Here is a 113,375-nt window from a genome sequence, read left to right as displayed (position 1 = left end):
ACCGCGCTCAAACTCACCACCGTCGCCGACGACGGCGTCGTCATCTACGTCAACGGCACCGAAGTCGGCCGCACCCGCATGCCCACCGGCACTGTCACCATCAACACCTACGCCACCGCAGCAATCCCCACCTCCAACGCCAACGCCGCCCCGGTCACCTTCAACGTCCCACTCTCCCTGCTGGTCAACGGAACCAACACCATCGCCGCCGAAACCCACCTGAACTACCACGCAACCAAAGACATCAGCTTCGACCTCACCGCAACAACCACCACCAGCGGCTAGCGGAGTGAATGCCGTGCCGGCGGCGGCCTTGCCCGTCGATCGGCCGTCCGTCAGGACTGCGGCGGGGTTGCGGCGGGGGCGCTTCGCGCCTGACCACGCGGCATCGGACCTGGTTACACTGTCTGCCCGGCCCCGGTGACTACTCTCGGAGGCACCGAACTACCTGTTTGTCCGGTGCGTCCTCGGTGGCAGGATCTGGGCCATGGACCTGAACTTGGCGTTGACCGCTTTCGGTGTAGCCATCGTCGTTGGACTGACAGGTATGGGCGGCGGCGCCCTGATGACCCCCGCACTGGTGCTGTTCTTTGGCGTTCCCCCGCTCGCCGCGGTCTCCAGCGACCTCGTCGCCAGCGCCGTCATGAAGCCGGTGGGCTCCCTGGTACACCTGCGGCGCCGGACGGTGAACTTGGACGTGGTCAAGTGGCTGGCAGTGGGTTCGGTGCCCTCAGCCTTCTGCGGCGTGCTGGTCCTCAAATGGCTGGGCCCCGGCGAGGACGTCCAGCAGAGCGTCAAAACGGCGCTCGGCTTCGCTCTGCTCTTGAGCGCCATCCTGTTGGTGGTGCGGGCCTACCTCCGGCTTGCCGAGCGCGCACGCAGCGCGGACGGACGCGGAGCCGAGCTGCCCACAGAGCGGCCGCAGGTGGCGGTCCGGGTTCTGCCCACCGTCCTTTTGGGCATTCTGGGCGGCATTGTGGTGGGCATGACGTCCGTCGGAAGCGGATCCTTGATCATCATCGGGCTCATGCTCATCTACCCAGGGCTCAAGGCCAACCAGCTGGTCGGCACCGATCTCTTGCAGGCCGTTCCCCTGGTCTTCGCTGCGGCCGTGGGGCACACGCTCTTCGGCGATCTGAACCTCGGCCTGACCCTGCCCTTAGTGTTGGGCAGCATCCCCGGCGTCTACCTCGGGGCCATGCTGTCCTCCCGTCTCTCGGGCGGCTTCGTGCGCCGGGCGTTGGCCTTTGTGCTGCTGGCCTCGGCGCTAAAGATGCTCTCCGTCCCGGACCCGGTAACAGCAGGGATTCTGGTGGCCGCCTTGCTGGTGGCGCCCCTGGCATGGATGTATCTGCGCCGGCAGAAGGGTTTCCCGGCGCTGGCCACCGTGGAAAGCAAACGTCGGCGCGAGGCAGCCGCCTTGTTAAACTCAACGAGCGGAATCAGGGGGACACTGTGAGCTTGCTCTTCGGTTCTGAACCATCACACGTTCTGACCGGCGCCCGGCTCGATGAGCTGGAACTCCTGCTGGGCGGCCTGTACGGCCCGGCGGACGGCTATGCCCTGCCCTCCAACATTCCACCGGAATGGCCCTGGCCGTTTACGCTCTCGGTGCCCGCCGCCGTCGGCCAACAGGCGGTGGACTGCAGCGCCCTGCTGATCACGGATCCGGATGGCACACCGCTGGCCAGATTGACCGTATCCGCCGGCCAGGGCGCGGGAAACGGCACCATGCACCTTGCCGGCCGGCTGGAAGCCCTTCAGCCCGCCGAGCACCCGCCCATGCGCCGGCTGCGTCTGACGCGGCCCCTCACCGGACCGGGACAGGACACGGATCCGAGCCTGGTGGCGGCGTTCGACCGGCTGCCGGAGCCTGCCCAGCTCGCCGAAGCGATGGGTATGGCAATCCGCCATCACGCCAGGTTGTGGCTTGTCGCGGTTGCCGGCTGCCAGGAGCACGGAAACTATACGGTCCTGGAACTGCTTTCCGTCCTTGAACGCTGCACGGAGCAGCTGGTTGGAGCCCGGACCGGACTGCTGGTCCTGCCCGCGTTCGAGGGTGCGTCCGGCGCCCGGGACCGGACCCTGCGCGACTACGTGCTGCTCCGGCTGGGCGCCTCCATCCTGCTCAACTACACCTCCGATGCGGGGGCCGCGGCCAGTGCAGCGCCGAGGCGGCGTGCCGCCGCCGCTCCCGAACCGCTGGCAGCAGGCACCCCACCGCTGGGTGCTGTCGTTTTCCTGACGGGCCTGTCCGGTTCCGGGAAATCTACAATCGCCCGCGCACTGGCGGAACGGCTGCAGCGGGCAGACTCCCGCCCCGTCACGCTGCTGGACGGCGACGACGTGCGCAGGCTCCTGTCTTCGGGTCTTGGCTTCAGCCGGCAGGACCGGGATCTCAACGTCCGCCGGCTCGGGTGGGTCGCCTCCCTGGTTTCCAAGTCCGGCGGAGTTGCCGTCTGCGCTCCGATCGCGCCGTTCGAGTCGACCCGTCAGGAGGTCCGGGCGATGGCCGAGACTGTCGGCTCGTTTGTCTTGGTGCACGTGGCCACGTCGCTGGAGGTATGCGAAGCGCGGGACCGAAAGGGACTGTACGCACGGGCCCGGGCCGGTGACATACCGGACTTCACCGGGATCGGCTCTCCGTATGAACCGCCGCTCGACGCCGATCTGGTGCTTGATACCGGCACCACCTCGGTGGACGAGGCGGTCGATGTGATTTTGGCAGCGATGGGCGTCGGGGCCAGGGAACTGGTGGAACTCAGCCAGTGAAGACGGCGCGTGGCGGTTGAGCGAGGAAATCTGCCGTAAGCCAGGACATTCCTGTTGGCCTGGTCATGGAGGCAGGTCAGTAGCCCAACCACCGTTCCTGTTCTCCCCGGTCCTCAGCGGGGACTGAGCGCGTCGCTTCGCACAGCCATCAAGTCACAACTCGTCAGGTCTTCGCGGCGGTTGATGCCGAGCTTGCTGAAGATCCGGTAGAGGTGTCCTTCAACAGTGCGGACCGACAGTGAGGCGAGCTGGGCAATTTCGCGGTTGCTGTTGCCGTTGATCACCATCGTGACTACTTCGCGTTCCCTGGGCGTCAGGGAGGTGGCGTCATCGGTGCCGAACAAGGACAGGGTGCTGATTCCCGCCAGCTCCCTGCGCCTGAGCTGAAGCAACTGGGCCACGGCGCGAACGCGCTTGCGGTCCCCGCTGCCGTTCAGGAACCAGACGGCCTTGCCAAGGCATTCCGCCGCCAGCAGGTGGTACCGCAGTTCCTGTGCCCTTTCGCTGGCCGCGATCAGCTGCTCAGCGTCACGCTGAAGAAGGGCCCGCGCGTAGGCATTGAGGCACTCGGCCTCCGGGCCTTCGCCGTGATCCGTCAGTTCCACCAGCCGCGGCAAGTGGCCGCTGTCGCCGAGCCGAAGCGCCAGTTCTCGGGCATCCCGCTCCGCCGCGAGCAGTCCCATGCCTCGGGCCCGATCAGCCAGCACTGACAGCTCCCGGACGCCGTTAGCTGCTCCATGCAGACCCGCCCGCGCTGCCGCGACGTGGGCCTGCCCCATCAGCTGGAAGTGTGCGGACCCTCGATACGGGACCCGGTTGAAAGCCTCGCAGTAGCGGTCCACCACGTCGTTTTGCCCGAGCAGGGAAGCTGCATAGGCCGCCAAACCCAAGGCATACGGCAGGAGGTGGTCGAAGTCTGATTCAAAGAAGGCCTCAATGGTGACCGAAAGCCTGCCCAATGCGGTCACCATGTCGCCCTGTCTTAGCGCCGCCAGCCCTTCCACCAAGGACTGTCCCCCGCTGAAGTGCAACCCGCTGCGGAATCCGTGCCAGGGGGCCTCCGTAGGGGGCATGGCGACCAGGTTCCATCGTCCCAGGCGAACCAGTGCCAGCGAATGCTTGAAGCGTGCCAGCTCATACGCCCGGAACTGCGCCGTGGAACTTCCCCCCAGCAGCTGCAGGATTTCGCCGCTCGCCCGGAAGGCACTGTCCGGCCGACCGGTGGCGACCAGCAATTCAGCCCAGAGATAGAGAATCTTGGCGCGGGTAATCGGATCTGATCCGGTGTCGGCCAGCCGTTCGGCCAGCTCATCCTCGATCTCGGCGTAACGTCCCTCCAAGTGGAGCGCATGCAGAATCAGCAGCCGGCTACCGGCTGACTCGGCCGGTCCGGGCGTCAGGCTCCCTGCTCCCAGACGCTGCTCCGACGCGCGCCAGGAGGCGGCGATCTTCCTCAGTTCCAGGGTCTGCCCGCCCATGCCGAGATGCACGCGGGCGGCGAGGATGGATGCTGCCCCCGCCGTCGCGTGGTCCGCGGCGGAGTCGACGCAGTCCTGCAGCAGCGCCGCCGCGCGCGGAAGATCACCAAGATGGAAATGGGCGTCTGCCATTTGGACTTTCGCTGCCGCCCGGAACACTTCGCCATCGATCGCTCCGGCCGTTTGCAGCGCTACCATCGGCTCGAAATGCCGGTTGGCGCTGGCGGCTGCACCCAACAGCTGCTCGTCGGGAACCTCGGCTCCGCAGTCCAGGGACCAGCAGACCAACCGCGTCTGCATCTCCTCCGGCATCGTGCCGTCCACAACATCGAGCACGCGCGAGCGGATCATCATGCTGCGGGCCGGAGGAACAAGGGCGCGCACCACCTTTCCCAGCAGCGGGGAGGCCGACCGCACCAACCTTTGCGGCCCCCGGGCAATGGTGATGAGCCGGTCCTCTATCAGGGTGTCAACGTCCGAATCACTGGCGAGCCGGTGCAGCCAGGCCAGGGGCAGAGGCTCCGCGAGCGCGACCGTCTCAAGGATCTCCGTCTCGGCCGCAGACCTGCAGGCGAGCTGTTCCCGGACCAGATCCCTCAATTGCTGATCGACGCGCAGATGAAAGTTCTTCAGCATCCAGACGTGGTTACGCAGCACCAGTTCACCGGTGCGCTGGGCCTGGCGGATCAACGCGAGCAGAAGCAGGGGGTTTCCGCCTGCAATCCTGCATAAAGCGGTACTGGCGCTGTTGATAACCTCACCACCCAGCACCTGGCTACAGAGCTCGCGGGCCTGCGCATCGGTGAGCGGTGACAGGTCAAAGCGCCGCAGCAGCCCCTCGTTCCAGAGGGAAACAAAAGCTGCTGTCGGTCCCGGCTTTGGTCTGGAGAGCACCAGCAGCTTTACCAGGCCCATCAAGGCCAGTTGCGCCAGCACCCTGGAACTGTCTGCATCCAGGTTCCCGGCGTCTTCCACGATCACAAGCGCTGTGGGTTCCCCGGTTTCGAGCCGCCGGCTAAGCACCTTCTCCATGCGGCGGGGCACTGACGGCCACGGTTCGGACTCCGGCAAGGGGTATGAGCCCAGGTATGGAGCCAGCGCGCCGAAAGGGAGCTTCGTCATCGCCGCTGCGGGAAAGATCCAGAAGGGCTTGACCGCCGCGCCGAGCTGCCGGAGCACCGCCCCGGCCAACGCACTCTTTCCCAAGCCGGCGTCCCCCGCCAGCAGGACTCCTACCCGGTCAGGGTCCTGCAGCGCGGCCACCATTGAAGCTACCAGGTCGGAGCAGCCCACCAGGGCGCGGGGAAAGTCGTCGTTGTCCATGTCCGCCGGCCCCCTAGGCAAAGGTCATCTTCAGGTCGGCACGGCTGGAGACCTGAAGCTTTCCGTAGATCTGGTAAAGATGGCCCTCCACCGTCCGCACGGAAATGCACATTTTCGCGGCGATGGCCTTGTTGCTCTCACCCGCGGCCGCCCGCTGGGCTACCTCCTGTTCGCGCGCTGTGAGCGTCGGTCCGTCCTCCTCCGCCGGCAGGACGCCCATTTTCTGGACACTGCTGCTGATCCGGTGTCTGGCTGCCCGGGCCGCGGCCCGGTCCCCCGCCGCGTCGGCAACCTTCTGGGCCTCCCTGGCGGCGTCCCTGGCGAACAGGTCATCACCCATCCGGGCGGCGGCCTCAGCGGCCTCCAGCAGCACGGCGCTGTCCTGTTCCACAATGCCCGTTCCGAACAGGTGAGTGACGTCCGCGAACTGACCCTGGACGGCAGCTGACGCCGCGACCAGCCGGGGGGCAGCGCCCCGGCAGCCTTGGCGCACGGCAGCGCAGAGGAAGAGCAGTTCAGGGAGTTTCGCGCCGCGTCGGCGTTCCTCCTCGGCGCGTTCCAGCAGTCGCACGCCGGCCTTTTCTTTAGACGCCAGCTCGGCAGAGGCGAGCACCTGAAACAGCGAACGCACGCTCAAGGAGAGCTGAGAGGGGCAACGTCCGTCCAGCTCCACAGAGCGCAGATACTGGAGGGCTTTGTCGTTTTCCCTGAGCAAGGCGTAGCAGTAAGCGATCGTGGCACTGGCCAAAGCCTGCGCTCCGGACGTATCCAGCTGCCCCAGCTGACTATGTGCCGGCAACAGCCTTTCCAGCGCACGCTCCGCCCGGCCGCAGTACGCGTCAAGAGCCCCCTGGGCGAGTTGGTCCAATGCGACGGCGGCGACGGCGGCGATCCCGTCGCCGAACCGTCCCGCATCGGGGCTATGGCAAAGCTGGGGATCTGAGGCCGTCCCGAGGAAGACGCTTAACAGTGCCTGCTCCGCTGACCTGGCATTGACCGCCGCCAGCTCCTCCGCGGTGAAACGCATCTGCATGTCGTGGACAAGGGCCCGGGCCTCCGCATGGCGTCCCACAATCGTCCAGGCTTGCCATAGGAGCGTGGCAGCATGCACCTTATTGCCTTGGGTCGCGCATGCGGGATAGAGCCGGCTCAGCGCATCCGTCGCCTGCCGGTATCTGCCCTCGCCGAGGTCCAGTTCGGCCCTGGCCAGGGCGACGTCCTCCCGCAGCGCGGCGATACCGGCCGCGTCCTGGACAGAGGCGGCAGCGGCTCCGTTCAGCCTGGCTTCCACCCGGTCCAACGCGGCGCGGGCTTCCGGTCCGCGGCCTGGACGGGATGCGAGGACGGAACCGCGCACCAGCATCGCCTCAACCCAACAGCCCAACGCAAGGTCCATGGCGTCAAGGGCATCCGGCGACAAGAGCTGTTCGGCCTTTGCTGCGTCCCCCAAGGCTGCGTACGCCCGGCCCTGTTGGGCCAAAGCGGTGCCGCGTTCCTTCGGAGCCAGGAGCTCCACGAACCTCAGGGCCTGCTGCGGCTGACCTGCGAGATTGGCCAGCCGGGCAGCATGCCTGGCCTCCTGAGGGGACAAGGCCTCCCCACAGTCGAGGGCCCACCGGGCCAGCTCCAGGGTTTCCGTGGCCGACCTGTCAGTTGCTCGTTGGGTCTGTGCAGCGAGCCGTCGCAGCGTCCGGCTGCGGCCGTGGGGGACGCGTTGGCGGATCGCGCGCTCCGCCAACGGGTTCGAGAGTCGGACAAGGGGCCGCCGGTCGGTTGCCAGGTCGAGGCAGCCCCGCCGGGTGAGGGAGTCGAGGGCTTCGGCGCTGCACAGGCGCAGGAGGGTGTTCAATGGCATTCCGCCGCTGAGCGCCAGCAGCTCAAGGACCTGTTGCTCGGCCTCGGACTCCGGGTCGGCCCAGGCGCTGACGGCGTCCCGGGAGCATGCGCCGTACACGAATGTGCGGTTGGTCAGCACCCAGACGCCGGCGTCCTCAATGAAGGTGCCGGCGTCAATCTGATCGCGCAGGATCAGTTCGAGCGCCCGCGGATTGCCGCGGCTGGCCCTCCAGAAAGCCACTGCTGCGGCAGTTGAGACCTCGGCGGCGCAGAAGCTGCGCAGCCACTGGCTTGCCTCGGCGAGGCTGAAAGCGCCCACGTCTGTCCGACCGATGAGCCTGTCCTTCCACAGCGACACCAAGTCGCCCGGAGCCGCCAGCAGATCCTCTCCCGTGGCCAGCAGGCGAACGGTTCCATGGACGGTCAGTCGGTTGATGACGAGCGCGGCGAGCTCGTCCAGGCCTTCGGTGTTGTCCACAAACAGCACGATGTTGCGCCCCTTTGCCCGGTCCCGCAGCAACTGGGCAAGTCCGGCCACCACCTTTAGCGGATGTTCGGCGCATCCTTCGTCGAGGTCGTTGAGCAGCGATCCCAAGGCGCCATAGGGCGTCGACGCCGAGGTGGAACTGCCATTTACTTGCACCACAAGGTAACTGTCGTCCAGCCGCTCCAGCGCCTGGCGGGCCAGAAAGGTCTTGCCCACTCCCGGCGCCCCGACTACCACCGCGCCGCAGGAGCCGCCGGGTGAGCCGCGGCCGGTCAGGGAGCCCAGGATGTCCTCGACCAGGTCCTGCCGGCACCACGCGGGACGGGAAATCTGTTTAACCCCGTCCGGGGCATCGGAATCACGATTTTTAGGGTTGCCTGCGGCAACAGAAATTAAGACGGCAGCATTTGAATCGAACATGAGGCGAGACCTTCGTATTCAGTTGGAGACCCAGTAGCCCCAACCTACGAACGGCGCTGCGCAGGTACACGAGTAACGTGTACTCGATTTACCTGCCCCGGTCCTGACGGCGGACGGCAACGGTACTCAACCTCTTGGATCTACTACCTACCCGGCTCGTGACCGCCCTTCGGCGACGCCGCAAGTACCGTCACGCCTCTATCTCTGGCGCGCGGGGAGGAGGTGCCGGACATGGTGCTCCAGAATCTCGCCGGAGCCGTGAGCAAAGCGAGCGTCCCCCCGGCCCGGACCTAGACGGCGAGCAGCCCGGCGGGCCTCTGCCCGGACAGGGACGCCAGCGCGCGGGGACGCAGCTCCGGCCACTCCTCGGTCAGCAGCGACAGGATGACGAAGTCGCGCCAGACGCCGTCGGCGTTGCGGGAGGACCGGCGCCGGGTGCCTTCGGCCGTGAAGCCGAACCGGGCCAGCGAGGCCAGCGACCGCTGGTTGCGGCTGTCCACGTCGCATTCAACCCGTCCAGCCCCGCAGGAGAACAACCAGTCGAGCAGGGTGATCTTCACCTCGTGGTTCACCTTCGCTCCCCAGAGGTCCGGGTCCAGCACGGTCCGGCCGATCTTCACGCGCTCCGTCCTCTCGTCGTGTTCGGTGATGCCGGTGGTTCCGACGAAACGGGACTGTCCCAGCGGGAGCTGCTGGTACACCGAAAACACCTGCAGCCCCGCGAAACGGCGGTCCACGAACGCTGACAATTCGGCCTCACCCGCGGGCCGGGCCTCACTGTCACTAAAGCCTTGGGACCAGATCTCGTCGCGGGCCAGAAGGCGCGCCAGCGGCTCGACGTCGAGCGGTGTGAATGGTGCCAGGACGAACCTGCCGGTGGCCGTCTGAAGGGTCGGCAGGGTGTCGGGAAGGAGCAGCGCCATTGCGGCCTTTCTGGTGCGCGGTGAAGCGTGGGGAGTGGGTCGGCGGAAGCCGTATGTGTCCGCAAATTTTCGGCGGCAAGAGAAATTATCACCCCGATGCCTCAGTTCGCAACGACACGCTGGCCGCGGCTGTGCGGCAGCCGATCCGCAGCCGGTTCAGCCAGCTGCCGGCCGGCCACGAACGACTTATCCGCGGCGGTGGAAGGCCTGCTGGACCGTGCCGAGGAGCGAACGGAACCTTGCGTCCTGAGGCAGTTCCTCGATCAGCACGACGCCTTCCGGCCCGGCCAGTGGTATCCGCCAGTTGGGGTACTCCGTGCTGGTGCCGGGCTGGTTCTGCGTGCGGGTCTCCCCCACGGCGTCGACCAGCGCCACACCGAGCAACGACGACGGCGTGAGGGCGGTGAACGCGTACAGCGCCTCCACCGTGGCCTGCTCCCCGGCCTCCGCCGCTGCCGGCAGCAGCCCGCGCTCCCGGACGAGCTCCAGCACGGCTTCCTGCTCTGCGGCGTCGGCGGCGCGTTCTTCCGCGACCGGGCGCCGCAGCAGCCCGAGCGACTCGCGGAGCGTCACGTGCGCGCCGGCCAGGTAGCCTGCGGTAGGAGGCAGGTCGTGCGTGTTGACACTGGTGAGGCACTGCTGCCGGTAGCGTTCCGGCGCCAGCGGCCCGTCGCCGTCGTGCTCGAACCACAGGATCGAGGTGCCGAGGATGCCCCGTTCGGCCAGGTAGTCCCGGACCCAGGGTTCGAAAACGCCGAGGTCCTCGCCGATCACCACTGCCCCCGCGCGTTGGGCCTCGAGGGCCAGGATGCCGATCAGCGCTTCGTGGTCGTAGTACACGTACGTGCCCCCGCCCGGCCCGGCGCCCTCCGGGATCCACCAGAGGCGGAACAGGCCCAGGACATGGTCAACCCGGATCCCGCCGGCGTGGCGCAGCACGGTCCGCAGCATGTCCCGGTAGGGGGCGTAGCCGGCCTCGGCGAGCCGCCCCGGGTGCCACGGCGGCTGGGTCCAGTTCTGGCCCTGCTGGTTGAACATGTCCGGAGGCGCGCCAACCGTCACGCCGTGCGCGAGGACGCCGGACAGGGTCCAGGCGTCGGCGCCGCCGAGCTTCACCCCGACCGCAAGATCATGCACGACGCCGATGTCCATGCCGGCCCGCCGCGCGGCGTCCTGCGCCGATTCCAGTTGCTGGTCGCAAATCCACTGCAGCCAGCGGTGGAATTCGATCCGGTCCGCGAGCGCGGTCCGTTGGGCGGCGCAGTACCCGGTGTCCGGGGAGGCAGCGGCGTCCGCCCACTCGGGCGCCGAGGGGTCGAGGCTCTCTGCCAGGGCGCACCACAGCGCGAAGTCGTCGAGCCCCTGGCCCTGGTCCCGGCAGAAGTCGCTGAACCGGCGTGAACGGGAGGGTCCCCGCCGGACGCGGAACACCCGCTCAAGCACCGCCAGCTTTGCCTCGTAGCTGGAGTTGCGGTCCAGCAGGGACGCCTCCCGGTTGGCGGCCCGCAGGCGGGTCGCGAGGCTGTCCGCCTCGGCCAGCGCACCGGGCTCCAAGTAGGCGTATTCAGGGATATCCTCCACCCGGATGTACAGCGGGTTGAAGAAGCGCCGGGTGGCCGGCAGGTACGGCGAGTCCTCCACCGGCGGCCGGGGCTCCGCGGCGTGCAGCGGGTTGACCAGGATGAACCCCGCCCCTTCCGCCCCGGCAACGGCGGCCAGATCGGCCAGGTCCGCGAAGTCGCCGATCCCCCAGGAACGCGCTGATCGCACGGAGTAGAGCTGGGCCGTGAGTCCCCAGTTGCGGCGTGCCGCCAGGGCTGCAGTGGTCCGCAACCGCCCCGGAGTGACCACCAGCGGGCACTCTGCCGCGGTGCCGGCCGCGTCCGCCTGGATGGTGTGCCAGCCGATCGCCAGCCCCTCCGGGATGGCGAAGCTCGCGCGCCCGGTCAGGACGCCGTCGACCTCTTTTGGCTCCTCCCAGTCCTCCAGCTGCCGGACCTCGTGCCGGGCGCCATCCTCGGCGACGACCCGGACATTGACGTCGGTCCCGTGCGGGACGTGGACATCGAAGGATGCCGCTGCTCCCTCCCGCGCCACCACGACCGGCGGCAGGAACCGGCGCCAGGGGGCCAGCTCGGCTGCCTCCAGCGATCGCTTGATCTCCCCCGGACCGGCGGAGGCAACGCCCAGGGCGGTGAGGACCTGGCGAAGGGTGTCCGCGGCAACGGAGCGCTCCACCCCGTCCCAGCCCCAATAGGAGGTTCCCACCCCGTGGGCCGCTGCCAGTTCGCGCAGCAGCGCGTCGGCGTCGTCTGCCGTGGCGGGGTGGTGGTCAGCCGGTTCCGTGCCGTCCCTCATGGGCGCGTCAGCCGTTGTCCGCGCGCGCCGGCGGTTCGGCACCGTGGGCGGCATGGATGTGGGCCTCCCCCACCAGCTCGTGCAGGCCGGCGACGGAGGCGGCGAGGCTGAGACCGGGCGATTCGACAATGAACGGCATCAGCAGCCGGTTTTCTTTCTCCAGGTGCAGGGCGAAGACCTGTCCGATCGTGCCGGCGGCGACGGCGGCGTCCACTCCCTGGGCGGCGCGGAGGCGCTCCACGAGGCCGACTATCGCCTTGTGTTCGGCGAGCATACCTGCCACCAGCAGCCGTCCCTCCGGCATAGCCCCCGGTCCGCCGTACAGCGTGCCCTCCTCGGCAAGCGCATGCGGGACCAGTTCGGTCTCGCACCATTCGACCAGCACCTCGTGGGCCTCGTGCTCGGCTCCGGTGTCGCGGGACTTCACCGCATGGGTCAGGGCGGCAATCAGCGCCTCGAGCCGTTTGAGCATCCCCGCATGGTGCGTCTCCACGGCTGCGAGCGCCCCGGCTTCTTCCTCGGGTTTCTTGGGAACCGGCGTGTCCATGGCGTCTCCCTGGCTGGGCGGAACTCGGGTCCTGCTGAATCTGATCCAACTGTACGGCCGGCCCGGTTCCCGCGAACAGGCCTTTCGGCCCCGCATGCCGCCCGGACCTGCCGGCAGGGTCGGGGCGTTTTGGGGCGGTTTCGACGCTTCCCGGCCGGCCGCGCTAGCCTTGCACCCTATGATCGACGTCGAACGGTTCCGGATCCTACTCAGCCAGGAGCGCGAGCGGAAGCTTGCCCTGTTGCCCGCCCTGCGCAGGGACATCACGTCGGTGAATGCCGCCCGGCAGGATTCCAACGTCGACGACGAACACGATCCGGAGGGGGCGACGATCGCTTTCGAACTCTCCCAGGCCTCCGCGCTGCTGGAACAAAGCAGGGCCGGGCTCGCACAGATTGAAGCTGCGCTGGTCCGGATCGACGCAGGTAGCTACGGCATCTGCGAGGTGTGCGGCGGCCCGATTGCCGAGGGCCGGCTTGAGGCCAGGCCGTGGACGCCCTACTGCATCCGGCACAGCGCCGGCACGGCGTAACAGCGAAGGCGTAACAGTCCCCCATGAGCATTGAGTCAACTGCCCTCGCCACCGACGACCTGGCCGGAACGTGGTGGCACCGCATTGTGGACGGGTTCAGCCACGCACCCGCACCGGTGGTGACCGGAACCGAACTCCTGCTGGTGGTCGCCGTCGCCGTCGCACTCTCCCTGCCGCGCGCCAGCTGGCGGCACTTTGGCCTGCTCGCCACCGTGACGCACGAGCTGGGCCACGCCTTCGCCGCACTCATGACCGGCCAGCGGCTTGGCGGCATCAGGCTGAGCCTGGACCATTCCGGCACGACCACGAGCTACAGCCGCCGGCCCTTGGCCGCCGCCTGGTCGACATTCTGGGGCTATCCGGTCCCCGCCGTCGTCGGCGCCGCGATGGTCTGGTCAGGCTTCAACGGCTGGGGGCCGGCGGCGATGTCGGTCGGCACCCTCGTGTTGCTGCTTTCCTTCCTCTTCCTGCGCAACGGCGTCGGTGTACTGATCACCGCCGCGGCGGTCCTCGCCGCAGTGCTGCTGGTCCTCTTTGTCCCCGCGGTGTTTATTGGCCACGTGATGATCGGCTTGGGGCTGGCACTGCTGGTGGCTGCCGTCCGGGACCTGGGCAAGCTGGTGGCGGTGCATTCGCGGCACCGGAACCGGCTGTCGACGTCGGACGCGTACCTGCTTGCCCGCTCCACGCCCTTGCCGGCGTTTGTCTGGATCGGGCTGTTCGGCGTCGTGGTGGCGGCGGCCTGGTGGGTGGCATGGCAGCCGATGGCGCCGGTCGTCGCCGGCCTGGTCGGCCTCGTGGCCCAGGCTGCCCGGCTGGGCTGATCTGCTGGGCTGACCGGCTGGGCTGACCGGGGCCGGTGCGGCCGGTCAGGTGCGTCCGGCTGGCCTGCTGCGCATAGGCTGGGAGCATGAGTGAGACAACCACGAAATCGGACCAGGCCTTCAGCACGCGGGGCGCCTATGTCACCGGCGGTGCGGAGTTCAACCGGGACACCAACTACATCGAGGACCGGATCACCCGCGACGGCGCGCCCGGGGCCAACGGGGAGCCCGGCTGGCCCGTCGAACCCGGCCGTTACCGGCTGGTCGCGGCGCGCGCCTGCCCGTGGGCGAACCGGACCGTGATCGTGCGGCGCCTCCTCGGCCTCGAAGACGTGATCTCTCTCGGCCAGCCCGGCCCCACCCACGATGCACGCTCCTGGACCTTCGATCTGGATCCCGGCGGCAAGGACCCGGTCCTGGGCATCGAGCGGATCCAGGAGGCCTACTTCCGCCGTTTCCCGGACTATCCCCGCGGCATCACGGTCCCGGCGATCGTCGATGTGCCCAGCGGCGCCGTGGTCACCAACAACTTCCCGCAGATCACCCTGGACTTCTCCACCGAGTGGACGGAATTCCACCGCGACGGCGCCCCGGATCTTTACCCCGAAGCCCTCCGGGAGGAGATCGACGCCGTCAACAAGCGGGTCTTCACCGAGGTCAACAACGGCGTCTACCGCTGCGGTTTTGCCGGCTCCCAGGACGCCTACGACGCGGCCTACGACCGGCTTTGGACGGCGCTGGACTGGCTGGAAGAACGGCTCACCGGGCAGCGGTACCTGGTGGGCGACACGATCACCGAGGCGGACGTCCGGCTGTTCACCACGCTGGCACGCTTCGACGCCGTCTACCACGGGCACTTCAAGTGCAACCGCCAGAAGCTCAGCGAAATGCCGGCGCTGTGGGCCTACGCCCGGGACCTGTTCCAGACCCCCGGCTTCGGTGACACGACCGACTTCGTGCAGATCAAGCAGCACTATTACATCGTCCACGAGGACATCAACCCCACCGGGATCGTCCCGAAGGGTCCGGAGCTGGGCAACTGGCTCTCGGATCACGGCCGCGAGGCCCTCGGCGGCCGCCCCTTCGGCAACGGCACGCCGCCGGGTCCCGTCCGGGCCGGCGAAGAGGTTACCGCCGGACACGGCGCGGGCTAGGCACCGGCCGCGGCGGGCGGTGCAGACGGCGGCGCTAGGGTGGGGCAATGGAACTTTCCACCCAGCCACACTCCGGACCGGCGGCCGGACCGCAGCTTTCCGTCGGGACCGCCGCCCCGGCGTTTGCGGCCGTCCGTGAACTCTTCGACACATTCCTGGCAGAGGATCCTGAGTACAGTGCCCAGTTAGCGGTGTACCGCGGCGGCGTCAAGGTACTGGAGCTCAGCGGCGGTCCCGGGCTGGGCCCGGGCGACATCACAGGTACCTACTCGTGTTCCAAGGGGGCGGCAGCCTTCGTCATCGCCCTGCTGGTACAGGACGGGCTGCTGGACCTGGACGCGGCCGTGGCGTCCTACTGGCCCGAGTTCGCCGCGCACGGCAAGGACCGGCTCACCGTCCGCCAGGCACTCTCGCACCAGGCGGGCCTGCCGGGCATCGCCGGCGGCTTCGCGCTCGAGGAGTTCGCCATGCCGGAAGCCGCCCGCCGTCTGGCCGCCGCCGCCCCGCTGTGGCGCCCGGGACGCACCTTCGGCTATCACGCGCTGACCATCGGCATCCTGATGGAGGAACTGTGCAGGAGGGTCGCCGGAGCCCCGTTGCAGGAACTCTTTGACGAGCGCCTCCGCCGTCCCTTCGACATCGATTTCTTCCTGGGCCTGCCCGCCGAGGAGGAGGAGCGCTTCCGCGAGGTGTTGTACACCGAGGACCCCGATGGCTGGCTGGACCCGCTCAGCCTGGCGGGACTGAACAGCAACGCGCCGGTCAGCGGCATCATGGAGCTGCCCAACCACCGCGTCATCCGCGCAGGCGGCATGAGCAGCGCCGGCGGGATAGGCTCCGCGGAAGGACTCGCCCGGCTCTACGCCGCAGCCACCACCGGAGTCGACGGCGGTCCGGGCTTCCTGGCGCCCCGGACCATCGGACTGATGGCGGAGGAGCAGGTGTGGGGCCTTGACCGTTCCTCCGGACAGGACAACGCCTTCGGCGTGGTCTTCATGAAGCCGCACCCGGGGCGGGACTTCGGCAGCCACCTCGCTTTCGGCCACGAGGGCGCCAACGCGGCCCTGGGCTTCGCCGATCCCGGCTACGGAATCGGCTTCGGCTACGTGCCCAGGCGCAGCGAGGAAGGACGCACCAACGGAAAGGCCCAACGACTCTCGGCCGCGGTGCGGAAGGCCTGCGCGTCGACCCCGCTGGCATCCCCGTAGGGGTTCGTCCAGTTGTAGCAGCAACGCCGCGGCCCTAGGGTGAGCCGGGATGGCAAATGCAAAAGAACACGACGACGGCGGCACCCACCCCTCCTGGGCCCGCAGGCTCGCGCGCACCGTGGCCGGGAGCGTCTCTGCCGCCCTGCTGTGGCCCCGGCTGCAACTGGCCACGAAGGCGGCCATCGCGGCGGGCGTCGCGTTCTTCATCGCCCCGTTTATGCCCGGCTCCGCGGCTGACTACCCGTACTACGCGCCCCTGGGCGCCCTGGTCGCGATGTACGAAAACGTCTCCGGCTCCATGCGCCAGGGAGTCCAGACGCTGGTGGGCCTGGCCCTCGGCATCGGGCTCGCCTTTGCGCTGTTCAGCTTGGGAAACCCGACGCCGCTGTCGGTCGCGATCATGATGGGACTCGGCGTCATCCTCGCCGGCCTGCCGAAGATCGGTTCCGGCAGCGACTGGATCCCGACGGCGGCGCTGCTGGTGCTGCTGGTCGGCGGCCACAACCCGGACAAGTTCTCGTTCGGCTATCTCTTCCAAATGGGCGTCGGCGTCAGCGTCGGCATCGTGGTGAACCTGCTCGTCTTCCCGCCGCTGCACTTCAAAGCCGCCGCCCTCAGCCTGGCCGAGCTGCGGCTGGCCCTGGCCCAACAGCTCTGGGATATGGGCAAGGCGCTCCGCGAGAACTGGCCGCCGGAACACGAGGACTGGTCCCGCCGCTCCGAGGCGCTCGCGGGGCGCGCCCGCTCCGTGCGCGCTGCCGTGCAGAAAGCCGACGCAAGCCGGCAAGCCAATCCCCGCCGCCGGCTGCACCCGCGGGACGTCGAGGAGGACTACCGCAACCTGCGTGACCTGGAGCGGCTGACCTTCCATATCCAGGACGTCACCCAGGTACTCTCGGACGTCATCTGGGCCAAAGACACCCCCTTCGTGATTCCGGACGGGTATGCCGAGCCGCTCGCCGAAGCCATGACCATGGCGGGCGACGTGCTCCGGGCTGCGGAGGAGGAGGAACCGCAGCGGCAGGCCGAACTCGTCGAGGAGGCTGACGCGGCGGTCAAGACCTTCACCGCGCGAGTCGCCGCCGACGACCAGTCCGCCGGCGCCCCGAGCGCCGTCGAGTCAATCCTGCTGAGCCTGCACCGGATGCTGCGGGTAGTGAAGTCGGGTAACGCTGATTCCGGCGCCCCCAAGTCCAGTGACGCGAAGTCCAGCGACAGACATCGGGAACCGGACGCCTCCTCCGCCGGCACCAGCTAGCCGAACGGCACAGCCGCGGTCCCCGCCAGAACGACGACGGCGGCCGCCCCCGAATAGTCGGAGACGGCCGCCGTCGTTGTTTGGTGGCGCGCTATTTCAGCGACGCCACCGACCCGCTGAAGTGCTTGCGCCCCGAATGCGGGCTCCAGGCGACGTAGTCGGAGCGCAACCACGCGCCGTCGTCGCCCTGCACCGTGCTGATGTCTAGCGCGACCCGGGCCGGCAGGAACACCGGCGCCTCGAACGCCACGTCCCAGCTGAAGGCGTCGCCCTTGGCCGCGCCGACGTCGGCCAGCGCCCTGGAGGCAAGGTACATGCCGTGGGCGATGGAACGCCGCATGCCGAGGGCCTTGGCGCTGAGCACGCTGAGGTGGATCGGGTTGAAGTCACCGGAAACGGAGGCGTACGCCCGCCCGGTGTCCACGCCGAGCTGCCAGAGCGCCGTCGGGTTCGGGGCCCTGAAGCCATCGGGCGCGGCGGCCGCGGACGGCTTGTCGATGCCCGGGAGGAACACGCCCTTCGCGAGGTAGGTGGACACGCCGCGCCAACGGACGAAGTCCTCTCCGGCCCCGCGCACTTCAGCCACAAGGTCCAGCTGGGTGCCGGCCCGGTGGCCGCGCAGGTTTTCCGCCCAGGCCCGGATGTCCAGGGCTTCGGAGAACAGCACCGGAGCGCTCTGGACCACCTTGTTGGTGAGGTGGATCATCCCCAACAACGGCAACGGAAAGTCGTCCCGGTTCATCACGGACATGGACAGCGGGAACGCCAGGGCATGGATGAACCCGGCCGGCAGCACGTCGCTGGCGGTCTCCCCGATCAGGTGCTGGTAGGCCGTCAGGTTGGCGACCCCGGCCGTCACGCCGCGCACCTCATGGCTGCAGCCGGGCAGTTCCGTGCCCGCGTGCGTTCCCAGCACCCGCCGGCGCGCAGCGGTGGCGGCAGCGTTGACGTACAGCTTGGACAGCGACGGCATCTCGCCCAGGAGGACGGGCTGAGTACCACTCATGCGCCCACCAGGTTCTGCCCGCAGACACGCAGCACTTCGCCGGAAATGCCGCCGGCGGCGTCGCTGGCGAGGAAGGCGATCGCCTCCGCCACGTCCCCGGGCTGGCCGCCCTGCTGCAGCGAATTGAGCCGGCGGGCCACCTCGCGGGTGGCGAACGGGATCCGGGCCGTCATTTCGGTTTCGATGAAACCGGGAGCGACGGCGTTGATGGAGCCGCCGTGTGCTGCGAGCAGCGGCGCCGTGGCACGGACCATGCCCATCACGCCGCCCTTGGACGCTGCGTAGTTGGTCTGCCCGCGGTTGCCGGCGATGCCGCTGGTGGAGGCGACGGAGACGATCCGCGGCGAGTTCCGGAAGTGCTCGGAGGCCAGCAGCGCCTCGTTGATCCTCAGCTGCGCGGCGATGTTCACGGCAATCACCGAGCTCCAGCGGCCCTGGTCCATGTTGGCGAGCAGCTTGTCCCGGGTGATGCCGGCGTTGTGGATCAGGATGTCCAGGCCGCCGTGGCGCTCCACGGCGTGGTCGATGATGCGCTGCCCCGCGTCTTCCCGGCTGATGTCCAGTTGCAGGGCGGTACCGTGCACCTCGTTGGCGACCTTCGCCAGGTGGTCCCCGGCGGCCGGGATGTCGACGACGACGACCGTGGCGCCGTCGCGGTACAGCGTGCGGGCGATGGCCGCGCCGATCCCGCGGGCGGCTCCGGTCACGACCGCGACCTTCCCTGCCAGCGGCTTCTCGGCGTCGGCAGGCAACTGGCCGGCCTCGGAGGAGACCGTCAGGAACTGGCCGTCCACGAAAGCGGAGCGGCCGGAGAGGAAGAACCGGAGGGCCCCGAGGGCGCTGGGGCTCGTGGTCCGTGCGCCGTCGGCGAGCAGGATGCCGTTGCCGGTGGCGCCGGCGCGCAGTTCCTTCGCGAGCGAGCGCAGCAGGCCGTCCACGCCCTGCCGGGCCGCCGCCGTGGCCGGGTCCGTGGTCCCGGCGGCGGCGCGGGAAACGGTCACCACGCGGGCGTTCGCGGCGAGGTCCCGGAGCGAGGCCGCGGCGCTGAGCACGGGCTTTTCAAGGTCCTCGGGCCGCGCGGCCTCGTCCAGCACCAGGATGATCGCGCCGAGTTTTTCGCGCGGCGCGGCGTGGCGGCGGACGTCCAGGTTCCAGGACAACAGCGTAGCGGCGAGTTCGTCCGCCCCGCTGCCGGCTCCCTGGACCAGGACGGGTCCCTGCACCAGCGGCTGGCCCGGCCGGTGGCGGCGGAGCACCACGGGCTGCGGCAGCCCGAGCTTCTTGGCAATGTCCTTGCCCAGGCCCCGGCTCACGAATTGGGTGTATTTGTCAGTCATCCGGTCCCCCTAGTGTGCTTCGAGAATAGCGACGACGCCCTGGCCGCCGGCGGCGCAGATGGAGATGAGCCCGCGCGCCGGGCGGCCGTCGACCTGTCCCTTGTCATGCAGCATCTTCGCCAGCGAGGCGACGATGCGGCCGCCGGTCGCGGCGAACGGGTGCCCGGCGGCGAGCGAGGAACCGTTGACGTTGAGCTTGGCGCGGTCGACGCTGCCCAGGGCGCCGTCGAGGCCGAGCCGGGTGCGGCAGAATTCCTCGTCCTCCCATGCGGCGAGGGTGCTCAGCACAGTGCCGGCGAAGGCCTCGTGGATTTCGAAGAAGTCGATGTCCTCGAAGCCCAGGCCGTGGCGGGCCAGCAGCCGCGGGACAGCGAACGCGGGAGCCATCAGCAGGCCGTCCTTGCCGTGGACGAAGTCGACGGCGGCCGCCTCGCCGTCGAGTACCGTGGCCAGCTTGGGCAGGTCGTGCGCGTCGGCCCATTCCTCCGAGGCGAGCAGCACGGTGGAGGCGCCGTCGGTGAGCGGGGTGGAGTTGCCGGCTGTCATCGTTGCTTCGGCTCCCAGGTTCTTGCCGAAGACCGGCTTGAGACCCGCGAGCTTTTCGAGCGTGGTGTCGGGCCGCAGGTTGGAGTCCTTGCTGAGCCCGCGGTACGGGGTCAGGAGTTCATCGAAGAAGCCGGCGTCGTAAGCGGCGGCCAGGTTGCGGTGGCTGTTGTAGGCCAGCTCGTCCTGGGCTTCGCGGGTGATCTTCCACTGCGCCGTGGTGAGCGCCTGGTGCTCGCCCATGGACAGCCCGGTCCGGGGCTCCCCGGTGTTCGGGGCATCCGGGGCCAGGTCCTTCGGCCGGAGCCGGCTCAGCACCTGCAGCCGCTGCGGCAGGGTCTTGGCGCGGTTCAGGTCGAGCAGGATTTCACGCAGGCCCTCGCTCACGGCGATGGGGGCGTCAGAGGCGGAGTCGACGCCGCCGGCAATGGCGGAGTCGATCTGTCCCAGCTTGATCTTATTGGCGAGACCCAGGACGGTTTCGAGGCCGGTGGCGCACGCCTGCTGCAGGTCGTACGCGGGGGTTTCGGCTGAGAGCGCGGAACCGAGCACCGCTTCGCGGGTGAGGTTGAAGTCGCGGGAGTGCTTGAGCACGGCGCCGGCGGCAACCTCGCCGATCCGCTCGTCCTGCAGGCCGAAACGTGCGATCAGTCCGTCCAGCGCGGCGGTCAGCATGTCCTGGTTGGAGGACTTGGTGTAGGCGCCGCCGGTGCGGGCGAACGGGATGCGGTTGCCGCCGACCACAACGGCTTTGCGGAGTTGCGGCGCTGCGGCTGATCCTGCGCCCGGCGTGGTGTCCTTCGGTCCGGTCGCGGATGTTCCGTTTTCAGGCATGTGCTCTCTCCTTCGATCAAAGCGGATTACTGATACCCAGCGTACCTGATACGCTGGGTATCGTGAACATCCTGCAGGCGGAACCCCCCGGACCGGTCAGTGCCGGCATCAGTGCTGCGCGCAGCAACCCCGGCGACGCCTCGGGGAGCCCAGTCGATGGCCGGGCCTCCCGCTGGCAATCCCACCGGGAGGAACGGCGCCGGGAGCTGATCAAGTCCGCACGGAAGGCGGTCCACGCCCTGGGCAGCGAAGCCTCGATGGAGGACATCGCTGCAGCGGCCGGAACGTCCAAATCCGTCTTCTACCGCTACTTCGGAGACAAGGCCGGCCTCCAGCAGGCCGTGGGCGAAGTGGTCCTGAGCCAGATGCAACGGCGCATCCAGGAGGCCGCGCAGAGCGCCCAGACCCCGCGCGAAGGGCTCTACGCCATGGTGTCCGCCTACTTGCAGATGGCCGAGACCAGCCCGAACGTCTACACCTTCGTCACCCGCTACGCGCCCGGCGAGGCGGAGAGCCACAACGGCTCGATCGCCGCGGCCGGGGCGCTCGGCCACTTCTTCGCATCGATCAGCGAGATGATCGCGTTGCCCATGCGGAGCCAACTGCGTGCCGTCACCGGTAAGGAAGCCGTGATCGGCTACTGGCCCAACGCCGCGATCGGGCTGGTCCGGAACGCCGGGGAGCAGTGGCTGGCCAGCCCGGACTCCCCCGCCAAACCCGGCCAGGAAGCGATGGCCCGCCAGATCACCGACTGGCTCTGCTTCGGCATCGCACCCGAACTCCAAGATCCGCCGGCCCCGTAGCCGCGTACCAGCTCCAACACGACCAACTGCCAGAGCACCAAAGACCAGAACCACCAACGACCAGAACCGCAATGTCAGTGCCAACGAAGGAATCGACATGACTGAACTAGCCGACCGCCCCGCGGGCCACCCCACCTCCCCGGCCCCCGCGCCCCGGACCTGGCCCGCCGCAGCTTCCGCTGCCGGTGCCCCCGCCGTCGACGTCGCCGCCCTCGGCGAACAGCTGCTGGGCAAGTGGGCCGCGGTCCGCCGGCAGGCCCGGGACCTGGCCGGCCGCCCGGACCTGCACAAGACCGAGGGGCTCACCCACACCGAACACCGCCAGCGGGTCTTCGGCCAGCTCAAGATCCTGGTGGAGAACGGCGCCGTGCACCGGGCCTTCCCTGCGGAGGTAGGCGGCGCGGACGAACACGGCGGCAATGTCGCCGGCTTCCAGGAACTCGTCATTGCCGACCCCTCGCTGCAGATCAAGGCCGGCGTGCAGTGGGGCCTCTTCGGCTCCGCGGTGAACCACCTCGGCACCGAGGAACACCACCAGAAGTGGCTGCCGGGCATCATGAGCCTGGACATCCCCGGCTGCTTCGCCATGACCGAGACCGGCCACGGCTCGGACGTCGCCAGCATCGCCACCACCGCCACCTACGACGCCGCCACCGGCGAGTTCGTGGTGCACACGCCCTTCCGCGCGGCCTGGAAGGACTACATCGGCAACGCCGCCATCGACGGCCTGGCCGCCGTCGTCTTCGCACAGCTGATTACCAACGGCGTCAACCACGGCGTGCACGCGTTCTACATGGACCTGCGTGACCCGGAGACCAAGGAGTTCCTGCCCGGCATCGGCGGCGAGGACGACGGTGTCAAGGGCGGCCTGAACGGCATCGACAACGGCCGGCTGCACTTCACCCAGGTCAGGATCCCCCGGACGAACCTGCTCAACCGCTACGGGAACGTCGACGCTGACGGCACCTACACCTCGCCGATCGCCAGCCCTGGCCGCCGCTTCTTCACGATGCTCGGCACCCTGGTCCAGGGCCGCGTCTCCCTCGACGGCGCCGCCGTGACCGCGTCCAAGCTGGCCCTCAAGACCGCCATCCAGTACGCCTCCGAACGGCGCCAGTTCAACGCCTCCTCCGCCACAGACGAGGAGGTCCTGCTGGACTACCAGCGGCACCAGCGACGGCTGTTCACCCGGCTCGCCACCACCTATGCCGCCAGCTTCGCCAGCGAACAGCTGCTGCAGAAGTTCGACGACGTGTTCTCCGGCCGGAACGACACCGACGAGGACCGCCAGGACCTCGAGACCCTGGCCGCCGCGCTCAAGCCGCTCAGCACCTGGCATGCCCTCGACACCCTGCAGGAGTGCCGCGAAGCCTGCGGCGGCGCCGGCTTCCTGATCGAGAACCGGTTCGCTTCGCTGCGCGCCGACCTCGATGTCTACGCCACTTTTGAGGGCGACAACACCGTGCTGCTGCAGCTGGTCGCGAAGCGCCTGCTGGCGGACTACGCCAAGGAATTCCGCAACGTGGACTTCGGCGTGCTGGCGCGCTACGTCGTCGGGCAGGCCACCGGCGCCGCCATCCACCGGACCGGCCTGCGCGGCGTCGCCCAGTTCATGGCGGACTCCGGCTCGGTGCAGAAGGCCGCCAGTGCGATCAAGGACGAGGCAGGCCAGCGGGCCCTGTTGACCGAGCGCGTCCAGGCCATGGTGGCCGAGGTTGGATCGGCGCTCAAGGGCGCGAACAAGCTGCCGCAGCAGCAGGCCGCCGCGCTGTTCAACAGCCACCAGAACGAGCTCATCGAGGCGGCCCAGGCGCACGCCGAACTGCTGCAGTGGGAGGCCTTCACCGAGGCGCTGGGCAAGGTCGCCGACCCCGGCACGAAGGCGGTCCTGACCTGGCTGCGCGACCTCTTCGGACTGTCCCTGATCGAGAAGAACCTGTCCTGGTATCTGATGAACGGCCGTCTCTCGATGCAGCGCGCCCGCACCGTGGGCGAGTACATCAACCGGCTGCTCGTGAAGATCCGCCCGCATGCCCTGGACCTGGTGGACGCTTTCGGTTTCGGCCCGGAGCACCTCCGCGCAGCGATCGCCACCGGGGCGGAGAAGACCCGCCAGGACGAGGCCCGGGAGTTCTTCCGCCAGCAGCGTGCCAGCGGCCACGCCCCGGTTGACGAGAAGATCCTGCTGGCCCGCACGGCGCGCGAGGCGAAGGCCAAATCCGGGAAGGCCGCTTCCGGCAAGGCGCGGCGCGGCTAAGCAACAGCGCCGCTAAAAAGCAGCAGATCTCAAAAACAGCAGAGCTTAAAACAGCACGGCACGACGACGGCGCCGCCCCCTTATCCGGGGCGGCGCCGTCGTCGTGCTGCGTCGCTACTGCGGAAGAACCGAGCGGTAGACCTCAAGGGTGGTTTCGGTGATGGATTCCCAGGAGAAGTGCTCCTCGGCCCGGCGGCGGCCGGCCTGGCCCATCGCGCGGGCGCGCGCCGGGTCGGAGACCACCTCGGTCAGGGCCGCGGCAAACTCCGTAACGAACTTCTCCGGATCGAGCGGAGTGCCGGTGCCGTCGGTGACCTGCTCAAGCTGCACCAAGAGGCCCGTCTCGCCGTGCTGCACAACTTCCGGGATGCCGCCCGTGGCGCTGGCCACCACCGCGGCGCCGCAGGCCATCGCCTCCAGGTTCACGATCCCGAGCGGTTCGTAGATGGACGGGCAGGCGAACGCGGTGGCGTGGCTGAGGACCTGGATCAGCTCGCGGCGCGGAAGCATCCGCTCCACGAGGATCACGCCGCTGCGCTGGCCCTGCAGTTCCTCGATCAGGCGGGCAGTCTCCGCGGCGAGTTCCGGCGTGTCCGCGGCGCCGAGGCACAGCACCAGCTGGACGTCGGCGGGAAGCTTCGCGGCGGCCCGGAGCAGGTACGGGACGCCCTTCTGGCGGGTGTTGCGCCCCACGAAGACGACGCTCGGCCGCTCCGGGTCGATGCCCAGGGCGCGGACCACGTCCTCGTCTTCGTCGCGGTTCCAGAGGCTGACGTCGATGCCGTTGTGGACCACGCGGACCTTCGCCGGGTCCACCTCCGGGTAGCTGCGCAGGATGTCCTGGCGCATCCCTTCGGACACGGCGATGATCGCCGCGGCGGACTCGTAGGCGGTCTTCTCCACCCAGGATGACAGGGCATAGCCGCCGCCGAGCTGTTCGGCTTTCCAGGGCCGCAGCGGCTCCAGGCTGTGGGCGCTGAGCACGTGCGGGATGCCGTGCAGCAGCGAGGCGATGTGCCCGGCCATGTTGGCGTACCAGGTGTGCGAATGCACGAGGTCCGCGCCGGCGATGTCCGGGACGATCCTCAGGTCCACGCCGAGGGTCTGCACCGCGGCGTTGGCGCCGGCCAGGTCCTCCGGCACGGCATAGGACGTTACGGTGGCCCCGTGGTAGTCCGGAGTGCGCGGGGCACCGAAGGCCCGCACCTGCAGATCCACCCTCTGGGCCAGCACACGGCTGAGTTCGGCCACGTGGACGCCGGCGCCCCCATAGATTTCGGGCGGGAATTCCTTGGTCACAATGTCTATTCGCACAAACCCCAAGGTAGTCCTTCCGGCTGATCTGTTCTAGTGTGAAGAGGTCCGGGCACACCGGACGGTTTTTGGGGAGCAACGAAGGCGTTCAGGAGCGATCACATGCCGCAGCAAAAGAAAGTCTTGGCCATTGTCCTCGCAGGTGGCGAGGGAAATAGGCTGATGCCGTTGACGGCCGACCGGGCCAAGCCGGCCGTTCCCTTCGCCGGAAGTTACCGGCTCATTGATTTCGCCCTTTCCAACCTGGTGAATTCCCGGTATTTGCAGATTGTCGTCCTGACGCAATACAAATCCCACAGCCTTGACCGGCATATTTCCGAAACGTGGCGCATGTCCACCCAGCTCGGCAACTACATCGCCTCCGTACCCGCCCAGCAGCGCGTCGGCAAGAGCTGGTTCCTGGGCAGCGCCAACGCCATCTACCAGTCCCTCAACCTGATCCACGACGCCAACCCCGACATCGTCGTCGTGGTCGGCGCGGACCACGTGTACCGCATGGATTTCGCGCAGATGGTCGAGCAGCACGTCGCCAGCGGCGCGAAGGCGACGGTGGCGGCCGTACGGCAGCCGCTGCACATGGCCGACCAGTTCGGCGTGATCGAGGTTGACCAGCAGAACCCGGAGAAGATCGCGGCCTTCGTGGAGAAGCCGTCCTCCACGCCCGGGCTCGCCGCGGACCCCACGCAGTTCCTGGCATCCATGGGCAACTACGTTTTCAACGCCGACGCCCTCGTCGAGGCGCTGCACGTCGACGCCGAGCGGCTCGACACCAAGCACGACATGGGCGGGGACATCATTCCCTACTTCGTCGACCAGGGCGAGGCCGGGGTGTATGACTTCACCCTCAATGACATCCCCGGCTCCACCGAGCGTGACCGCACCTACTGGCGCGACGTCGGCACCATCGATTCGTTCTACGACGCCCACATGGACCTGATCTCCCCCGTGCCGGTGTTCAACTTGTACAACTCGGAATGGCCGATTTACACGCGCCAGAGCATCTCGCCGCCGGCCAAGTTCGTCCGCGGCGAGGGCGGCACCGTGGGCACGGCGTTGGACTCGATCGTGGCCAGCGGCGTCGTTATCTCCGGCGGCATCGTGGAAGGCTCGGTGCTCTCCAACGACGTCTACGTCGGCACGGCCAGCCGGGTCCTTGACTCGGTGCTGATGGACAAGGTCCAGGTCGGGGCGGGCGCAGTGGTCAAGCGTGCCATCGTCGATAAGAACGTCCGGATCCCGGCCGGTGCCGCGATCGGCCTGGATCCCGAACTAGACCGGGCGCGCGGGTTCAAGGTCACCGACTCCGGCATCACGGTCCTGTCCAAGGGCCAGGAAGTTCCCGAGCCCGGCGACGCCGAACGTTCCCTCTCCGCGGCCAACCTGTACCTCGTGCCGGATGCCGTGAAGACCGCCACCGAGAACTGGCCGGCCGGCCGCGAGTCCGTGGAAAAGGTCGGCGAGGTGCACGCCGCCGCCGTCGGCGTCGAGCCTCCCGGGAAGTCCTCCACCAAGGCGTACTAAGCCGCGGGCCTGAGCCGGGCCGCCGGTTGGCGGCCCGGGTTCCGGGCCGGCAATCTGCGGCGTCGGGTCGGGGCCGTTGCAGGCTGTAAAATTAGCCCAATGAGCTCTCCCGATCTGCCCCCCGTGCCGGCCAGCGATTCACCGGCCCCGGCTGAGTTGACCCCCGCGGAAATCGCCGCCTGCCTCAAGGTGCTGAACAGCATCCACGTTTACGACGAGGAACACCCGGACTACGTTTCGATCCGCCGCGCGACCGGGAAGATGTTCAAAGCGGTCAAGCGGCACCGCCGGAGCACGAAGCGGGACCTCATCGCCGAGGCGGACCGTGCCGTCATCGCCCAGACCGCGACCGCCGCACCGGACCGGATCGATGACGAGACCCGCGGCAACAAGCTGGCGACCTCGGCCACCGGCGAGGTTGCGGGCCACCTGATCAGGTCCCGGCCCTGCTACATCTGCAAGCAGCACTACACGCAGGTGGATGCGTTCTACCACCAGCTGTGTCCCGAGTGCGCCCTCTTCAGCCACAGCAAGCGCGATGCCCGGACGGACCTGAGCGGCCGGCGTGCGCTGCTGACCGGAGGACGGGCCAAGATCGGCATGTATATTGCCCTCCGGCTGCTCCGCGACGGCGCCCACACCACCATCACCACGCGCTTCCCGAAGGACGCCGCCCGGCGCTTCGCCGCTATGGAGGACAGCGCCGACTGGCTGCACCGGTTGCGGATCGTCGGCATCGACCTGCGTGATCCCTCGCAGGTGATGGCCCTGACGGACTCCCTCGACGCCGCGGGCCCGCTGGACATCATCATCAACAACGCCGCCCAGACGGTCCGGCGCTCGGGCAACGCATACAAGCCGCTGGTCGACGCCGAGGACGAAGCCCTGCCCGCGGAGCTGCAGGCAGCCAACGGCGGCCCCGAACTGGTCACCTTCGGCCACGCCCACGACAAGCACCCGCTGGCCCTGGCCAGCTCGGTGCTGGACCATCCCGTGCTGGCCGGCGACGCCATCACCTCGCTGGCGCTGTCCACCGGCTCCGCCTCGCTCGAGCGGATCGCCTCCGGCACCGCGATCGACGCCGGCGGCCTGGTTCCGGACCTCGCCAGCGTCAACAGCTGGACCCAGGTGGTGGACGAGGTGGATCCGCTGGAGATGCTTGAAGTGCAGCTCTGCAACGTCACCGCGCCGTTCCTGCTGGTAAGCCGGCTGCGCGGGGCGATGAGGCGCTCCACCGCACGGCGCAAGTACATCGTGAACGTCAGCGCCATGGAGGGCCAGTTCTCACGCGCCTACAAGGGACCCGGGCACCCGCACACCAACATGGCCAAGGCCGCGTTGAACATGATGACGCGGACCAGCGCCAAGGAAATGCTCGACTCCGACGGAATCCTGATGACCGCCGTCGACACAGGCTGGATCACCGACGAGCGGCCGCACTACACGAAGGTCCGGCTGATGGAGGAAGGCTTCCACGCCCCGCTGGACCTCGTCGACGGCGCCGCGCGGGTCTACGACCCGATCGTCATGGGCGAGTCCGGCGAGGACCAGTACGGCGTTTTCCTGAAGGACTACAAGCCCAGCCCCTGGTAGGACCGGGGCCGCCGGGTCCGGTGTGCCGTGGACAAGCGGGCCGTAGTCAAGCGGGCCGTCCGTCCCGGCGCCACGGGCCTTATGGCCCTGATGGGCTGCCCGGCCTGTCCGTAACGTGGAGCTGTGAATACGACGACGCCTCCGCCCAATTTCCAGCTGTCCATCGACCAGTGCTGGGTGCTGCTCGACAGCGAAGTTGTCGGGCGGATTGCCCTGATCGTCGACGGCCACCCGGAGGTCTTTCCGGTGAACTTCGTCCTGCAGCGCCGCTCGATCGTGTTCCGCACGGCCGGTGGCACCAAGCTGTGGGGCGCCATCACGGCCAAACCGGTTGCCTTTGAGATCGACGGCTACGACTCGCACGAGCAGACAGCCTGGAGCGTCGTCGCCCGCGGCGAAGCCGAACTGATCGAAGACCAAGCGGACAAGGACGCGGTGGACGGCTTGCTCCTGGAGCCCTGGCAGCCCGGTGAAAAGAACTACTACGTGCGACTGGCGCCCAAGGCCCTCACCGGACGCCGGTTCAAGGTCAACAACCCGGATGTCTGGCACACCCGGCTGGCAGACCCGCGGCGGGCCTCTTTCGAATAGACCCGGACGGACGCGGCCGCCCCGGGCCCCCCCTGTCAGCCCCGGCTAACGCTTTTCCGGTGTGTGCACCACCAGTACGGGGCAGTGCGCGTGCGCCACGAGGGCGGAGCTCACCGAGCCGAGCAGCAGGCCGCCGAAGCCGCCGTGCCCGCGCCGGCCCAGCACCAGCAGGTCCGCGGCGCGGCTCTCATCGAGGAGCACTTTGCGCGGGTGCCCCTGCACCAGCCGCGTTTCCACATTGGCAGGCGTGGCTTCGCCGAAGGCCTTCACCACGGTCTCCTGCAGGATTTCACCCGCCCGCACGTCGAAATCGTTGATTCCCATGGCGACGTAACCGTCGTAGACCGGCGGAACGTCCCAGCAGGCCAGTGCCACGATGTTGGCCGACAGCGGGACCGCCAGCCGTTGCGCCTGCCGCAGGGCCTCCACCGAAGCGTCCGATCCGTCGACTCCGACCACGATGGTCCGGATGCCCGTAGCCTCGCTCATGACTGGTCCCTTCGTGGTGCCCCCATGGCACGTAGCTCCAAGGATTCCGGCGTCCGGGTCCGCAGGCTAGGGCCGAAAGTCACGGCGGCGGGCCCAGCCGGCCCGGCATCGTGGGCCAAACGGCCCTTGTCCGGGGCAACGCGCCGGCCGCAGACTTTCAGTGCGCGGCGAAGAAATATTCCCGCTTCGCGACCATCGGGGGCGGCTAAAGCCCACAATGGAAGGTACGACTTCACCGCAATTCAGGGATCAGCAAGCAGGGTCCCGCACAAGTTGGACGGGCGCGCTCCGCCACGGACCTGCAACGCGAGCTGGGGAGCTCCGTGGGACCGGTGGCAGCGACAGCGCCCGGACGGGAGAAACATGATTGCCTGGGCAGATGCCGGTCTCACTGCAACCGAGGGCCACCCGGCCGTGATACGCGTGTTCATCCTCGACGACCACGAGCTGGTCCGCCGGGGCCTCCAAGAACTCCTGGAGGGCGAGGGATTCCTGGTCGTCGGCAGTTCGGGATCAGCCGTGGAGGCGACGCGGCGGATTCCAGCGCTGCACCCGGACGTTTGCGTTCTGGATGCCCGGCTGCCCGACGGGACCGGGATCGAGGTCTGCCGCGACGTTCGTTCCGTCGACCCCTCGCTCAACTGCATCATCCTCACAAGCTTCGACGACGAACAGGCCCTTCGCGGCGCCGTCCTCGCCGGAGCCTCAGGCTACGTCCTGAAGGAGATCGGCGGAACCGACCTGATCGGTGCCCTGCGCCGCGCCGCCTCGGGCGAATCCCTCTTCGAGGACGGCGTGGCCGCCGGGATCGTTGAAAGCCTGGTGGAAACCGAAGAAGTTGATCCCCGGACCGCTTCCCTCACGCCGCAGGAACGCAGGGTGCTGGAGTTGGTCGGCGGCGGGCTCACGAACCGCCAGATCGCGGCAGAGATGTTCCTGGCCGAAAAGACCGTCAAGAACTACGTCTCATCCCTGCTGGCCAAACTGGGCTTCGAGCGCCGTACCCAGGCGGCGGTGTTCATCGCCAGCCCGGCCGGCGCGGGAACGCCCCCCAACGGCACCGAGGCCGATGCCGGCCGGCGACACAGCATCCACTGAGGGTGCCTGCCCGACAGGCCCGCCGGGCCGAAGCCGGGCACGCCGGCTAGAGCGGGACGGACCATTCGACGCTGGTTCCGGCGTCCGGCGCCGTCGTGATGGTGCACTGGCCGTCCAGCATCCGCGCCCGATCCTCCAGATTGGCCAGGCCGTTGCGCTCCTGGCTGTCATTGAAGCCGGAACCGTTGTCCGTGATGACCACCGTGACCTGGCCCTTGATGACGGCTACCGACACCGAGATAGCGTCCGCACCGGAATGCCGGATGGCGTTGCTCAGCCCTTCGGAAACCACAGCCACGACGTTGTCCGCCTTGTCCGGCGTGACGGCGTCCACCGGGCCGGTCAGCGTCAGCCGGGGCGTGAAGGGCATGGACTTGGCGGAGCTTCGGGTCACCCGACGGATCCTTCCGCTGAGCAGTTCCGTTTCGCCGCTGCTGCTCTTGAGCGAGTAAATCGTGTCGCGCAGGCTGCGGATCGCTTCGTCCAGTTCGCCGGTGATATTGCGGATCCGCTCGGTTGCGAGTTCGTCCTTGGTGAACCGCGTCAGGCTCTGCACGCTCAGGCCGGCCGCGAAGAGCCGCTGGATCACGAGATCGTGCAGGTCCCGGGCGATCCGGTCCCGGTCCGTAAACACCAGCAGTTCCTCGCGGAGCCGGTGCACGCGGGCGAGTTCGAGGGCGAGTGCCACGTGCGAGCCGAAAACAGCGCCCATCTCGACGTCGGTACGGGCGTAGCGCAGCGACTCCGGGTTGCGGGCCAGCAGCAGGAGGCCGTGGTGGGCGCCCTGCGTGCTGAGGGCCACCGCGAGCAGCGGACCCAGGCCGCCGCCGTCGACCCCGTTAAAAACCCCGCCGGCGTGGTCAAGCATGACCGGCTCGCCGCCGGAGAGCACGTCCTGCAGCTCGGGCGAGTCGAGGCAGAGCGACGTGCCGGAGAAGTCCTTGGCCCGCTCCCCCGCGGCGCCCGCCACGATGAACCCTGGCCCGGACACGGCGGGAGCCACAATCAGCGCCAGCGCCGAATCCGACTCCTGCAGCGCCCGCGCCGCGATCGGGTCGAGGCCGCCCGCGGAGTAGTCCCGGTCGCTGGCGAGCATCAGCCCGGACACATCCATGCACGCTTCCAGCCAGCGGGCACGTCGCCGGGAGTCGTCGTAGAGTTTGGCGTTCTCGATCGCGACGCCCGCTGCAGCGGCCAGCGCCACCGCAAGCGCCTCATCCTCCGCGGTGAAGTCCCCGCCGCCTTCCTTCTCCGTCAGGTAGAGATTGCCGAACACGGTGTCCCGGACCCGGACCGGCACGCCGAGGAAGGACTGCATGGGCGGGTGGTGCTTCGGGAATCCGTAAGCCTCCGGATGTTTGCGCAGGTCCTGCAGCCGTAACGGCCGGGGATCGCTTATCAGTAGGCCCAACACCCCGTGCCCGGTCGGCAAAGGTCCGATCTGCTGGGCGAGCTCGCCGTCGATTCCAACGGTGATGAAGTGGCTCAGGGCGTGGTCATCGCCGATCACGCCCAGGGCGCCGTAGCGGGCGTGCAGGAGGCGGCAGGAGGACTGCACCACGCGTTCCAGGACGGCGTCCAGGCTGAGATCCTCGGCCACGGCGACGACGGCTTCGAGCAGGCCCGCCATGCGCTCCTGGGACTGGAGCAGCTCTCCGGCGCGGGACACGAAGTCCTTGAGCAGGTCCTCGATCCGGGGGTTGCCGGAATTCACAATCTCCGGGCTGTTATTAGGTGAATGCATCTACATTGGCCCCAATCCTCACGACGTACATCCGCGCCGACGACGTGTTGCCAGAATACCCTGATACCTTCCGATCGGACCCTAAAAGCTCGGGGATTATTACGCCGCCGGGCCGTTATGCCCTAGCCCGATTGTCGCCGTCTGACGTAGGCTCGGCGCCATGAGCACCGATCCGAAACCGGCCGCAGGCCAGCCCCATGAAGTCGAAAACCTGGACAACCACGAGTGCTGGCGGCTGCTGCGCAGCGTGACCGTGGGCCGGATGGCCGTGTGGGTGGACGACCATCCGGACATCTTCCCGATCAACTACAAGGTGGACCACGGAACCCTCGTTTTCCGCACCGCGGAGGGCACGAAGCTGCAGGCCGCGACCGGCGACACTCCGGTAGCAGTGGAGGCCGACGGCGTCGATGCGGACAGGGGCATCGCCTGGAGCGTGGTCATCAAGGGCCAGGCCGCCGCGGTGAAGAACACGGAGGAGATCCTGGATACGGTGGGCCTGCTGCTCTTCCCGTGGCAGGCCGGCAAGAAGGACCACTTCGTCCGCATCACTCCGGACTCGATCACCGGCAGGCGTTTCAAGATTGTGCCGCCGCTGACGTGGTGGACGCCGCTGGACGACGCCACCCGCTCGGGCTTCGAATAACCCCACAACCGCGGACGGCTGGAAAGCGGCTTAGGCCAGCCGGGTGATTTCCACCGTCACCGACAGGGCGGACCCTCCGCCGCCGGACAGGATGCCCTTGAGCGGCGGTACGTCGCGGTAGTCGCGGCCGCGCGCCACCGTGACATGGAAGTCCCCGGCAGGTTTGTGGTTTGTCGGGTCCCAGCTGCGCCATTCCCCGTCCCACCATTCCAGCCAGGCATGCGACTGCCCGGCGACCGTCTCGCCGAGATCCGCCGTCGAACGCGGGTGCAGGTAACCGGAGACGTACCGGGCCGGGATTCCGCAGCTGCGCAACGCCCCGATGGCCAGGTGGGCGAGGTCCTGGCAGACGCCCTGGCGCTGGGTCCAGGCCTCCTCAGCGTTCGTGGTGACGCCGGTGGAGCCCTTCATGTAGCTCATCTCGCCGCGCATCCATTCGAACACGGCCATGGCGGCCTCATGCGGGTTGCGCCCCTCGACGACGCCGGGGACGATCGCGAGCACCTCGGCGCCGGGGCCGGTCAGCTGCGACTGCGGGATCCAGTCGCTGAACTGGTTGAGCGTTTCGGGCGAGGACAGCACGTCCCAGCCGACGATGTCCGCCTCGGCCGGGATCCGCTCGACGCGGTGGACCTCCACCGTGGTGGTGGAGAGGACCTCGAGGTGGTCGTGCGGCATCTGCATGTCGAAGGCCGTCACGCGGGTGCCCCAGTAGTCGCGGTAGCTGCTGAGCGCCGCCTGCGACGGCGAGACCTTCATGGAGGACTCCAGCACCACCTGCTGCGGGTCCGTCAGCGGCGTCATCCGGGCCTCGTTGTAGGAGAGCGTGACCCGCTTGTTGTACTTGTACGCGGTCTTGTGCGTGATGCTGAGCCGGGTCATGAAACTTCTCCCACCCAGGCCAGTTCGTCTGCCTGATTGAAGTACTTACGGGAAATGGCGTCCGAGGCCTGCGAGACGGCCTTCTGCACGCGCTCCATGTGCTCCGGCAGCTCTGACATCAGGTCGTCGGTGCGGTGGAACTCAAGGAAGGTCCGGGCCTGGCCCACGATCCGTCGGGCGTCATTGATGAAGCCGACGCGCTGCGCCGAGGGGTCCAGCTTGGCGAGGCAATCGTCGGCGTCGCGCAGGGCGTAAACGATGGACCGCGGGAACAGCCGGTCCAGCAGCAGGAACTCGGCCGCGTGCTGATCGCCGAAGGCGGCCCGGCGGGTCCGCAAAAAGGATTCGTACGCGCCGGCGCAGCGGAGCATGTTGACCCAGGACATCCCGGCCGAGAGCACATCCCGGGTCGAGAGCATCCGCGCGGTCATGTCGGCCCGCTCCAGCGAGCGTCCCAGGACCAGGAACAGCCAGCTTTCGTCGTGGCTGACCGTGGTGTCCGCAAGGCCGCTGACCATCGCGGTGCGTTCCAACACCCAGTTGCAGAAGCGGTAGGTGCCCACCACGTCCTTGCGGTGCTGGTTCAGCCCGTAGTAGGTGGTGTTCAGGCTCTCCCACAGACCGGAGGACACGGTTTCCCGGGCGCGCCGGGCGTTCTCACGCGCGGCCCCCAGGGAACCGGCGATCGAGGTGGCGCTGTGCTTGTCGTAGGCCAAAGCATGCAGCAGCTCGTCCAGGCCGAAGTCCTCGGACTGCGGCCGGGCGCCCATGACGGCGAGGAGTTCCTGCGCGACGCTGCGCTGTTCCTCCATCGGCAGGTGGTTCAGCCGTTCGAGGTGGACGTCCAGGATCCGTGCGGTGCCGTCCGCGCGTTCCACATAGCGGCCGATCCAAAACAGTGACTCGGCAATACGGCTAAGCATTCTCGGCTACCTCCCGCGCGTCGGACATCTGCTGCTGTTGTTGTTCCTTCTGGCTGTCACGCCAGTTGCTCTCCACCGGCCAGACCGAGACCCGCTCGCGGACCGCCATGGCAGGCCGCGGGATGACCTCGACCGGGACCTGCGGGGAGTCCGCCAGCACCCAGGTGTCCTTGGAGCCGCCGCCCTGGCTGGAGTTCACGATCAGGGACCCCTCCTTGAGCGCCACCCGGGTGAGGCCGCCGGGCAGGACCCAGACGTCGTCGCCGTCGTTGACCGCGAAGGGGCGCAGGTCCACGTGCCGCGGGCCGAACTTGTCGCCGCTGAGCGTGGGCACGGTGGAGAGCTGCAGCACCGGCTGCGCGATCCAGCCGCGCGGGTCGGCGATGATGCGCTTGCGCAGGGCCTCGAGCTCGTCCTTGGACGCGTCGGGGCCGATGACCAGGCCCTTGCCGCCAGATCCGTCGACCGGCTTGACCACCAGCTCGTCGAGCCGGTCCAGCACGTGCTCGCGGGCTTCCTTCTCCTCAAGCCGGAAGGTGTCCACGTTGGCGATCACGGGTTCTTCGCTGAGGTAATACCGGATCAGGTCCGGCACGTAGCTGTAGACCAGCTTGTCGTCCGCGACGCCGTTGCCCACCGCGTTGGCGATCGTGACGCCGCCGGCGCGGGCGGCATTGACCAGCCCGGGGCAGCCAAGCATGGAGTCGGAGCGGAACTGCAGCGGGTCCAGGAACTCGTCGTCGATCCGCTTGTAGATCACGTCCACCCGTTGTTCGCCGGCGGTGGTGCGCATGTACACCCGGTTGCCGCGGCAGATCAGGTCCCGGCCCTCGACGAGCTCGACGCCCATCAGGCCGGCCAGCAGGGTGTGCTCGAAGTAGGCGCTGTTGAACACACCGGGGGTCAGGACCACGACGGTGGGATCGTCGACGCCGGACGGCGCGGTCTTGCGCAGCGCGGAGAGCAGCCGGCGCGGGTATTCCTCCACCGGGCGGATGAGCTGCTGGCCGAACGCTTCCGGCAGGCCCTTGGCCATGGCGCGGCGGTTCTCCAGGACGTAGCTGACTCCGGACGGGACGCGCACGTTGTCTTCCAGGACGCGGAACGTTCCGGCCGCGTCGCGGACGACGTCGATGCCGGAAATGTGCACGCGCACGCCGCCTGCCGGTTCGAAACCGTGGACCTGGCGGTGGAAGTGGGCGCTGGTGGTGACGAGCTGCCGCGGGATGACGCCGTCGGCGACGACCGTCATTTTGTCGTAGACGTCGTTGAGGAAGGCTTCGAGGGCCCGGACGCGCTGGGCCACCCCGCGTTCCAGGACAGACCACTCGTCGGCCGGGATTACCCGGGGCACGATGTCCAGCGGGAACGGCCGCTCCTCCCCCGCGAAGTCGAAGGTGACGCCGCGGTCCAGGAAGGTCCGTGCCATCGAGTCGGCGCGGGCGGTGACGTCGGCCAGCGAGAGCTCCTGCAGCGCCCCGGCCACCTGCCCGTAGGAGCGCCGGGCCTGCTGGTCCGGGGTAAACATCTCGTCGTAGGCGCCGCTGCGGCCGGCGGCCTCGGAGTAATCCTGGAAAAGGTCAGACATGCCCACTAGCCAACCACCTTTTCGTTACGAAATCATTTCGGCGCATCCGGTGGGGCGTGTTGCGGCTCACACCTGCGTCCGGCTTTGGAGCGGTTCCGTGTCGCGCTTCGATGTTTGTCCGCAAATTACGGCAAGGTTGGGTGCGTGCCACTTATCCGACCCGCCTTCCTGCAGCGGCGCCCGGCCCGGCTGCAGCCGTTGCTGCCGGGCCTGCTCGCCTGCGCCGCCGCCGTCGTCACAGCCCTCGCCGTCCACCTGGCGCTGCCCGCACTGCCGGCCATGACGGTGGCGGTGGTGCTGGGACTGCTGGCCGCGAACCTGCCCGGTGTGTCCGGCTGGAGCGCCGGCTCCGGCCGGCCCGGGCTGGACTTCGCCGGGAAGCACCTGATGCGCAGCGGCATCGTGGTGCTGGGGCTCAAAGTCAGCGTGGTGGATGTCCTGGGCCTGGGCTGGCCCGCGCTGCTGCTGATCACCGGGGTGGTGCTGGCGGCCTTCGCCGGCACCTACGGCATCGGCCGGCTCTTCCGGCTGCCGCCGCCGGTGTCGCTGCTGATCGCGACAGGGTTCGCCATCTGCGGCGCCTCCGCGATCGGTGCGATGGCCGCGGTGCGCCGCATCCGGCAGGCTGACACCGTGCTCCCAATCGCGCTGGTCACGCTTTGCGGCACGCTAGCCATCGGCGTCCTGCCGCTCCTGATCGGCCCGTTGGGACTGGGCCCGGAAGCTTTCGGGGCATGGGCCGGCGCTTCGGTGCACGACGTCGGACAGGTGGTCGCCACCGCGCAGACCGCCGGGGCTTCGGCTCTCGCCGTCGCCGTGATCGTCAAACTCACCCGGGTACTGCTGCTCGCGCCCATGGTCGCCGCGGCGGGCATCCACCACCGGATTGGATCCGACGACGGCGGGAAGCTCCCGCCGGTCGTCCCGCTGTTCGTGGTGGGGTTCATCGCCATGGCGGCCCTGCGGTCCGCCGGCTGGCTCTCCCCCGCGGCGCTCGGGGCGGCCGCCGTGCTGCAGGACCTGCTGCTGGGCATGGCGCTGTTCGGACTTGGTTCGGCCGTGCGGGTGCGGCACCTGCTGCGCACCGGGACCCGTGCCCTGCTGGCCGCCCTGGCCTCGTGGCTGCTGATCGCCGCGCTGGGCCTGGGCGCCGCCGTCGTCCTCATCCCCGGGCACTGATACCGGGCGCTGTTACCGGGCGCTGACCCCGGCTGTGCAGCGGCACCGCTCGTGATTAGATAGCGGAGTGTCGAACCAGAACCTGCGCCGTGACGAAGCGGCCGCCCGCTCAGCCCTGATCACCACCCACAGCTACGACGTGTCCCTTGACGTCCGGCAGGCGGCGGACCCCATGGTCGCGGGCTATACCAGCCGCAGCGTCATCAACTTCTCCGCCAGCGAGCCCGGCGCCTCCACCTTCCTGGACTTCATCAGCAGCAAGGTGCACAGCGTCTTCCTCAACGGCAAGGGCCTGCCGGTGGCGGACGTGGTGGACGGCTCGAGGATCCGGCTGGACAATCTGCAGGCCGAAAACCAGGTCACTGTCACCGGCACCGCCCTGTTCAGCACCTCCGGCGAGGGTATGCACCGTTTCTTCGATCCCGCCGACGGCCAGTGCTACCTCTACACCCAGTACGAGCCCGCGGACGCGCGGCGCGTGTTCGCGAACTTCGAACAGCCCGACCTCAAGGCCGAGTTCACCTTCCACGTGATGGCCCCGTCCGCATGGCAGGTGTCCTCGAACGGCGTCGAAGCCCTACGCACCCAGCTGACCAGTGATCCGGCGACAAGCCGCTGGGACTTCGCCCCCACCAAGCCGATGTCCACCTACATCACCACGGTGCTCGCTGGCCCCTACTTCAAGGCCGAGGACAGCTGGCACGGGACCCTCTCGGACGGCACCGTGCTGGACGTGCCGCTGGCCCTCTACTGCCGGGCCTCCATGGCGCCGTCTTTCGACGCGGCGGAACTGTTCCGGCTGACCAGGAACGGCCTGGACTTCTTCAACGAACTCTTCGACTACCCGTACCCCTGGGGTAAGTACGAGCAGGCCTTCGTGCCCGAGTACAACCTGGGCGCCATGGAGAACCCCGGCCTGGTGACGTTCACGGAAAGCTATGTGTTCACCTCCCGGGCGGCCGACTCACAGTACCAGGGCCGGGCCAACACCCTGCTGCACGAAATGGCGCACATGTGGTTCGGCGACCTGGTCACGATGCAGTGGTGGGACGATCTGTGGCTCAAGGAATCCTTCGCGGACTACATGGGGACCCTCGGCGTGGACCGCACCACGGACTGGGGAACCGCCTGGGTGAACTTCGCCAACAACCGCAAGGCCTGGGCCTACGTCCAGGACCAGCTGCCCACCACGCACCCGATCGTCGCGGACATCCCGGACCTTGAGGCCGCCAAGCAGAACTTCGACGGCATCACCTATGCCAAGGGCGCCTCGGTGCTCAAGCAATTGGTCGCCTACGTGGGCTTCGAGGCGTTCATCGCAGGATCGCGCCAGTACTTCCGCGACCACGCCTACGGCAACACCACGCTGGAGGACCTGCTGGCCGCGCTCAGCGCCGCGTCCGGCCGCGACCTCGCCACCTGGGCCCGGCAGTGGCTGCAGACCTCCGGCATCTCGACCCTCACCTCCGAGATCGAGGAGCACGATGGCGTCCTGGCCACCGTGTCCCTGCACCAGCACGCAGAGGACCCGATCACCGGCCGGCAGGAGCCGCGGCCGCACCGGCTGCGGATCGGCCTCTACAACCCCGATGCCGCCGGCGCCCTGGTGCGCACCGACAGCGTGGAGACCGACGTCGACGGCGAACTCACCCTGGTAAGCCAGCTCGCCGGCAAGGCGCGACCGGCGCTGCTGCTGGTCAACGATGAGGACCTCAGCTACGCCAAGGTCCGGCTGGACCCGCACTCCGAGGCCACCGTGCGCAGTTCCCTGGGGACGATCAGCGATCCGATGGCACGGGCACTGTGCTGGACCGCGTTGTGGGATTCCGCCCGGGACGCCGTCACGCCCGCGGCCCGCTACGTGGAGGCAGTGCAGCGCTTCGGCGCCTTCGAGACCGGCATCGGCGTGCTCCTGAATGTCCTCGGCAACGCCGGAACGGCGATCGAACGCTACGTTCCCGCGGCCGGGCGGAACGCCGTCCGCAGCGCCTTCCTGGACGTCGCCGCCGCCGAACTGGAGAAGGCAGCACCCGGCTCCGACCACCAGCTGGCCTGGGCACGCACGCTCGCCGCCACGAGCCGCTTCGACGCCGGACGGCTGGACCTGGCGAAGGGCTTGCTGGACGGCAGCACTGTCATCGAGGGCCTCTCCGTCGATGCGGAGCTCCGCTGGAACCTCTGGCACGCCCTCGCGGCCAACGGCCAGGCGGACCCGGCGCAGCTGGACGCCGAACTGGCCCGCGACAACACCGCCTCGGGCAAGTCCGGGCACGCCACCGCCCTAGCGGCCCGGCCTGAGCCCTCGGTCAAGGATGCCGCCTGGGACGCCGCCGTGCACGGCACCGCACTGTCCAACCAGTTGCTCAGTGCCACCATCGCGGGCTTCAACACCGCGCCGGCCGGCCTGCTGGCCGGCTACGTCGAACCCTACTTCGAGTGCCTCGAGCGGGTCTGGGCGGACCGCAGCATCGAGATCGCCAGCCGGATCGTTCGCGGCCTCTACCCGGCCGGCCAGGACCTGACCCCGGACCTGCCTCCGGAGGAGCACCCGGTGATCGTCCGGACGGACAAGTGGCTCGCCGAACATACGGACGCACCCCGCGCGTTGCGACGGATCATCATCGAACAGCGCAGTCAGTTGCTGCGGGCCCTCACGGCGCAGGCCGCGGGCTAGGAACCGCCCGGGGCGCCCATCTGACGCGAATGGCCGTTATACGCGTGGGCATAGCGGCCATTGGTGGCGAATCGACGAAGGACGTCGCCCGCCCGGGCGCCCATCGGATGCAAACGGCCGCTGGGGGTGTGTACGGAGGACTGCTGCGGAGCAGCCGGCGCGATAGTGGGAACGCTACGGGACCCGGTGTAGCCACTCCGTGGTGCCGAACTTGGTCTCCACCCGCTGCCGGGCGGCGTCGAGTTCGGCCTCGGTGAGTTCCGCCGGCGTCGCGCCGTACCGCTCGGTGAAAACCTCCATCATGGCGGCGACAATCTCGGCGCGGGCCAGTCCGGTCTGCCGGCGCAGCGGGTCGACGCGTTTCTTTGCGCTCGTCGTGCCCTTGTCCGAGAGTTTCTCCTTGCCGATCCGGAGCACCTCGACCATCTTGTCGGCGTCGATGTCGTAGCTCATGGTGACGTGGTGCAGCATGCCGCCGTTGGCGAGGCGCTTCTGTGCGGCGCCGCCGATCTTGCCCTGCTCGGTGGCGATGTCGTTCAGCGGCACGTAGAACGCGCTGATGCCGACCTTTTCCAGGGCCGCCATGACCCACGCGTCCAGGAAACCGTAGGAGTCGGCGAAGCTGATGCCGTCCACGAGCGTCTGCGGCAGGTAGAGCGAGTAGGTGATGCAGTTACCGGCCTCCATGAACATGGCGCCCCCGCCGCTGATCCGGCGGACCACACTGATGCCGTGCCTGCTCACGCCGTCGGGGTGGACCTCGTTGCGGACGGACTGGAAGCTGCCGATCACCACAGACGGCTCCTCCCAGTCCCAGAACCGCAGCGTCGGGTTGCGGCGGCCGGCGCCGACCTCCTCGGTGAGGACCTCGTCCAGGGCCACGTTCACGTGGGTGGGCAGCACGGACGGGCCGATGATGTTCCAGTGGTGGTCGGCCCAGCCCGTGGCCTTGGCCAGGGCCCGGCGGACCGTAATGGCGATCGCCTCGGCGGAGAAACCGAAGAGCACAGCGTCCTCGGGCAGCGCGGCCTTGACCGCCGCGGCAAGGTCGGCCGCGCTGGCATCCTCGGCCAGGCCGGTGAGGCTGCGGTTGATCTCCAGGAGCGCCTCGTCGGGTTCCAGGAAGAAGTCCCCGCTGATCGAGGCGTGGGCCAGGACCCCGTCGACGACGTTGAGGTCGGCCACCACCAGTTTGCCGCCGGGAACCTTGTACTCGCCGTGGCGGCGGCCGCCGTCGTCCTCGGTGGCGGACGCTGCGGGCGAAGGGAAGGAAGTCATACCCTTAATCCTGCCACGCGGCCAGGGTCGGGGTACGCAAAGCGGCCGGGACGCAAAAAGCCCGCACCGTTGCCGGTGCGGGCTTTTCCAAAAGACTTTGGGGTGAAGAAAGTTACTTCTTGCCGCCGAAGCCCTTGAAGCGAGCGTTGAAGCGCTCGACGCGGCCTGCAGAGTCCATGATGCGCTGCTTGCCCGTGTAGAACGGGTGGGACTCGGAGGAGATTTCGACGTCGATGACCGGGTAGGTGTTTCCGTCTTCCCACTCGATGGTCTTCGAGGAAGACACGGTGGACTTGGTCAGGAACTTGACGCCGGAAGCCAGGTCGTTGAAAACAACAGCTTCGTACTTCGGGTGGATATCAGACTGCATAATTGGACCTTTGTTCACGCAACTGGATTTTGCCAGCTGCCAGGTATGAGTGGGATGGCTGCTCGGCGCCGGAAGGCGCAGCACGGCCAGCTACCAATAATAGCCCAGATCCCCCGACTGGACGAACCGGCCCGCAGGCGGCCGCGGAGGATCTCCGAACCGACCGGCGGGCGGCCGCGGAGTGTCAGTCGCGGGGCCGCAGTTCCCAGAACGCGACGGCGGAGGCCGCGGCGACGTTGAGCGAATCGACGCCGGGGCGCATCGGGATCTTCACGGCCAGATCGACGGCGGCCAGGGTCTCCACACTCATCCCGGCGCCCTCGGTGCCAAGCACCAGGGCCAGCCGTTCGGGGTTCCGGGCCGCAAGGACATCGACGTCCACCGCGTCCGGGGTCAGCTCCATCGCGGCGACCAGGAAGCCGTGTTCCTTGAGCACCTCCAGCTCCCCCGGCCACGTGTCGAGCCGGGCCCACGGGACTTGGAAAACGGTTCCCATGCTCACGCGCACGCTGCGCCGGTAGAGGGGGTCGCCACAGCGCGGGGAGACCAGCACGGCGTCAAGCCCCAGGGCGGCCGCGGACCGGAAGATCGCGCCGACATTCGTGTGGTCCACAATGTCCTCGAGGACCGCGATCCGGCGGGCACCGGCGAGCAGGTGGGGCAGCGGCACGGGCGCCGGACGGTGCATGGCTGCCATCGCGCCCCGGTGCAGGTGGAAGCCGGTGATCTCCTCCAGGAGCGCGGCCGAGCCGATGTAGGCCGGGACGTCCGGATACTCCTCAAAGACATCGGCGAGGTCCTGGATCCACTTCTCCGCAAGGAAGAAAGAACGCGGCCGGTGCCCGGCGGCGAGGGCGCGGCGCAGCACCCGGGAGGACTCCGCAATGTACATGCCCTCGGCGGGTTCGCGGAGCTTACGCAGGTGCACGTCGGTGAGCTGGGTGTAGTCGGCGACCCGGGGGTCGTCGGCGGATTCGAGGTAGTGGAAGCTCATGGGCCGGTCAATTCACCAGTTTGGCGATCATGAAGCCCAGGGCCACGGTTCCCAGGATGAAGATCACGCCGCGCAGCACCGGCGGCGACAGGCGGCGGCCCACCTTGGAACCGACCAGGCCGCCGATCAGCGAACTGACGGCGATCAGCCCGACGGCGGGCCAGCTGATCCGGTCGAAGGCGAAAAGCAGGTAGGACGCCGCGGCGACGAGGTTGACGCCGAGGACCAGGATGTTCTTCATGGCGTTGGCGTTCTGCATGGTTCCGGCCATGAACACCCCGAGGATTCCGACCAGCAGGATGCCCTGCGCCGCCACGAAGTATCCGCCGTAGACACCGGCGAGGTAGACCAGGACCACCAGCAGGATTCCGTGCCGTTTGTCGCGGATGGCGTGCTCCGGGTTTTCTTCCCGGTTCTGCACCCAGCGTTGCAGCCTGGGCTGGAACACCACCATCAGCAGGGCCACCACGATCAGCACGGGCGCGGCGTAGTGGAACACCATTTCCGGCAGGTGCAGCAGCAAGTAGGCGCCGGTGATGCCGCCCAGCAGTGAGGCAGGCAGCAGCCGGAGCAGCTGGTTCCGCCGCCCTGCCAGCTCCTTGCGGTAGCCCCAAGCACCGGCCGCGCTGCCGGCCACAAGGCCCATGGCGTTGCTGATCGAGGCGGTCACCGGGGCGAAGCCGAGGGCGATCAGCACCGGAAAAGTCACCAGGGTGCCCGAGCCCACCACGCTGTTGATGGTTCCGGCCCAGAGGCCGGCGAAGAAGATGAAGACGCTACTGAGGAACTCCACGCGCTGTCAGTGGTTTCTTCAGCGGCGGGCGGTGGCGGTGTACCGGCCGCCGGAAACGTTGACGTCGAGGTCGACGCCGAACGTCTTGCTGAGGTTTTCCGCGGTCAGCACGTCGGCCAGCGGGCCGGAGGCAACGACGCCGCCGTCGCGCAGGAGGAGTGCGTGGGTGAAGCCCGGCGGGACCTCTTCGAGGTGGTGGGTGACCAGCACGATCGCGGGTGCGGCCTCGTCGCGGGCCAGCTCGCTGAGCCGGTGGACGAGGTCCTCGCGGCCGCCCAGGTCCAGGCCGGCGGCGGGCTCGTCGAGCAAGAGCAGTTCAGGATCCGTCATGAGCGCGCGGGCAATCTGCACGCGCTTGCGTTCCCCTTCGGAGAGGGAGGCGAAGGGGCGGTTGAGCAGCGGGCCCATCCCCCACTCATTGAGCAGGGCGAAGGCGCGGCGTTCGTCGTCCTTCTCGTAGCCCTCGCGCCAGCGGCCGGTGACGCCGTACGCGGCGGTCACGACGACGTTGAGGACCTTTTCGTGCTCGGGGATCTGGTTGGCGAGGGCGGCGGAGGACAGGCCGATCCGCGGGCGGAGTTCGAAGACGTCCACGGCGCCGAGGATCTCTTCGAGGATCCCGGCCATGCCGCTGGTGGGATGGAGGCGTGCTGCGGCCACCTGCAACAGAGTGGTCTTGCCAGCGCCGTTGGGACCGAGGATCACCCAACGCTCGCCTTCCTTGACCTGCCAGTCAACCTTGTCCAGGAGCGTTTTCGCCCCACGTACAACGCTGACGGCGGCCATTTCAAGAACATCACTCATAGGAGTAGACACTAGGACAAAAAAGCGGACTACTGATAACCGGGCCGCAGGCCAGAGGGCGGTGTCCCCCGGGCGCGTCACCAGCGCGAAACGATTTCCGGGCGGCTGCGGCGCGGTCGCTAGGATTGAGGCCATGAGTTCGAACGTGACCGCGGTCAGCTACGGCGTGCATTTGTCCCTTCCCGAAGTAGAGCAGCTGCGCCGTTCGCTGTCCGGAGCGGGGCTGTCCGTCGGCGCCGAGAGCACCTCCGGCGACGGCCGCTTCGCGGTCTACTCCGCCGACTGCACGCTGCCGGGAGCCCTGACCGAGGCGGGGCTGGCCGGCCTCCGCCGGAGTGTCGCCGCGGCCGGCGTCGAGGGCGTCGAAACGGCAATCGTTCCCGCTGCCCTGCGGCAGGCAGCGCGGAAGTTCCTGATCATGGACGTCGACTCCACACTGATCCGGCAGGAAGTCATTGAGCTGCTGGCCGCCTATGCGGGCAAGCGGGAGGAAGTGACAGCCGTGACCGAGGCGGCCATGCGCGGCGAACTGGACTTCGCGCAGAGCCTGCACGCCCGGGTGGCGGTGCTCGCCGGGCTGCCGGCCGACGTCGTCGACTCCGTCCGCGCCGAGGTGACTCTGAGCGACGGCGCGGCAGAGCTGGTGGCGGCCTTCAAGGCGGCCGGACACGCCGTCGCCGTCGTCTCGGGCGGCTTCAACCAGATCCTGCGACCGATTGCCGAGGGCCTGGGACTGGACTACTGGATCGCCAACGAACTGGAAATCGTCGACGGCGCGCTGACCGGCAGGGTGCTGGGAGATGTGGTCGACCGCGCCGCCAAGGAAAAGTACCTGCGCGAATGGGCGGCCGCGGAGGGCATCCCGATGGAACACACCATTGCGGTGGGCGACGGGGCCAATGACCTGGACATGCTTGGCGCCGCGGGCATCGGTGTCGCGTTCAATGCCAAACCCGCCGTCCGCGCGGTGGCGGACGCTGCCGTGAACATGCCCTACCTCGACGCCGTCCGGCACATCGCCGGCGTCTGAGCCCGCACCTTGACGCCCGTCCCTTAACGCCAGATGACACTTGGCGGCAGTGTCATTGAAGAACACTGCCGCCAAGTGCCATCCCGGTGGCTGCTAGTTGTTGACCGTGCCGTTTGACTTGTCGAAGTAGTCGGCGCCCCCGACGTATTCGGTGTGGCCGGTTTCGACGTCGGCGGTGGCCATCTTGGCGACCTCGGCGGCGAATTCCTTGACCGAATACAGCTTGCCGGCCTCGGCGCGGCGGGCCTCGATGGCGCCCGGGTTGGAGCGGTCCAAGAGTGTGGCGGTGACGGTGCCTTCAATCATGTCGCCGGAGACAACCACCAGCGAGATGCCCTTCTCCGCCAGGGCCGGAACCAGTTCGCGGAGCGCATCCTCGCCCGCGCGCTTGCTGCCGGCGACGGGCTCATACTCGGGCATGGTGGGCACGGTGTTGATGAAGTGGGCCTGGTGGCTGGTCACGAAGACCACGCGTGAGCCCTCTGCCATCAGCGGCACGGCGGCATTGAGCATGTTGACCTGGGCGTCGCGGTTCAGCTTGAGCGCGTAGCCCTCTTCCATGCCGGACTCCATGCCGCCGGAAGCGTTCAGGACCAGGAGATCCAGTGAGCCGAAGTTCTCCATTGCGGCGCTGGCCAGGGCCTGGACGCCTTCCTGCGTGGTCAGGTCTGCGCCCACGGCTGCAGCCCGGCCGCCCGCGGCCTCGATCTCAGCGACAACCTTGTTGGCGCGCGGCGCCTTCTGGCGGTAGTTCACAACGACGGCGGCACCCTCGGCGGCGAGGAATTTGGCGACCTCTGCGCCGATGCCGCGCGATGAACCGGTAACGATTGCGGTCTTGTTGTCCAGCAGTCCCATTCGAGCTCCTTTGTTCCAAACATCCAAATACTGTGGGGTCTGCTGTCCATCATGCCAGCGGCCCGCAGCATTTCGGTTGTTCGGGATCCACAAAGAAGCCGCGCGGGCCTAGTTCGGGTGGCGGCGCGGATTGGTTTTCGGGTACTGCGCGGGACATGCCCACTCCCGGCGCCCCAGACCACGGGACATGCCCAGATGGCGGGCGCAGCAAGGGACATAATGCCTAAGAGTCCATCGCCCGCAGCCGGGAGTGGGCATGTCCCCCGGAGACTGCAGCCAGGAGTGGACATGTCCCCCGCGCGTGAGGTGCGCGCTCCCCTGGTCTCACCGAGTACAACCTGCGGACCCGGTTCGAGTGGCCCACACGCTTCTGTTTTGGCACCGCGCCGGGGCGTAAGCTCGCGCCCATGGGGAGCCATGGCACCGAATCCACGCCGGAAGAGGTCTTCAGCGGGTCACCGCGCGGCCTGGACCTTTGCCGCGCGGTGGAACGGCTCCTCGCCACGTCGGCTCTGCCGGCAGCCGCGCCGCCCGAAATCAGGGCGACCACCAGCCAGGTGGCCTTCCGCGGACGCCGTCGCGGGTTCGCCTACGTCTGGTGGCCGGGACGCTATGTCCGCTCAGATGTCCCGGCCGTACTGTCCATTGCGCTGCGCAACCGCATCGACTCGCCCCGGTTCAAGTCGGTGGTTAACCCGTCCCCCGGCCTGTGGATGCATCATGTGGAGCTCCGCGCTGACGAGGACCTGGACGCCGAGGTCGCGGGATGGCTGCGGCAGGCAAGGGACGAAGCCGGCTGAGGAAAGCGATCGCCGCTCGTCCCCAGCCGGCGGGGCTTCGCCGCGGGCGGGCGGGCGGCCCGCCATACGGGGGACCGCGTCAGGCGCGGTCCACCCGGATTTTCTTCGTGGGCTCCCCTGGCGCCGCCACGGGGGCCGGCGCGCGCACTTCCAAGACGCCGTCCTTATAGCTGGCCGTGATGTCCTCTTCCTTTGCCCCGGCCGGAAGGGCGATACTGCGCAGGAAGGAGCCGTAGCGGAATTCCGAGCGATAGCCGGTCTTGCTCTTGTGCTCGGTCTTTTCTTCGCGTTCGGCCCGGATGTGCAGCATGCCTTCGCTGACCGACACGTCGACGTCCTTGTCGGGATCGATACCGGGAACCTCCGCCCGCACCACCAGGGTATTGCCGTCCTGGAACTGCTCGACCTTGATGGTCGACGCCATCGTCAGGTCGCCGTCGAGGAACCGACGGACAGGTTCCAACATGTCCGAGGGCGCCCACTTGCTGAGATCAGCCATGATAAATCCTCCTGGGTCCACGCCCCTGCCTTGGCGCGGTCAGGGGCTGTAATCCCATTACACGCCCCCTGCCGCAGCGCCGCCTAGGGCCAAAGGCCCGGCCTCGTGCCGCCGCGGCGGACGACGGCGGCCGCCGTCGTCCGTGGAGCCCAAAGCCGGCCGCAGAGCTATTGCCTAGTGGCCCATACCAAGGCCGCCGTCGACCGGGATAACCGCGCCGGAGATGTAGGCGGCCTCGTCGCTGGCAATCCAGCGGACGACGTCGGCCACTTCCGACGCCTCGGCGAAGCGGCCCGCGGGAACCTTCGACAGGTAGTCCTTCTGCGTGGCTTCCGGCAGCTCGGCGGTCATATCCGTGTTGATGAAGCCCGGCGCCACCACGTTGGCGGTGATTCCGCGACCCCCGAGTTCGCGGGTGAGGGAGCGGGCAATCCCGACGAGGCCGGCCTTGGATGCGGAGTAGTTGATCTGGCCCGGGGCGCCGTAGAGGCCGGAGACGGAGGAAATGAGTACCACGCGGCCCTTGCGTGCGCGGATCATGCCCTTGGAGGCGCGCTTGATCACCCTGAAGGCTCCGGTGAGATTTGTGTCGATGACCGAGGTGAAGTCGTCCTCGCTCATCCGCATCAGGAGCGTGTCTTTGGTGATGCCGGCGTTGGCCACCAGGACCTCGACGGGGCCGTGCGCCGCCTCGACTTCCGTGAACGCCGCGTCCACCGAAGCCTCGTCCGTGACGTCTGCCTTGACGCCGAGGATGCCCTCCGGGAGCGTGGCCGCGCTGCGGTAGGTGACCGCCACCTTGTCGCCGTTGGCGAGGAAGGATTCGGCGATGGCCAGGCCGATGCCGCGGTTGCCGCCGGTGATGAGGACGCTGCGGCCGGTGGAGGTTGCTTCAGACATGTTGGGCTCCGGGATTCTGCGGCTCACTGGCACCGCGTTGGGTGGGCTGGATTTTCCTGCCTCCGATCTTAGCCTCCGGCGCGCTCCACCCCGCTCTGGGCCGCCCGCTGTTTGGGCGGTCCAGCCGATGGTGAGAGAATTGCAGGAAGCCTATGGAGCGTGATCTGAAAGCCGTGACAAACAAGAACCGACCCGGTGAACGGACGTCCGGGGAGGACTCCGGCGACACCGAGGTCCACAGCATTACCGACGCCGCCGCCGCCCACTCGGAAGAGATGCGTCAGCGGATGATCAAGTATGCCGTGGCGATGGGCATCCGCATGGTCTGCCTGATCCTGGTGTTTGTGGTCGACGGCTGGTTCAAGATCCTCCCCGTCATCGGAGCAGTGTTCCTGCCGTGGTTTGCGGTGGTGATCGCCAACGGCAGCGACCACGCCGAAGTGCACAGCGAATCGCTGATCGACTACGTGCCGATGGGCGAATTGGACGCTCCACGCTCCGGGCAAACAACGGGCCAGGAACCACCGGCGGCGGACGATGTCCCCATCACCCTGTTGCAGGGCGAGCTGATTGACGACGACGAAGACCACGGACGGGCAGCTTCATGAACATTTTTGACTTGGCCGGCCCGACGGCCGAGCCCGCCAGCGCGCTGTGCTCCCGCAAGGCGTGCCGTGCGCTCGCCGAGTGGCAACTGCTGTGGAACAACCCCAAGATCCACACGCCGGAGCGGCGCAAGATCTGGCTCGCCTGTCCGGAGCACCGGGCCTGGCTGGAGGATTATCTCCAGACGCGGGGGCTGTGGAAGGAAACCCTTCCGCTGCACAGCACACCCGACGAAGCCGCGGGCGGGGCCGGGAACGACGCTGCCTCGACCATCGCCCCGGGCAGGGCCGGCTGAATGTACCGCTTCCTTTTCTCCAGCAAGTGGCTGGGCTACCTGCTGCTGGCCGCCATTTTCGCCACCGCCTGCGTGCTCCTGGGCCGCTGGCAGATGGACCGCCGGGCGGAAACGCTCGCGGAGATCAACCGCGTCGTCTCGAATTACTCGGCCACCCCGATCCCCTTCGCGGACGCCCGGAACCAGTTCATTAAACTCGACGCCGACCGTGAATGGACACAGGTCGAGCTGCACGGCCGCTACGACGAGGCCGGCCAGCGGATTGTCCGCAACCGCCCGCTCAACGGCCAACCGGGCTACGAGGTGGTGGTCCCCTTCAAGCTGGACTCCGGCGAGACGGTTGTGATCGACCGCGGCTGGCTGCCCATCGGCAACAAGACCCCGGGCAGCCCGGACTCAATTCCTGCCCCGCCCCCGGGCGAGGTCACGGTGGTTGCGCGGCTCAAGCATTCCGAGCCGGAACTGCAGCGCGGCGCCCCGGACGGGCAGCTCGCGTCGATCGACCTCGCCGCCTACTCGGCCCAGCTCGGGTATCCCCTCCTCACCGGGGCCTACGGCCAGCTGGCCTCGGAAACCCCGCCGGCAGCGGACATGCCCGTCGGCTTCCCCAAACCGTCCACCGACGAGGGCACGCACCTGTCCTACTCGCTGCAGTGGTTTGCCTTTGGCGTTCTCATGTTCGTCGGCTTCGGCTACGCAGCACGCCAGCAAGCCCGCAACGCTGAGATTGACGCCGAGGACGCCCAGGATCAGGCCGCGGCCGCCGACGGCTACCTGCACGCCAGCAACCCGGCGCCCCGCCGTCGTCCTGTCCCCCGGAAGCGGAAAACTGCCACCGCGGAGGAAGAGGAAGACGCCATCCTGGACGCCCAGGGATTCTGAAGTTGCACAGCATGGACCCCGACGCCGTAGCGAACGTCCGGCGCGCGCTCCTCGCGGCGGGCGCGGCCGACACCGTAGCCGTCTTTGAGACCCAGGTGCCGACCGCCGCCGCGGCGGCCGCCGCCTTGGGCTGCGACGTCGCGGCGATCACCAACAGCCTCGTGTTCGACGTCGACGGCGCTCCCCTGCTGATCCTGGCCAGCGGCGCGGCCAAGGTCGATCTCCGCCACGTCGCCGCGCGGCTCGGGTCAGGAAAAATCCGCCGCGCGGATCCCGACTTCGTCCTGCTGCACACGGGCCAGCGCGTCGGGGGTGTAGCCCCGGTGGGCCACCCGCAGAAGATCAGGACCCTGCTCGACGAGTCCCTGAAGGACCACGAACTCCTCTGGGCCGGCGCCGGCGACCACCACTCCATGTTCTCGATTACCTACCAAGAACTCCACCGCATCACCAACGCCGAACAGATGCCTATCCGCTAAACACTGGCAGCACGGATGGTGACGTTGCCTCAAGCGCAATGGTGACGTCCAAGTAAGCGCCGAACGCGGGCAATTTGCGTAGCGTGCGTCTAAGCGGGGGCCCACGCCGGCAGGGTTCCCTGGCCGAGCTTGCGAGGTTAGGGCGACGGTGGGGAGGACGAGCGAGCACGCGGCAAATTGCGCGCGCGAGGCGCGAACCCAACCACGGAACGAAGGCGGAGCGGCGAAGGAAGGCGAGGCCTACGCCAGCGTGATCAAGTCCAGGTAGTCCTCATTCCAGAGGTCCTCGACGCCATCAGGAAGCAGCACAACACGCTCCGGGTTGAGGGCTTCGACAGCACCCTCGTCGTGGCTCACCAGCACCACGGCACCGGTGTAGTTACTCAGGGCCCCGAGGATTTCGGCGCGGCTGGCCGGGTCGAGGTTGTTGGTGGGCTCATCAAGGAGCAGCACGTTCGCGCTCGAGGCCACGATGGTGGCCAGCGCCAATCGTGTCTTTTCGCCGCCGGAGAGCACACCGGCGGGCTTGTCGACGTCGTCGCCGGAGAACAGGAACGAGCCCAGGATGTTGCGGACCTCGGCGTCGTTCATGTCAGGGGCCGAGGAGCGCATGTTCTGCAGAACGGTGCGGTCGACGTCGAGCGTCTCATGTTCCTGGGCGTAGTAGCCGACCTTCAGTCCGTGGCCGGGGATCACTTCGCCGGTGTCGGGCTTGTCGACGCCGGCGAGCATGCGCAGCAGTGTGGTCTTGCCGGCACCGTTGAGGCCCAGGATGACCACCTTGGAGCCGCGGTCGATGGCGAGGTCGACGTCGGTGAAGATTTCCAGCGAGCCGTAGGACTTGCTGAGGCCGTCGGCGGTGAGCGGCGTCTTGCCGCAGGGTGAGGGGTCCGGGAAGCGCAGGGCAGCCACGCGGTCGTTCTCGCGGACCGCTTCGAGGCCGCCGAGGAGGCGTTCGGCGCGCTTGGCCATGTTCTGCGCGGCGACGGCCTTGGTGGCCTTGGCGCGCATCTTGTTGGCCTGGTCCATCAGGACCTGGGCCTTCTTTTCGGCGTTGGCGCGTTCGCGCTTGCGGGCACGTTCATCGGTTTCGCGCTGCGTGAGGTAGCGCTTCCAGTCCATGTTGTAGAAGTCGATCTGCGCGCGGTTGGCGTCCAGCAGGAAGACCTTGTTCACCGTGGCCTCAAGCAGTTCCGTGTCGTGGCTGATCACGATCAGGCCGCCCTGGTGGTTCTTCAGGAACTCCCGGAGCCAGGCGATGGAATCGGCGTCGAGGTGGTTCGTGGGCTCATCGAGGAGCATCGTCTCGGCGTCGGAGTACAGGATGCGTGCCAGCTCTACACGGCGGCGCTGGCCGCCGGAAAGGGTCTTGAGCGGCTGGTTCAGCAGCCGGTCCGGCAGGGCGAGGTTTGAGCAGATCGCTGCGGCCTCGGCCTCGGCCGCGTAGCCGCCGGCGGCGAGGAACTCGGATTCCAGCCGGTCATAGCGGTTCATCGCCTTGCGCTGGACGTCGGCGTCCTCGCTGGCCATCTCTTCGTGTGCCACGCGGAGCTTGCCGACCGCGATGTCGAGGCCGCGGGCGGACAGGATGCGGTCCCGGGCCAGCTGCTCCATGTCCGGCGTGCGCGGGTCCTGCGGCAGGTAGCCGATCTCGCCGCTACGGGTGACCTTGCCGGCGGCGGGCAGGCCCTCGCCGGCCAGGACGCGGGTGAGCGTGGTCTTGCCTGCACCGTTACGGCCGACGAGGCCGATCTTGTCTCCCTTGTCGATCCGGAAGCTCACCTGGTCCATAAGCAGACGGGCGCCGGCGCGCAGTTCGAGATCCTGGACGGTAATCAATGCAGCTAAGGCCTTTCACAACAGGGAACGCCGCGGCACAACGGATGGAGTCTGGACGGGGCCGGGGCAGTGTGGCCGAGAGAACGGCCTCTACCAGTCTACCGGCACCTCCCCTGCCGGGTGACATCGGGGAACGCGGCGGACGACGGCGGCCCGCGTCCGCCAGCGCCGGCTCCCTTTGGCGGGGTTGGCCAGCGAGGGGACCGTCGCATAGTGGAAGGCCTACAAAATGGCGGGGTTGCCGCGGCCGTATCGTCGGAAGTAGGACCTCGGCCCCACCACTCGACTCCACCACTCGACAGGAAACAGCATGAGCAACACCGACAATTCCGTCACCAACACCGCCCCGGCGGCAAGCCATGGCAGCACCGCCCCGGCGGCCCCGCGCCAGAGCCGCCGACGCCGCTGGGACGCGACCGACCTCGCACTGATCGCGGTGTTCGCGGCGATCATCGCGGGTTCTGCCCTGATTGCCGCAATCCCAGTGGGCGGGCTTGGTGTGCCGATCACCCTACAGACTCTCGCCGTGATGCTCACCGGACTGGCGCTCGGTCCGGGCCGCGCCTTCGCTGCCGTGGGCCTGTACCTCCTGCTGGGCTTCGCCGGGCTGCCGATCTTCAGCGGCGGGCGCAGCGGACTGGGTGTCCTGGCGGGACCCTCGGCCGGCTACATCTTCGGCTTCCTGTTGGCCGCCACGGCCGTCGGCGCCCTGACCGTCGTCGTGCTGCGCCGCACGGGGGCGCACTCCGCGAAGGTCCGGGCTGTGCTGCTCTTCTGTGCCGCCATGGTCAGTAGCATCGTCTTTGTCCACGGGCTGGGCATCCTCGGCATGATGGTCAATGCCAAGCTCAGTCTCTCCGCGGCCTTCCTCGCCGATCTGGCCTTCTACCCGGGCGACGTCATCAAAAACATCCTCGCCGTGACGGTCGCGTTGACGCTGCATAAGGCGTTCCCTGACCTGCTGATCCGCCGGATCCGCCGCGTGGACTTGGCCGGCGAGGCAGACGGACGCGCATGAGTATTGTCCTGGACGGTGCGGCCGTCCGGGTAGCCGTCGACGGCCGCCCGGAGCCCAAGACCCTGCTTGAGCCGGTGTCCCTGACGCTGGCCGAACGCCGGATCGGCGTCATCGGGGCGAACGGCTCGGGCAAATCCACCCTGCTCCGGATGCTTAACGGCCTCGTCGCACCGAGCTCCGGCGCGGTGGCGGTGTCAGGTTTCGACACGGTCCGGGATGTCCGCGCTGTCCGCCACCGCGTCGGCTTCGTCTTCACCGATCCGCTCTCGCAACTCGTGATGCCGACCGGTCGCGAAGACGTCGAATTATCGCTGCGCCGCTCGGTGCGGAACGCCGGCGAACGGCGTGCCCTCGCGGAGGCCTGCCTCGAACGGTTCAGGCTGCTGGGGCTGGCGGACCAGAGCGTGTACGAGCTCTCCGGCGGCGAACGGCAGCTTGTCGCCCTCGCTGCGGTGCTGGCCGTGAACCCGGACATCCTGGTACTGGATGAGCCTTCCACCCTGCTGGACCTGCGGAACCGGGAACTGCTGCGCCGCACCCTGGCGGGGCTGGACCAGCAGATCATCCTGTCGACCCACGACCTCGACCTCGCGCTCGATCTGGACCGGGTGCTGGTGGTGGACGACGGCAAGATCGTGTTCGACGGCGGGGCGGCCGCCGCCGTCGCGCACTACCGCGTGCTCTGCGCGGCGGAACCCGCCGGGGTGCGGGGTGCCGGCGTGCGGGAAGCCGGCGGGGGGACGGCGCAGCCATGAGGGGGCATGGCTTCCTACTCGCCAACTATGTACCGGGCACCTCGCTGGTGCACCGAACTCCCCTGTGGCTGAAGTTCTTGCTGGTACTGGCGTGCGGGATGGGATCGTTTCTCGTTGCGGACTGGGCCGCGGCGGCAGCTGGACTCGCCTTGCTGTGCGGGGTATTCCTGCTCAGCGGGGCAGGTGCCCGCAGGCTGTTCCGGGCTGTCCGGCCGATCCTGCCCGTGCTGGCTGTGATCGGCCTGTTCCAGTGGTGGCAGCTGGGCGGCCCGGTCGCCGCGCGGATTGTGTTGAACGTTCTGGTCTGCGTGGTGGCGGCGGCAATCCTGACGGCCACCACGCAGGTCCAGTCGCTGTTGGACGGTGTAGCCTCGCTGGCGCGGCCCTTTCGCCGGCTCGGCGCCGATCCCGAGCGGTTCGCCCTGACAATTGCCATCATGCTGCGCAGCATCCCGTTCATCGCCGGCGCCTACGCCGATGTGCGCGATTCGGCACGGGCCCGCGGCCTGGAACGGAACCCGCGTGCATTGGTGCTGCCGGTCTTCATCACTACGGTGGCATTCGCCCGGCAGACCGGCGATGCCCTGGCGGCCCGCGGTTTGGGTGAGGCTGACGATAGGGAGGACCGGGAGGATCTGGCCGGCCTAGCGGGCTGAGACGACCGGGCCGGGGCAGGTTTCGTGCCGGGGCTCGATGCACTGGACATGCCCCCCGCCGCGGCCCGCGACGGCGCATGCCCATTCCTCGTCCTGCGCACTGGACATATGACCACTATGTCCACTCCTCGCAGCCAGGAACGGGCATGCCCGGCAGGGCTGGCGCACCGGGCATGCCCCCTGCCGCGGCCCACCACAGCGCATGCCCATTCCTCGTCCTGTGCAGTGGACATATGACCACTATGTCCACTCCCCGCAGCCAGGAACGGGCATGTCCGGCAGGGCTGGCGCACTGGGCATGCCCCTTGCCGCGGCCCACCACAGCGCATGCCCATTCCTCGTCCTGCGCACTGGACATGTGACCACTATGTCCACTCCTCGCAGCCAGGAACGGGCATGTCCGGCAGGGTTGGTGCACCGGGCATGCCCCCTGCCGAGGCCCACCACGGCGCAGGCCCATTCCTCGTCCTGCGCACTGGACATGTGACCACTATGTCCACTCCCCGCAGCCAGGAACGGGCATGTCCGGCAGGGTTGGCGCGCCGGGCATGCCCCCTGCCGAGGCCCGCGACGGCGCATGCCCATTCCTCGTCCTGCGCAATGGACATATGACCACTATGTCCACTCCTCGCAGCCAGGAACGGGCATGCCCGGCAGGGCGCTACCGGAGCGAGCGGTACTCGAACAGTGCAGCAGTCCCCATCCCGCCAGCGATGCTGATCATGGCCAGGGCCAGTCGGCCATCCACGGCCTCCCGGCGGGCCTGGGCCAGCAACCTGGACACGAGCACCGCGCCGGACGCCCCGTAGGCGTGCCCCAGGGCAAGGGCGCCGCCGTCGAGGTTCGCGCGTTCCGAGTCGATGCCCAGCTGGTCGAGGCATGCCAGGGTCTGGGATGCGAACGCCTCGTTGAACTCGATCAGCCCGAGATCCCCGGCCGCGACGCCGGAAACCGTAAGCAGGCGTTCAGCGGCGGCCGCCGCGCCCATCCCCAGCAGCGCCGGCTCCACGCCCGCGGTGTCCGTCCCGAGGACCAGGAGGCCGTCCCGTGCGCCGAGTTGGCGCGCCCGGGCCAGCGAGGTGATCACGACGGCGGCGGCCCCGTCCGCGTCGAAGCAGGAGTTGCCGGCTGTCACGGTCCCGCCGGGAACGAACGCGGCAGGGAACCGGGCCAGCAACGCCGGGGTCAGCGAGCGGCGTGGGCCGTCATCGCAGCCCACGGGACCATCGGGCCCGGGCAGCGCGACGGTCTCGGTTTCGAAGGTTCCGGCCGCCGCGGCGTCGAGGGCGCGACGGTGGCTGCGCAGCGCGAAGTCGTCCTGCCGTTGCCGCTCAATGCCATGGCGGACGGCGACGTTCTCGGCGGCCACCCCCATGTCCGGGTCGCCGATGCTGCCGGGGGCGAACTGGGCGCGGCTGAAGAACTGCGGCTCGCCGTCGGCGCCGCGCCTGGCCCGCAGTGGTGCGGTGCTGATGCTCTCCACCCCGCCGGCGAGATACACGCTGCCGCCGCCGGAACCCCCGCCGAATTGGCCGCCGGACGCGACGAGCCGGGATGCCAGCACGATCGCGTCGAGGCCGGATCCGCACTGCCGGTCCACGGTCAGTCCCGGAACGCCCACGGCCAGCCCGGCCTCGAGGGCCGCCAGCCGGGCGACATTGCCGCCGCCGCCCACCGCGTTCCCGACCACGACGTCCGTCACCTGGTCCGGTGCAACACCCGAGTCGGCCAGCAGTCGGTGCAGTACCGGCGCCAGCAGTTCGTGGGCGGGCAGCGTCTTCAGGGCTCCGTGGGCGCGGCAGAGCGGGGTCCGCAGCGCAGCGATGATGACGGGCTGCCGGTCCTCCGGCAACAGTCCGCCCCGGCGCGGCGCAGGCGAAGGCGTCCGGGAAGGCAACGGATCCTCAGCCAAGGCGCCGGACACGAGGATCATTCCGGGCGATCCACTCAAGCAGCAGCGGCCGGCTGGGCTTGCCGCGATCGGTGAGGGGCAGCTCGGTCAACGCGTAGTAGTCCAGCGGACGTTTGCTCCGGACCAGGACATCCTCGACGCCGGCCTTCAGCTGCGTGCCCGTCAGGCCGCCGTGGGACGGCAGTACCGCGGCCACGACGCGCTGGCCGCGAAGGTCGTCCGGCTGCCCGGCGGCCATGGCGGCGGCGACACCCGGTACGGACGCGAGGGCGAGTTCAACCTCGTGCGGGTACACGTTGGTCCCCGCCGTGACAATCATGTCCGAACGGCGCCCCAGCAAATGCAGGGTTCCGTCGGACAGGTAGCCCCGGTCCCCCACAGTGTGCCAGCCGTCGAAGCACTGCAGCGCCGTGCCGTCGTCGCCCCACAGGTAGCCCTCGCTGACCATGCCACTGCGCACGCAGACGTTGCCGTCGCATCCGTCAGGAACCGCGGCGCCGCCGTCGTCGAGAATCCTGATCTCGACGCCGGGAAACGGACCGCCGATTCCCGTGCCGTTCGCCGTCCCGCCGAACGCTCTCAAGCTGGACGCCGGGGCCTCGCCCGGCCGGAGTCCTGCGCCGGCGACGAAACTGAGCTCCGCGGCGCCGTAGTACTCGAAGATCGTCGCGTTCGGCGCCCAGCGGCGGGCGGCCTCCAGGGTGCGCGCGTCGAGCTTGGAGCCGGCGCAGATGATGCTCCGCAGGCCGGAGGCATCCACGCCGCCGGCCAGGCCGCGCTCACTGAGCAGCCGCAGCATGGTCGGTACCAGGACCAGCCGGGTGATGCCGTCATGGCTGACCGCGGTGTGTGCGTCGCCGACGTCGAACTGCTCGAGGGTGTGGAATTCAGAGCCGGCATACAGGCATTCGGCAAGCGCATAAAGATTGAGGCTGGCGGCAAGCGGTCCGGGTGCGAGCGTCCGGTCCTCGGGCCCCAGGCCAAAAAACTCGACCGAAGACTCGAAGGACAGCCGCCAGGAGCGCCGCGAGCGGGTGAACGCCTTGGGCAGCGCAGTCGTGCCGGAGGTGAGCCCGATCAGGAAAGGCGACTCAGGTGACCCGTCCTCGAGTTCGCTGCCCAGGCCGGTGCCGTCAGCGGGAACGGCTTCCGCGATCCGGGCCGTGATGGCGTCCAGGAGCTGCTGCGGCCAGGTGGGGTCCAGCACGGCGCAGCGGCGGCCGGCCGCGACGGCCGCCGCGAAGGCGACCGCAAAATCCGTGGAGTTGCGCTCGGCCAGCACCGTGACGGCCGGCGTCACCGGGACGAGCGCAGCCGCCGCGTTCCGCAGTTCGGACCAGCTCAGGCGTTTTCCGGCCACGACGACGGCGGTGCCGTCGGGGCGCTCATCGGCCCAACGCTGGAGTCTGTCAAGAAAAGGCATCGAGTCAACTTTACCGGGCAGCGGGGTCCCGGCCGCCGGGAGAGGATATTGTGACAGCATGAGTTTCAATGACAACGTGCAACTGGACCCGTCGCAGGTCCAGAGCCGCGGCGGCATGGGCCGCGGCACCAAAATCGGCGGCGGGATCGGCGGCGGCATCGTGCTGCTGTTGGCCGCGCTGTTCGGCATCAATCCGCAGCTCCTGGAGGGCCTGGCCGGCACTACCCAGGACCAGACACAGAGCCAAAGCACCGCGCCGGCCTGCAAGACCGGCGCCGACGCCGACGCCCGCCTGGAATGCCGGATCGTGGGCACGGTCAACAGCCTGAATGCCTTCTGGCCGGATTATCTGGCGCAGTACAACAAGAAGTACCCGCAGCCGGAGACGGTCCTGTTCCGCGGCGCCACCAACACCGGCTGCGGCAACGCCACCTCGGAGGTCGGCCCGTTCTACTGCCCCGCCGACCAGACGGCGTACTTCGATCCGGGCTTCTTCCAGGAACTCGTGGACCGCTTCGGATCCTCGGGCGGCCCGCTGGCGCAGGAGTACGTGGTGGCCCACGAGTTCGGCCACCATATCCAGAATGTCCTCGGCACCATCGACCGCGCCCAGCAGGATCCCCAGGGTCCGCAGTCCGGCGCGGTGCGGGTGGAGCTCCAGGCCGACTGCTATGCGGGCCTGTGGGTCCGCTACGCCACCACCACCAAGGACCCGAAGAGCGGTCAGCCGTTCCTGGAACCGCTCAAGACGCAGGACCTGCAGGACGCCCTGTCCGCAGCCTCCTCCGTGGGCGACGACCGGATCCAGAAGGCAGCCACCGGGCGGGTTTCGCCGGAGTCCTGGACCCACGGCTCCAGCGCGCAGCGGCAGAAATGGTTCTACCAGGGTTACAAGACCGGCGACATCAACCAGTGCGACACCTTTAAGGTCGCGACCCCTTAACCCGATCGACCGCTCCGAAACCACCGTTATGGGCCTCCAAAAGGGCCGTTGCGGAGCACTCGATGTCATCGCGGCAGAGAAAACGACGGCGGGCCCACCTCCAAGAGGTGGGCCCGCCGTCGTTGTGGGGATCCTAGATGTTGAAGCCCAGGGCCCGCATCTGGTCGCGGCCGTCTTCGGTGATCCGCTCCGGACCCCATGGCGGCATCCACACCCAGTTCAGCCGCCAGTCGTCGACAATGCCGTCCAGGGCCTTGCCTACCTGCTCCTCGATCACGTCGGTGAGGGGGCAGGCCGCCGTGGTGAGCGTCATGTCGATCAGCAGGGCGCCGTCGTCGTCTGAGTACTTCAGGCCGTAGAGCAGGCCCAGGTCAACGATGTTCACGCCCAGCTCCGGGTCGATCACATCCTTGAGTGCCTCTTCGACATCCTCGAGGCCCGTGCGGGCCATATTGATTTCGGTCATGGCGTAGTCCTAACTAGGCCTGTGCTGCGGCGTCGGCGGCAGCGATGGCGGCGGCTCCGGCGCCCGGGAGGTAGCGGTCGTAGCCTTCTTCTTCAAGGCGGTCGGCCAGCTCCGGGCCGCCCTCTTCGACAACCTTGCCGTCCACGAACACGTGCACGAATTCCGGCTTGATGTAGCGCAGGATCCGGGTGTAGTGGGTGATCAGCAGGGTGCCCATGTTGCCCTCGGCGTGGGCGCGGTTGACGCCCTCGGAGACGACCTTGAGCGCGTCGACATCCAGGCCGGAGTCGGTCTCGTCGAGGATGGCGAACTTCGGCTTGAAGAGCTCCAGCTGGAGGATCTCCACGCGCTTCTTCTCGCCGCCGGAGAAGCCCTCGTTGACGTTGCGCTGGGTGAAGTCGGCGTCGATGCGCAGCTGGGCCATGGCAGCCTTGACGTCCTTAGTCCAAGTGCGGAGCTTCGGGGCTTCGCCGTCAATGGCGGTCTTGGCGGTGCGCAGGAAGTTGGTCATGCTGACGCCGGGAACCTCGACCGGGTACTGCATGGCCAGGAACAGGCCGGCGCGGGCGCGCTCGTCAACGCTCATCGCGAGGACGTCTTCGCCGTCAAGCGTGATGGTGCCGCTCGTGACGTTGTAGCGCGGGTGCCCGGCGATGGTGGAGGCCAGGGTGGACTTGCCCGAGCCGTTGGGACCCATGATGGCGTGCGTCTGGCCGGTCTTGATGGTCAGGCTGACGCCCTTAAGGATTTCCTTGGTGCCCTGCTCGGTGTCAATGCTGACGTGCAGGTCCTTGATCTCAAGAGTAGACATGTGTCTTGTTCTCCTCTGCACCCCCGCCTCGGCGGCGGTGCGTTTTCTCGTCGATAAGTTTTTGTGGTGCTGGTTGCCGGCCCGGCCGGGACAAGCGTGGCTTGCCCCGGCGGTCAGCTGAAGTTCGGAGCTTCGGCGCCGTTCAGGATGGTGCTGACGTCCACGTAGACGTCGTCGCCCTGGATGGTCACGGCGAAGACAGGCACGGGATCGTAGGCGGGCAGCTGGAGCGGCTGGCCGCTGCGCAGGTCGAACTGTGAGCCGTGGCCCCAGCATTCGATCTTGCAGCCTTCCACTTCACCCTCGGAGAGCGAGATGTCTGCATGCGAGCAGGTATCGCCGATGGCGTGGATCTCCCCCATCGAGTCCTTGACGACCGCTACCGGGTAGTCATCGATCAGGATCCGCAGCGCCTGCTTGACCTGGATCTCGCTGGCGTTGCAGACCAGCTCGCCCTTTGGCTGTTCCGTCATGTTCGTTGTCCGTCTTCCCTAGTGCCGTGCACTAGTTTTCCGTGGCGGCGAGCTCGCGCTCGACGGCGGCCGTGAGGCGCTCTTCGATGGCGGGAACCTTGATCTGCTGGATGATCTCGTTCAGGAAGCCGCGGACCACCAGTCGGCGGGCCACCTTTTCCGGAATGCCGCGGGCCATCAGGTAGAACAGGTGCTCGTCGTCGAAGCGGCCGGTGGCGCTGGCATGGCCGGCGCCGGCGATCAGGCCGGTTTCAATCTCAAGGTTCGGCACGGAATCCGCGCGGGCACCGTCGGTGAGGACCAGGTTGCGGTTGGCCTCGTAGGTGTCGGTGCCTTCTGCTTCCTTGCGGATCAGGACGTCGCCCACCCAGACGGTGTGCGCGTTCCGGCCCTGCAGGGCGCCCTTGTAGAGCACGTTGGACTTGCAGTTGGCGACGGCGTGGTCCACGAAGAGGCGCTGCTCGAGGTGCTGGCCGGCGTCCGCGAAGTAGAGGCCGAACATTTCCGCTTCGGCGCCGGGGGCGGTGAAGCGGGTCGACGGCGTGACACGGACCAGGTCGCCGCCGAGGCTGACGACGATGTGCTTGAACTTGGCGTCGCGGCCGAGCTTCGCCTGCTGGGAGGAGGCGTGCACGGCGTCGTCGTTCCATTCCTGGAGGGAGATGACGGTGAGCTGCGCGCCGTCCTCGACCAGGATCTCGACGTTTTCCGCGACGACGGCGGTGCCCTGGTGGTCCAGCACAACAACGGCCTTGGAGAACTTCTCCGCGATGATCACAACGTGCTGCGCGGAGGCCCCGGTGCCCTGGCCGGTCAGGACTACGCTGACCTCGCCCTCGGCCTGGACCTCGGCGGGAACCGTGATGACGGTGGCCTCGGTGAAGTTCTCCCAGGCGTTCGCGGAGACCCGGTCCTCGGGGATGGCGGCGGAGCCGATGCGGGCATCGTCCCGGCCGACGGTCTCGATCCGGACGCTGTCCGGGCCGGTGACGGCCACGGACGGTGCCGCGCCGCTGAGGACGTCGGTGTGCAGGCCGCGGAGGCGCTTGAGCGGGGTGAACCGCCAGTCTTCCTCCATGCCGGTCAGCGGCTTGAAGTCCGCCAGCTTGTACGAGGTCAGGCGGCCGGCGCGTGAGCTGTCCGGGACGCCGACGCCGCCGCCGTGCGAGTGGCGCTTGACGGCTTCGCCGGCCAGCGGCGACTTGGACTCCGCGGCGTTCAGCGGTGAAAGGCTCTCGCCTTCCTCGGTGAAACCGTTGATGAACGGCTGGGCTGAGGGCGCGCCGATGCGGGCCTTTTCAGTAGTGATGTCAGTCATTAACCGACCGATCCTTCCATCTGCAGTTCAATCAGGCGGTTCAGCTCGAGGGCGTATTCCATCGGCAGTTCGCGGGCAATCGGCTCGATGAAGCCGCGGACGATCATCGCCATGGCCTCGTCTTCGCGCATGCCGCGGGACATCAGGTAGAACAGCTGTTCTTCGCTGACCCGCGAGACCGTGGCCTCGTGGCCCATGGTGACGTCGTCCTCGCGGATGTCGATGTACGGGTACGTGTCCGAGCGGCTGATCGTGTCCACCAGCAGCGCGTCACAGCGGACCGTGTTGGCCGAGTGCTTGGCGCCTTCGCGGACCTGGACCAGGCCGCGGTAGGCAGCCCGGCCGCCGCCGCGGGCCACGGACTTGGAGATGATCGAGCTCTTGGTGTTGGGCGCGATGTGGACCATCTTGGAGCCGGTGTCCTGGTGCTGGCCTTCGCCGGCGAACGCGATCGAGAGAGTCTCGCCCTTGGCGCCTTCGCCCACGAGGTAGACGGCCGGGTACTTCATGGTGACCTTGGAGCCGATGTTGCCATCGATCCACTCCATGGTGGCGCCCTCTTCGCAGATGGCGCGCTTGGTGACCAGGTTGTACACGTTGTTGGACCAGTTCTGGATGGTCGTGTAGCGGACGCGGGCGCCCTTCTTCACGATGATCTCCACGACGGCGGAGTGCAGCGAGTCCGAGGTGTAGATCGGCGCGGTGCAGCCCTCGATGTAGTGGACGTAGGAGTCCTCGTCCGCGATGATCAGGGTGCGCTCGAACTGGCCCATGTTTTCCGTGTTGATGCGGAAGTAGGCCTGCAGCGGGATGTCCACGTGGACGCCCTTGGGCACGTAGACGAAGGAGCCGCCGGACCAGACCGCCGTGTTCAGCGAGGCGAACTTGTTATCGCCCACCGGGATGATGGTGCCGAAGTACTCCTGGAAGATTTCCGGGTGCTCGCGCAGCGCGGTGTCCGTGTCCAGGAAGATGACGCCCTGGGCTTCCAGGTCCTCGCGGATCTGGTGGTAGACCACCTCGGACTCGTACTGGGCGGCGACGCCGGAGACGAGGCGGCTGCGCTCGGCTTCCGGGATGCCCAGCTTCTCGTAGGTGTTCCGGATGTCCTCGGGCAGGTCCTCCCAGGTGGCGGCCTGCTTCTCCGTGGAGCGCACGAAGTACTTGATGTTGTCGAAGTCGATGCCGGACAGGTCCGCACCCCAGGTGGGCATGGGCTTGCGGTCGAAGTACTTCAGGCCTTTCAGGCGCAGGTCCAGCATCCATTCCGGCTCGTTCTTCTTGCCGGAGATGTCACGTACGACGTCCTCATCGATACCACGGCGTGCGTTGGCGCCGACGTCGTTCTTGTCGGCCCAGCCGTATTCGTAGGTTCCGATTCCGTGGAGCTCGGGATTCTTTTCCAGAATCTCCGAGATCACAGTGGATTCAGCAACCTTCTTCTCTGATAGTTGGTCCGTCATCACGGCCTTTCTTGCAGATGGTTGGATACTTCGTCCGGGTTGCCCGGGCCCGCGGGGCTGGGAGCCCCGACGGCGGCCGGACGGCCCGTAGGTATGTGGGTGGTGCAGACATGGCCGCCGCGCGCCAGGGTGGAGAGCCTGCGCACATCGACGCCGACCAGCCGGGAGAACAGTTCGGTCTCCACGTCGCAGAACACCGGGAACTGCGCGGCGAGCTGCTGGATGGGGCAGTGGCCCTGGCAGAGCTGGACGCTGGAAAGGGCGGCCGGCAGCGGCGCCTTGGCCTCGATTGACTGCGCCGAGGCGACAAAACCGTCGCGGCTCAGCGCCTCGGACAAGGCCTGCGCGCGGGCCGTGATATCGGTTCCGGCCCGCTCGATTTCCGGCGCGTAGCGGCGTTCCATTTCGGCGAAACGCTCGACGGCGAACTCCCGTACCGCGTCCTCGCCGGCCATTTCGCCGAGCCGCCGCAGCGCGGAGCTGGCGATGTCGAGGTAGTCGTTGCCGAGCGTGGACTGGCCCTGCGAGCTGAGCACGTAGCGGCGCGCCGGGCGCCCCGCGCCGGCGCCTGCACGGGCCGCGCGCTTGACTTCGATCACGCCGTGACGTGAGAGGTGGTCCAGGTGACGTCGAACCGCCGCCGGAGTGAAACCGAGCAGCTCGCCGAGCTCCGCGGCGCTGATCGGACCGTGTTCGAGCACAGCCGCCAAGACTCGGTCCCGGGTGCGTTCCTCCGCGTCGGCAGCCATCGCCGCAGGCATTGCTGCGGGAACAGCCTCGCCTTCGGCAGGCTCGGCCGACTCCGCGCGCACGGCAGGCGCGGCAGAAGTAGTTGGGCTCATGGAATACACAACACAATCATGTCGTAATTTACTCCCCCGATCCAGTAAGGCATGGCTTTCCTGGCGCTGGCTCCGGATCGGGGCCGCGCCTACTACATCGCGTAGAATGCTTTGGTGCGATCTCCCGAATCCCCCGCCCTGACAATCAGCGGGCTCATCAAGGATGTTGGTCCGCTGCCCAGCCTTGACGGCAAAATGCTGCGGGTGGTCAGTGGCGTCTCCCTCGTTGCCGAGCGCGGCCAGGTGACCGCCCTGCTTGGGGCCAACGGGGCTGGTAAGACCACCACCATCGAATGCGCCCAGGGCCTGCAGAAACGGTCCGGCGGCAGCATCAGCCTGCTCGGCCAGGATCCGGACACGGCCGGGGCGGAGCTGCGCGCCCGCGTCGGCGTCATGCTCCAGGACGGCGGCCTGCCGCCGTCGGCCCGCCCGATCCCGCTGCTCAGGCACATCGCCGGGATGTACCAGGACCCGTGGCCGGTGGACGAACTCGTGGCGCGCCTGGGCATCGACGCTTTCAGCCGGACCTCCGTTCGGCGACTCTCCGGCGGCCAAAAACAGCGCCTCGCCCTGGCCGCAGCCCTGGTGGGCCGCCCCGAAGTGCTTTTCCTCGATGAGCCCAGCGCCGGCCTGGACCCGCAGTCCCGCCAGTTGGTCTTTGAGCTAATCGCCGAACTGCGGGACCGCGGCATGGCCATCATCCTCACGACCCACCTCATGGACGACGCCCAGCGCCTGGCCGACTACGTCTACATCATCGACGCCGGCCGGAACGTCGCCGAAGGCACCGTAGCGCAGTTGCTGCGGCACGAACTGGCGGCCGCCGGCGAACAGCACATCCGGACGCTGCATTTCGAAGCGGAGCCCGGACTGGACCTGGCCGGCGTCCTGCCCGCCGACGTCGACATCCGCGAGACGCGTGCCGGAAGCTACAGCGCCACCGGTGCGCTCACGCCCGCCGACCTCGCCGCCGTCACGGCCTGGTGGGCGGACCGCGGCATCATGCCGGCCTCCATGAGCCTGGCCGCCCGCAGCCTCGAGGACGTCTTCCTCGACATCTCCGGAAGGGAGATCCGATGAGCTCCGCCCCCGCCACCGCCGGCACCCCGCTGGGCAGCGCCCCCGCTCCCCTGCTGCGCCGGATCCTGCTGCAGGGCAAGTATGAGACCGTCACCATGATCCGTAACGGCGAACAGCTGATCCTCGCGATCATCCTGCCGTTGCTGGCCCTCGTGGGCCTGACGGTTACTCCCCTGCTGGACGGCCTTGGTTCCAGCAGGATCAATATCGCCGTGCCGGGCATCCTCGCCCTCTGCGCCATGTCCACGGCGTTCACCGGCCAAGGCATCGCCACGGGATTCGACCGCCGTTACGGGGTGCTGCGTTTCCTCTCCACCACACCGCTGGGCCGTGCGGGCCTGATCCTGGGCAAGGTGCTCGCGGTGCTGGCGGTGCTGCTGCTCCAGGTGCTGGTGGTCGCAGCGGTCGCCCTGCCCCTGGGCTGGCGGCCGTCGGCGCCGGGGCTGCTCCCGGGCTTGCTGCTGCTGGTCCTCGGCGCCGCTGCCTTCACCGCCCTGGGCCTGCTGGTGGCCGGCACGGTCCGGCCGGAGGCCACGCTGGCGATCACCAACCTGCTGTGGATCCTGCTGGGCGCCCTCGGCGGCATCGTCATCCCGGCCGAGCGCCTCCCCGCTCTCGCCCAGGCGATTGTGCACTTCCTTCCCTCCGGCGCGCTGGGCCAGGCGCTGCGGGATGCTTTCCTGCACGGCAGCGTCAATCTCGCCGCCGTCTTTGTCCTGCTGCTCTGGACGGCCATTGCCGGCGCCGCAGCAACCCGTTGGTTCAAGTGGAATTGAGAAAACTGTGAGTACGGCATCCCGCCCTTCCCGGATCGTGTCCCGGATTTCCTCCCGGCTGCCCGTCACCGTCGACAGGACCGTCCGCCGGCTGGCCGTGCTGTCCCTGATCGGCCAGACCGTGCTGGTGGTGACCGGCGGCGCCGTCCGCCTCACCGCTTCCGGCCTGGGCTGCCCCACCTGGCCGCGCTGTACCGACAGTTCGCTCGTGAACACCCCGGAGATGGGCATCCACGGCATCATCGAGTTCGGCAACCGGCTCCTGACGTTCGCGCTGGCCGCCGTCGCAGTCGCGATGCTGGTGTACCTGTGGAACCTGCGCAAGGAACGCCGGGACCTTTTCCTGCTGGCCCTCGGCCTGCTGGCCAGCATCCCGGCCCAGGCTGTCATCGGCGGCATCACCGTCCTCACCCAGCTGAATCCGTGGGTGGTGGGCCTGCACTTCCTGGTCTCGATGGCACTCGTGGTTCTCGCGACCCTGCTGGTCAACCGGGCCTACAGCAGGACCGGCAAGTTCCGCACCAGCCAGCTCCCCGCGCTGCCGGGCGCCGCACGCCCCGTGCTGACCGCCGTCGCGCTGATCTCTGCCGTCGCCGTGTGCCTCGGCGTCGTGGTGACCGGTGCGGGCCCGCACGCCGGCGACGCGAACGCGCCGCGCAACAACCTGGACTGGGACCTGTTCTCGCACATCCATGCGGTCCCTGCCTACCTCGTCACCGCGGGGGCCCTGTTCGGCGTCGTCCTGGTGTTCCGCGGCCGCATCACCGGCCCGTTCCGCACGGCGGTGTTCCTGCTCCTGGGCGTCACCGTGCTGCAGGCGGTCATTGGCTTCACGCAGTACTACAACGGCATCCCGGCCCTGCTCGTTGCCGCCCACATGCTCGGCGCGGCCCTGCTGATGAGCGCGTCCACCAACGCCGCCGACATCGCGCGCAGCAGCCCGCTGAAGTAGCACCCACTCCGGCAGCAGCCGCCTAAACCACAAACGCGCCGGTCACCCGCCGCCCATCCGGAAGACCGGAGCGGGCGGCAGGTGACCGGCGCGTTGTTTGTTGCGGGAGACTTCTGCTTAGCCGCCGACGATGGCGGACCCGATGAACGGGTCGACAGCCAGGGCGATGAAAAGCAGGGTGAGGTAGCTGATCGAGCCGTGGAAGACCTTCATGGCGCCCTTGTTGGAGACGTCGCCGCCCTGTGCCCGGTTGTAGAGGGCGTGCGACTCGTACAGGAACCAGGCCCCCGCGGCGACGGCGGTGACGGTGTAGACCCAGCCGGCCCCGCCGACCGGGATCAGCAGCAGCGAGCAGGCCACCATGGCCCACGCGTAGAGCACCACCTGCACGGAGACGACCTTGGCGCCGGCGATCGCGCCAAGCATAGGCACGTTGGCGTTGCGGTAGTCCTCGCCGTAGCGCATGGACAGCGGCCAGTAGTGCGGCGGCGTCCAGAGGAAGATCACCATAAAGAGCACGACGGCGGGCCATTCCACCGTGTTGGTCACGGCGGCCCAAGCGATCAGCACCGGGAAGCAGCCCGCGGCGCCGCCCCAGACGATGTTCTGCGCGGTGCGGCGCTTCAGGATCATGGTGTAGATCACGACGTAGAACACGATGGCGCCGAGGCCCAGCCACGCCGAGAGCGGGTTGGCACCGAACCAGAGGATGGCGATGGCGGCGGCGCCGAGGAGCCAGGAAAACACCAGCGCTTCCCGCGGCGTGACCTCGCCCGTAACCAGCGGCCGGTTCTCCGTCCGGTGCATCAGCTTGTCGATGTCCCGGTCGATGTAGCAGTTGAAGGAGCCCGCGCTGCCGGCAGCAAAGGCGCCGCCCACGAGGGTCGCCAGGATCAGGCCCAGGGACGGGAAGCCGCGCTCGGCGAAGATCATGGTGGGCAGGGTGCTGACCAGCAGGAGTTCGATCACCCGGGGTTTCGTGAGCGCCAGGTAGGCCTTGGCTTTGCGGCCGAAGCCGATTCGACCCGGGGCCGGGGAGGCGTTAAGCGGCGTATCTGTTGTGCTCACGGTGGCAGTCACTCTGTTCTGTCTGGCTGTTCAGTCCGGCTGGTCGCCGCAGTACGTCCTAGATCCGGCGCACTGCGTTCGGAGGGGGTCCACGCGCAGCGCACAGGCATGTCCTCGCCCCCGTTGGTAGCCACGCACCATCATACCGTGGCGGCACCCGCGTCCGGGTCCTCCGGAAACCCGCTGGAATTCCGCCAAGTTAACGCAGCCTCACCGCCGCGGCGGCACACGGTGATTCATATAAGCCGAAAACCGGTCCAATTCGTGAGATGTACGCTACCCGGCAGGTGGAATGGGGCTAAGCTGTCTGACAGATCAGCACGCACGGGCGGCTGCCCCCAACGGCGCTCCCTGCCTCTGCGCATGCGACTAAATGATAGATCAACGTTTCGATGGTGAACGGCTGGTACGAACCGCAGCGGGCACCGAACTGTGCCCCCGGCGGAATGCCCTCAGCGGGAAAGCTCCCAGAGGGAAAACCCGTACCACCGGCCGTCAGCACAGAGAGGGGCCCGGTTTACGTGCCACATTTGGAAGAGCAAGAACTGTCATGGACTCATCTGGACCAGCGTGCCGTGGACACCGTCCGGGTACTCGCGGCGGATGCGGTGGAGAAGGTCGGCAACGGCCACCCCGGCACGGCCATGAGCCTGGCCCCGGCCGCCTACCTGCTCTTCCAGAAATTGATGCGCCACGATCCGGCGAACCCGGACTGGCTGGGACGTGACCGGTTTGTCCTGTCCCCCGGCCACACGTCCCTGACGCTTTACATCCAGCTCTTCCTCTCCGGCTACGGCCTGGAGCTGAAGGACCTCGAGGCGCTGCGGACCTGGGGGTCGCTGACCCCGGGACACCCGGAGTACAAGCACACCGCCGGCGTGGAAATCACCACCGGCCCGCTCGGCCAGGGCCTGGCATCCGCCGTCGGCTTCGCCTACTCCCAGCGCCGGATGCGCGGGCTGTTCGACGCCGACGCCGCCGAGGGCACCAGCCCGTTCGACCACACCATCTGGGTGATCGCTTCCGACGGCGACCTGCAGGAAGGCGTCACGTCCGAGGCCTCCTCGCTCGCCGGCCACCAGGAATTGGGCAATCTCGTGGTGATCTACGACGAGAACCACATCAGCATCGAGGACGACACCGACGTCGCGTTCACCGAGGACGTCCTGGCCCGGTACGAGGCCTACGGCTGGCACACCCAGCGGGTCGACTGGACCCGGACCGGAGAGTACAAGGAGGACGTGCCCGAGCTGCACGCCGCGCTGCTCGCCGCGAAGGCCGAGACGGGCAAACCCTCCATCATCTCGCTGCGCACCATCATCGGGTGGCCGGCGCCGAAGAAGCAGAACACCGGCAAGATCCACGGCTCGGCCCTCGGCGCCGAGGAAGTCGCGGGCCTTAAGAAGGTCCTCGGCTTCGACCCGGAGCGCAGCTTCCAGGTCGACGACGAGGTCCTGGCCCACACCCGCGAGGCGCAGTCCCGCGGGGCCGCGGCAAGGACCGAGTGGCTGGCGTCCTTCGAGGCCTGGCAGTCGGCCAACCCCGAGGCGGCCGTCCTGCTGGAGCGCGTTGATGCCCGGAAGCTTCCGGCCGAACTCGATGCCGCCCTGCCGGTCTTCGAAGCCGGCAAGGACGTCTCCACCCGCGCCGCGTCCGGCAAGGTCTTGAACGCGATCGGCCCGGTCATGCCCGAGCTGTGGGGCGGCTCCGCCGACCTCGCCGAATCCAACAACACCACGATCGAGGGCTCCCCCTCGTTCATCCCCGCCTCCCGGCAGACCGAGGCATGGAAGGGCAACCCCTACGGCCGGGTGCTGCACTTCGGCATCCGCGAACACGCCGCCGCGTCGATCGTGAACGGGATCAGCCTGCACGGGGCGACCCGGGCGTTCTCCGGCACGTTCCTGATCTTCTCGGACTACCAGCGCCCGGCGATCCGGCTCGGCGCCCTGATGGGCGTCCCGTCCCTGTATGTCTGGACGCACGACTCGATCGGCCTCGGCGAGGACGGCCCGACCCACCAGCCGGTGGAGCAGCTCGCCTCGCTCCGGGCGATCCCGGGCCTGGACGTCGTGCGCCCCGGCGACGCGAACGAGGTCGCGGCGGCCTGGAAGGTCATGCTCGAGAACCATGAGAACCCGGCCGGCATTGTGCTGACCCGGCAGAACATCCCCACCTATGCCCGCGGGACTTCCGATGCCGAGGCAGACACCTTCGCCTCGACGGCCGGTGTCGCCAAGGGCGGCTACGTGCTGGCCGAAGCGTCCGCCAACGGCCAGAGCACCGAGGCGCAGGTCATCCTGATCGGCACCGGCTCCGAGGTCCAGCTCGCCGTGGCCGCCCGCGAGGCGCTGCAGGCCGAAGGCATCCCCACCCGGGTCGTCTCCATGCCGTGCGTGGAATGGTTCAACAAGCAGGACGCCGCCTACCGCGAGGCAGTGCTCCCCGCCAACGTCAAGGCACGCGTCTCCGTCGAAGCCGGGCTCGCCCTGGGCTGGAAGGAGTTCGTCGGCGACGCCGGCCGCTCCATCAGCCTCGAGCACTTCGGCGCGTCGGCCGACTACAAGCGCCTGTTCCAGGAATTCGGTATCACCGCCGAGGCCGTGACCGCCGCCGCCAAGGAATCCCTCGCCGGCCTCACGGCCTGATCCCAACTTCACGCTTTCCGGGCCGCCGCCCCACCAACGGCGGCGGCCCCAGACTTCAGGAGTTACACATGAACACCACCCCCACCGCTACCCCCACGCAGCAGCTCTCCGACGCCGGCGTCTCCATCTGGCTCGATGACCTCTCCCGCGGCCGCCTCGCCACCGGCACGCTGCGCAAGCTGATCGAAGAGAAGAACGTCGTCGGTGTCACCACGAACCCGAGCATCTTCCACGCTGCCATCACCGCGGGCACCGACTACGACGCCAAAATCAAGGAAATGGCAGCCGCCGGCGCCAGCGTCGAGGAGACCGTCTTCGCGATCACCACCACCGACGTCGCCGACGCCTGCGATCTGTTCGCCCCCGTGGCCGCCGCGACGAACGGCGTCGACGGCCGCGTCTCGATCGAGGTGGACCCGCGCCTCGCCTGGGACACCGCCGGCACCATCACCGAGGCCAAGGAACTCTACGGCCAGGTCAACAAGGACAACGTCCTGATCAAGATCCCCGCCACGATTGAAGGCCTCGAGGCCATCACCGCCACCCTGGCAAGCGGCATCAGCGTCAACGTGACCCTGATCTTCTCGCTCGAGCGCTACCGCGCCGTGATCAACGCGTTCCAGAGTGGGCTCGAACAGGCCAAGGAGAACGGCCACGACCTGTCCAAGATCCACTCCGTGGCGTCGTTCTTCGTCTCCCGCGTGGACTCCGAAATCGACAAGCGCCTCGACGCGATCGGCACGGACGAAGCCAAAGCCCTCAAGGGCAAGGCCGGCCTGGCCAACGCCCGCCTGGCCTACCAGGTCTACGAGGAGCTCTTCTCCACCGAGCGCTGGGCCCTGCTCGCCGAAGCCGGCGCCCGTCCGCAGCGCCCGCTGTGGGCCTCCACCGGCGTCAAGGATCCGGCCTACCCGGACACCCTGTACGTGACCGAGCTCGTCGCCCCCGGCGTTGTTAACACCATGCCGGAAAAGACCCTCGACGCCACCTACGACCACGGCGCCATCACCGGCGACACGGTCACCCGCGGCTACGACGACGCGAACGCGACTCTCAACGCGCTCGACGCACTGGGCATTTCCTACAACGAAGTCGTCGCCGTGCTCGAGTCCGAAGGCCTCGACAAGTTTGTGGCAAGCTGGAAGGAACTGCTGGCCGACGTCGAGGTCGCCCTCGCCGCTGCACGGAAGGACGCATAGTCCCCCATGACCACTCTCAGCTACGACGCCACGGGCGCCGCCCGCCAGGCGCATGAACAGCACCTGCCCGCCCTGCTGGAGGACCGGGTCGCCACCCGGATCTTCGCCAAGGACGCCACCCTGTGGGGTCCCGACGCCGAAGCCGAGGCCGCGGTCCGGCTCGGCTGGGTGGAGGCCGCCACCGTCTCCCAGCCGCTCGTGGCGGACATCCTGGCCCTCCGCGACGCGCTCCGCGCCGAAGGCGTGACCCGGATTGTCCTGTGCGGCATGGGCGGTTCCTCGCTGGCCCCCGAGGTCATCGCCGGAACCGCCGGCGTCGAGCTGACGGTGCTGGACAGCACCGATCCCGAGCAGGTTGGCGCCGCCCTGGCAGACCGGCTCGAGCAGACCGCCATCGTGGTCTCCTCGAAGTCCGGCTCCACGCTGGAGACCGACTCGCAGCGCCGCGTCTTCGAGCACGCCTTCACCGAGGCCGGGCTCGACGCGAAGAGCCGGATCGTCATCGTCACGGACCCGGGATCGCCGCTGGACAAGGCCTCACGCGAAGCCGGCTACCGCGCCGTCTTCAACGCCGACCCCAACGTCGGCGGCCGGTACTCGGCACTGACTGCCTTCGGGCTGGTGCCGTGCGGACTGGCCGGCGTGGACATCCAGGCCTTCCTGGACGAAGCCGAAGAGACCGCCGAGATCCTCAATGACGACAGCGAGGAGAACATCGGCCTCGCCCTCGGCGCCGCGCTGGGCGGCACTAACCCGCTGCGCGACAAGATCGTGATCGCCGAGGACGGCTCCGGGATCGTAGGGTTCGCCGACTGGGCCGAACAGCTCATCGCCGAGTCCACCGGCAAGCTCGGCACCGGCGTGTTGCCGGTCGTCGCCGGTCCGGACGCGCCGGAGGTCACGGGCGGCGCCGCGGACGTGCTGGTGATCCGGCTGGTGGCAGCCGACGCCGACGTCGAACTGGGCGACAACGAGTCGGCCATCGCCGGCGGCCTCGCCGCGCAGATGATGACGTGGGAGTTCGCCACCGCCGTCGCGGGACGGCTGCTGGGCATCAACCCCTTCGACCAGCCCGACGTCGAGGCCGCCAAGGTCGCAGCACGCGGCCTGCTGGATGCGCAGCCCGAACCGACGCCGGCCAACTTCACCGACGGCGCGATCGAGGTCCGCGGCGGCACCTGGCTGGGCGACGCCGGCACCGCGGCCGAAGCGGTCAGCGCGTTGTTGGGCCAGCTCGGTGCGGACGGCTACCTCAGCGTCCAGGCCTACTTCGACCGGCTCAACTACGCACCACTCGAAGGCATCCGGGACGAACTGGCCGCCCTCAGCGGCCGCCCCGTCACCTTCGGCTGGGGACCGAGGTTCCTGCACTCCACCGGGCAGTTCCACAAGGGCGGCCCGGCGATCGGCGTGTTCCTGCAGGTCACCGCGGCCTCCGCGACGGACCTGGCCATCCCGGAACGCCCGTTCAGCTTTGGAGAGCTGATCTCCGCCCAGGCCGCCGGCGATGCGCAGGTCCTCAGCGAACACGGCCGGCCCGTGCTCCGGCTCCACCTCACGGACCGTGCCTCCGGCGTCCGCCAGTTGCAGCAGCTTGTCTCCTCGCTGGCCGGCACTTCATTTGCTGGCCGCCCAGCGTCCTCCACCGAAAGCTAAGGCACCACAGCAACCATGCCACTCTCGCAAAACGGCAGCCCTAAGTCCGCGGGCCGGGGGCGCAATCCGCTCCGGGACCCGCGGGACCGCCGGCTGAACCGCATCGCCGGCCCCTCCTCCCTGGTTCTCTTCGGCGTTACCGGTGACCTCGCCCGCAAGAAACTCATGCCGGCCGTCTACGACCTCGCCAACCGCGGGCTCCTGCCCCCGAGCTTCGCCCTCGTCGGGTTTGCCCGGCGGCAGTGGGAGAACGAGGACTTCGCCGCCGAGGTGAAGGAATCGGTCAAAAACTACGCCCGCACACCCTTCGACGAAACGGTGTGGAAGCAGCTCTCCGAGGGCATCCGCTTCGTGCAGGGCGAGTTCGACGATGACGACGCCTTCGAGCGGCTTAGCGAAACCATCGACGAACTCGACGAGCAGCGTGGCACCCGCGGCAACCACGCCTTCTACCTCTCCATCCCGCCGAAGGCCTTCGAACTGGTTTGCCGGCAGCTCTCCAAGCACGGCCTCGCCCAGGCCGAGGGCGACAAGTGGCGCCGCGTCGTGATCGAGAAGCCGTTCGGGCACGACCTCGAGTCGGCCCGGCAGCTCAACGACATCGTGGAATCGGTGTTCCCGCCCGATGCGGTCTTCCGGATCGACCACTACCTCGGCAAAGAGACGGTCCAGAACATCCTGGCCCTGCGCTTCGCCAACCAGCTGTTCGAACCGTTGTGGAACGCCAACTACGTGGACCACGTCCAGATCACCATGGCGGAGGACATCGGCACGGGCGGCCGCGCCGGGTACTACGACGGCGTGGGCGCTGCCCGCGACGTCATCCAGAACCACCTGCTGCAGCTGCTTGCCCTGACCGCCATGGAGGAACCGATCTCCTTCAACGCGGACGACCTCCGCGCCGAGAAGGAAAAGGTCCTGGCCGCGGTCCGGCTGCCGGAGGACCTCTCCACGCACTCGGCGCGCGGACAGTTCGCCGGCGGCTGGCAGGGCGGTGAGCAGGTCCAGGGCTACCTGGAGGAGGAAGGCATCCCCGCCGACTCCACGACCGAGACGTTCGCCGCGATCCGGGTGGACATCAACACCCGGCGCTGGAGCGGCGTGCCGTTCTACCTGCGGGCCGGCAAGCGGCTGGGGCGGCGAGTGACGGAGATCGCCGTCGTGTTCAAGCGCGCGCCCAACCTGCTCTTCCGTGACCACGGCGAGGACGACTTCGGCCAGAACGCCGTCGTCATCCGGGTGCAGCCCGATGAGGGCGCCACCATCCGCTTTGGCTCCAAGGTCCCCGGCACCCAGATGGAAGTCCGCGATGTCACGATGGACTTCGGGTACGGCCATTCCTTCACCGAGTCCAGTCCCGAGGCCTACGAACGGCTCATCCTGGACGTGCTCCTTGGCGAGCCGCCGCTGTTCCCGCGGCACCAGGAGGTGGAGCTGTCCTGGAAGATCCTGGACCCGTTCGAGGACTACTGGGCCAGCCTGAACGAACAGCCGGAGCCCTACGCCCCCGGAAGCTGGGGTCCCGCCTCCGCCGATGAACTGCTCGCCCGCGACGGACGGACCTGGAGAAGGCCATGATCGTAGATCTTCCCGACACAACAACCTCCAAGATCTCCAAGAAGATCATGGCGCTGCGCGAACAGGGCGGCGTGATCGCCCTGGGCCGCGTGCTGACCCTCGTGGTGGTGACCAAGTCCGGCCTCGAAGAGGAAGCCATCGAGGCCGCCAACGAAGCCAGCCGGGAACACCCCTGCCGGATCATCGTCCTCGCCGACGCCGGCGCCTCGGCGCCCACCCGGCTGGACGCGCAGATCCGGGTGGGCGGCGACGCCGGCGCCTCCGAGGTCATCCTGCTCCGCGGCTACGGCGAACTCGCGGAGGAAAGCGAATCCCTCGTGGCCGCGCTGCTCCTTCCGGATGCCCCGATCGTGGCCTGGTGGCCGCACGGTGCGCCCCGGAATGCCTGCGAGACGTCGATCGGCCGGATCGCGCACCGCCGCATCACCGACTCCGCAAACGAGCCGGACCCGCTGGCGGCGCTGGACAATCTCCGCAGCACCTACAAGGCCGGCGACACCGACCTGGCCTGGACCCGCCTGACCAACTGGCGGATCCAGCTGGCGGCAGTCCTGGACCAAGTGGACTCCTCGCCGGTCACCGCCGTCGCTGTCGAAGGCGCCTCGGACTCCCCCAGCACCCTGCTGCTCGCGGCATGGCTCACGCTGGCGCTGGACGCCCCGGTGACCATCGTCGCCGATCCGGCCGGCACCGGGATCCGGCGCGTGCGGCTGACCCGCACCGGCGGCGACGTGCAGCTGTTCCGGCCCGGACTCACCGTGGCGGAATTGACCCAGCCGGGCCAGCCTGCCCAGCGCATCTCCTTGCCGCGCCGCAGCCTCAAGGACTGCCTGGCTGAGGAGCTCCGGCGCCTGGACCCGGACGAAGTCTTCGGTGAAGTGATTACTATTGGACTGCCACGTACCAACCTAAGGAGTGTCCGTCCCAGTGAGCGCTGACCCCAGAGTAAGCATCCATCCTGACTCGACCGTCCTGATGGCGGCGATCGCGGCACGCCTGATCACCAAGCTTGTGGACATCCAGGACAAGCACGGCGAGGCAACGGTGGTGCTTACCGGCGGCACGATGGGGATCGGCTCGCTCAAGGCGGTCGCCGAGTCGCCGGCCGCACCGGCGGTGGACTGGTCCAAGGTCAACTTCTGGTGGGGCGACGAACGCTTCGTCGGCTCGGACGACGCCGACCGCAACGCCCGCCAGGCGCACGAGGCACTGCTCTCGCACATCAACGTGGACCCCTCGCGCGTCCACGTCCCGGGCTCGACGGACGACTTCGGAACCCCTGAAGAAGCAGCGGCGGACTACGCGCGGCGGCTTGCCGAGGCGGCTGCGGCCGAGCACGCCGCCGATATGTCCGATGACCGTCCGGAGGAGCCCGGCGCCTTGCCGCGGCTGGACATCGTGCTGCTGGGCGTCGGCCCGGACGCGCACGTGGCGTCCTTGTTCCCGGAGCAGGCCGGCATCCGGGAGAAGGAGTTGACCGTCGTTGGGGTCCGCAACTCCCCCAAGCCGCCGCCGGCCCGGCTCTCCCTCACGCTGCCGACGATCAACACCGCGAACGAGGTGTGGATGGTGGTGGCCGGCGATGACAAGGCCGGCGCCGTGGGCTTGGCCCTGGCCGGAGCCAACCCGGTGCAGGTGCCGGCGGCAGGGCCCCGTGGCCGGTTCCAGACGCTGTGGCTGATCGACGAGAACGCAGCCTCACGCGTCCCCGAGCAGCTCGTCCGGAAGGGCGCGTCGGGCGCGTAGCCGTTCAAGCGCTCCAGCCAGCACGTCTTCGGCGTCCTGGCTGGAGCGCCTTTCTTTAACGTACTCGAGGTGGCTCTTGAAACCCTCGGCGGGTTCGTCCTCCAGCGCGAAGCGGGACTCGTCCCGGGTGGCTGCTCCGCCGCAGCGGCGGCAGTCCCACACCCCGGGGATTTGCTCCTCAGGGAGCTTGGCGAACACGAGGGCTGTCTCATGGCCTTTCGCGCACCGGTAGGTGACGCAGATCCGGGGTTGCGCCGCGCCCCCGTCGAGGGGCTCATGGCGGGCCGGGGCTCCGGCGATGGCACCTACGCGGATGCCCCTGAATCCGGAAGCAGAATGCAGCATCGGGAACTCCTGGCTACTCGGCTGGTGGATTGGCTTGCCAGCGACAGTGTAGTTCGGAGTTCCCGATGCGGGGAGGGCCGCAAGGCCCATATGAAGTTTTAGAAAACGGGGGTACTAGGAGTCGGCGCCGGTGCTGAAGCGCATCAGCAGGCCGAGGGCGATGATGACGACGCCCCAGGTGACTCCGAGGATGACCGTGAAGCGGTTGAGGTTCCGCTCGGCTACGCCCGAGGAGCTGAGCCCGGAACTCATGCCGCCGCCGAACATGTCGGACAGACCGCCGCCGCGCCCCTTGTGAAGCAGGATGAGCAAGGTCAGCAGGAGGCTGGTGATGCCCAGCAGCACCTGGAGAATGACATGAAGAACGTCCACGACGGCCTTTCAGAAGATGGGGATTGCGGGGGCCAAAGCTGTGTCCGGACTAATCCGTCAGCAGGTGACTCTCGAACCTGACAATATTAGCAAACTCGGCGGCATCCAGGCTGGCACCGCCGACCAGCAATCCGTCCACGTCGCGTTCCTTGAGGATCGAGGCGGCGTTGTTCGCCTTCACCGAGCCGCCGTAGAGCAGGCGCGTCTTGGCGGCGACCGAGGCGTCGAAGAGCGTGGCGAGTTCGGCGCGGATCGCGGCGCACATCTCCTGGGCATCCTCCGGCCCGGCGACTTCGCCGGTGCCGATGGCCCAGACGGGCTCGTACGCGACCACCAGTTCGGCGGCCTGCTCCGCGGTAAGGCCTTCGACGCCGGCCCGCAGCTGGGCAAGCGTGTGGTCCACGTGCGTGCCGGCCTGGCGGACTTCGAGCCCCTCGCCGACGCACAGCACGGGGGTCATGCCGTGGCGGAAGGCCGCCTTGGTCTTGGCGTTGAGGACCTCGTCGGACTCGTTGTGAATGGTGCGGCGTTCGCTGTGGCCCACCAGGACGTAGCGGCAGCCGAGCTTCGCGAGGAACTGTCCGGAAATGTCCCCGGTGTAGGCGCCGGAGTCGAACTGCGAGAGGTCCTGGCCGCCGTAGACGACGTCCAGCTCGTCGCCCTGGACGAGGGTCTGCACGCCGCGGAGATCGGTGAACGGCGGGAACACGGCGACCTCCACCCGGCTGTAGTCGTGTTTGGCGTCGGACAGGGTCCAGGCCAGCTTCTGCAGGAGGGTGATGCCCTGGACGTGGTCCATGTTCATCTTCCAGTTGCCCGCGATGAAGGGCTTGCGGTCGAACTTGCCGTGGGTTGACGTTGTCACGTGATCTCCAAAAGATTCGTAGCAGTGAAAGAGCCGGCAGGGTGCCCGCCTTGCGGGCCGGGCACCCTGCCGGCTGGAGGTTCTAGCGGTCCAGCACGCTCAGGCCGGGAAGTTCCTTGCCTTCAAGGTATTCCAGGCTCGCGCCGCCGCCGGTCGAGATGTGCCCGAACTGGTCATCGGCGAAGCCCAGGGTCCGCACCGCGGCGGCGGAGTCCCCGCCGCCCACGACTGTAAATGCCGCGGTTTCCGTGAGGGCCTTGGCAACGGCCCGCGTGCCGCCGGCGAAGGCCGGGAACTCGAAGACGCCCATGGGCCCGTTCCAGAACACCGTCTTGGCTCCGTTGATCCGCTCTGCGAAGGCGGCTGCCGAATCCGGGCCGATGTCCAGGCCGATGCCGGAGGCACCAAAGCTGCTGGACTCGATGGCGTCGGCTGACACCGTTTCGTGGTCGGCGTCGGCGGCGAACTTGCTGGCCACCACGACGTCGGTGGGGACAACGAACTCGGTGCCGGCGTCGGCGGCGCGCTTGAGGTAATCCTGGACGACCGGGATCTGGTCCTCTTCGAGCAGGCTGCCGGCGACCTTGTGGCCGGCGGCGGCAAGGAAGGTGAACAGCATGCCGCCGCCCACCAGGATGGTGTCCGCCTTGCCGATCAGGTTGGCAATCACGGCGAGCTTGTCCGAGACCTTCGAACCGCCCAGCACGACGACGTAGGGCCGCTGGGTGTCGGTGGTCAGCTTGCGCAGCACCTCCACCTCGGTGCGGACCAGGTCGCCCTGGTAGGACGGCAGCCGGGTGGCGACGTCGTACACGCTGGCGTGCTTGCGGTGCACGGCACCGAAGGCATCGTCAACGAAGGCGCCGTTGTCACCGGTGAGGGCGACCAGCTCGTCCGCGAAGGCGCCGCGTTCGGCGTCGTCCTTGGACGTCTCGCGGGCGTCGAAGCGGACGTTTTCGAGCACGAGGGCTTCGCCGTCCTGCAGTGCGGCGGCGGCCGCCTTGGCGGATTCACCGACCGTGTCGTCAGCGAGCGAGACCTTGAAGGACGCCAGCTCTGCCAGGCGCGCCACGGCGGGCTTGAGCGAGTACTTCTCCTCCGGGGCGCCCTTGGGGCGGCCGAGGTGTGCCGTGACCAGCACGCGGGCACCGGCGTCCGTTAGCTTCGACAGCACTGGCAGGGAGGCCTTGATCCGGCCGTCGTCAGTGACTGCAGAGCCGTCGAGCGGCACGTTCAGGTCACTTCTGACCAGAACGTACCGCCCGCGGACACCATCAGCGATCAGTTCGTCGAGGGTGTGGAATGTCATGGGTCTTACCCTAGCCCAGCTTCGACGCGACGAGCTCCGTAAGGTCGACGAGGCGGTTGGAGTAGCCCCACTCGTTGTCATACCAGGAAACAACCTTGACCTGGTTGCCGATCACCTTGGTCAGGCCGGAGTCGAAGATGGACGACGCCGGGTCCCCGACGATGTCCGAGGAGACGATCGGCTCATCGGTGTAGGTCAGCAGGCCCTTGAGCTCTTCGGTCTCGGACGCGGCCTTGAGTGCGGCGTTGACTTCCTCGACGGTGGTCTCGCGGGAGACGGTCACGGTGAGGTCGGTGGCGGAGCCGGTGGGGACCGGGACGCGGATGGCGTAGCCGTCCAGCTTGCCCTTGAGCTCCGGCAGCACCAGGCCGATCGCCTTGGCTGCGCCGGTGGAGGTGGGAACCATGTTGATGGCGGCGGCGCGGGCGCGGCGGAGGTCCTTGTGCGGGCCGTCCTGCAGGTTCTGGTCAGCGGTGTAGGCGTGGATGGTGGTCATCAGGCCGCGCTCGATGCCGAAGGAGTCGTTGATGACCTTGGCCAGCGGGCCGAGGCAGTTGGTGGTGCAGGAGGCGTTGGAGATGATGTTGTGCGCGGCGGGGTCGTAGAGGCCGTCGTTCACGCCCATCACGATCGTGATGTCCTCGTCCGAGGCGGGGGCGGAGATCAGGACCTTCTTGGCGCCGGCGTCGATGTGCTTCTGCGCATCGGCGGCCTTGGTGAAGAAGCCGGTGGACTCGATCACGATGTCCACGCCCAGCTCGCCCCAGGGGAGCTTGGCCGGGTCACGCTCGGCAAGGACCTTCACGGTCTTGCCGTCGACGACGATGTTGCCGTCCTTGACCTCGATGGTTTCGGCCAGGCGGCCGCCGACGGAGTCGTACTTGAAGAGGTGTGCGAGGGCTTCCGGGCTGGTGAGGTCGTTGACTGCAACGATCTCGAGGTCTGCTCCCTGGGCCAGGGCGGCGCGGAAGTAGTTGCGGCCGATGCGGCCGAAGCCGTTGATACCAATACGTGTCGTCACGTTTTCAGTCTCCTTGGTGCTCTATCAAGCACGATTAGTTGAGTAGGCGTTCAAGCCAACTAACAGATCCCGCACGCCATTGGGCAGAGATGATTACCAGATCGGAGGGCGACCAGCCACGTTGCTGAAGGCTAACCGCCTTCCGTGATCCATCTTACGTTTAAGTGGAGCCGCCCCCGCAAGTGCGGGGGCGGGCAGTCCACGTTTCGGGCCGAACGGCTCGAAATGTGAGCTTTGTTACAGCCTGGTTTCGGCTAAGCGCCGGTTTGCACTGTCCTAGAGGGTGATCAGGCCGGTGGCGTTCTTCCGGGCGGCGTCGAAACGCTTGGCGACGTCGGCCCAGTTCACGATGTTCCAGAAAGCCTTGACGTAGTCGGCCTTGACGTTGACGTAGTCCAGGTAGAAGGCGTGCTCCCACATGTCCAGCATCAGCAGCGGCGTGGTGCCCAGCGCGACGTTGCCCTGCTGGTCGTAGAGCTGCTCGATGACAAGGTTGCCGCCGATCGGCTCGTAGGCGAGGAAGCCCCAGCCGGAGCCCTGCAGGCCCAGCGCCGCGGCGCTGAACTGGGCGCGGAAGGCGTCGAAGGAGCCGAAGGCGTCGTCAATCGCGGCCGCGAGCTCGCCCTCGGGCTTGTCGCCGCCGTCCGGGGAAAGGTTCTTCCAGAACACGGAGTGGTTGATGTGGCCGCCGGTGTGGAACGCGAGGTCCTTGGAGAGGCGGTTGATGTTGGCGAAGTCGCCCTTTTCGCGTGCCTCGGCCAGCTGGGCCAGCGCGTTGTTGGCGCCGGCCACGTAGGTGGCGTGGTGCTTGCTGTGATGCAGCTCCATGATCTTCGCAGAGATGTGGGGCTCCAGCGCGGCGTAATCGTAGTCAAGTTCGGGCAGTACGTACTCGGTCACAAAATCCTCCAATGTCGTGGACGTGTTCGTCCGGTTTTGCTAACTCTCGGATTGTGCATCCGGATGGTTGGACACCCGGAAGTCTATGGATGTGGATCCAGTGGGCATAGCCTCCGGTCCTGCTGAGGTATTCCCGGCCGTCGGATCCGATTCTGTCGCTGAATCCCCGCAGTGGCTACTCGTCGAGCATTTCCGGCGTCACGTTCGCCTCGGTGCCGGGAATGCCCAGGTCCTGCGCCCGTTTGTCCGCCATCGCCAGGAGCCGTCGGATCCGGCCGGCGATGGCGTCCTTCGTCATCACCGGGTCGGCGAGCCGGCCCAGTTCGTCCAGGCTGGCCTGCTTGTGGGCCACACGCAGTTCGCCGGCGTATTTCAGGTGGTCCGGGACGTCGTCGCCGAGGATCTCCAGTGCCCGGTCCACGCGGGCCCCCGCGGCGACGGCCGCCTGCGCCGAGCGGCGCAGGTTGGCGTCGTCGAAGTTGGCCAGCCGGTTGGCGGTGGCGCGGACTTCCTTGCGCATCCGCCGCTCCTCCCAGACCATCAGCGCGTCGTGGGCGCCCATCCGGGTCAGCAGCGCCGCGATGGTGTCGCCGTCGCGGATCACGACGCGGTCCACTCCCCTGACCTCCCGTGCCTTGGCCTGGATGCCGAGCCGGCGGGCGGCGCCAACGAGGGCGAGGGCCGATTCCGGCCCGGGGCAGGTGACCTCCATGGCGGAGGAGCGGCCGGGCTCGGTGAGCGAGCCGTGGGCCAGGAACGCGCCGCGCCAGACCGCCTCGGCGTCGGCGGCGGAGCCGTTCACCACCACGGAGGGCAGGCCGCGGACGGGCCGGCCGCGGGCATCCAGCAGGCCGGTCTGGCGGGCGAGGGCCTCGCCGTCGCGCACCACCCGCACCACGTAGCGGCTGCCGCGGCGCAGGCCGCCGCCGGAGACGACGATGATTTCGCTCTGGTGCCCGTAAACCTCGGCAATCGCGGCACGGAGCCGGCGGGCGGTCGAGGCCAAGTCCACCTCGGCCTCAATCACAATCCGGCCGGAGATGATGTGCAGGCCCCCGGCGAAGCGGAGCATGGCGGACACTTCAGCCTTGCGGACCGAGGACTTCTTGATGTCCAGCCGGGAAAGTTCTTCCTTGACTGATGCTGTCAGTGCCATGGCACCTTTCCTACCTGTTCCCGAAAATGTCGTGGTACGCCGTTGCCAGGCGCAGCGGGTCGTGGATCGGCCGGCGGCTCGACGCCCCTACTTTACCCAAGACCACCTCTGCTCCGAGCATCCCGGCCGCCCGCTCGAACTCCGGGAGGTCCGGCACCGACGCGGGGTCCGCCAGCACGACGTCGACACTGAAGTCCGGTGCGTAGTCGCGCAGCACGCGCAGGTGGTCCGCTGCGGACATTCCGAGGGTCTCCTTGGTGTCCGTGGCGAGGTTCATCGTGAGGCAGCGCCGCGCCTCGGTCTTGCACAGCGCATCGCGCATCTCCGGCAGCAGCAGGTGCGGCAGCACCGAGGTGTACCAGGAGCCGGGGCCCAGGACCACCCAGTCGGCGAGTTCGATCGCGGTCAGCGCCTCGACGCAGGCCGGGGCCGACTCGGGCAGCAGCCGGACGGCTTCCAGCGAACCCGCGACGGCGCACTTGGCCTGTCCGCGGACGGTCTGCAGCCCCGACGTGCCGTCGGGCTTCCCCACCCGCACCTCGCCTTCGATGGTGAGCGGGGTGGTGGACATCGGCAGGACCTGGCCCCGGGCGCCGAGCAGCGCCCCGGCCCATTGCAGCCCGACGACGGCATCCCCGAGCAGTTCCCAGAGGGTGACGATCAGCAGGTTGCCCATCGCGTGTTCGTCGAGCGAACCGCCGCGGCCCTTGCCGGGTTTGAACCGGTGCTGCATGACATCGCGCCAGGTCCGACCCCAGTCGGTGTCGTCGCAGAGTGCGGACAGGGCCATCCGCAGGTCACCGGGCGGCAGGACGCCGTACTCGTCACGCAACCGGCCGGAGGAACCGCCGTCGTCGGCGACCGTTACGATCGCGGTCAGTTCCGAGGTGAGCAGCCGCAGGGCGGAAAGTGAAGCGGAAAGGCCGTGGCCTCCGCCGAGGGCGACCACGGAGGGGCCTTTGTCCTGCTGGCCGGCGGAGGCCGCACTGGCGGCCGGCACCAGGGGCAGCGGCCCGGTCAGGAGCGCCATTACTCGCGGCCCAGATCCCGGTGCGTAGTGGTGACCGTGACACGCGGGTACTGGGCAAGCCGCCGCGAGAGTTCAACCGCCACGGCGACGGAACGGTGCTTGCCGCCGGTGCAGCCGACGGCGATGGTCGCGTAGTGCTTGTTTTCGCGCCGGTAGCCGTCCAGGACTGGTTCGAGGGCCAGCACGTAGCGCTCCACGAAGTTGTTGACGCCCTCCGCCTCGAGCACGTAGTCGCTGACGTCCTTGTCGAGCCCGGTGTGCGGGCGCAGTTGCGGAACCCAGTGCGGGTTGGGGATGAAGCGGGCGTCGGCGACGAAGTTGGCGTCCACCGGCAGCCCGTACTTGAAGCCGAAGCTCATGACGTTCAGGCGCAGCGCCACCGGACCGGTTTCGCTGAACAGTTCGGTGATGGCGGTCGCGAGGCCGTGGACGTTGAGTGTCGAGGTGTCCAGCACAATGTCCGAGGATTCGCGCAGCTCATGCAGCAGCTCGCGTTCCGCGGCGATGCCGTCGAGGATCCGGCCGCCGCCCTGCAGCGGGTGCGGCCGCCGGCCCTGTTCGAAGCGCCGGACCAGGACGTCGTCGCTGGCGTCGAGGAACAGCACCCGGAAGGTGACACCGCTGGCTTCGAGGTTGCGCAGCGCGGCGCGGATGTCCGCGAAGAGGTCCTTGCTGCGGACGTCGACGACGACGGCGAGTTTGGAGATGGAGCCCGGGGCGTGGGAGACCAGCTCGGCGAGCGTGCCGAGCATCTGGGGCGGCAGGTTGTCCACCACGTACCAGCCGTGGTCCTCGAGGGCGTCCGAGGCGGTGCTCCGACCGGCCCCTGACATCCCGGTCACCACGAGCAGTTCCGCCTCGATCGGCTTGACGGGGGTCAACCCGTCCGCCTCCATGCCGGATCCTGCCGTTGACTCTGTCATCAGTCGTGCCCCATCTCTGCTGTCTGCTCTGCCGTGAGGCCGGCGCACGCGGCAGTTGCCTGCCCGCCGTGCGCCGTACCTCAGCTCCTTACCCTAGCTAAGATTGCCGGAGCTAGCTAAGTTTCGAGGATTTCGCCGGTTGTCATGTTGACGGCCGGCGCGGCGGGCCCTTCCGTGTCCTCCGCCGCGTTGAAATGCCGCACGATTGCCCCGGCGAGGGCTGGTCCGACCCCCTTGGCGGCCGTCAGCTCCTCGACCGTGGCGGCCTTGATGCTTTTCACCGAGCCGAACTGGTTCAGGAGCGCCTTGCGCTTGGAGTCGCCGAGGCCGGGCACGCCGTCCAGCGCGGAGACTGTCATGGCCTTGCCGCGCTTTTGCCGGTGGAAGGAGATGGCGAAGCGATGCGCCTCGTCCCGGATCCGCTGCAACAGATAGAGACCGGCCGAGGCGCGCGGCAGGATGACCGGGAAGTCGCTGTCCGGCAGCCAGACCTCCTCGAGCCGCTTGGCGAGTCCGACCACATAGACATCCTCGATGCCGAGCTCTTCGAGGGCCTTCGCTGCCGCGTTCACCTGCGGCTTGCCGCCGTCGACGACGACGAGGTTGGGCGGGTAGGCGAATTTCGTCTTCGGCGCCGGCGTCGTGGTGTCCGCTACCGGGGCCACGGCGGCGGCCTGGGCGACGGCCAGCGGCCCGGAACCGTCGGCCGTTTTATCGGCTTGTTCCTGCAGGTAGTTCCGGAAGCGGCGGGTCAGGACGTCATGCATGGCCGCCGTGTCGTCGTTGGCCGCGGCACCGGTGACCGAGAATTTCCGGTAGTCGGATTTCTTCGGCAGGCCGTCCTCGACCACCACCATGGAGCCGACCACGTTGGTGCCCTGGATGTGCGAGATATCGAAGCATTCAATCCGCATCAACGCGACCGGCAGATCCAGGGCTTCCTGCAGTTCCTGGAGCGCCTGGGAACGCATCGTCAGGTCGCCGGCGCGCCGGGACTTGTGCAGCTTGAGGGCGTGTTCGGCGTTGTCCCGGACGGTGGAGAGCAGCGTGGCCTTGTCGCCGCGCTGCGGGACACGAATGTCCACCCGGGCCCCCCGCAGCCCGCTGAGCCATTGGGCGAGTTCGGCGGCGTTGCTGGGCTCGGCCGGCACTAGAACCTCGCGGGGCATCCGGCCTTGGCTTTCGCCTTCCTCGCCGTAGACCTGTTGGAGCAAGTGCTCGACGAGGTCGGGCGTGGTGGTGTCCTCGACCTTTTCCACCACCCAGCCGCGCTGGCCGCGGATCCGGCCGCCCCGGACGTGGAAGACCTGGACTGCGGCCTCAAGCTCGTCCTCGTGCAGCGCGAACACGTCGGCGTCGGTATCCTCGGCCAGGACCACGGCATTGCGTTCAAAGACCTTTTTCAGCGCGATGATGTCATCGCGCACCCGGGCCGCGCGTTCGTAGTCGAGCTCCGCGACGGCGGCGGCCATGTCCTTCTCGAGCCGGGACACGAAGCGCTTGGCTTCGCCGCCCATGAAGGCGCAGAAATCCTCGGCCAGGGCCCGGTGGTCCTCCGCCGAGATCCGGCCGACGCAGGGCGCCGCGCACTTGTCGATGTAGCCGAGCAGGCAGGGACGGCCGCTGGCTTCTGCGCGTTTCAGGACGCCGGGGCTGCAGCTGCGGACCGGGAAGACCCGCAGCAGGGTGTCCATGGTGTCGCGGATGGCGCCGGCCGTGTAGGGCCCGAAATACCGGGTCCCCTTGCGCCGTTCGCCGCGGAGGACCTGCACCCGGGGGTACTTCTCCCCCATCGTGACGGCGAGGTAGGGGTAGCTCTTGTCATCGCGGAACATGACGTTGAACCGCGGCTTGAATTCTTTGATCCAGGTGTATTCGAGCTGCAGGGATTCCAGTTCGCTGCCGACGACGGTCCATTCCACGCTGCTGGCGGTGTGCACCATGGCATACGTCTTGGGCAGCAGGCCCGCGGGGTTGGCGAAGTAGGAGTTCAGCCGGGACCGGAGGTTCTTGGCCTTGCCGACGTAAATGACCCGGCCATGCGGATCGCGAAAGCGGTACACGCCCGGGTTGGTCGGGATCTCCCCCGTCTGGGGACGGTAACTAGCTGGATTTGCCACTAGTCCATTCTACTAAGCCGGGCGGGACCGCCCCGACCGTCGGCTCCCGTGCGGGTGTGGCGGACGGGTGACCGGACGGGTGTCCGCGGCAGGGAGCAGCGCTAATCGACGCTTTTGCTCTGGTTGTAGGTGGTGGCCCGCTGCTGGCCGCTCAGTTCGGCGATGGCGTCCATGATCCGGTCCGTGACCTGTCGGCGCGCCGGCAGGGAGTGGTCCGGGCCGGTTTTGTCGAAGTACAGGGGCTCGCCCACCTTCATGGTGAAGTGCTGCGGTGTCACCTTGTTGCTGTCCGCCGGCTGCAGGTTTTCGGTGCCGATCAGGCCCACCGGGATGACCGGGGCGCCGGTGGTGAGGGCAAGCCAACCGACGCCGGTGCGTCCGCGGTAGAGAATGCCGTCACGGGAGCGGGTGCCCTCCGGGTAGATTCCAACGCCCTTGCCGGCGTCGAGGATGTCCAGCAGCGTCTTCAGCGCCTGGACGCTGGCGGCCTGTTCACCGCGTTCGACCGGAATGGAACCGACGGCTTCGAAGAAGGACTTCATCAGCTTGCCCTTGGCGCCGCCCGTGGTGAAATATTCCGCTTTGGCGAAAAAAGCCACGGGGCGCGGCATGAGGGCCTGGACGATCACACTGTCGAGGAAGGACAGGTGGTTCGGCGCCACGATGAAGGGACCCTCCTTGGGCACGTTCTCGAGGCCGATCACGGTGGGACGGCAGGTCGAGGAAATGAGCCCGCGGGTCGTCCAGCGGATCGCGTCAAACATTGCCAATGGTGTGCACCTCATTCAGGGCTGTGGTCCCCGGGCATTCGGAGAGTCTGGTGATCGTAGCGTGAAGCGCCGCAGTGGTGTGCACGATCTCGACGGCGCCGGCCGCGTGGAGTTCGCCGTCGGGCGCAAAACCCCAGCCTACGCCGACACAGTCCGATCCGTTCGCAGCCGCCCCGGCCACGTCCTGCGCCCGGTCCCCCACCATGACGGCCTGGCCTGCGGGGACGGGACCCGCCCCCGGCCCGGCGCCGGCCTCGTCAGCGACGGACTTCCCCGGATGCGGGAGGCGAAGTTCGGTGAGGGGCGCTGCGATTCCGTCCGCTGTCCCCCCGGCAGGATCGACAAGAGTGCCGTCGAGGTCGAAGATCACGGGCACGGTTGTAGGCGTCACGGGCCTAGTTTCTCACGAGTGCGCGGCTGCCAGAAATTCACATACTCCTTCGGGAATACATCGTGGGTACTTCGCTTCGCGACGACGCGCAAATGCCCTGCCGCCGCCGGAAGTCCGGTAGCGGCAGGGCATTTGCGCGTCATGGGGCGGGTGTCGCCTCGCAGTCAGCGAACCCCGGTCAGCCCAGGATGTCGGCCAGGAAGGCCGCTGTGTGGCTTTCCTTGGACTTGGCCACCTGCTCCGGTGTTCCGGAGGCAACGATCCGGCCGCCGCCGGAACCGCCGTCGGGTCCCAGGTCCACGATCCAGTCGGCGCTCTTGATGACGTCCAGGTTGTGCTCGATCGTAATCACGGTGTTGCCCTTTTCGACCAGGCCCTGCAGCACCATCAGCAGCTTGCGGATGTCCTCGAAGTGCAGCCCGGTGGTGGGCTCGTCCAGGACGTAGACGCTGCGGCCGTTGGAGCGCTTCTGCAGCTCCGCGGCCAGCTTCACGCGCTGCGCCTCGCCGCCGGAAAGGGTGGTTGCAGGCTGGCCGAGCCGCACGTAGCCGAGGCCGACGTCGACCAGGGTCTTGAGGTGCCGGGCGATCGGCGAGAACGCGGCGAAGAACTCGGCGCCCTCCTCGATCGGCATGTTCAGGACGTCCGCGATGGTCTTGCCCTTGTAGTGCACCTCGAGCGTTTCGCGGTTGTAGCGGGCGCCGTGGCAGACCTCGCAGGGCACATACACGTCCGGCAGGAAGTTCATCTCGATCTTCAGCGTGCCGTCGCCGGAGCAGGCCTCGCAGCGTCCGCCCTTGACGTTGAAGGAGAACCGGCCGGGCTGGTAACCGCGGACCTTGGCCTCGGTGGTCTCGGCAAAGAGCTTCCGGATGTGGTCGAAGACGCCCGTGTAGGTGGCCGGGTTGGACCGCGGGGTGCGGCCGATGGGGCTCTGGTCGACGTGCACCACCTTGTCCAGGTGCTCGAGGCCCTGGACCGTCTTGTGCCGTCCGGCGACCTGCTTGGCGCCGTTGAGCTTGTTGGCGAGCACCTTGTAGAGGATCTCGTTGACAAGGGTGGACTTGCCGGATCCGCTGACGCCGGTGACGGCGGTGAACAGGCCCAGCGGGAAGGCTGCGTCCACGTTCAGCAGGTTGTTTTCCTTGGCGCCGACGACCTTCAGCTCGCGCTTCTTGTCGTACTTGCGCCGCTTCTTCGGCACCTCGATGGACTTACGTCCGGAGAGGTAATCGCCGGTCAGGGACTCGGTGTTCTTCAGCAGGTCCTGGTAGGACCCGGAGTGGACCACCATGCCGCCGTGCTCGCCGGCGCCCGGTCCGATGTCGACCACCCAGTCCGCCTCCTGGATGGTGTCTTCGTCGTGTTCGACCACGATCAGGGTGTTGCCGAGGTCCCGGAGCCGGGTGAGGGTTTCGATCAGACGCCGGTTGTCGCGCTGGTGCAGGCCGATCGAGGGCTCGTCGAGGACGTACAGCACGCCGACCAGGCCGGAACCGATCTGGGTGGCCAGGCGGATGCGCTGGGCCTCGCCGCCGGACAGGGTGCCGGAGGGCCGCTCCAGGTTCAGGTACTCCAGGCCGACGTCGAGCAGGAAGGTCAGGCGGGCCCGGATCTCCTTGAGGACCTGGTGGGCGATCTGGGCCTCCCGGCCGCTGAGGACCAGGGTGTCCAGGAAGTGCGCGCATTCGCGCATCGGCAGCGCGGCGACCTCCGCAATCGACTTGCCGTTGATCAGGACGGAGAGCGACGCCGGGTTCAGCCGGGCGCCGTTGCAGGCCGGGCACGGGACCTGGCGCATGTACTCCTCGTAGCGGTCCCGCGCCGAGTCGGAATCCGTTTCCGTGTGCTTGCGGTGCACGTACTGGACAACGCCCTCGAAGCCGGTGCTGTACTTGCGTTCCCGGCCGAAGCGGTTGCGGTACTGCACCACGACCTTGTGGTCCTTGCCGTGCAGCACGGTCTGCCGCGCCTCAGTGGAGAGCTTCTCCCAAGGCGTGGTCATCTTGAAGCCAATTTCCTTGGCCAGGCCGCCGAGGAGCCGGTTCCAGTACTCGGTGGTGGCGGTGCCGAGCGACCAGGGCGCGATGGCGCCTTCGGCGAGGGACAGCTCCGGGTTGGGGATGAGGAGTTCCTCATCGACCTCGAGCTTGGTGCCGATGCCGCTGCAGGCGGAGCAGGCGCCAAAAGGATTGTTGAAGGAGAACGAGCGGGGTTCGATTTCGTCGATCGCGAGGGGGTGCTCGTTGGGGCAGGCGAGGTGCTCGGAGAAGGCACGGATCCGTTCCGGGTCATCCGCCTCGAGGTCGACGAATTCGGCCAGCACGCGGCCCTCGGCAAGGCCCAGGGCGGTTTCCACCGAGTCGGTGAGGCGCTGGCTGATGCCTTCCTTGACGACGAGGCGGTCCACCACCACCTCAATGGTGTGCTTGAACTGCTTGCCCAGCTTGGGCGGATCGCTGAGCTGGATCAGCTTGTCGTCCACCCGGGCCCTTGAGTAGCCCTTCGCCGTGAGCTCCTTGAACAGTTCGACGAATTCGCCCTTGCGGCCGCGGACCACCGGTGCCAGCACCTGGAACCGGGTGCCCTCGGGCAGTTCCAGGAGCTGGTCGACGATCTGCTGCGGGGTCTGCTTGGTCACCGGCTCGCCGCAGACTGGGCAGTGCGGGCGTCCCACCCGGGCCCAGAGCAGGCGCATGTAGTCGTAGATCTCGGTGATCGTGCCCACGGTGGAACGGGGGTTCTTGCTCGTGGACTTCTGGTCGATCGACACCGCGGGCGACAGGCCTTCGATGAAGTCGACGTCGGGCTTGTCCACCTGGCCCAGGAACTGGCGGGCGTAGGCGGAGAGCGACTCCACGTAGCGCCGCTGTCCCTCGGCGAAGATGGTGTCGAAGGCCAGCGAGGACTTGCCGGAGCCGGAAAGGCCGGTGAAGACGATCATCGCGTCGCGCGGCAGGTCGAGGTCGACGTTGCGCAGGTTGTGTTCGCGCGCGCCCTTCACGACGAGTCGGGACAGGTCCGGGCGGGCCAGCTCTATGCCCGACGAGGCCGGGCTGGACGGCTTGGGGCCTGCCGATTTTCCGGACTTCACCGGTACGGCGGCGGGCTGGACATCAACGGCGGGTTCTTCAGCTACGGCTTTAGGCACGCCTCCAATGCTAATCGAAAACTTCTTCGAATATCCATTCGGAGGGCCGGTGTGCTATTGGCGGTCGTACGCCGCCGCCAGTATTTGAACGGCCTCGGCGAAGCTGGCGCCCTGGGCTTTGGCTGCCGCCGCGAACTCCGAGGCGGCAGCGGTAAGCGAGCCCCAGGCCTCGTCCCGGGCACAGACGACGGTGCCGTTCCGGCCGCGGGTCGCGACCACGCCGGCGGCCTCGAGTTCCTTGTAGGCGCGCGCCACGGTGTGCGGCGCCACCCCCAACTCCCCTGCCAGGCTGCGGACGGCCGGCAGGCGGGTGCCCGGCGCCAGGGTGCCGTTGTCCGCCTGCTCGATGATGTTCAGCCGGAGCTGCTCAAACAGCGGCACCGAGCTGCCCGTGTTTGGCTTCCAGCTGCCTGGAAATTGTGCGGCGGCACGTTCCGCGGAACTCACAGCTCAGGCTCCAGAACGCTCTCGGGCTGTTCGCGGCCGGCGAACTGGGCCCGGTAGAGGGCGGCGTAGAAACCGCCCCCCGCCATCAGTTCCTGGTGGTTTCCCTGTTCAACAATCCGTCCGTGGTCCATGACCAGAATTAGATCAGCGTCCCGGACCGTGGACAAGCGGTGGGCGATCACGAAGCTGGTCCGGCCCTGGCGCAGCCGGGCCATTGCCTGCCGGATCTGGGCTTCGGTGCGGCTGTCCACCGAGCTGGTGGCCTCGTCGAGGATCAGGACGCCGCGGCCGGCCAGCTGCGCCCGGGCGATCGAGATGAGCTGGCGCTGGCCCCGGCTGAGGGAGTCGCCGTCGTTGCCGAGCATGGTGGCATAGCCGGCCGGGAGGGCGCGGACGAACTGGTCCACGTGGCTGGCCTGCGCCGCGGCGATGATCTCGCCGTCGCTGGCGCCGGGCCTGCCGTATTCGATGTTCTCCCGGATGCTGCCGGTGAAGAGCCAGGCGTCCTGCATCACGATGCCGAAGGCGGACCGCAACGCGTCGCGCGGTATTTCGGCGATGTCGATGCCGTCCACGGTGATCCGCCCGCCGTCCAGCTCGTAGAACCGCATCAGGAGGTTGACCACCGTGGTCTTTCCGGCTCCGGTCGGCCCGACGATAGCGACGGTCTGGCCCGGCTCGACTGCGAAGGAGAGGTCCTCCACGACGGGGGCACCGGGACCGTAGCCGAAGGTGACGCTTTCGAAGCTGACCCGCCCCGGAGGTGCGGGCTCCGCGGCGCCGGCACGGGCGGCGGCGGCACGGGCGGCGCCAGCGGCAGAGGGCGCAGCATCCGCGGGGATTTCCGGTGCGTCCAGCAGCGCGAAGACGCGTTCCGCGGAGGCCACGCAGGACTGCATCAGGTTGAGCATTCCGCCGATCTGGCCCATTGGCTGGCTGAAGAGCCGGCTGAACTGGATGAAGGCCTGGACGCCCCCGATCGTCATGGTGCCTGCGGCCACCTGAAGCGCGCCGATGACGGCGACGGCGATGTAGTTGAGGTTGGAGACGAAAATCATCAGGGGCTGCACGACCCCGGACACGTACTGAGCGCTCGAAGCTGCCCGGAACAGCCGCGTATTGCTTTCCCCGAAGGTGGCCGCGGCCGCCCCCTGCCGGCCAAATGCCTTGACCACTTCGTGCCCGGTGAAGAACTCCTCCAAGTGGGCATTAAGTTCACCGGTGCTGGCCCACTGCTCGGTGAAGTGCGCCTGCGACCGCCGCGCCACGAACACGGTGATCAAGGTGGAGACCGGGACCGAGGCCAGCGCAATCACGGCCAGCAGCGGCGAGAGCCATAACATCATGGCCAGGGCGCCGGAGAGCATCAACACCGACATGATCAGCTGGTTGAGCAACTGGTTGAGCGCCTGCGAGACGTTGTCGACGTCGTTTGTGGCCCGGCTGAGTACGTCGCCCCGGTGCTGGTCGTCGAAATGGCTGGAAGGCAGCAGATGGAGCTTTTGTTCGACGGCGGCGCGGAGCCCGTAGCCGAGCCGCTGCACCGCCGTCGCGGTCAGGGCGCCCTGGATCCAGCTGAACAGCGAGGCGCCCAGGTACATCAAGGCGACCGCTAGCAGCAGCCGGCCGAGCCTGCGCTCGTCGAAGGTGCCGCCGACGACGCTTTGGACCACGACGTCGGTGGCGTCGCCAAGGTATTTGGGGGCCGCCACGTTCAGCGCCGCGAAGGCGCAGGTGGCGGCGATGGCACCGGCCATGCGGCGGCGTACCGGCGTCAGGAGTCCCAGCAGCCTTCCGGCCGTCCGCCATTTGCTTGCAGCCGTTCCGCCCCGCGCGGCGACATCCGCGCTCACGGAGTTTCCTCCAGCACCAGCTGGGAGGCGGCGATCTCCTGGTAGGCCCGCGACGACTCCATCAGTTCCTGGTGGGTGCCTTTGGCCACCAGCCGGCCGTCCTCGAGCACGAGGATCAGGTCCGCCTTCTCGATCGTGGACACGCGTTCCGCCACCACCAGGACGGTGGCCGCCCGCAGCGCCGGTTCCAGGGCGGCGCGGAGCCTCTCGTCGGTGCCGTAATCAAGGGCGGAGAAACTGTCGTCGAAGAGGTAGACGGGCGCGGGCCGGAGGAGTGCCCGGGCGATGCACAGGCGCTGGCGCTGCCCGCCGGAAAAGTTTGTGCCGCCCTGGCTGACCGGCGCCTCGAGCCCGCCCGGGAGGTCGCGGACAAAGTCGCCCGCCTGGGCGGTCGCCAGGGCCTGCCACAGTTCCGCATCAGTCGCGTCCGGGCCGCCCACGCGCAGGTTCTCCGCGAGGGTCCCGGAGAAGAGGTAGGAATGCTGCGGCACCATGGAGATCAGTCCGCGCAGCTCAGCAAGCGGCAGCGATCGGGTCCCGCGGCCGCCGATGCTGATGCTGCCCGCCGTCGGGTCAAGGAAGCGCGGCAGCAGATTCAGCAGCGTGGTCTTGCCGCTTCCCGTGGCACCGATGACCGCCGTCGTGGTTCCGGGAGCGGCCGTGAACGTGACCCCGGTGAGGACCGGGGCTTCGGCGCCGGGATAGGCGAATTCGACGTCGTGGAACTCCACGGTGCCTGCGGGGACGGGGCCCCGACCCGAACGGGGCATCCGTTCCGGGGGCAGCAGCTTCGCCGGCGCCGGGTCCGGCTCCGACCCGCCGATGGACGGTTCGGTGTCCAGGACTTCCTGGATGCGCTCCGCGCAGGCAGCGGCCCGCGGGGCCGTCGTGAAGACGTACATGGCCATCATGATGGCGATCAGGATCTGCAGGATGTAGGCGATAAACGCGGTCAGCGCGCCGAGGCGCATCTGTCCGGACTGGATCCGGTGGCCGCCGAACCAGACCACCGCGACGGAGGACAGGTTAACCACCACCATGATCATTGGATTCATGCCGGCAACCAGCAGCGCAGAGTCGAGGTTGTTCCTGGTGAGGTCCCTGTTGGCCGCATCGAAGCGCCGGATTTCATGCTCCTGCCGGACAAAGCCGCGGATAACGTTGGCGCCAATGATCTGTTCGCGCAGGACCCGGCTGATCCGGTCGATGAGTCCCTGGCCGCGCCGGTACAGCGGAATCAGCCGGCGCACAATAAGCAGCATGAGTCCCGCGAGAACCGGGATCACGGCCACCACAATCCCGGACAGCGGCAGGTCCTGGCGCACCGCGAGGACGATGCCGCCGATGAAGCTGGCGGGCGCGGCGACGAGCATGGTGAAGACCAGGACGGTGAGGTTCTGGATCTGCGTGACGTCATTGGTGGCCCTGGTGACCAGGCTGGGCGCCCCGAACACGCCGACCTCCTGCGAGGAAAAGGTCTGCACCTTGGCAAAAAGCTCCTCGCGCAACTCCCGCCCCACGCGCATGGCGACGACGGCGCCGAGGTAGCCTGCGGCGATGGCGGCACCGACCTGGAGGGCAGCAACTACCGCCATCCAGGCTCCCAGGCGCAGGATCACGGGCGTGTCGCCGGCGACAATGCCGTCGTCGATAATGGCAGCGTTGAGCGTCGGAAGCATCAGGTTGGCGGTGGTCTGCACGAGCTGCAGGCAAATGATGGCCAGAACGGTCATCCTGTGGGCGACGAGCAGGCGCCCCATCAGGCTAAATAGCACCGAACCTCCATTACTAGAACAGGGCTCGGAATCGGACCAGACCGCGGCCGCCCCCAGACCGCCTTGTCATTGTAAGCCCCATCACATGCCGCTTGTTGTCACACGGCGTGTCACATTCGTCAAAGAGCCCGGCCGGCGGAAGGGTTCGCACCGTGCACCCCCGGGCGGCGGCATGGGCCCGGCACCCTCTCAGCTCCGCTTGCGGCCCACGGCGAAGACCCTCCGGAAGGGGAAAACCGTTCCGTGGCCGCCCGGCGGGTAAGCCTCGTTCAGCAGCCGCGCGTAGTCCCGCTCGAACCGGGCGGCCTCTTCCGGCGTGAGCGCGGCCAGCACCGGGCGCAGGCCAGTCCCCCGCACCCACTCAAGCACCGGATCGGCGCCCGGCAGGAGCTGGAGGTACGTGGTCTCCCAGGCGTCGGCATCGCAGCTGGCGTCGAGCATCAGTTCGAGGTAATCCGCAGGCTCGCCCACCACGTCGTCATGCCGCAGCACTCCGGCCAGTCGGGCGGACCACTCATCCGAATCGGCGAGGGTCCGCATGAGGGTGTGCGAGGGGGCATTGAAATTGCCCGGCACCTGGAGCGCAAACCATGCTCCCGGACGCAGCGCCCCGAGCCAGCGTGGCAGCAGCTCCCGATGCCCGGGCACCCACTGCAGGGCGGCGTTGGTGACGACGACGTCGGTATCCGGCGCGGGCATCCACGCGGCGATGTCCGCCAGGCCAAAGGAAAGGTTGTCCGCCGCGGCTGCGAAGGGGGCTGACTTCGCGAGCATTTCAGCGGAGGAGTCCAGCCCCTGCACCGCGGCGCCGGGCCAGCGCGCCGCCAGCGTGGCGGTCAGGTTTCCCGGTCCGCAGCCAAGGTCGACGACATGCCGCGGAGCCTCGGCGTGGATGCGGGCGGTCAAGTCGAAGAACGGCCGGTCCCGATAGTCGCCGAACTGCACGTACTTGGCTGGATCCCACTTCATGCATTCCTCGCTTCACCGCTCGGGCCGTCAGCCGAAGCCTAACCCGGCAGCGGCCCCGGGGCGCCGCCGCCGCACCGCGGGATGCCGGCCCGGGTTTCCGGCCCGGGTGTCGGCCCGGGTTTCCGGCCCGGGTGTCGGGCCGCGGGATGCCGCCCCGGAGGCAGGCAGCCGGCCGCGCCGCGGGCCACTAAGCTGGAAAGCAATGAAACTTGTTGATCAGCTCCCCGCCCCGGCCGCCCGAGTTCCCGGCAGGAGCGGGCTCGATCCGGATGAGCTCTACACCCGGTTCGTCGAATGGACGGAGAGCCGCGGCCTGGCCCTGTACACCGCCCAGGACGAGGCCATCATGGAGCTGGCCGCAGGCGCCAACGTCATCCTGGCGACCCCCACCGGTTCGGGCAAGTCGCTGGTGGCGATCGCGGCGCACTTCCAGGCCATGGCCCGCGGGGCGCGCAGCTATTACACCGCACCGATCAAGGCCCTCGTCTCGGAGAAATTCTTCGCCCTGTGCGAGATCTTCGGCGCCGAAAACGTCGGCATGATCACCGGCGATTCCGGCGTCAACCAGGACGCGCCCATCATCTGCTGCACCGCGGAAATCCTGGCGAACATCGCCCTGCGCGAGGGATCCGCCGCGGAGCTTGGCGCGGTGATCATGGACGAGTTCCACTTCTACTCCGATCCGCAGCGCGGCTGGGCCTGGCAGGTGCCGCTGCTGGAACTCCCGCAGGCCCAGTTCCTGCTGATGTCCGCCACGCTCGGCGACGTGAGCCGTTTCGAGGAGGGCATCACCGAGCTGACCGGACGCCAGACGACGACCGTCAGCTCCGCGGAACGGCCCATTCCGCTGCACTTCTACTACCAGCAGACCCCCGTGCACGAGACCTTGGAGGAGCTGCTCTCCACCAAGCAGGTGCCGGTTTACGTGGTGCACTTCAGCCAGCTAGAGGCGATCGACCGGGCCCAGAACCTGATGAGCATCAACGTCTGCACCCGCGAGGAAAAGGACAAGATCGCCGAGCTGATCGCCGGCTTCCGCTTCGCCGCGGGCTTCGGCAAGACCCTCAACCGGCTGGTCCGGCACGGCATCGGCGTGCACCACGCCGGCATGCTGCCCAAGTACCGCCGGCTCGTCGAACAGCTGGCCCAGGCCGGTCTGCTCAAGGTCATCTGCGGCACGGACACTCTGGGCGTCGGCATCAACGTTCCCATCCGCACCGTGCTCCTGACCGCGCTGAGCAAGTACGACGGCGTCCGCACCCGCCTGCTGAATTCGCGTGAGTTCCACCAGATCGCGGGCCGGGCGGGCCGGGCCGGCTATGACACCGCCGGGACGGTGGTGGTCCAGGCGCCCGAGCATGTGATCGAGAACGTCAAGGCAATGGCCAAGGCCACGGCGAAGTTCGGCGACGACCAGAAGAAGCTGCGCCAGGTCGTCAAGAAGAAGCCGCCGGAGGGGTTTGTGTCCTGGGGCGAACCCACCTACAAGCGGCTGGTGGATTCCGTGCCGGACCCGCTGGGCTCCAGCTTCGCCGTCACCCACGCGATGCTGATGAACCTGATGGAACGCCCCGGCGACCCGTTCAAGGCCGCGCGCCGCCTGCTGACCGAAAACCACGAGACGCGCGCCGCGCAGCTGCAGCTGATGAAAAGGGCGCTGGGCATCTACCGCGAGCTGCTTGCCGCCGGCGTCGTCGAACGCATCCCGCCCGCGGAACAAGGCCCGGACGGCCGCAGCGTCCGGCTCACGGTCCACCTGCAGGCGAACTTCGCCCTGAACCAGCCGCTCTCCCCCTTCGCCCTGGCGGCCCTGGAGCTGCTGGATCCGGAGTCGCCGTCGTATGCCCTCGACGTCGTCTCGGTGATCGAGTCGACGCTGGAGAAGCCGCGGCAGATCCTGTCCGCGCAGCAGAAGAAGGCCCGCGGGGAGGCGATTGCCGCGATGAAGGCCGACGGGATCGAGTACGACCAGCGCATGGCCATGCTCGAGGAGGTTACCTACCCGCAGCCGCTCGCGGAGATCCTCGGCGAGGCGTTCGACGTGTACCGCAAGGCGGCGCCGTGGATCGGCGACTTCGAACTCGCCCCCAAGTCCGTGATCCGGGACATGTACGAACGGGCAATGAACTTCGGCGAATTCGTGCAGTTCTACGGCCTGGCCCGTTCCGAGGGCATTGTGCTGCGCTACCTGGCTGACGGCTTCAAGGCACTCCGGCAGACGGTGCCGCAGGACGCGCTGCGCGAGGACCTTGAGGACCTGATCGCGTGGCTCGGCGAGCTGGTCCGCCAGGTGGACTCAAGCCTGCTGGACGAATGGGAGGAACTCACCTCCGGCGCCGCCCCGACCCGGCACGATGCCCCGCCGCCCCCGCCGCCGTCGCTGACCTCCAATATCCGCGCCTTCCGGGTGATGGTCCGCAACGAAATGTTCCGCCGGGTGGAACTGTTCGCGGACGAGGCCGCCACCGCGCTGGGCGAACTCGACGCCGGCTCCGGCTGGGATGCGGAGCGCTGGGAGGACGCGCTGGACGACTACTTCGAGGAGCACGAGGACATCGGCACCGGCCCGGACGCACGCGGTCCGGGCCTGCTGATCATCACCGAGGAGCCGGGCGTCTGGAAGGTCCGGCAGATCTTCGACGACCCGGCCCGCAACCATGACTGGGGCATCTCCGCCGAGGTGGACCTGGCCGCCTCGGACGAGACCGGCACCGCCGTCGTGCGCGTGATCGACGTGAACCGCCTGTAGCCGCTAGTAAACTGGCGACCATGAGTGTAATCCGCCCGGCCACCGCCCACGACGTTCCCGCTATCCTGCAGATGATCCATGACCTGGCCATCTACGAAAAGGAGCCGGACGCCGTCCGGAACACCCCCGAGATGCTCACGCAGGTGCTGTTCGGCGAGAACCCGCGCGTGTACGCGACCATGGCCGAGAATGAGGCCGGCGACGTCCAGGGCTTCGCTTTGTGGTTCCTGAACTACTCCACCTGGGAAGGCGTGCACGGGATCTACCTCGAGGATCTCTACGTCATGCCGGAAGCCCGCGGCGCCGGCCACGGCAAGGCACTGCTGCAGCACCTGGCCGCCACCGCCGTGGAGCGCGGCTACGCCCGGGTGGAGTGGAGCGTGCTGGACTGGAACGAGCCCTCGATCGCCTTCTACAAGAACCTCGGCGCGGCCCCGATGGACGAATGGTCCACCTTCCGGCTCACCGGCGACGCCTTGGACGCATTCGCCGGCGCCCGGACGGCTAACGCCCGTGGCTGACACCACGTCGACTCAGACAGTCTCCGTCCCGCACATCGTCAAGGCCAGGCACGACTACCGCGGCATGCGCACCGCGGAGCATTACTTTGAAGTACCGCTGGACCACTTCGGCGCCGACGGCGAAACGATCACCGTCTTCGCCCGGGAATACGTCTCCGCGGACCACAGCGAGGAGGCCGCCGCGGAACTGCCGTGGCTGCTGTACCTGCAGGGCGGTCCCGGCGGCCGCGGCAACCGCTTCCCCGCGCTGGGCGGCTGGAGCAAGGCCGCGGCGAAGGACTTCCGCATCCTGATGCTGGACCAGCGCGGCACCGGGCTCTCCTCCCCCATCGACCGCAAGACCCTCCCGCTGCGGGGGAGCGACCGGGACCAGGCGCAGTACCTCGAGCACTTCCGCGCCGACTCGATTGTGGCGGACGCGGAGGCGATCCGGCGGACCCTCGGCGCCGCGCCCTGGACTATCTACGGGCAGAGCTACGGCGGCTTCTGCGCGCTGAGCTACCTGTCCTTCGCCCCCGAGGGGCTGCGCGAGGCGCTGATCACCGGCGGCCTCGCGCCCCTGACCGGCCCCGCGGACCGGGTCTACCAGGCAACCTTCCGCCGCGTGGCAGCGCGCAACGCCGAATACTTCGGCTGGTACCCGCAGGACCGGGAGTTGGTCAGCCGCATCGCCGGGCACCTCCGCGACTTCGAGGAGTACCTGCCCGACGGCAGCAGGCTCACCGTGGAGCGCTTCCAGATGGTGGGTTCCTACCTGGGCGGCAACACCCGGGTGGACGGGCTGCACCACCTGCTGGAGGATGCCTTCGTCAGCACCCCCGACGGCGACCGGCTCTCCGACGGCTTCCTGGAGCAGGTCCGCGGGCTTGTCTCCCGCGCGTCGAACCCGCTGTACGCCCTCATGCACGAATCCATCTACGGCCAGGGCGAGGCCACCGACTGGGCGGCACTGCGGGTGCTCCAGGACTTCCCGGAGTTCCGCCCGGACGCCGCCGCCCCGCTGCTAACCGGCGAGATGGTCTATCCCTGGTACTTCGAACAGGATCCGGCCCTCCGTCCGCTCCGCACCGTGGCGCAGCTGCTCGCCGAGAAGGACGACTGGAAACCGCTCTACGACCCCGAGCGGCTGGCCCTGAACAACATTCCGGTGGCCGCCGCCGTGTACACGGACGACATCTACGTGGACCGGGACCTGTCGCTGGAGACTGCAGCCGCCGTGCGCGGCCTGCAGGTGTGGGAGTCCGCTGAGTTCCACCACGACGGCATCGCCGACGACGGCGAGGCGATCTTCGGCCGGCTGCTCGGCATGGCCCGCGCGACGCGCGCCTGACGGCGTCCGCGGCTACCCGGCCGGGGGTTCAGGCCCCGGCAGGCTCCGGGTTGCGGCGTGACCGCGCCGCCGCCTGGAAGACCACGGCCAGGACCGCGGCAGCCACGACGGCCGCCACGAGGTTCAATCCCTGGTAGCCGATTCCGCTCATCACGAGACCGGCGAAGCCCGAGCCAACAGCGCCCGCGACGCCCATCAGGGTGTCCGACACGCCCTGCACGAGGACCCGCTCGCCGACCGCGACACTCTCCGCGAGCAGGGTGGAACCGGCGATGGTGGCCGCCGACCAGCCCAGCCCCAGCAGCACCAGTCCGACGGTGACCAGGGCCGGCTGCGCCTGGCCGAAGCCCGCGACGCAGACGGCGAGCAGGATCAGCCCGTGGCCCAGCAGGATGACCGGGAGCCGGCCGACCCGGTCGGTGAGCCAGCCCATCACCGGTGAGAGGGCGTACATGCCGGCGATGTGCAGCGAGATCGTGAAGCCGATCAGCACGAAGACGTCCGTGCCGGCGGTGTGGGCGTGCTCCGCGGCGTGACCGGCCATCGGGCCCTCGGTGAGCAGTTGCAGATGCAGCGGCGTCATGGACATCACGGCGGCCATGCAGCCGTGCGCCGCGACGACGGCGAGCAGCGCCAGCCGGGCGCGCGGGGAGGAACGGACCGCGCGCAGTCCGTTGCGCAGGGCATGCTTGCCCCGGATTGCCGCTGTCCCTTTCGCCGGCTCCTCGTCCACTGTGCGGATCCGGGCAGCCAGCAGCAGCGGATCCGGGCGCAGCCCGATGAACAGCAGCAAGGCGGAGAGGGCCAGTCCGGCGGTCGAGAACACGAACGGCCCGGAAATCGGCGGCAGGCCGAGGGCCTGCCCCACCATCGCGCCGGGCTGGATGAGGTTCGGCCCGGCCACGGCGCCGACGGTCACGGCCCACACCACGATCGCGAGGGACCGTCCGCGGTGTTCCGGCTCTGCGAGGTCGACGGCGGCGAAGCGGGCCTGCAGGTTGGCCGCCGTGCCGAGGCCCAGCATGGCGGCGCCCAGCAGCAGCAACGGGAAGAAGGCGGTGACGGTCGCCAGGATCACCAGCACAGCGCCGCTCATGGCGGACAGGAGCCCGGTCACGAGGGCTGCCCGGCGTCCCCGCCGGCCCGCCAGCCCGGCAAGCGGCAGCGCGGTCAGCGCGGCGGCGAGCGTCATGGTGGTGGTGACCGAGCCCGCCCAGGCGTTCGAGCCGGAGAGCTGGACGGCCAGCAGCGAGCCGACGGAAAGGCTGGCGCCGCCGCCGACGCCGCTGAGCAACTGGGCGGCACTGAGCATCACAACGGTACGGCGCTGCACCCGTTGCGGGTGCAGCGCCGTACCGGCCGCCGTCGCGGCGTCAAAGCTTTTCACGCTCCGAGCTTAGCCCGTGCAGGGCCGCCGGGGGCGCTACTCGGCGTCGGTGAGGCTCTTGCGCGAGTCCTCTTCGAGCCGGGCATCCAGCTTGGCCTTCGACGCCTTGGAGCTGACCAGGCTGGCGACGACCGCGATGATGATGGTGCCGATGATCACCCCGAGCGAAACGTAGGTCGGGATTTCCGGGGCCCATTCGATGTGCTTGCCGCCGTTGATGAAGGGAAGTTCGTTGACGTGCATGGCGTGCAGCACCAGTTTGACGCCGATGAAGGCGAGGATGACCGAGAGCGCGTGCTTGAGGTAGATGAGCCGGTTCATCAGGCCGCCGAGCAGGAAGTAGAGCTGGCGCAGACCCATCAGGGCGAAGATGTTGGCGGTGAAGACGATGAACGCGCTCTGGGTGAGGCCGAAGATGGCCGGGATGGAGTCCACCGCGAAGAGCAGGTCGGTCATGCCGATGGTCACGAAGACGATCAGCATCGGAGTGAAGACCTTCTTGCCGTCGACTTCGGTGCGCAGCTTGCCGCCGTCGAACTTCTCGGACATCGGCAGGATCCGGCGGATCCGGGCGATCAGCGGGTTTTCCTTATCTTCCTCGTCCTCGCCTTCGTCCTGGGCCTGCTTCCAGGCGGTCCACAGCAGGAAGGCGCCGAAGATGTAGAAGACCCAGCTGAACTGCTCGATCACGATCGCGCCGAGCAGGATGAAGATGCCGCGCAGGATCAAGGCGATGATGATGCCGACCATGAGCACTTCCTGCTGGTACTTACGGGGTACCGAGAAGCGCGCCATGATGATGATGAAGACAAACAGGTTGTCGATGCTGAGGCTGTACTCCGTCACCCAGCCGGCGATGAACTGGCCGCCATACTCCGGGCCGGTGAAGAGGAACATGGCTCCGGCGAAGACCAGGGCCAGCGCAATGTAGAAGGAGACCCACAGGCCGGCTTCCTTCATGGAGGGTTCATGCGGCCTCTTCAGCACCAGGAGTAGATCGATGGCGAGGATGATTCCGAGAACGACGAAGGAGCCGATCTCGAACCAGACTGGAAGTTCGGGCACGAAGATACCTTTCGCAGGGTACAACTAAGCGGTGTAAGTCTCTCCGGCTAAGCTGCCGCACCGTGGCTGTCGCCATCAGGTGCCGATTCGCTGCCCGCTACGCCCGGCAGGGCATCTGTGCCGTGCGTGTTGACGATCGTAGCGCTTGGGATACTCCCCTACGTCTGATCCACTTTACCCTAGGCGTGCCCGGCCGACTGCATCTGGCGCAGCTCCTTCTTGAGATCCCCGACCTCGTCGCGCAGCCTGGCGGCGAGCTCAAACTGCAGCTCGCCGGCGGCGGCGTGCATCTGCTCGGTCAGCTGTTCGATCAGGCCCACCAGGTCCTCGGCCGGGGCGGCCGCGAGGCCGTCGGCGCGGACCTTGGAGCCGCCCTTGCCCTTGCCGCGCGCCTTGCCCGCGCTGGCCAGCAGTTCGCGGGTGTCCGCGTCCTCCTTGGCCAGCTGGTCGGTGATGTCGGCGATCTTCTTGCGCAGCGGCTGCGGGTCGATGCCCTTTTCCGTGTTGTAGGCCACCTGGATGGCGCGGCGGCGGTTGGTCTCGTCGATGGCCTGCGCCATCGAATCGGTAATCCGGTCCGCGTACATGTGGACCTGGCCGGACACGTTACGGGCGGCACGGCCGATGGTCTGGATCAGCGAGGTCGCCGAGCGCAGGAAGCCTTCCTTGTCCGCGTCCAGGATGCTCACCAGCGACACCTCGGGCAGGTCCAGGCCCTCCCGGAGCAGGTTGATGCCGACCAGGACGTCGAAGACGCCCATCCGCAGTTCACGGAGCAGCTCCACGCGGCGCAGCGTGTCGACGTCGGAGTGCAGGTACTCGACCTTCACGCCGTGGCCCAGCAGGTAGTCGGTGAGGTCCTCGGCCATCCTTTTGGTCAGCGTGGTGACGAGGACGCGTTCGTTCTTCGCGGTGCGGGTGCGGATTTCGCCCAGCAAGTCATCGATCTGGCCCTTGGTGGGCTTGACGATGACCTCGGGGTCGATCAGGCCGGTGGGTCGGATGATTTGCTGCACGAAGCCGTCTGCCTTGCCGAGCTCGTACTTGCCCGGGGTTGCGGACAGGTAGACGGTCTGGCCCACGCGGTCCTGGAACTCGTCCCACTTGAGCGGGCGGTTGTCCATCGCCGAGGGCAGCCGGAAGCCGTGGTCCACAAGGTTCCGCTTGCGGGACATGTCGCCCTCGTACATGGCGCCGATCTGCGGCACGGTGACGTGGGATTCGTCGATGACCAGCAGAAAGTCGTCCGGGAAGTAGTCGATAAGGCAGTGTGGCGCGGTTCCGCGGGCGCGTCCGTCGATGTGCGAGGAATAGTTCTCGATGCCGTTGCAGAATCCCATCTGCTGCATCATTTCCAGGTCATAGGTGGTGCGCATCCGCAACCGCTGGGCCTCGACCAGCTTGTTCTGGCTCTCCAGGACCTTGAGGCGGTCGGCGAGTTCGTCCTCGATCCGCTTGATCGCCCGGGCCATCCGTTCCGGTCCGGCGACGTAGTGCGAGGCGGGGAAGACGTACATTTCGGTCTCGTCCCGGAGCACTTCTCCGGTCAGCGGATGCAGGGTATAGATGTTCTCGATCTCGTCGCCGAAGAACTCGATCCGGATCGCGAGTTCCTCGTACATCGGGATGATTTCCACGGTGTCGCCCCGGACCCGGAACGTGCCGCGGTGGAAGTCCATGTCATTGCGGGTGTACTGCATGGAGACGAATTTCCGGAGCAGGTCGTCGCGGTTCATCTGGGCGCCCTTGCGCAGGGTCACCATGCCGGCGATGTATTCTTCCGGGGTGCCGAGGCCGTAGATGCAGGAAACGGTGGCAACCACAATCACGTCGCGCCGGGTCAGCAGCGCATTCGTGGCGGAGTGCCGGAGCCGTTCGACTTCCTCGTTGACGGAGGAGTCCTTCTCGATGAAGGTGTCCGTCTGGGCCACGTAGGCTTCCGGCTGGTAGTAGTCGTAGTAGGAAACGAAGTACTCCACCGCGTTGTTCGGCAGCAGTTCGCGGAATTCGTTGGCCAGCTGGGCGGCGAGGGTCTTGTTCTGCACCATCACCAGGGTGGGCCGCTGCACCTGTTCGATCAGCCACGCCGTCGTCGCGCTTTTACCGGTACCGGTGGCGCCGAGGAGCACCACATCCTTCTCGCCGTTCTGGATGCGCTCGGTCAGTTCGGCGATCGCGGCGGGCTGGTCCCCGGCGGGCTTGAACTCGCTGATGACCTCGAAGGGCGCCACGACACGGTTGATTTCCTGGGCAAGGCTCATGTTACTAATCTACCGCCGCCCTCCGACAGGAAACCCTGATTCAGCTTTGGGCTGTACCCGCCGGTCAGGGTGCGTCGTACGACGGCGGCAGCCAGCCGGTGCGCCGGGCCCACTCTTCCATCCGCGGGGCGGCGTAGGCGGTGAACCACTCCTCCTTGTCCGCGGCGTAGGCCGCGGTGGACTTGTCCACGCCGTGCCGCCGGGCCGCGCGGCGCTTCTCCGCAAGGTAGTCGGCGCGCGCCCCGGCGTCGTCGCGCAGCCAATCGCGGAAGCATAGAGCGTACCGCCAGCCGGGCGATCCCGCGGCCCGGATGTGCAGGTTCACGGGCCGGCCGGGGTCCGCGCTGCCGTGCACGCGCTTGTCCCAGTCGGCCGGGTCGGGGTGGGCGGGCTTGGGGTTGTCCGGGCCGATGCCCGGCCAGCGCGGGTAGCCCGCCGCGGCCAGCACCGGCTCCAGTCGGTCCGCCGTCGCCAGGTCCCGGACGGTGAGCTGCAGGTCCAGCACGTCCTTGGCCTCGAGGCCCGGGACCGCGGTGGAACCGATGTGGTCCACGGCGAAGATGTCCTGTGGGGCAACGGCGCGCAGACGGGCGGCGATCCGGGAGGCCTGGGCCGGCCAGTCCGGATTGGCGGGGCTGAGCACCGGGCCGCCGGAGCGCGGGGCCATCCGGTGCTTGGTCAGGTTCTCCGCAAACGGGAGCAGCCGGCGCTCCCAGAGCCGGTCCACCGCGTCCCGGAGTTCCTCCTTGGAGCCTGAGTTGTCCAGGACGACGTCGGCAGCCGCCAACCGGGCCTCCCGCGTGGCCTGGGCGGCCATTCGGGAGCGGGCCTCTTCGACCGTCATCTTCCGGTGTTCAACCATGCGCCGCACCCGGACGTCCTCCGGGGCGTCCACCACCACCACGAGATGGAAGTTGGCGCCCTGGCCGGTCTCGACCAGGAGCGGGATGTCCTGGACCACGACTGCGCCTTTCGGGGCGCCGGCGGCGAGGGCGGCGGCGCGCTCCCTGACGAGGGGGTGGATGATGCCGTTGAGCACTGCCAGGCGTTCGGGGTTGCCGAAGACGAGGGCGCCCAGGCGGGCACGGTCGAGGGCGCCGTCGGGGGCCAGGATGGAGGAACTGAAGGCTTCCACCACCCGCGCCAGCCCGGGCGTCCCCGGCTCGACCACCTCGCGGGCCAGCGCGTCGGCGTCGACCAGCACGGCACCCAGCTCGCGCAGCCGCGACGCGACCACTGACTTCCCTGAGGCGATGCCGCCCGTCAAACCGATCTTCAGCACTCCACCAGACTAAGCTGAAGCAGTGCCAGTCGACGCGGTTTCTCCGGAAAGCAGAGCCACCGTTTACACCACACTGGCGGCCGGCGGCGGCTTCCGCCACGAGCTGGAGATCAAACGCTCCCGCTTCATCACCGTGCTCCAGCGCACCGCCGACGAGGAAAGCGCCCGCGCCCTGGTCACTGGCCTGCGCCGGGAATTCCACGACGCCCGGCACCACTGCTCGGCCTTCATCCTTGGCCCGGACCGCGCGGTGCAGCGCTCCAACGACGACGGCGAACCCTCCGGCACGGCCGGCATCCCGATGCTGGAGGCACTGCTGAAACGCGAAACCGGGCCCGGCATGACGGACCTCAGCGACGTGACCGCCGTCGTCGTCCGCTATTTCGGCGGGATCCTGCTCGGCGCGGGCGGACTGGTCCGGGCCTACTCCGAATCGGTGTCCGCCGCGCTGGAGCTCGCGCCGCTGGTGCGGCGCCAGCGGCTGCGGATCTGTGCCGTGCCGGTGCCACACGCCTCCGCCGGCCGGCTCGAGAATGAGTTGCGCGCGGCCGGGTATGTGATGGCCGGCACCAGCTATGATGCGCAGACGACGGTTCTTCGGCTGGCCCTGCCGGACGAACCCGTTGCGCTGGCGCAGGCCGCTGATCGCCTCGCGGCCCTCTCGGCCGGAAGCGCCGTGCTGCTGCCCGGAGAAACGGAGTGGATCGATGTTGCCATCAACTGAACCGGTGCCCGTGGTGGCGCTCGTGGACGTGACGGACCCGGTGCTGGAGCGGCTATTGGCGGTGGCGCTGCACGACGCCGACGCCGACGAGGTCACCCCGCCGCTGGGGACCGCCGAGGGTTGGAACACCGAACGGATCAGCTGGTTCCGCGACTACCACCACGCCGCCGCGGCAGGGCTCGACGGCCCGGCGCGGCAGAAAACCTGGGCAATCACGGCCGACGGCGAGCTGGCCGGTTCCATCCGGCTGCTGCGGGTTCCGGCTGCCCGGCCCGGGACGTTCCCGCAGGACGGCGGCGCACTGGAGACCGGGATCTGGCTAGGCCGGAGCTTCCGCGGGCGCGGCATCGGCCGGGAGGCATTGCGCCTGGTCAAGGCCGAGGCCGCGGCGGCCGGGGCGGACCTGCTGGAGGCGGAAACGACCCCCGGGAATGTCGCGGCCCAGGCCTTGCTGCGCTCCGCGGGTGCCGAGCTCGCAGCCGACGGCCGGCGGGTCAGCGCGCGTTTCAAGCTGGGGTAGCCGCGGGTGTGGACATGCCCAGCGCCCGGCCCCAAGAATGGACATGCTCCCCCAGAAACCTTGCTCCGCCACGCGGAGGGGACGTGCCCGGGTTCTGCCCCCGCCGAGGGACATGCCCAGCGCCCACACCGGGCAATGGGCATAATGCCGCTGTGCCCACCGCCCGTGCCCAGGAACGGACATGCCCTCCCCCGGGACGCCGGAACAGTGGTTGGATGAGGGAAAGGCCATGTTCCGGCGCGAAAGACCGTTCCGGTTCCGGCGCAGCTACCGGGCTGTGGCAACAGCGAATTAGGAGCATCTACGTGAACGACCCCTTCGACCTCTCACGCTTCGTGGAAGCCCAAGACTCTGCGGGAACCTATGAGGGTGCGCTGTCGGAACTCCGGGCCGGATCCAAGCACGGCCACTGGATGTGGTTCATCTTTCCGCAATTAGCCGGGCTGGGACAAAGCCCGACCGCACGCAAATATGCCGTCTCATCCTTGGACGAAGCACGTGCTTTCCTGGACCACCCGGTCCTGGGTGGCCGCCTGCTGGATTGCGCGCGGGCAATCCTCGCCGTCGACGGCCGAAGCGCGCAGCAGATTTTGGGAGGCATCGACGCCCGGAAACTGCACTCGTCGTCGACCCTGTTCCTCCGGGCCGCGCCCGACGAAGCAGTGTTCCAGCAGATCCTGGACAAGTACTTCGGCGGAGTCCCCGACGAGCCCACGGACCGGATCCTCAGCTCCGCGCCCTGAACAGTCGCGGCCACCCCGACTCCCCGCGTGGCCCGCAAGGTTCAAGGAACATGCCCGGCGCCCGCCCGGGCCACTGGACATATTCGTACTATGTCCACTCCCCGGGCCGAGGACTGGGCATGCCCCCCGCGGCATCCCGTGCCCCCCTCAGTGCAAGGAACATGCCCGGCGCCCGCCCGGGCCACTGGACATATTCGTACTATGTCCATTCCCCGGGCCGAGGACTGGGCATGTCCCCAAGCCCGCGCGGCCCCGCGGGAACCCGCCGCTTAACCCAAAGCGGGCCCCTGCACGTGGCAGGAACCCGCTTTGCTTGGCCCGGGGCAACCCGGGCCGGTGGCAATTAGTTGCCGGTCAGCTTCTCGCGCAGAGCGGCGAGGGCTTCGTCCGATGCAAGCGTGCCTGCACCGGTCTCGCCTGCGGCCGGCTCGGAGGAGTAGCTGGTGGTGCCGGAGTCGCTCTCGCCGGACGTTGCAGCGGCAGCGTCGTCGGCAGCGTGCTGGGCAACCTGCTTCTTGTGGGCTTCCCAGCGGGTCTGGGCGTCAGCGTACTGCTGCTCCCAGGCGGCGCGCTGCGTCTCGTAGCCTTCAAGCCACTCGTTGGACTCCGGATCGAAGCCCTCCGGGTACTTGTAGTTGCCTTCTTCGTCGTACTCAGCGGCCATGCCGTAGAGAGCCGGATCGAATTCGGTGGACTCGGCGTCGACGCCCTCGTTGGCCTGCTTGAGGGACAGCGAGATGCGGCGGCGTTCGAGGTCGATGTCGATGACCTTGACGAAGAGCTCGTCGCCAACGGAGACAACCTGCTCGGCCAGCTCAACGTGGCGCACGGCGAGCTCGGAGATGTGGACCAGGCCTTCGATGCCGTCTTCAACGCGAACGAACGCGCCGAACGGAACCAGCTTGGTGACCTTACCCGGAACAACCTGGCCGAGGGCGTGGGTGCGGGCGAAGGTCTGCCACGGATCTTCCTGCGTAGCCTTGAGCGACAGGGAGACGCGCTCGCGGTCCAGGTCGACCTCGAGAACCTCGACGGTGACTTCCTGGCCAACTTCGACAACCTCGGACGGGTGGTCGATGTGCTTCCAGGACAGCTCGGAAACGTGAACCAGGCCGTCTACGCCGCCCAGGTCCACGAAGGCACCGAAGTTGACGATGGAGGAAACGACGCCGGGACGAACCTGGCCCTTTTCCAGCTTGTTGAGGAACGTGGAGCGGACCTCGGACTGGGTCTGCTCGAGCCAGGCACGGCGGGACAGCACAACGTTGTTGCGGTTCTTGTCCAGCTCGATGATCTTGGCTTCGATCTGCTGACCGATGTACGGAGCAAGGTCGCGCACACGGCGCATCTCGACCAGGGATGCGGGCAGGAAGCCGCGCAGGCCGATGTCGAGGATAAGACCACCCTTGACAACCTCGATGACGGTACCGGTGACGACGCCGTCTTCTTCCTTGACCTTCTCGATGTCGCCCCAGGCACGCTCGTACTGAGCGCGCTTCTTGGAGAGGATCAGACGGCCTTCTTTGTCTTCCTTGGTGAGTACCAGGGCTTCGACCTGATCGCCAACGGAGACGACGTCTCCGGGGTCAACGTCGTGCTTGATGGAAAGCTCGCGGGAGGGAATGACACCTTCGGTCTTGTAACCGATGTCGAGCAGGACTTCGTCGCGGTCGACCTTGACGACGGTACCTTCGACGAGGTCTCCGTCGTTGAAGTACTTGATGGTGGCGTCGACTGCTGCGAGGAAGTCCTCGGCGGTACCGATGTCGTTAATCGCGACTACGGGGGTACCGGACTTCTCGGTTGAGGTGATGGTCATGTAGTAGGGGCTCCGTTGTGGATAGTTAGTCGGTCAGGCAAACCGTCCCACCCTCGTCGGCGACGCGGGTGAAGAACACGGCAAATCAAAGGCGATCCGCCGGGTCATCCTGATTTTGTGGATTAGATTGCGCACACGTAGTACACGCCCGTTTAGTCTAGTCGTATACGTCAACGCCGGTCAAAGCGCAACGGAGCCCGCCGGCGCCCTCCTAGAAGTGCGTGAGGCAGTGCGGTGCGCGTTCGACGGCGAACATCAGCCGCGCAGTCAGCGCGGCCCCCGGGGTGTGTTCGGTAAGCCGGCCGGCCGCCTGCAGGGTCACCGGGCAGACGGCGCCCAGGTAGATGGAGCCGAGGTCCGCGACGTCCAGCGTCAGCTCCGGTTCGGCGTCGGGGGCCGGCGTAACCGTCGCCTCTCCCCCGTCGACCTGCAGGGCGAACGTCCCGGCCGCGAAGCCGAGGCTGTCGGTGACGCGGAGCACGAGGGCTCCGTCGGCGGAATAGCGCCGGGCGGCCAGCGCCTTCTCCACGTCCAGTATCCGCAGCCAGAGCATGTCCCGGGCGTCCGAGGCATCAACACAGCGCGGGTCCGTGAGCGCCCACGGCAGCGGATCGTCAACGGGCGCCTCGTCCCAGGTCACGCGTTCGACGAGGTCGATGGCGCCGAGGTATTGCCACAGCTCCAGGTAGGCGGTGCGGGTGGCGGCCACCAGATCGACGACGTCCATCGTGTACGGGGTGCTGGACCAGCCGCCGAACTTGTAGGACACGTAGCCGTCCACGGCGCCGTCGGCGTCGTAGTGCAGCGCGACCTTGACTTTCGGGTCCTCACCGTCTTCCCGGCTGATGGAACCGGAAGCGAATTGCCGGTAAAACTCGTGCCGGTCCACCGAACCCGGCGTCTGGCGGTGCAAGCGTTCGAAGATCACCGGCGCCAACTCAAGGAGCACCTTGGGATCAGCCACCTCAACGCTCCCAACGGGCGTGTGGTTCAGGACGAAGCGGGCACTCGTGTCGACCTTGATCGACTGTTCCGAGGTCGCAACGCCGAAGCCGAACCGGCCGTAAATGGACGCTTCCGAGGCCGTCAGTGCCGCCATCGCCAGCCCCTCCTGCCGTGCCAGCCCCAGCTCCTCCGCCATCATCCGGCGCAACAGGCCGCGGCGGCGGTGCGAGGTCCGCACGGTGACGGCAGTCACGAGCCGCGTGTCCAGGAGCCGGCCGTAGCCAATGTTCAGCGTCTTGGTCATCGTGCCGAACGTTGCCACCGGTACATCGGTGCCGAGGGCATGCTCGGCCACTGGACCGGTCTGGTAGGCACCGGTCAATACCCGCCCGTCCGCGCGCTGCATCTCAAGGCCTCTGTCGACCCGTTCGTCGCTTCGGCGGGCGTCGTGGAAGCCGAAGGCTACGGCCCGCATCCAGGCGACCGACTCCGGGTATGCCGCGTCGTCCTTGGCCGCCGGTTGGAAACGCCTGATGTCATACTGCTCTGCCACGTGCTTCTCCCCCTGGAAATTTCTGCAACTTTGAAAGAACTGAACGCCCGGCTCCGGGGCCGGGCCTAGTGCCCTGCCTCGAACCAGCTGGAGCCGATGCCGATCTGGACTTCCAGCGGAACCGAGAGCTGCGCCGCGGCCCCCATCTGTTCCGTCACGAGCTTCTCGACGGCCTCGCGTTCGCCCTCGGCGACTTCGAGGACCAGTTCATCATGGACCTGCAGCAGCATCCGTGATTTCAGCCCCTGCTCGGCCAGCGCGCCGGACACGCCCAGCATCGCCCGCTTGATGATGTCGGCCGCGGAGCCCTGAATCGGCGAGTTGAGCGCGATCCGTTCGGCGTTTTCGCGCAGCTGCCGGTCGGTGCTGGTCAGGTCCGGGAGGTACCGGCGGCGGCCCTCGATGGTGGCGGTGTACCCGTCGATCCTGGCCTGGTCGACGACGCCGCGCAGGTAGTCGCGGACGGCGCCGAACCGGTCGAAGTAGTCCTTCATCAACGTCCGGGCCTCGTCAACGGAAATCTCCAGCTGCTTGGACAGGCCGAACGAGGTCAGGCCGTAGGCCAGCCCATAGGACATCGCCTTGACCTTGGAACGCATCGCACTGGTTACCTGGTCAGTGGGCACATGGAAGATGTTGGACCCCACGAACCGGTGCAGGTCCTCGCCGTCCTTGTACGCCTGGATCAGTCCGGCGTCGCCCGAGAGGTGGGCCATGATGCGCATTT

Annotated in this window: 98 protein-coding genes (1 of these 98 cut by a window edge); 42 read left to right on the top strand and 56 right to left on the bottom strand. The window is 68.1% G+C overall.

Annotated features, from left to right (window positions below):
* From AC1DBL_RS12380 to cysC, 3 genes are all read left to right on the top strand, one after another.
* Nucleotides 1-285 (top strand): hypothetical protein (locus AC1DBL_RS12380; RefSeq protein WP_476926224.1); only part of this gene is annotated, 285 nt, incomplete at its 5' end.
* A 202-nt stretch (nt 286-487) separates the two neighbouring features.
* A complete protein-coding gene (locus tag AC1DBL_RS12375; protein WP_476926223.1) occupies nt 488-1,459 on the top strand; it encodes a sulfite exporter TauE/SafE family protein in 972 nt (323 codons plus the stop codon).
* A gap of 2 nt (nt 1,460-1,461) precedes the next feature.
* Nucleotides 1,462-2,772 (top strand): adenylyl-sulfate kinase, encoded by a 1,311-nt coding sequence (gene cysC / locus AC1DBL_RS12370; RefSeq protein WP_476926222.1) that lies wholly within the window; start codon nt 1,462-1,464, stop codon nt 2,770-2,772.
* A 113-nt stretch (nt 2,773-2,885) separates the two neighbouring features.
* Here the strand turns inward: cysC and AC1DBL_RS12365 are convergent, their stop codons facing one another.
* The 5 genes from AC1DBL_RS12365 to AC1DBL_RS12345 form a co-directional block, all read right to left on the bottom strand.
* Nucleotides 2,886-5,573 (bottom strand): helix-turn-helix transcriptional regulator, encoded by a 2,688-nt coding sequence (locus AC1DBL_RS12365; RefSeq protein WP_476926221.1) that lies wholly within the window; start codon nt 5,571-5,573, stop codon nt 2,886-2,888.
* Nucleotides 5,574-5,586: 13 nt separating this feature from the next.
* Complete coding sequence (locus AC1DBL_RS12360) at nt 5,587-8,316, bottom strand: helix-turn-helix transcriptional regulator (RefSeq protein WP_476926220.1); 2,730 nt, start codon at nt 8,314-8,316, stop codon at nt 5,587-5,589.
* Nucleotides 8,317-8,606: 290 nt separating this feature from the next.
* On the bottom strand, nt 8,607-9,239 hold the full coding sequence (locus AC1DBL_RS12355; RefSeq protein WP_441418741.1) for a GNAT family N-acetyltransferase: 633 nt from the start codon (nt 9,237-9,239) through the stop codon (nt 8,607-8,609).
* A 186-nt stretch (nt 9,240-9,425) separates the two neighbouring features.
* On the bottom strand, nt 9,426-11,597 hold the full coding sequence (malQ, locus tag AC1DBL_RS12350) for a 4-alpha-glucanotransferase (protein ID WP_476926219.1): 2,172 nt from the start codon (nt 11,595-11,597) through the stop codon (nt 9,426-9,428).
* A gap of 7 nt (nt 11,598-11,604) precedes the next feature.
* Nucleotides 11,605-12,144, bottom strand: coding sequence for a hemerythrin domain-containing protein (locus AC1DBL_RS12345; protein ID WP_476926218.1), 540 nt, complete (start codon nt 12,142-12,144; stop codon nt 11,605-11,607).
* Between the two features lie 178 nt (nt 12,145-12,322).
* Between AC1DBL_RS12345 and AC1DBL_RS12340 the strand changes: the two genes are divergently transcribed.
* The 5 genes from AC1DBL_RS12340 (at nt 12,323) to AC1DBL_RS12320 (ending at nt 17,120) form a co-directional block, all read left to right on the top strand.
* Nucleotides 12,323-12,676: a TraR/DksA family transcriptional regulator gene (locus AC1DBL_RS12340; RefSeq protein ID WP_476926217.1), complete on the top strand. Its 354-nt coding sequence runs from the start codon at nt 12,323-12,325 to the stop codon at nt 12,674-12,676.
* A 23-nt stretch (nt 12,677-12,699) separates the two neighbouring features.
* Complete coding sequence (locus AC1DBL_RS12335) at nt 12,700-13,500, top strand: M50 family metallopeptidase (protein ID WP_476926216.1); 801 nt, start codon at nt 12,700-12,702, stop codon at nt 13,498-13,500.
* 86 nt (nt 13,501-13,586) lie between these two features.
* Nucleotides 13,587-14,654 carry a glutathione S-transferase family protein gene (locus tag AC1DBL_RS12330; protein ID WP_476926215.1) on the top strand — a complete coding sequence of 356 codons (1,068 nt, stop codon included), beginning with the start codon at nt 13,587-13,589 and terminating at the stop codon, nt 14,652-14,654.
* Nucleotides 14,655-14,701: 47 nt separating this feature from the next.
* Entirely contained in the window at nt 14,702-15,862 is a 1,161-nt protein-coding gene (locus tag AC1DBL_RS12325) for a serine hydrolase domain-containing protein (protein WP_476926214.1), read from the top strand.
* 49 nt (nt 15,863-15,911) lie between these two features.
* A complete protein-coding gene (locus tag AC1DBL_RS12320) occupies nt 15,912-17,120 on the top strand; it encodes an FUSC family protein (RefSeq protein ID WP_476892551.1) in 1,209 nt (402 codons plus the stop codon).
* Nucleotides 17,121-17,211: 91 nt separating this feature from the next.
* On the opposite strand, the gene AC1DBL_RS12315 is transcribed toward AC1DBL_RS12320, so the two are convergent.
* From AC1DBL_RS12315 to AC1DBL_RS12305, 3 genes are read right to left on the bottom strand one after another with little or no spacing between them, the layout of a single operon-like run.
* Nucleotides 17,212-18,126 carry a MaoC family dehydratase gene (locus AC1DBL_RS12315; protein WP_476892552.1) on the bottom strand — a complete coding sequence of 305 codons (915 nt, stop codon included), beginning with the start codon at nt 18,124-18,126 and terminating at the stop codon, nt 17,212-17,214.
* Nucleotides 18,123-19,463, bottom strand: a complete 1,341-nt coding sequence (locus tag AC1DBL_RS12310; RefSeq protein ID WP_476926213.1) for a 3-oxoacyl-ACP reductase — start codon at nt 19,461-19,463, stop codon at nt 18,123-18,125. Before AC1DBL_RS12310 ends, AC1DBL_RS12315 begins: the two co-directional genes overlap by 4 nt.
* 9 nt (nt 19,464-19,472) lie before the next feature.
* Nucleotides 19,473-20,840, bottom strand: coding sequence for an acetyl-CoA C-acetyltransferase (locus tag AC1DBL_RS12305; protein WP_476926212.1), 1,368 nt, complete (start codon nt 20,838-20,840; stop codon nt 19,473-19,475).
* 62 nt (nt 20,841-20,902) lie between these two features.
* On the opposite strand from AC1DBL_RS12305, the gene AC1DBL_RS12300 reads away from it, so the two are divergent.
* On the top strand, nt 20,903-21,643 hold the full coding sequence (locus tag AC1DBL_RS12300) for a TetR family transcriptional regulator (RefSeq protein ID WP_476892555.1): 741 nt from the start codon (nt 20,903-20,905) through the stop codon (nt 21,641-21,643).
* 97 nt (nt 21,644-21,740) lie between these two features.
* Nucleotides 21,741-23,900 carry an acyl-CoA dehydrogenase family protein gene (locus AC1DBL_RS12295; RefSeq protein WP_476926211.1) on the top strand — a complete coding sequence of 720 codons (2,160 nt, stop codon included), beginning with the start codon at nt 21,741-21,743 and terminating at the stop codon, nt 23,898-23,900.
* Between the two features lie 114 nt (nt 23,901-24,014).
* Here the strand turns inward: AC1DBL_RS12295 and glgA are convergent, their stop codons facing one another.
* Nucleotides 24,015-25,214 (bottom strand): glycogen synthase, encoded by a 1,200-nt coding sequence (gene glgA / locus AC1DBL_RS12290; protein ID WP_349627356.1) that lies wholly within the window; start codon nt 25,212-25,214, stop codon nt 24,015-24,017.
* Nucleotides 25,215-25,316: 102 nt separating this feature from the next.
* Here glgA and glgC point away from each other — a divergent pair, with 102 nt between their 5' ends.
* The 3 genes from glgC to AC1DBL_RS12275 all read left to right on the top strand — a co-directional run bounded on the left by glgC (nt 25,317) and on the right by AC1DBL_RS12275 (nt 28,919).
* On the top strand, nt 25,317-26,735 hold the full coding sequence (gene glgC / locus AC1DBL_RS12285; protein ID WP_476892556.1) for a glucose-1-phosphate adenylyltransferase: 1,419 nt from the start codon (nt 25,317-25,319) through the stop codon (nt 26,733-26,735).
* Nucleotides 26,736-26,834: 99 nt separating this feature from the next.
* Nucleotides 26,835-28,328 (top strand): SDR family NAD(P)-dependent oxidoreductase, encoded by a 1,494-nt coding sequence (locus AC1DBL_RS12280; protein ID WP_476926210.1) that lies wholly within the window; start codon nt 26,835-26,837, stop codon nt 28,326-28,328.
* A 123-nt stretch (nt 28,329-28,451) separates the two neighbouring features.
* Complete coding sequence (locus AC1DBL_RS12275) at nt 28,452-28,919, top strand: pyridoxamine 5'-phosphate oxidase family protein (protein WP_476926209.1); 468 nt, start codon at nt 28,452-28,454, stop codon at nt 28,917-28,919.
* Nucleotides 28,920-28,964: 45 nt separating this feature from the next.
* Here AC1DBL_RS12275 and AC1DBL_RS12270 read toward each other — a convergent pair whose 3' ends face one another.
* Entirely contained in the window at nt 28,965-29,408 is a 444-nt protein-coding gene (locus tag AC1DBL_RS12270; protein ID WP_441418725.1) for a universal stress protein, read from the bottom strand.
* 363 nt (nt 29,409-29,771) lie between these two features.
* Here AC1DBL_RS12270 and AC1DBL_RS12265 point away from each other — a divergent pair, with 363 nt between their 5' ends.
* Nucleotides 29,772-30,506: a response regulator gene (locus AC1DBL_RS12265; RefSeq protein WP_476926208.1), complete on the top strand. Its 735-nt coding sequence runs from the start codon at nt 29,772-29,774 to the stop codon at nt 30,504-30,506.
* A gap of 46 nt (nt 30,507-30,552) precedes the next feature.
* Here the strand turns inward: AC1DBL_RS12265 and AC1DBL_RS12260 are convergent, their stop codons facing one another.
* The gene (locus tag AC1DBL_RS12260) at nt 30,553-32,250 is read right to left on the bottom strand and encodes a GAF domain-containing sensor histidine kinase (RefSeq protein WP_441418723.1); all 1,698 of its coding nucleotides are present in this window, start codon (nt 32,248-32,250) and stop codon (nt 30,553-30,555) included.
* 160 nt (nt 32,251-32,410) lie between these two features.
* On the opposite strand from AC1DBL_RS12260, the gene AC1DBL_RS12255 reads away from it, so the two are divergent.
* Nucleotides 32,411-32,896, top strand: coding sequence for a pyridoxamine 5'-phosphate oxidase family protein (locus tag AC1DBL_RS12255; RefSeq protein WP_441418722.1), 486 nt, complete (start codon nt 32,411-32,413; stop codon nt 32,894-32,896).
* Nucleotides 32,897-32,926: 30 nt separating this feature from the next.
* On the opposite strand, the gene AC1DBL_RS12250 is transcribed toward AC1DBL_RS12255, so the two are convergent.
* The 3 genes from AC1DBL_RS12250 to AC1DBL_RS12240 are packed head-to-tail and all read right to left on the bottom strand — an operon-like array spanning nt 32,927 to nt 36,289.
* A complete protein-coding gene (locus AC1DBL_RS12250) occupies nt 32,927-33,778 on the bottom strand; it encodes a transglutaminase family protein (protein ID WP_441418721.1) in 852 nt (283 codons plus the stop codon).
* Complete coding sequence (locus AC1DBL_RS12245; protein ID WP_175323354.1) at nt 33,775-34,701, bottom strand: alpha-E domain-containing protein; 927 nt, start codon at nt 34,699-34,701, stop codon at nt 33,775-33,777. The genes AC1DBL_RS12250 and AC1DBL_RS12245 overlap by 4 nt, the downstream gene beginning before the upstream one ends.
* The gene (locus AC1DBL_RS12240; RefSeq protein ID WP_476926207.1) at nt 34,694-36,289 is read right to left on the bottom strand and encodes a circularly permuted type 2 ATP-grasp protein; all 1,596 of its coding nucleotides are present in this window, start codon (nt 36,287-36,289) and stop codon (nt 34,694-34,696) included. Before AC1DBL_RS12240 ends, AC1DBL_RS12245 begins: the two co-directional genes overlap by 8 nt.
* 153 nt (nt 36,290-36,442) lie before the next feature.
* Here AC1DBL_RS12240 and AC1DBL_RS12235 point away from each other — a divergent pair, with 153 nt between their 5' ends.
* Both AC1DBL_RS12235 and pepN read left to right on the top strand, forming a co-directional pair.
* Nucleotides 36,443-37,468, top strand: a complete 1,026-nt coding sequence (locus AC1DBL_RS12235) for a YeiH family protein (protein ID WP_476892678.1) — start codon at nt 36,443-36,445, stop codon at nt 37,466-37,468.
* Nucleotides 37,469-37,535: 67 nt separating this feature from the next.
* On the top strand, nt 37,536-40,142 hold the full coding sequence (gene pepN, locus AC1DBL_RS12230; RefSeq protein ID WP_476926206.1) for an aminopeptidase N: 2,607 nt from the start codon (nt 37,536-37,538) through the stop codon (nt 40,140-40,142).
* Nucleotides 40,143-40,316: 174 nt separating this feature from the next.
* Here the strand turns inward: pepN and AC1DBL_RS12225 are convergent, their stop codons facing one another.
* From AC1DBL_RS12225 to AC1DBL_RS12205, 5 genes are all read right to left on the bottom strand, one after another.
* Nucleotides 40,317-41,420: a lipoate--protein ligase family protein gene (locus tag AC1DBL_RS12225; RefSeq protein WP_476926205.1), complete on the bottom strand. Its 1,104-nt coding sequence runs from the start codon at nt 41,418-41,420 to the stop codon at nt 40,317-40,319.
* A gap of 112 nt (nt 41,421-41,532) precedes the next feature.
* Nucleotides 41,533-41,790: a type B 50S ribosomal protein L31 gene (locus AC1DBL_RS12220; protein WP_056739465.1), complete on the bottom strand. Its 258-nt coding sequence runs from the start codon at nt 41,788-41,790 to the stop codon at nt 41,533-41,535.
* Nucleotides 41,791-41,974: 184 nt separating this feature from the next.
* The gene (locus tag AC1DBL_RS12215) at nt 41,975-42,784 is read right to left on the bottom strand and encodes a TrmH family RNA methyltransferase (RefSeq protein ID WP_476926204.1); all 810 of its coding nucleotides are present in this window, start codon (nt 42,782-42,784) and stop codon (nt 41,975-41,977) included.
* 7 nt (nt 42,785-42,791) lie between these two features.
* The gene (locus tag AC1DBL_RS12210) at nt 42,792-43,577 is read right to left on the bottom strand and encodes a sulfite exporter TauE/SafE family protein (protein WP_476926203.1); all 786 of its coding nucleotides are present in this window, start codon (nt 43,575-43,577) and stop codon (nt 42,792-42,794) included.
* Between the two features lie 18 nt (nt 43,578-43,595).
* On the bottom strand, nt 43,596-44,381 hold the full coding sequence (locus AC1DBL_RS12205; RefSeq protein ID WP_175323347.1) for an ABC transporter ATP-binding protein: 786 nt from the start codon (nt 44,379-44,381) through the stop codon (nt 43,596-43,598).
* A gap of 133 nt (nt 44,382-44,514) precedes the next feature.
* On the opposite strand from AC1DBL_RS12205, the gene serB reads away from it, so the two are divergent.
* Entirely contained in the window at nt 44,515-45,411 is an 897-nt protein-coding gene (gene serB, locus AC1DBL_RS12200) for a phosphoserine phosphatase SerB (protein ID WP_476926202.1), read from the top strand.
* Between the two features lie 93 nt (nt 45,412-45,504).
* Here the strand turns inward: serB and AC1DBL_RS12195 are convergent, their stop codons facing one another.
* The gene (locus AC1DBL_RS12195) at nt 45,505-46,269 is read right to left on the bottom strand and encodes an SDR family oxidoreductase (RefSeq protein WP_476926201.1); all 765 of its coding nucleotides are present in this window, start codon (nt 46,267-46,269) and stop codon (nt 45,505-45,507) included.
* Between the two features lie 407 nt (nt 46,270-46,676).
* On the opposite strand from AC1DBL_RS12195, the gene AC1DBL_RS12190 reads away from it, so the two are divergent.
* On the top strand, nt 46,677-47,069 hold the full coding sequence (locus tag AC1DBL_RS12190) for a DUF5655 domain-containing protein (RefSeq protein ID WP_476926200.1): 393 nt from the start codon (nt 46,677-46,679) through the stop codon (nt 47,067-47,069).
* 79 nt (nt 47,070-47,148) lie between these two features.
* Here the strand turns inward: AC1DBL_RS12190 and AC1DBL_RS12185 are convergent, their stop codons facing one another.
* Both AC1DBL_RS12185 and fabG read right to left on the bottom strand, forming a co-directional pair.
* Nucleotides 47,149-47,568 carry an Hsp20/alpha crystallin family protein gene (locus tag AC1DBL_RS12185; protein ID WP_441418711.1) on the bottom strand — a complete coding sequence of 140 codons (420 nt, stop codon included), beginning with the start codon at nt 47,566-47,568 and terminating at the stop codon, nt 47,149-47,151.
* Between the two features lie 174 nt (nt 47,569-47,742).
* Entirely contained in the window at nt 47,743-48,468 is a 726-nt protein-coding gene (fabG, locus tag AC1DBL_RS12180) for a 3-oxoacyl-ACP reductase FabG (RefSeq protein WP_175323342.1), read from the bottom strand.
* Nucleotides 48,469-48,620: 152 nt separating this feature from the next.
* Here fabG and AC1DBL_RS12175 point away from each other — a divergent pair, with 152 nt between their 5' ends.
* From AC1DBL_RS12175 to AC1DBL_RS12160, 4 genes are read left to right on the top strand one after another with little or no spacing between them, the layout of a single operon-like run.
* Nucleotides 48,621-49,076: a DUF3099 domain-containing protein gene (locus tag AC1DBL_RS12175; protein ID WP_476892566.1), complete on the top strand. Its 456-nt coding sequence runs from the start codon at nt 48,621-48,623 to the stop codon at nt 49,074-49,076.
* Nucleotides 49,073-49,369 carry a hypothetical protein gene (locus AC1DBL_RS12170; RefSeq protein ID WP_476926199.1) on the top strand — a complete coding sequence of 99 codons (297 nt, stop codon included), beginning with the start codon at nt 49,073-49,075 and terminating at the stop codon, nt 49,367-49,369. Before AC1DBL_RS12175 ends, AC1DBL_RS12170 begins: the two co-directional genes overlap by 4 nt.
* Nucleotides 49,370-50,251 carry an SURF1 family cytochrome oxidase biogenesis protein gene (locus AC1DBL_RS12165; RefSeq protein WP_476909410.1) on the top strand — a complete coding sequence of 294 codons (882 nt, stop codon included), beginning with the start codon at nt 49,370-49,372 and terminating at the stop codon, nt 50,249-50,251.
* Nucleotides 50,252-50,262: 11 nt separating this feature from the next.
* Nucleotides 50,263-50,730: a YbaK/EbsC family protein gene (locus AC1DBL_RS12160; protein ID WP_441418707.1), complete on the top strand. Its 468-nt coding sequence runs from the start codon at nt 50,263-50,265 to the stop codon at nt 50,728-50,730.
* A 240-nt stretch (nt 50,731-50,970) separates the two neighbouring features.
* Here the strand turns inward: AC1DBL_RS12160 and AC1DBL_RS12155 are convergent, their stop codons facing one another.
* Complete coding sequence (locus AC1DBL_RS12155) at nt 50,971-52,569, bottom strand: ABC-F family ATP-binding cassette domain-containing protein (RefSeq protein WP_441418706.1); 1,599 nt, start codon at nt 52,567-52,569, stop codon at nt 50,971-50,973.
* A gap of 310 nt (nt 52,570-52,879) precedes the next feature.
* Between AC1DBL_RS12155 and AC1DBL_RS12150 the strand changes: the two genes are divergently transcribed.
* From AC1DBL_RS12150 to AC1DBL_RS12140, 3 genes are read left to right on the top strand one after another with little or no spacing between them, the layout of a single operon-like run.
* Nucleotides 52,880-53,587 (top strand): biotin transporter BioY, encoded by a 708-nt coding sequence (locus AC1DBL_RS12150; protein WP_476926198.1) that lies wholly within the window; start codon nt 52,880-52,882, stop codon nt 53,585-53,587.
* Nucleotides 53,584-54,342, top strand: coding sequence for an energy-coupling factor ABC transporter ATP-binding protein (locus AC1DBL_RS12145; protein ID WP_476926197.1), 759 nt, complete (start codon nt 53,584-53,586; stop codon nt 54,340-54,342). The genes AC1DBL_RS12150 and AC1DBL_RS12145 overlap by 4 nt, the downstream gene beginning before the upstream one ends.
* Entirely contained in the window at nt 54,339-54,998 is a 660-nt protein-coding gene (locus AC1DBL_RS12140; protein WP_476926196.1) for an energy-coupling factor transporter transmembrane component T family protein, read from the top strand. Before AC1DBL_RS12145 ends, AC1DBL_RS12140 begins: the two co-directional genes overlap by 4 nt.
* Before the next feature lie 661 nt (nt 54,999-55,659).
* On the opposite strand, the gene AC1DBL_RS12135 is transcribed toward AC1DBL_RS12140, so the two are convergent.
* Nucleotides 55,660-56,931: a thiolase family protein gene (locus AC1DBL_RS12135; RefSeq protein ID WP_476926195.1), complete on the bottom strand. Its 1,272-nt coding sequence runs from the start codon at nt 56,929-56,931 to the stop codon at nt 55,660-55,662.
* On the bottom strand, nt 56,903-58,333 hold the full coding sequence (locus tag AC1DBL_RS12130) for a class I adenylate-forming enzyme family protein (RefSeq protein WP_476916711.1): 1,431 nt from the start codon (nt 58,331-58,333) through the stop codon (nt 56,903-56,905). The genes AC1DBL_RS12135 and AC1DBL_RS12130 overlap by 29 nt, the downstream gene beginning before the upstream one ends.
* A gap of 58 nt (nt 58,334-58,391) precedes the next feature.
* Between AC1DBL_RS12130 and ypfJ the strand changes: the two genes are divergently transcribed.
* Nucleotides 58,392-59,276, top strand: coding sequence for a KPN_02809 family neutral zinc metallopeptidase (gene ypfJ / locus AC1DBL_RS12125; RefSeq protein WP_476892575.1), 885 nt, complete (start codon nt 58,392-58,394; stop codon nt 59,274-59,276).
* A 133-nt stretch (nt 59,277-59,409) separates the two neighbouring features.
* Here the strand turns inward: ypfJ and AC1DBL_RS12120 are convergent, their stop codons facing one another.
* The 6 genes from AC1DBL_RS12120 to AC1DBL_RS12095 all read right to left on the bottom strand — a co-directional run bounded on the left by AC1DBL_RS12120 (nt 59,410) and on the right by AC1DBL_RS12095 (nt 64,649).
* Nucleotides 59,410-59,742: a metal-sulfur cluster assembly factor gene (locus AC1DBL_RS12120; RefSeq protein ID WP_138769377.1), complete on the bottom strand. Its 333-nt coding sequence runs from the start codon at nt 59,740-59,742 to the stop codon at nt 59,410-59,412.
* A gap of 13 nt (nt 59,743-59,755) precedes the next feature.
* The gene (gene sufC / locus AC1DBL_RS12115; protein ID WP_441418699.1) at nt 59,756-60,553 is read right to left on the bottom strand and encodes a Fe-S cluster assembly ATPase SufC; all 798 of its coding nucleotides are present in this window, start codon (nt 60,551-60,553) and stop codon (nt 59,756-59,758) included.
* Between the two features lie 113 nt (nt 60,554-60,666).
* A complete protein-coding gene (locus AC1DBL_RS12110; protein WP_441418698.1) occupies nt 60,667-61,026 on the bottom strand; it encodes a non-heme iron oxygenase ferredoxin subunit in 360 nt (119 codons plus the stop codon).
* 31 nt (nt 61,027-61,057) lie between these two features.
* Nucleotides 61,058-62,344, bottom strand: a complete 1,287-nt coding sequence (gene sufD / locus AC1DBL_RS12105; protein ID WP_476892578.1) for a Fe-S cluster assembly protein SufD — start codon at nt 62,342-62,344, stop codon at nt 61,058-61,060.
* A complete protein-coding gene (gene sufB / locus AC1DBL_RS12100) occupies nt 62,344-63,807 on the bottom strand; it encodes a Fe-S cluster assembly protein SufB (RefSeq protein ID WP_441418696.1) in 1,464 nt (487 codons plus the stop codon). Before sufB ends, sufD begins: the two co-directional genes overlap by 1 nt.
* A complete protein-coding gene (locus tag AC1DBL_RS12095) occupies nt 63,807-64,649 on the bottom strand; it encodes a helix-turn-helix transcriptional regulator (protein ID WP_476892579.1) in 843 nt (280 codons plus the stop codon). Before AC1DBL_RS12095 ends, sufB begins: the two co-directional genes overlap by 1 nt.
* A gap of 114 nt (nt 64,650-64,763) precedes the next feature.
* Here AC1DBL_RS12095 and AC1DBL_RS12090 point away from each other — a divergent pair, with 114 nt between their 5' ends.
* Genes AC1DBL_RS12090 through AC1DBL_RS12080 form a run of 3 tightly spaced genes read left to right on the top strand, consistent with a single transcriptional unit; the run spans nt 64,764 to nt 67,457 of the window.
* Nucleotides 64,764-65,729: an ABC transporter ATP-binding protein gene (locus AC1DBL_RS12090; protein ID WP_441418694.1), complete on the top strand. Its 966-nt coding sequence runs from the start codon at nt 64,764-64,766 to the stop codon at nt 65,727-65,729.
* The gene (locus tag AC1DBL_RS12085) at nt 65,726-66,505 is read left to right on the top strand and encodes an ABC transporter permease (protein ID WP_476916709.1); all 780 of its coding nucleotides are present in this window, start codon (nt 65,726-65,728) and stop codon (nt 66,503-66,505) included. Before AC1DBL_RS12090 ends, AC1DBL_RS12085 begins: the two co-directional genes overlap by 4 nt.
* Nucleotides 66,506-66,512: 7 nt before the next feature.
* Nucleotides 66,513-67,457: a COX15/CtaA family protein gene (locus tag AC1DBL_RS12080; protein WP_476926194.1), complete on the top strand. Its 945-nt coding sequence runs from the start codon at nt 66,513-66,515 to the stop codon at nt 67,455-67,457.
* A gap of 117 nt (nt 67,458-67,574) precedes the next feature.
* Here the strand turns inward: AC1DBL_RS12080 and AC1DBL_RS12075 are convergent, their stop codons facing one another.
* Nucleotides 67,575-68,537: a heme o synthase gene (locus AC1DBL_RS12075; protein WP_476926193.1), complete on the bottom strand. Its 963-nt coding sequence runs from the start codon at nt 68,535-68,537 to the stop codon at nt 67,575-67,577.
* Nucleotides 68,538-69,055: 518 nt separating this feature from the next.
* Here AC1DBL_RS12075 and tkt point away from each other — a divergent pair.
* From tkt to pgl, 6 genes are all read left to right on the top strand, one after another.
* A complete protein-coding gene (gene tkt, locus AC1DBL_RS12070) occupies nt 69,056-71,173 on the top strand; it encodes a transketolase (protein ID WP_476926231.1) in 2,118 nt (705 codons plus the stop codon).
* 68 nt (nt 71,174-71,241) lie between these two features.
* Nucleotides 71,242-72,372, top strand: a complete 1,131-nt coding sequence (gene tal / locus AC1DBL_RS12065) for a transaldolase (protein ID WP_476926192.1) — start codon at nt 71,242-71,244, stop codon at nt 72,370-72,372.
* A gap of 6 nt (nt 72,373-72,378) precedes the next feature.
* Nucleotides 72,379-74,028, top strand: coding sequence for a glucose-6-phosphate isomerase (locus AC1DBL_RS12060; protein WP_476926191.1), 1,650 nt, complete (start codon nt 72,379-72,381; stop codon nt 74,026-74,028).
* Nucleotides 74,029-74,043: 15 nt separating this feature from the next.
* Complete coding sequence (zwf, locus tag AC1DBL_RS12055; RefSeq protein ID WP_441418689.1) at nt 74,044-75,606, top strand: glucose-6-phosphate dehydrogenase; 1,563 nt, start codon at nt 74,044-74,046, stop codon at nt 75,604-75,606.
* Entirely contained in the window at nt 75,603-76,544 is a 942-nt protein-coding gene (locus AC1DBL_RS12050) for a glucose-6-phosphate dehydrogenase assembly protein OpcA (RefSeq protein WP_441418688.1), read from the top strand. Before zwf ends, AC1DBL_RS12050 begins: the two co-directional genes overlap by 4 nt.
* The gene (gene pgl, locus AC1DBL_RS12045) at nt 76,534-77,352 is read left to right on the top strand and encodes a 6-phosphogluconolactonase (RefSeq protein WP_476926190.1); all 819 of its coding nucleotides are present in this window, start codon (nt 76,534-76,536) and stop codon (nt 77,350-77,352) included. Before AC1DBL_RS12050 ends, pgl begins: the two co-directional genes overlap by 11 nt.
* On the opposite strand, the gene AC1DBL_RS12040 is transcribed toward pgl, so the two are convergent.
* The 17 genes from AC1DBL_RS12040 to AC1DBL_RS11960 all read right to left on the bottom strand — a co-directional run bounded on the left by AC1DBL_RS12040 (nt 77,305) and on the right by AC1DBL_RS11960 (nt 96,749).
* Entirely contained in the window at nt 77,305-77,697 is a 393-nt protein-coding gene (locus tag AC1DBL_RS12040) for an RNA polymerase-binding protein RbpA (protein ID WP_476892585.1), read from the bottom strand. The genes pgl and AC1DBL_RS12040 overlap by 48 nt on opposite strands.
* Before the next feature lie 114 nt (nt 77,698-77,811).
* Complete coding sequence (gene secG, locus AC1DBL_RS12035; protein ID WP_175323316.1) at nt 77,812-78,069, bottom strand: preprotein translocase subunit SecG; 258 nt, start codon at nt 78,067-78,069, stop codon at nt 77,812-77,814.
* A gap of 49 nt (nt 78,070-78,118) precedes the next feature.
* Entirely contained in the window at nt 78,119-78,934 is an 816-nt protein-coding gene (tpiA, locus tag AC1DBL_RS12030; protein WP_476926189.1) for a triose-phosphate isomerase, read from the bottom strand.
* 82 nt (nt 78,935-79,016) lie between these two features.
* Nucleotides 79,017-80,243 carry a phosphoglycerate kinase gene (locus tag AC1DBL_RS12025; RefSeq protein ID WP_441418684.1) on the bottom strand — a complete coding sequence of 409 codons (1,227 nt, stop codon included), beginning with the start codon at nt 80,241-80,243 and terminating at the stop codon, nt 79,017-79,019.
* A 10-nt stretch (nt 80,244-80,253) separates the two neighbouring features.
* Nucleotides 80,254-81,264, bottom strand: a complete 1,011-nt coding sequence (gap, locus tag AC1DBL_RS12020) for a type I glyceraldehyde-3-phosphate dehydrogenase (RefSeq protein WP_441418683.1) — start codon at nt 81,262-81,264, stop codon at nt 80,254-80,256.
* Between the two features lie 276 nt (nt 81,265-81,540).
* Nucleotides 81,541-82,164: a superoxide dismutase gene (locus AC1DBL_RS12015; RefSeq protein WP_175323312.1), complete on the bottom strand. Its 624-nt coding sequence runs from the start codon at nt 82,162-82,164 to the stop codon at nt 81,541-81,543.
* 175 nt (nt 82,165-82,339) lie between these two features.
* On the bottom strand, nt 82,340-83,320 hold the full coding sequence (gene whiA / locus AC1DBL_RS12010) for a DNA-binding protein WhiA (RefSeq protein ID WP_066438143.1): 981 nt from the start codon (nt 83,318-83,320) through the stop codon (nt 82,340-82,342).
* A 10-nt stretch (nt 83,321-83,330) separates the two neighbouring features.
* Nucleotides 83,331-84,350, bottom strand: coding sequence for a gluconeogenesis factor YvcK family protein (locus AC1DBL_RS12005; protein WP_476892588.1), 1,020 nt, complete (start codon nt 84,348-84,350; stop codon nt 83,331-83,333).
* Nucleotides 84,350-85,273 (bottom strand): RNase adapter RapZ, encoded by a 924-nt coding sequence (gene rapZ, locus AC1DBL_RS12000; protein ID WP_175323310.1) that lies wholly within the window; start codon nt 85,271-85,273, stop codon nt 84,350-84,352. The genes AC1DBL_RS12005 and rapZ overlap by 1 nt, the downstream gene beginning before the upstream one ends.
* 116 nt (nt 85,274-85,389) lie before the next feature.
* The gene (gene uvrC, locus AC1DBL_RS11995; protein WP_441418681.1) at nt 85,390-87,393 is read right to left on the bottom strand and encodes an excinuclease ABC subunit UvrC; all 2,004 of its coding nucleotides are present in this window, start codon (nt 87,391-87,393) and stop codon (nt 85,390-85,392) included.
* Nucleotides 87,394-87,494: 101 nt separating this feature from the next.
* Nucleotides 87,495-88,163 carry a lysophospholipid acyltransferase family protein gene (locus tag AC1DBL_RS11990; protein ID WP_175323308.1) on the bottom strand — a complete coding sequence of 223 codons (669 nt, stop codon included), beginning with the start codon at nt 88,161-88,163 and terminating at the stop codon, nt 87,495-87,497.
* Nucleotides 88,150-88,554, bottom strand: a complete 405-nt coding sequence (locus AC1DBL_RS11985) for an HAD hydrolase-like protein (protein WP_476892589.1) — start codon at nt 88,552-88,554, stop codon at nt 88,150-88,152. The genes AC1DBL_RS11990 and AC1DBL_RS11985 overlap by 14 nt, the downstream gene beginning before the upstream one ends.
* Before the next feature lie 178 nt (nt 88,555-88,732).
* Nucleotides 88,733-91,594: an excinuclease ABC subunit UvrA gene (uvrA, locus tag AC1DBL_RS11980; protein WP_476926230.1), complete on the bottom strand. Its 2,862-nt coding sequence runs from the start codon at nt 91,592-91,594 to the stop codon at nt 88,733-88,735.
* 165 nt (nt 91,595-91,759) lie between these two features.
* Nucleotides 91,760-92,152, bottom strand: a complete 393-nt coding sequence (locus AC1DBL_RS11975) for a GntR family transcriptional regulator (protein WP_476926188.1) — start codon at nt 92,150-92,152, stop codon at nt 91,760-91,762.
* The gene (locus tag AC1DBL_RS11970; RefSeq protein ID WP_476926229.1) at nt 92,149-93,909 is read right to left on the bottom strand and encodes an ABC transporter ATP-binding protein; all 1,761 of its coding nucleotides are present in this window, start codon (nt 93,907-93,909) and stop codon (nt 92,149-92,151) included. Before AC1DBL_RS11970 ends, AC1DBL_RS11975 begins: the two co-directional genes overlap by 4 nt.
* A gap of 92 nt (nt 93,910-94,001) precedes the next feature.
* Entirely contained in the window at nt 94,002-95,765 is a 1,764-nt protein-coding gene (locus AC1DBL_RS11965) for an ABC transporter ATP-binding protein (RefSeq protein ID WP_476926228.1), read from the bottom strand.
* A gap of 204 nt (nt 95,766-95,969) precedes the next feature.
* Nucleotides 95,970-96,749 carry a trans-aconitate 2-methyltransferase gene (locus AC1DBL_RS11960; RefSeq protein ID WP_476926187.1) on the bottom strand — a complete coding sequence of 260 codons (780 nt, stop codon included), beginning with the start codon at nt 96,747-96,749 and terminating at the stop codon, nt 95,970-95,972.
* A 202-nt stretch (nt 96,750-96,951) separates the two neighbouring features.
* Between AC1DBL_RS11960 and AC1DBL_RS11955 the strand changes: the two genes are divergently transcribed.
* The 3 genes from AC1DBL_RS11955 to AC1DBL_RS11945 all read left to right on the top strand — a co-directional run bounded on the left by AC1DBL_RS11955 (nt 96,952) and on the right by AC1DBL_RS11945 (nt 101,349).
* A complete protein-coding gene (locus AC1DBL_RS11955) occupies nt 96,952-99,498 on the top strand; it encodes a DEAD/DEAH box helicase (protein WP_476926186.1) in 2,547 nt (848 codons plus the stop codon).
* A 20-nt stretch (nt 99,499-99,518) separates the two neighbouring features.
* Complete coding sequence (locus AC1DBL_RS11950) at nt 99,519-100,019, top strand: N-acetyltransferase family protein (protein ID WP_476926185.1); 501 nt, start codon at nt 99,519-99,521, stop codon at nt 100,017-100,019.
* A gap of 64 nt (nt 100,020-100,083) precedes the next feature.
* Nucleotides 100,084-101,349: an alpha/beta fold hydrolase gene (locus AC1DBL_RS11945; protein ID WP_476926227.1), complete on the top strand. Its 1,266-nt coding sequence runs from the start codon at nt 100,084-100,086 to the stop codon at nt 101,347-101,349.
* A 28-nt stretch (nt 101,350-101,377) separates the two neighbouring features.
* Here AC1DBL_RS11945 and AC1DBL_RS11940 read toward each other — a convergent pair whose 3' ends face one another.
* The 4 genes from AC1DBL_RS11940 to coaE form a co-directional block, all read right to left on the bottom strand.
* Nucleotides 101,378-102,661, bottom strand: a complete 1,284-nt coding sequence (locus AC1DBL_RS11940) for an MFS transporter (RefSeq protein ID WP_476926226.1) — start codon at nt 102,659-102,661, stop codon at nt 101,378-101,380.
* Nucleotides 102,662-102,772: 111 nt separating this feature from the next.
* Nucleotides 102,773-103,801, bottom strand: a complete 1,029-nt coding sequence (locus AC1DBL_RS11935; protein WP_346958166.1) for a TerC family protein — start codon at nt 103,799-103,801, stop codon at nt 102,773-102,775.
* A gap of 179 nt (nt 103,802-103,980) precedes the next feature.
* Nucleotides 103,981-106,062 carry an excinuclease ABC subunit UvrB gene (gene uvrB / locus AC1DBL_RS11930; protein ID WP_441418675.1) on the bottom strand — a complete coding sequence of 694 codons (2,082 nt, stop codon included), beginning with the start codon at nt 106,060-106,062 and terminating at the stop codon, nt 103,981-103,983.
* A gap of 64 nt (nt 106,063-106,126) precedes the next feature.
* Entirely contained in the window at nt 106,127-107,344 is a 1,218-nt protein-coding gene (gene coaE, locus AC1DBL_RS11925) for a dephospho-CoA kinase (RefSeq protein WP_476926184.1), read from the bottom strand.
* A gap of 22 nt (nt 107,345-107,366) precedes the next feature.
* Here coaE and AC1DBL_RS11920 point away from each other — a divergent pair, with 22 nt between their 5' ends.
* From AC1DBL_RS11920 to AC1DBL_RS11910, 3 genes are all read left to right on the top strand, one after another.
* Entirely contained in the window at nt 107,367-108,068 is a 702-nt protein-coding gene (locus AC1DBL_RS11920) for an IMPACT family protein (protein ID WP_476926183.1), read from the top strand.
* Nucleotides 108,052-108,588 (top strand): GNAT family N-acetyltransferase, encoded by a 537-nt coding sequence (locus AC1DBL_RS11915; RefSeq protein ID WP_441418672.1) that lies wholly within the window; start codon nt 108,052-108,054, stop codon nt 108,586-108,588. Before AC1DBL_RS11920 ends, AC1DBL_RS11915 begins: the two co-directional genes overlap by 17 nt.
* 305 nt (nt 108,589-108,893) lie before the next feature.
* On the top strand, nt 108,894-109,331 hold the full coding sequence (locus AC1DBL_RS11910; protein ID WP_476916696.1) for a DUF1810 domain-containing protein: 438 nt from the start codon (nt 108,894-108,896) through the stop codon (nt 109,329-109,331).
* A 343-nt stretch (nt 109,332-109,674) separates the two neighbouring features.
* Here the strand turns inward: AC1DBL_RS11910 and rpsA are convergent, their stop codons facing one another.
* From rpsA to polA, 3 genes are all read right to left on the bottom strand, one after another.
* Complete coding sequence (gene rpsA / locus AC1DBL_RS11905; protein ID WP_476926182.1) at nt 109,675-111,150, bottom strand: 30S ribosomal protein S1; 1,476 nt, start codon at nt 111,148-111,150, stop codon at nt 109,675-109,677.
* Nucleotides 111,151-111,361: 211 nt separating this feature from the next.
* On the bottom strand, nt 111,362-112,648 hold the full coding sequence (locus tag AC1DBL_RS11900) for a GNAT family N-acetyltransferase (RefSeq protein WP_476926181.1): 1,287 nt from the start codon (nt 112,646-112,648) through the stop codon (nt 111,362-111,364).
* Between the two features lie 65 nt (nt 112,649-112,713).
* On the bottom strand, nt 112,714-113,375 hold the end of the coding sequence (gene polA, locus AC1DBL_RS11895) for a DNA polymerase I (RefSeq protein ID WP_476926180.1). 2,245 nt of this gene lie beyond the right edge of the window; the window shows 662 of its 2,907 coding nt (coding positions 2,246-2,907); its start codon lies off the right edge, out of view; its stop codon occupies nt 112,714-112,716.

The sequence above is a fragment of the Arthrobacter sp. 10T44 genome, from assembly GCF_056393885.1.
The sequence above is the reverse complement of the archived record's forward strand: the minus strand, read 5'-3'. Positions and strand labels throughout refer to the sequence as shown.

What these genes read in the sequence shown, in the direction of transcription:
- AC1DBL_RS12375 (WP_476926223.1), top strand. Translation starts at nt 488, where the DNA reads ATGGACCTGAACTTGGCGTTGACCGCTTTCGGTGTAGCCATCGTCGTT.
- AC1DBL_RS12365 (WP_476926221.1), bottom strand. Translation starts at nt 5,573, where the DNA reads ATGGACAACGACGACTTTCCCCGCGCCCTGGTGGGCTGCTCCGACCTG.
- AC1DBL_RS12360 (WP_476926220.1), bottom strand. Translation starts at nt 8,316, where the DNA reads ATGTTCGATTCAAATGCTGCCGTCTTAATTTCTGTTGCCGCAGGCAAC.
- AC1DBL_RS12355 (WP_441418741.1), bottom strand. Translation starts at nt 9,239, where the DNA reads ATGGCGCTGCTCCTTCCCGACACCCTGCCGACCCTTCAGACGGCCACC.
- malQ (WP_476926219.1), bottom strand. Translation starts at nt 11,597, where the DNA reads ATGAGGGACGGCACGGAACCGGCTGACCACCACCCCGCCACGGCAGAC.
- AC1DBL_RS12345 (WP_476926218.1), bottom strand. Translation starts at nt 12,144, where the DNA reads ATGGACACGCCGGTTCCCAAGAAACCCGAGGAAGAAGCCGGGGCGCTC.
- AC1DBL_RS12340 (WP_476926217.1), top strand. Translation starts at nt 12,323, where the DNA reads ATGATCGACGTCGAACGGTTCCGGATCCTACTCAGCCAGGAGCGCGAG.
- AC1DBL_RS12335 (WP_476926216.1), top strand. Translation starts at nt 12,700, where the DNA reads ATGAGCATTGAGTCAACTGCCCTCGCCACCGACGACCTGGCCGGAACG.
- AC1DBL_RS12330 (WP_476926215.1), top strand. Translation starts at nt 13,587, where the DNA reads ATGAGTGAGACAACCACGAAATCGGACCAGGCCTTCAGCACGCGGGGC.
- AC1DBL_RS12325 (WP_476926214.1), top strand. Translation starts at nt 14,702, where the DNA reads ATGGAACTTTCCACCCAGCCACACTCCGGACCGGCGGCCGGACCGCAG.
- AC1DBL_RS12320 (WP_476892551.1), top strand. Translation starts at nt 15,912, where the DNA reads ATGGCAAATGCAAAAGAACACGACGACGGCGGCACCCACCCCTCCTGG.
- AC1DBL_RS12315 (WP_476892552.1), bottom strand. Translation starts at nt 18,126, where the DNA reads ATGAGTGGTACTCAGCCCGTCCTCCTGGGCGAGATGCCGTCGCTGTCC.
- AC1DBL_RS12310 (WP_476926213.1), bottom strand. Translation starts at nt 19,463, where the DNA reads ATGACTGACAAATACACCCAATTCGTGAGCCGGGGCCTGGGCAAGGAC.
- AC1DBL_RS12305 (WP_476926212.1), bottom strand. Translation starts at nt 20,840, where the DNA reads ATGCCTGAAAACGGAACATCCGCGACCGGACCGAAGGACACCACGCCG.
- AC1DBL_RS12295 (WP_476926211.1), top strand. Translation starts at nt 21,741, where the DNA reads ATGACTGAACTAGCCGACCGCCCCGCGGGCCACCCCACCTCCCCGGCC.
- glgC (WP_476892556.1), top strand. Translation starts at nt 25,317, where the DNA reads ATGCCGCAGCAAAAGAAAGTCTTGGCCATTGTCCTCGCAGGTGGCGAG.
- AC1DBL_RS12280 (WP_476926210.1), top strand. Translation starts at nt 26,835, where the DNA reads ATGAGCTCTCCCGATCTGCCCCCCGTGCCGGCCAGCGATTCACCGGCC.
- AC1DBL_RS12270 (WP_441418725.1), bottom strand. Translation starts at nt 29,408, where the DNA reads ATGAGCGAGGCTACGGGCATCCGGACCATCGTGGTCGGAGTCGACGGA.
- AC1DBL_RS12265 (WP_476926208.1), top strand. Translation starts at nt 29,772, where the DNA reads ATGATTGCCTGGGCAGATGCCGGTCTCACTGCAACCGAGGGCCACCCG.
- AC1DBL_RS12260 (WP_441418723.1), bottom strand. Translation starts at nt 32,250, where the DNA reads ATGCATTCACCTAATAACAGCCCGGAGATTGTGAATTCCGGCAACCCC.
- AC1DBL_RS12255 (WP_441418722.1), top strand. Translation starts at nt 32,411, where the DNA reads ATGAGCACCGATCCGAAACCGGCCGCAGGCCAGCCCCATGAAGTCGAA.
- AC1DBL_RS12250 (WP_441418721.1), bottom strand. Translation starts at nt 33,778, where the DNA reads ATGACCCGGCTCAGCATCACGCACAAGACCGCGTACAAGTACAACAAG.
- AC1DBL_RS12245 (WP_175323354.1), bottom strand. Translation starts at nt 34,701, where the DNA reads ATGCTTAGCCGTATTGCCGAGTCACTGTTTTGGATCGGCCGCTATGTG.
- AC1DBL_RS12240 (WP_476926207.1), bottom strand. Translation starts at nt 36,289, where the DNA reads ATGTCTGACCTTTTCCAGGATTACTCCGAGGCCGCCGGCCGCAGCGGC.
- AC1DBL_RS12225 (WP_476926205.1), bottom strand. Translation starts at nt 41,420, where the DNA reads ATGACTTCCTTCCCTTCGCCCGCAGCGTCCGCCACCGAGGACGACGGC.
- AC1DBL_RS12220 (WP_056739465.1), bottom strand. Translation starts at nt 41,790, where the DNA reads ATGCAGTCTGATATCCACCCGAAGTACGAAGCTGTTGTTTTCAACGAC.
- AC1DBL_RS12215 (WP_476926204.1), bottom strand. Translation starts at nt 42,784, where the DNA reads ATGAGCTTCCACTACCTCGAATCCGCCGACGACCCCCGGGTCGCCGAC.
- AC1DBL_RS12205 (WP_175323347.1), bottom strand. Translation starts at nt 44,381, where the DNA reads ATGAGTGATGTTCTTGAAATGGCCGCCGTCAGCGTTGTACGTGGGGCG.
- serB (WP_476926202.1), top strand. Translation starts at nt 44,515, where the DNA reads ATGAGTTCGAACGTGACCGCGGTCAGCTACGGCGTGCATTTGTCCCTT.
- AC1DBL_RS12195 (WP_476926201.1), bottom strand. Translation starts at nt 46,269, where the DNA reads ATGGGACTGCTGGACAACAAGACCGCAATCGTTACCGGTTCATCGCGC.
- AC1DBL_RS12190 (WP_476926200.1), top strand. Translation starts at nt 46,677, where the DNA reads ATGGGGAGCCATGGCACCGAATCCACGCCGGAAGAGGTCTTCAGCGGG.
- AC1DBL_RS12185 (WP_441418711.1), bottom strand. Translation starts at nt 47,568, where the DNA reads ATGGCTGATCTCAGCAAGTGGGCGCCCTCGGACATGTTGGAACCTGTC.
- fabG (WP_175323342.1), bottom strand. Translation starts at nt 48,468, where the DNA reads ATGTCTGAAGCAACCTCCACCGGCCGCAGCGTCCTCATCACCGGCGGC.
- AC1DBL_RS12175 (WP_476892566.1), top strand. Translation starts at nt 48,621, where the DNA reads ATGGAGCGTGATCTGAAAGCCGTGACAAACAAGAACCGACCCGGTGAA.
- AC1DBL_RS12170 (WP_476926199.1), top strand. Translation starts at nt 49,073, where the DNA reads ATGAACATTTTTGACTTGGCCGGCCCGACGGCCGAGCCCGCCAGCGCG.
- AC1DBL_RS12165 (WP_476909410.1), top strand. Translation starts at nt 49,370, where the DNA reads ATGTACCGCTTCCTTTTCTCCAGCAAGTGGCTGGGCTACCTGCTGCTG.
- AC1DBL_RS12160 (WP_441418707.1), top strand. Translation starts at nt 50,263, where the DNA reads ATGGACCCCGACGCCGTAGCGAACGTCCGGCGCGCGCTCCTCGCGGCG.
- AC1DBL_RS12150 (WP_476926198.1), top strand. Translation starts at nt 52,880, where the DNA reads ATGAGCAACACCGACAATTCCGTCACCAACACCGCCCCGGCGGCAAGC.
- AC1DBL_RS12145 (WP_476926197.1), top strand. Translation starts at nt 53,584, where the DNA reads ATGAGTATTGTCCTGGACGGTGCGGCCGTCCGGGTAGCCGTCGACGGC.
- AC1DBL_RS12140 (WP_476926196.1), top strand. Translation starts at nt 54,339, where the DNA reads ATGAGGGGGCATGGCTTCCTACTCGCCAACTATGTACCGGGCACCTCG.
- AC1DBL_RS12135 (WP_476926195.1), bottom strand. Translation starts at nt 56,931, where the DNA reads ATGATCCTCGTGTCCGGCGCCTTGGCTGAGGATCCGTTGCCTTCCCGG.
- AC1DBL_RS12130 (WP_476916711.1), bottom strand. Translation starts at nt 58,333, where the DNA reads ATGCCTTTTCTTGACAGACTCCAGCGTTGGGCCGATGAGCGCCCCGAC.
- ypfJ (WP_476892575.1), top strand. Translation starts at nt 58,392, where the DNA reads ATGAGTTTCAATGACAACGTGCAACTGGACCCGTCGCAGGTCCAGAGC.
- AC1DBL_RS12120 (WP_138769377.1), bottom strand. Translation starts at nt 59,742, where the DNA reads ATGACCGAAATCAATATGGCCCGCACGGGCCTCGAGGATGTCGAAGAG.
- sufC (WP_441418699.1), bottom strand. Translation starts at nt 60,553, where the DNA reads ATGTCTACTCTTGAGATCAAGGACCTGCACGTCAGCATTGACACCGAG.
- AC1DBL_RS12110 (WP_441418698.1), bottom strand. Translation starts at nt 61,026, where the DNA reads ATGACGGAACAGCCAAAGGGCGAGCTGGTCTGCAACGCCAGCGAGATC.
- sufD (WP_476892578.1), bottom strand. Translation starts at nt 62,344, where the DNA reads ATGACTGACATCACTACTGAAAAGGCCCGCATCGGCGCGCCCTCAGCC.
- sufB (WP_441418696.1), bottom strand. Translation starts at nt 63,807, where the DNA reads ATGACGGACCAACTATCAGAGAAGAAGGTTGCTGAATCCACTGTGATC.
- AC1DBL_RS12095 (WP_476892579.1), bottom strand. Translation starts at nt 64,649, where the DNA reads ATGAGCCCAACTACTTCTGCCGCGCCTGCCGTGCGCGCGGAGTCGGCC.
- AC1DBL_RS12085 (WP_476916709.1), top strand. Translation starts at nt 65,726, where the DNA reads ATGAGCTCCGCCCCCGCCACCGCCGGCACCCCGCTGGGCAGCGCCCCC.
- tal (WP_476926192.1), top strand. Translation starts at nt 71,242, where the DNA reads ATGAACACCACCCCCACCGCTACCCCCACGCAGCAGCTCTCCGACGCC.
- AC1DBL_RS12060 (WP_476926191.1), top strand. Translation starts at nt 72,379, where the DNA reads ATGACCACTCTCAGCTACGACGCCACGGGCGCCGCCCGCCAGGCGCAT.
- zwf (WP_441418689.1), top strand. Translation starts at nt 74,044, where the DNA reads ATGCCACTCTCGCAAAACGGCAGCCCTAAGTCCGCGGGCCGGGGGCGC.
- AC1DBL_RS12050 (WP_441418688.1), top strand. Translation starts at nt 75,603, where the DNA reads ATGATCGTAGATCTTCCCGACACAACAACCTCCAAGATCTCCAAGAAG.
- AC1DBL_RS12040 (WP_476892585.1), bottom strand. Translation starts at nt 77,697, where the DNA reads ATGCTGCATTCTGCTTCCGGATTCAGGGGCATCCGCGTAGGTGCCATC.
- AC1DBL_RS12025 (WP_441418684.1), bottom strand. Translation starts at nt 80,243, where the DNA reads ATGACATTCCACACCCTCGACGAACTGATCGCTGATGGTGTCCGCGGG.
- whiA (WP_066438143.1), bottom strand. Translation starts at nt 83,320, where the DNA reads ATGGCACTGACAGCATCAGTCAAGGAAGAACTTTCCCGGCTGGACATC.
- AC1DBL_RS12005 (WP_476892588.1), bottom strand. Translation starts at nt 84,350, where the DNA reads ATGGCGCTCCTGACCGGGCCGCTGCCCCTGGTGCCGGCCGCCAGTGCG.
- rapZ (WP_175323310.1), bottom strand. Translation starts at nt 85,273, where the DNA reads ATGACAGAGTCAACGGCAGGATCCGGCATGGAGGCGGACGGGTTGACC.
- AC1DBL_RS11970 (WP_476926229.1), bottom strand. Translation starts at nt 93,909, where the DNA reads ATGGCCGGTGCCATCGCCGCCACCTGCGCCTTCGCGGCGCTGAACGTG.
- AC1DBL_RS11965 (WP_476926228.1), bottom strand. Translation starts at nt 95,765, where the DNA reads ATGGGGCGCCTGCTCGTCGCCCACAGGATGACCGTTCTGGCCATCATT.
- AC1DBL_RS11960 (WP_476926187.1), bottom strand. Translation starts at nt 96,749, where the DNA reads ATGAAGTGGGATCCAGCCAAGTACGTGCAGTTCGGCGACTATCGGGAC.
- AC1DBL_RS11955 (WP_476926186.1), top strand. Translation starts at nt 96,952, where the DNA reads ATGAAACTTGTTGATCAGCTCCCCGCCCCGGCCGCCCGAGTTCCCGGC.
- AC1DBL_RS11950 (WP_476926185.1), top strand. Translation starts at nt 99,519, where the DNA reads ATGAGTGTAATCCGCCCGGCCACCGCCCACGACGTTCCCGCTATCCTG.
- AC1DBL_RS11945 (WP_476926227.1), top strand. Translation starts at nt 100,084, where the DNA reads ATGCGCACCGCGGAGCATTACTTTGAAGTACCGCTGGACCACTTCGGC.
- AC1DBL_RS11940 (WP_476926226.1), bottom strand. Translation starts at nt 102,661, where the DNA reads ATGCTCAGTGCCGCCCAGTTGCTCAGCGGCGTCGGCGGCGGCGCCAGC.
- uvrB (WP_441418675.1), bottom strand. Translation starts at nt 106,062, where the DNA reads ATGAGCCTTGCCCAGGAAATCAACCGTGTCGTGGCGCCCTTCGAGGTC.
- AC1DBL_RS11915 (WP_441418672.1), top strand. Translation starts at nt 108,052, where the DNA reads ATGTTGCCATCAACTGAACCGGTGCCCGTGGTGGCGCTCGTGGACGTG.
- rpsA (WP_476926182.1), bottom strand. Translation starts at nt 111,150, where the DNA reads ATGACCATCACCTCAACCGAGAAGTCCGGTACCCCCGTAGTCGCGATT.